This window comes from Rhizobium leguminosarum (genome assembly GCF_004123835.1).
GTDB lineage: Bacteria > Pseudomonadota > Alphaproteobacteria > Rhizobiales > Rhizobiaceae > Rhizobium > Rhizobium leguminosarum_M.
Genome location: NZ_MZMU01000018.1, coordinates 57,672 through 172,554, shown reverse-complemented (window position 1 = coordinate 172,554; position 114,883 = coordinate 57,672). Strand labels below are relative to the sequence as shown.

Genomic DNA, 114,883 nt, shown 5'->3' with positions numbered 1-114,883 from the left:
GAAAGGATCGCGCCATCGCCGGCACCCTGACTTGCCTCGACTTCGCTCGCGACGGGCAGGCTGATCGGCCAGGCGTTTCCGGCGTCGAAAAGCACCGTCGTTTCACCGATCGTGACGGTATTTGCCTCAAGCCCCGGACGTGATTGCCCCCAATGGAGGTGATCGCCGATACGGATGCGCACCCTCTTGTCATCCGCGCCGGCGATGCGGAACCCGGTCAGCGCGGTCCAGGGATCATTATCGGTGTTCTTTAAAAGCGCCGTGGCCGCGCTGTCGATTGCGGTGTCGCTCGGCTCCGTCGCCACAAGCCTGTCGTCATGGCGGTCGAGAAAGCCGGTATCGATCCGAGCTGCGCGAAAATCCGGATCGACGGCGATGCGGGCGAGAAGGCCGGCATTGGATCTGACCGGCCAGACCTCGATGCCGGCGCAGGCGGCTGCGAGCTTCGAAAGTGCCGCCTCGCGGTGCGGCCCGTGGGCGACGATCTTGGCAATCATCGGGTCATAGAAGGCGGTGATGTCATCCCCTTGCTCGACGCCGCTGTCGACACGGACTGTTTCCGGCAGCCGGAGATGTTCGAGCCGGCCGGTCGAGGGCAGATAGCCGGCGGCAGGATTTTCGGCATAGAGCCGGGCTTCGAAGGCCCAGCCGTTCATGGCGATCTCGTCCTGCATTTTCGGCAAGGGCTCGCCGCTAGCGACCTTCAGCTGCCAGAGCACCAGATCCTCGCCAGTAATTGCCTCGGTGACCGGGTGTTCCACCTGCAGGCGAGTGTTCATCTCCATGAACCAGATGCGATCGTCGCGAAGGCCTTCCGAGGCATCGGCGATGAATTCGATGGTGCCGGCGCCGACATAGTTGACCGCTCTTGCCGCCTTGACCGCCGCATCGCAGATCACTGCCCGGGTGGCGGCATCGAGATCGGGGGCAGGGGCCTCCTCGATGACCTTCTGGTGACGGCGCTGCAGTGAACAATCGCGCTCGAAGAGATGCACACAATTGCCGAGCTTGTCGGCGAAAACCTGCACCTCGATATGCCGCGGGTTGCTGATGTAGCGCTCGATCAGAACGCGGTCGTCGCCGAAGGCGGCGGCCGCCTCGCGTCGGCAGGAGGCGAGAAGTTCGGCGAAATCCTCACGCCGGTCGACGCGGCGCATGCCCTTGCCGCCGCCGCCGGCAACCGCCTTGATGAGCACGGGATAGCCCGTCGCCTCCGCCTCGGCCGCCAGCCTCTCTTCGCTCTGGTCCGCGCCCATATAGCCGGGGGTCACGGGCACGCCGGCGGCCTGCATCAATTCCTTCGCGGCATCCTTGAGCCCCATCGCCCGGATGGCGGCGGGCGGCGCGCCGACCCAGAGGATCCCGGCCTTTTCCACCGCTTCGGCAAATCCGGCATTTTCCGAAAGGAAACCGTAGCCGGGGTGGATCGCCGCAGCGCCAGTTTTCCGGGCGGCCTCCAGGATGCGTTCCTGCGAGAGGTAGCTTTCGCGGGCCGGCGAGGGACCGATGGCGATCGCCTCATCCGCCTCCCTCACAAAGGGCAGGCCGGCATCGGCTTCGGAATAGACGGTGATGGTGCGGATGCCGAGCATCTTGGCCGTGCGGATGATGCGGCGAGCGATTTCGCCCCTATTGGCAATGAGAAGGCTTTCCATCATCGGCGCCTCACATCCTGAACAGGCCGAAGCGCGGCCCTTTCGGGATCGGCGCATTCAGGCAGGCGGAAAAGGCAAGGCCCAGCACATCCCGCGTCTGGCGCGGATCGATGATGCCGTCATCCCAGAGGCGGGCGGTGGCATAATAGGGGTTGCCCTCGGCCTCGTAGCCCTCGCGGATCGGCGCCTTGAAGGCTTCCTCCTCTTCAATAGGCCAATTCTCACCGCGCGCCTCCATGGAGTCTCGACGTATGGTGGCAAGCACCGAGGCCGCCTGTTCGCCGCCCATCACACTGATACGGCTGTTCGGCCAGGTGAAGAGGAATCGCGGGCGATAGGCGCGGCCGCACATGCCGTAATTGCCGGCGCCGAAGCTGCCGCCGATGATGACCGTGACCTTCGGCACGCTCGCGGTCGCAACTGCCGTCACCAGCTTTGCCCCATCCTTGGCGATGCCGCCGGCCTCATAACGGCCGCCGACCATGAAGCCGGAGATGTTCTGCAGGAAAAGCAAAGGCACCCGGCGCTGGCAGGCGAGCTCGATGAAATGCGCCCCCTTCAGCGCGCTCTCGGAAAACAGCACCCCATTATTGGCGATGACGGCGACGGGCATGCCCCAGATGCGGGCGAAACCGCAGACCAGCGTGGTGCCGTAGAGCGGCTTGAACTCATGCAGTTCCGAACCATCGACGATCCGGCCGATAACCTCGCGCACATCATAGGGCGAGCGCACATCATCCGGGATGAGGCCGCAGAGATCCTCGGCATTGAGTTTCGGCGGCTGTGGCTGCTTGAGGTCGATATCGACTGATTTCACACTGTTGAGAGTGGCTGCGATATCGCGCACGAGCAGCAGTGCATGTTCGTCATTCTCGGCGACATGATCGACGACGCCGGAGCGGCGGCCATGGGTTTCGGCGCCGCCGAGCTCTTCGGCCGAAATGACTTCGCCGGTCGCGGCCTTCACCAGCGGCGGGCCGGCGAGGAAGATCGTGCCCTGATTGCGCACGATCACCGTTTCGTCGGACATGGCGGGCACATAGGCGCCGCCGGCGGTGCAGCTTCCCATGACGCAGGCGATCTGTGGGATTCCTTCGGCCGACATCTGGGCCTGGTTGTAGAAGATCGCGCCGAAATGATCCCGATCGGGAAAGACTTCGGCCTGATGCGGAAGATTGGCGCCGCCGCTGTCGACCAGATAGAGGCAGGGCAGCCGGTTCTGCAGAGCGATCTCCTGCGCCCGCAGATGTTTCTTCACCGTCATCGGGAAATAGGCGCCGCCCTTCACCGTCGCGTCATTGGCGACGATCATCACCTCGCGGCCGTAAACGCGGCCGATGCCTGATATGATGCCGGCGCCCGGCGCCTCGTCGTCATACATGCCGTTGGCCGCCAGCGTGCCGATCTCCAGGAACGGGCTGCCGGCATCGAGCAAGAGCTGGATGCGATCGCGCGGCAGCAGCTTGCCCTTGCCGGTATGGCGCTCGCGCGCTGTCTGCGATCCACCCTCGCGCGCTTTCGCCGAACGGTCGTGGAGCTCGTCGATAAGCGCCTTGTTCTTGCTGGCATTGGCCTTGAAGCTCTCGCTGTCGCGGTCGATCGCCGTCGAAATCACCGTCATGACGCAATGAGCTCCCGGCCGATCAGGTAGCGGCGGATCTCGTTGGTGCCGGCGCCGATATCGTAGAGCTTGGCGTCGCGCAAATAGCGTTCGACCGGCCATTCCTTGGTATAGCCGGCGCCGCCGAGCGCCTGGATCGCTTCCAGCGACACTTTCACGGCATTTTCGCTGGCAAAGAGGATCGCAGCAGCTGCATCCGTGCGCGTCGCGCGGCCGGCATCGCAGGCCCGGGCGACGGAATAGACATAGGCGCGCGCCGAATTCAGCGCCACATACATATCGGCGATCTTGCCCTGCATCAGCTGGAAATCGCCGATTGCCTTGCCGAACTGTTTGCGATCGCGCACATAGGGCAGCACGACATCGAGGCAGGCCTGCATGATGCCGAGCGGTCCGGCGGCAAGCACAGCCCGCTCGTAGTCGAGGCCGGACATCAGGATCTTCACGCCTTCTCCCTCCCGGCCCATCAACGCCTCGGCCGGCACTGCGCAATCCTCGAAGACCAGTTCGGCGGTATCGCTGCCGCGCATGCCGAGCTTGGAGAGTTTCTTGGAGACGCTGAAGCCGGACAGGCCCTTTTCGATGATGAAGGCGGAAATGCCTTTCGGGCCGGCTGCGGGATCGGTCTTGGCATAGACCACCAGCACGTCGGCGTGCGGCGCGTTGGTGATCCAGAACTTGGTGCCGTTCAGAATATAGCGGTCGCCTTTTTTCTCGGCACGCAACCGCATGGAGACGACATCGGAACCGGCGCTTACCTCCGACATGGCGAGCGAACCGACATGTTCGCCGGAGATCAGCTGTGGCAGATAGCGGCGCTTCTGCTCCGGCGAGGCCCAGCGGCGGATCTGGTTGACGCAAAGATTGGAATGGGCGCCGTAACTGAGCCCCACGGAGGCCGAGGCGCGCGAAACCTCTTCCATGGCGACGACATGATCGAGATAACCAAGAGCGGCGCCGCCGAATTCTTCCTCGACCGTGATCCCATGCAGGCCGAGCGCACCCATCTCGGGCCAGAGCTGGCGTGGAAACGTGTTGCTTTCGTCGATCTCCGCGGCGAGCGGAGCAATATGATCGGCCGCAAACCGCGCCGTCGTTTCACGGATCGCGTCCGCGGTTTCGCCGAGCGAAAAATCAAACATGGCACTCCTCCCGATAGAATATGTAGCGCGGGTTGCGTCGGGTTCAAATAGGCACGCCCGTGCCTCCCTCATGCCTGTCCTCGGGCTTGACCCGAGGGATGTCACAGGCATCCAGCCACCGCGCGTCCGCGCGGTGAATGAATCATTTGCTCTGTCGAAGACAATCTCTTGCGCCCAAGGACTTGGGCGCGCTGGATGCCTGTGACATCCCTCGGGTCAAGCCCGAGGACAGGCATGAGGGAGGAGAGGTGGTGCTTACCAGCTTGATGGAGCACCCGACGCACCGGCGGTGAGTTTGGCTGGAACGCTAGCCTCACCCTCCGTCATCCTCGGCCTTGAGCCGAGGATCCATGCCCGTAGCGGTTGATGGATGCGGTGTGGATGCTCGGCTCAAGGCCGAGCATGACGGAGGGTGGGTTGGCTGAAGGAGCCAATCAAGGCGCAGACCATGTCGGGAATGCTATCCGCCAGTGAAACCGCAATGCCGGCCGCGGGCCGAACTGACTTGATTGTGAGGGAGTGTGTTGAACGACCAGCGCCAAATAGCAGCGCGAGGTCTATGGCCCGCTGATGATCGCGGATATCGGTCTACCGCTCGCGGCTCCGTTCCCCATCTCCCTCCCGGCGAAAGACCTCGGGACTCTTGCCCATCCATTTGCGGAAGGCGCGGAAGAAGGCGCTCGGTTCTGAATAGCCGAGTTGCACGGCGATCTCGCCGATGGTCTTCGGTGTACCCAGCAGCAGTTCGACGGCGAGGTCGCGGCGGATGTCGTCCTTGATGGCGGCGTAGCTTTGCCCCTCGTCGTGCAGGCGGTGGCGTAGCGTGGAGGGCGGCATGCGCATGTCGGCGGCGAGCTCGGCGAAGCTCCGCCACATAGCAGGTGTTGCCTGGCTCAAGCGCCGGCGCACAGTGGCGGCGACGCCGGCGTCGTAACGGTAGCGCACCAGGATATTGGCAGGCGCACCGCGCAGGAACTGTTTGAGCGCCTGTTCGCTGCGTGAAATCGGCAGGTCGAGCATGGCGCTGTCGAAGCCGAGGCCGCTGATCGGTTGGGAGAAGCGTACCGGCGCGCCGAAAAAAAGCCGGTAGTCGGCGCCTTGTTTGGGTTCGGCGCAGCGGAAATCGACGAGCCGGATCGGAATGCGCCGGCCGACCAGCCAGCAGATGAGGCCGTGCAGGATGATCCAGTAGGTGCGGTAGGCGAAGGCCGAACGCGGGCCGCCGGCGTCGCTGAGTTCGATCTCGGCCAGACCGTCGCGGATGACGAGCCGTCCTCGGGGGTCGTCGAGCACGACATCGAGGAAGCGCAGCGCCCGACGGAGCGCTTGACCCAGCGTCGGCGCATGCAGCACAGAGTGGCAGAGCAGCGTGAAGCTGCCGCTGCGCATCGGCCGTGCGCCCATGCCGAAGAATTCATCGTCGAGCTCGGCGGCGATCGCCAGCCAGAGCGCGCCATAGGTCTCTGCCGAAACTGGCTGATCGACCGGGGATGCCAGACCGACGCGGGCAAGGATCGGCGCCGTTGGCTTGCCGAGCCGCCGCAGGCTGTCGAGTGCCTCCTCCACGAAGCCCGGCGCGATCATGCGTCGCTCGATCTCGGCCATTCTATCCTCGCTATGGCAAAACTGGCCGAAATAATGGAGCAGTTCTGTCATCGCTTGCAATAGGTGGAGCGAATAGAATCGTATCCGTCGGTTGCGCTTGGAGGGGGTGCGGTCGACAGGAGGAAGAGATTCATGCTGATCCGTGGAGCAAGTTTCATCGTGACCGGCGGCGGCTCCGGCTTGGGTGCGGCAACACTGCGCGCGCTTGTAGAAGCCGGCGGGCGCGTCACGATCGCCGATCTCAATACGCAAGCGGGCGAAGAAATCGCCCGGGAATTCGGACGCGATGCCTGCTTCGTCAAGGCCGATGTGACCGATGCCGAGCAGGGGGCGGCGGTGATTGCCGCTGCTGTCGAAGCCTTCGGCGGCTTGCGCGGATTGGTGAATTGCGCAGGCGTTGCACCGGCCGAAAAAGTGATCGGCCGCGACGGGCCGCACCGGCTGGAGAGTTTTGCGCGCACGGTCGGCATCAATCTCATCGGCACGTTCAACATGATCCGGCTGGCCGCCGCAGCGATCCAGAAGACCGAGCCGGATGCGGAAGGCGAACGCGGCGTCATCGTCAATACGGCCTCGGTCGCCGCTTTCGACGGCCAGATCGGCCAGGCAGCTTACGCCGCCTCCAAGGGCGGGGTGGCGGCGATGACCTTGCCGATCGCCCGCGAGCTTGCGCGTCACGGCATTCGCGTGGTGTCGATCGCACCCGGCATTTTCGAGACACCGATGATGGCTGATATGCCGGCCGAGGTTCAGGCAGCACTCGGCAAGAGCGTACCCTTTCCGCCGCGGCTCGGCCGGCCGGAGGAATTTGCCGGGCTGGTGCGCCATATTTTCGAAAACAACATGCTGAACGGCGAGGTCATCCGCCTCGACGGCGCATTGCGGATGGGCGTGCGGTGAGCGCTGCGCCCGAAGGAGGAAAGATGGTTTTGCAGGATCCCATCGTCATCGTCGGTGCGGCGCGCACCCCGATCGGCAGCTTTCAGGGAGAGCTGAAGGAGGCGACGGCGCCGGAACTCGGAGCAACCGCGATCCGGGCGGCGCTGCAGCGGAGCCGCGTCGAGGCCGAGGTGATCGAGGAGGTCGTCTTCGGCTGCGTGCTTCCGGCGGGGCAGGGACAGGCGCCGGCGCGCCAGGCGGCGATCCATGCCGGTCTGCCCTTCGCCACCGCGGCCAGCACCGTCAACAAGATGTGCGGCTCAGGCATGAAGGCCGTCATGATGGCGCATGACCTGATCGCCGCCGGCAGCGCTTCGGTGGCGGTCGCGGGCGGCATGGAAAGCATGACGAATGCGCCCTATCTCCTTGACAAGGCCCGTGGCGGCTACAGGCTCGGCCATGGGCGTGTCGTGGATCACATGTTCCTCGACGGGCTGGAGGATGCTTATGACAAGGGGCGCTTGATGGGCAGCTTCGCGGAGGATTGCGCCGAGGCCTATCAGTTCACACGCGAGGCGCAGGATAGCTACGCCATCGCCTCGCTGACGCGGGCGCAGAAGGCGATTGCCGAAGGCTGTTTCGAAAGCGAGATCGTGCCCGTCACGGTGAAGTCGGGCAAGACTGAGCAGGTGGCGAGCCGCGACGAACAGCCCGGCAAGGCGAAGCTCGACAAGATCCCGACGCTGAAGCCCGCTTTTCGCGAGGGCGGCACGGTGACCGCCGCCAATTCCAGCTCGATTTCCGATGGCGCGGCAGCCCTGGTGTTGATGCGCCGTTCCGAGGCGGAGCATCGCGGCCTCAAGCCGCTTGCCACCATCCTTGGCCATGCCACCCATTCTCAGGCGCCCAATCTTTTCGCCACCGCACCGATCGGCGCGTTGCAGAAACTGTCCGATCGCACCGGTCTGCCGCTGTCTGAGATTGATCTTTTCGAAATCAACGAGGCTTTCGCTGTCGTCGCCATGGCGGCGATGCGCGATCTCAACTTGCCGCATGAAAAGATCAATGTGCATGGCGGCGCCTGCGCGCTCGGCCATCCGATCGGCGCATCGGGAGCCCGGATTCTGGTGACGCTGCTTGCGGCGCTGGAGCGCTACGACCTGAAGCGCGGCATGGCGGCGCTCTGCATCGGCGGCGGCGAGGCGACCGCCGTCGCTATCGAGCGGCAATAGGAGAGGGAGAGATGGGAGAGAACAGATGATCCTTTCCGACCTCCAGCAGCAAATCTCAGATCTCGCCCGCGACTTTGCCCGCGACCGGCTGGCGCCGGGGGCGGCCAAGCGCGACCGGGAGCATCTCTTCCCGCGAGAGGAACTGAAGGAGATGGGCGAACTAGGCCTGCTCGGCATGCTGGTGCCGGAAGCCTATGGGGGCTCGGATACCGGTGTGGTCGCCTATGCGGCGGCGCTGGAGGAAATTGCCGCGGGCGACGGACCGTGTTCGACGATCATGAGCGTGCACAGTTCCGTCGGCTGTGTGCCGATCCTGAAATTCGGCACCGAGGAGCAGCGGCAGCGCTTCCTACCGAAACTGGCCAGCGGTGAATGGATTGGCGGCTTTGCGCTGACCGAGCCGCAGGCCGGTTCCGATGCCTCGAACCTGAAGACCCGGGCGCGGCGTAACAGTGACCACTACGTAATCGACGGCTCCAAGCAATTCATCACCTCGGGAAAGAACGGCGATATCATCATCGTCTTTGCCGTCACCGATCCCGATGTCGGCAAGAAGGGTATCACCGCCTTCATCGTGCCGACGGATACACCGGGCTACGAGGTGATCCGCGTCGAGGAAAAGCTCGGACTGCATTCCACCGATACCTGCCAGATCGCCTTCAACAACATGCGCATTCCCGCGGATTTGAGGCTGGGTGCGGAAGGCGAAGGCTACCGTATCGCGCTCGCCAATCTCGAGGGCGGACGGATCGGCATTGCCGCGCAGGCGGTCGGCATGGCGCGGGCAGCCTTCGAGGCGGCGCGCGACTACGCCAAGGAGCGTACGGCCTTCGGCAAGCCGATTTTCGAACATCAGGCCGTTGCCTTCCGCCTTGCCGATATGGCGGTGCGGATCGAGGCGGCGCGCCAGCTCGTCTTTCACGCGGCTTCCCTCAGGGAGGCGGAGCTTCCCTGCCTGTCGGAAGCCTCGATGGCCAAGCTCTTTGCCTCGGAGATGGCCGAGCGCGTCTGCTCCGACGCGATCCAGATCCATGGCGGTTATGGCTACATGGCCGATTATCCGGTCGAGCGCATCTACCGCGACGTGCGCATCTGCCAGATCTATGAAGGAACGAGCGACGTGCAGCGCATGGTGATCGCCCGCAATCTCTAAGCACCACATTCGGCCCTGCTTCCGGGGAGGGGAGCACGGCCGGCACAGGGAGGAAAGAAGAAACATGGTGGATTCCGCTCGTTTGAGCCTGCACGTCCCCGAACCCGCCGTCCGCCCGGGCGGCCAGCCTGATTTTTCCAATGTCAAGATTGCCAAGGCCGGCTCGGTGCCGCGGCCGGAGGTGGATGTCGCGTCGGAAGACATCCGCGACCTCGCCTATTCGATCATCCGCGTTTTGAACCGCGACGGTGAGGCGGTCGGTCCCTGGGCAGGGTCGCTCTCCGACGAGGAGTTGCTAACCGGGCTTCGCAACATGATGAAGTTGCGGGCCTTCGACGCCCGCATGCTGATGGCGCAGCGGCAGGGCAAGACCTCCTTCTACATGCAGCATCTCGGCGAAGAGGCCGTCAGCTGTGCCTTTCGCAAGGCGCTCGAGAAGGGAGACATGAATTTCCCGACCTATCGCCAGGCGGGCCTTTTGATTGCCGACGACTATCCGATGGTCGAGATGATGAACCAGATCTACTCGAACGAGAGCGATCCCTTACGCGGCCGGCAATTGCCGATTATGTATTCCTCCAAGGAACATGGCTTTTTCACCATCTCGGGCAATCTCGCCACCCAATATGTGCAGGCCGTCGGCTGGGCGATGGCCTCGGCGATCAAGAACGACAGCCGCATTGCCGCGGCCTGGATCGGCGACGGATCGACGGCGGAATCGGATTTCCACTCGGCGCTGGTCTTCGCCTCGACCTACAAGGCGCCGGTCATCCTCAACATTGTCAACAACCAGTGGGCGATCTCCACCTTCCAAGGCATCGCTCGCGGCGGCTCCGGCACCTTCGCCGCCCGCGGCCTCGGCTTCGGCATTCCGGCGCTGCGTGTCGATGGAAACGACTATCTCGCCGTCCATGCCGTCGCCTACTGGGCGGCCGAACGCGCGCGGCGCAATCTCGGCCCGACGCTGATCGAATATGTGACCTACCGCGTCGGTGCGCATTCGACCTCCGACGATCCGAGCGCCTATCGGCCCAAGACGGAATCGGAGGCCTGGCCGCTCGGCGATCCCGTGCTGCGGCTGAAGAAACATCTGATCGTCAAGGGTGTTTGGTCGGAGGAGCGGCATGTGCAGGCCGAAGCCGAAATCATGGACGAGGTGATCGAGGCGCAGCGCCAGGCAGAGGCGCATGGCACGCTGCATGCCGGCGGCAGGCCTTCGGTGCGCGACATTTTCGAGGGCGTCTATGCCGAGATGCCGCCGCATATCCGCCGCCAGCGGCAGAAGGCGGGGTACTGACATGGCCAGAATGACGATGATCGAGGCGGTGCGCAGCGCCATGGACGTCTCGATGGCGAAGGACGACAATGTCGTCGTTTTCGGCGAGGATGTCGGTTATTTCGGGGGCGTCTTTCGCTCGACGCAGGGCCTGCAGGCAAAATACGGCAGAACGCGCTGCTTTGATACGCCAATCAGCGAATCCGGCATCGTCGGCACGGCGATCGGCATGGCGGCCTATGGGCTGAAGCCCTGCGTCGAAATCCAGTTCGCCGATTACATGTATCCGGCCTATGACCAACTGACGCAGGAGGCGGCCCGCATCCGCTACCGTTCCAACGGCGATTTCACCTGCCCGATCGTCGTGCGCATGCCGACCGGCGGCGGCATCTTCGGCGGCCAGACGCACAGCCAGAGCCCGGAGGCGCTTTTTACCCATGTCTGCGGGCTGAAGGTGATCGTGCCTTCCAATCCCTATGATGCCAAAGGTCTGCTGATCGCGGCGATCGAGGATCCCGACCCGGTCATGTTCCTGGAGCCGAAGCGCCTCTATAACGGCCCCTTCGACGGCCATCACGAGCGGCCGGTGACGCCCTGGTCGAAACACGACCTCGGCGAGGTGCCCGATGGCCATTACACCATTCCGATCGGCAAGGCCGAGGTGCGGCGCGCGGGATCGGCGGTGACCGTGATTGCTTATGGCACCATGGTGCATGTGGCGCTTGCCGCCGCCGAAGATACCGGCATCGATGCCGAGGTGATCGATTTGAGAAGCCTGCTGCCGCTCGATCTCGATACCATCGTCAAATCGGTCGCCAAGACCGGTCGCTGCGTCGTCGTGCATGAGGCGACCTTGACCTCGGGCTTCGGCGCCGAGGTCGCAGCACTGGTGCAGGAGCATTGCTTCTATCATCTCGAAGCGCCGGTCGTGCGCGTTGCCGGCTGGGACACGCCCTATCCGCATGCGCAGGAGTGGGACTATTTCCCCGGTCCCGGCCGTGTCGGGCGGGCGCTTGCCGAAGTCATGGAGGCCTGAGCCGTGGGCGAATTCATCATCAAGATGCCCGATGTCGGGGAGGGGGTCGCCGAGGCCGAGATTGTGGAGTGGCACGTGAAGACCGGAGATCCCGTCCGCGAGGACATGGTCATCGCCGCCGTCATGACCGACAAGGCCACCGTGGAAATTCCGTCTCCCGTCAATGGCACCGTCATCTGGCTCGCCGGCGAGGTCGGAGACCGTATCGCGGTCAAGGCCCCGCTGGTGCGGATCGAGACGGCGGGAGATGTCGGCGAGGCTCAGCCCATTGGGATTTCGCAGACGCCGATTGCCGAAACGCCCAGGGCCGAGATCGCAAAGCCGGCTCCGGCAGCGCCAACCCCTGCGCAGGCGGCGGCGCCGGCGGAAAAACCGCTTGCCGCTCCTTCCGTGCGGCTCTTCGCCAGGGAAAGCGGCGTCGATCTCAGGCAGGTGCAGGGGACAGGGCCGGCCGGGCGTATTCTGCGCGAGGATGTCGAGCAATTCCTGACCCCAGGAACGGCGCCCGCAACGGTCAAGAACGGTTTTGCCAGGAGGACGGCGACCGAGGAGATCAAGCTGACCGGCCTGCGCCGCCGCATCGCCGAGAAAATGGTGCTTTCCGCCTCGCGCATTCCCCACATCACCTATGTGGAGGAAGTGGATATGACCGCGCTCGAGGAGTTGCGCGCCACCATGAACGGCGATCGCAGGCCTGATCACCCGAAGCTGACGGTTCTGCCCTTCCTGATGCAGGCGCTGGTCAAGGCGATTTCCGAGCAGCCTGACGTCAACGCCACCTTCGACGACGATGCCGGTATCATCACGCGCCATGGTGCCGTGCATATCGGCATCGCCACGCAGACGCCGGCCGGTCTCACCGTGCCTGTCGTGCGGCATGCGGAAGCCCGCGGCATCTGGGATTGCGCCGCCGAGATGAACCGGCTGGCGGAAGCGGCACGATCCGGGACGGCGACGCGCGATGAGCTTTCCGGCTCCACCATCACCATCAGCTCGCTCGGCGCGCTCGGCGGCATCGTCTCGACACCCATCATCAATCATCCCGAGGTGGCGATCATCGGCGTCAACAAGATCGCCACACGGCCAGCCTGGGACGGCGCGCAGTTCGTGCCGCGCAAGATGATGAACCTCTCCTCCAGTTTCGACCATCGCATCATCGACGGCTGGGATGCGGCGACCTTCGTTCAGCGCATCCGCACGCTCCTCGAAACACCGGCGCTCATTTTCATTGAAGGCTGATCCATGAAAGAGATTGTCTGCAAGCTCCTCGTCATCGGCGCCGGCCCGGGCGGTTATGTCTGCGCCATCCGCGCCGGACAGCTCGGCATCGATACCGTCATCGTCGAGGCCGGCAAGCCAGGCGGCACCTGCCTGACGGTCGGCTGCATTCCCTCCAAGGCGCTGATCCATGCAGCCGAGGAATTCGACGCGACGCAAAAGATGCTTGCCGGCAAAAACCCGATGGGCATCCGCGTCGAAGGCGCCTCGATCGATCTCGGCAAAACGATTGCCTGGAAAGACGGGATCGTCGGCCGGCTGACCAGCGGCGTTTCGGGGCTGTTGCAAAAGGCGCGGGTCAAGATCGTCCATGGCCGAGCCCATTTCCGCGACGGCAAGACGGTGGAGGTCGAGACGGAAACCGGCCAGCAGATCATCCGTGCCGAGACCGTGGTGATCGCCACCGGTTCCGATCCGGTGGAGCTTGCCAACCTGCCTTTCGGCGGCCGGGTCATTTCCTCGACGGAGGCGCTGTCGCTGACGGAGCTGCCGCAAAAACTCGTCGTGGTCGGCGGCGGTTATATCGGCCTGGAGCTCGGGACCGCCTTTGCCAAGATGGGATCTGATGTGACGGTCGTCGAGGCGACGCCGCAGCTGCTGCCGCTCTATGATGCCGAGCTGGTGCGGCCCGTCATGCGTAAGCTGAGCGAGAGCGGCATCCGGGTGCTGACGGGTGTGAAGGCGATGGGGCTTGCCGACAATGGCGAGGCATTGATCGTCGAAACGCCGGATGGCCGGCAGCAGAGCCTGCCGGCGGACCGCGTCCTCGTCACCGTCGGCCGCCGCCCGAGGACGGCGGGCTCCGGCCTCGAAGAGCTCGACCTCGATCGCGCCGGGCCCTATCTCAGGATCGACGATCGTTGCCGCACCTCCATGCGCGGCATTTACGCGATCGGCGATGTGACCGGCGAGCCGATGCTTGCCCATCGGGCCATGGCGCAAGGGGAGATGGTGGCGGAAATCATCGCCGGGAAGAAGCGGGCCTGGGACAAAAGATGCATTCCCGCCATCTGCTTCACCGATCCGGAGATCGTCAGCGCCGGCCTGTCGCCGGCCGAGGCGAAGGCGCAAGGTTATGAGATTCGCACCGGCCAGTTTCCGTTCAGCGCCAACGGACGGGCGATGACGATGCTATCCGAAGAGGGCTTCGTGCGCGTGGTGGCCCGCGCCGACACCAATCTCGTGCTCGGCCTGCAGGCGGTGGGAGCCGGGGTTTCCGAGCTCTCGGCGGCTTTTGCGCTGGCCATCGAGATGGGCGCGCGCCTGGAAGACATCGCCGGCACCATCCACGCGCATCCGACCCGCAGCGAAGCGGTGATGGAGGCGGCGCTGAAAGCTTTGGGAAGCGCTCTGCATATCTGAGTGTCAATCGGCGTCCAAAGTTCACCCCAGTCGCCGTGATTGATCGAAAGCGCCCTCCGCGCTGATCACGGCCCGGCAGCTGATCGACATAGCGAAACACCGCGGCGTCGATTTTCTCTCCGACAGGATTTTCGAAAGACGCGACGGCCGGCTGGTCGCTGTCACGGAATGAGCCCCCAACACCTCATCGCCGTCGATCGGGACAACCTCCATACCCGCTGAATGAAGGGAACCGCCAATGCCGGAACTGCGTATCGACCCCTTCCCCTCCGCCGCGGAACTGAACGCACTCTTTTCCGCCGCCTGGGGCAGCCCGCACGACCGCGATTTCACCCCCATCCTGTCCCGCAGCCTCGCTCATATCGGCGCCTATCAGGACGACCGGCTCGTCGGCTTCGTCAACGTCGCCTGGGATGGCGGCATCCATGCCTTCATCCTCGATACATCGGTCCATCCTGACATGCAGCGGCAGGGAATCGCGACGCGGCTGGTCAGGGAAGCGACGCGGGTTGCGCGGGAGCGTGGCGCCGAATGGCTGCATGTCGATTTCGAACCACACCTGACCGGCTTCTACCGCGCCCGCGGCTTCAGACCGACGAAGGCAGGACTCATCAAGCTCGTGTGAGGCCTCCCGCGCGGGAAGCCGGAACAAGTCGAAGCCAGCACCAACCTGCGATAGTGACGCGGATGACCGTGCGGCACGGCACCACTAACGAGCCCGCGGAAAACACAATTTTCACGAGAGTATACAAACCGAAAATGAAAGATAATCCTATTTAGGAGACCAAAGTATGACTTTGAGTTCTCAAATTAAAGTTCGCTTCCCCAGTATTTCATCCTTAGTTTTTCATTAAAAAAGCAATGAAAAGACACAATTCTGCATTGAAAACTTAATCGGGGATTGGCATAGATCCCCAGGGGGTTGTCGTCCGTTGAAGCTGCAAGAACAGTTCTACTGAGGATTTCTCATTTTCATAGAATGCAACGCATCTTTTTGGAAAGTTTAATATGGCCTTGAATATTCTGAATACGAACGGCGCAACGATCACCAAGACCGGCGCCGAGTTCGAAGCTTACGACGTCATCCGCAATTCCGAAATCAATCCTCTCCTCTCGGTCAATCTGGTCATCTCCGATTCCGGGGCGGTTGATCTTGCTGACGAACTGGGCTCTGGCTCCGCGAATGTGACGGGCTCAAACGGCGGCAATGCGATCACAACAGGCGCAGGCAACGATAACATCGATGGCGGCGAAGGCGCGGACACGCTGAATGGGGGCGCCGGAAACGATCTGCTTCGTGGCGGTGATGGCAATGACACGCTTAACGGCGGTGGTGGCAATGACTTGCTCGCGGGCAGAGATGGCAATGATATTCTGAATGGTGGTGACGGCAATGACCAGCTTATAGACAACGTCGGAAATGACGTCATCAGAGGCGGCGCGGGCAACGATACGATCTCCGATGGTGACGCCGGCGGCCGTAACCCTGAGGTCTTCGACATCAATGCGGGCGACGGCGACGATGCCATAAGCGTGAAGGGTCAGGGCTCCGGAACAATCGACGGCGGCGCGGGGATCGATACTCTCCAAGTCTCTGAGCTAAGAGGCCTGACGATCAAGAACATTGAAGTCCTTGAAACGGTGGGATATTGGGTTGCCGGTTCAAGCGCGCAGTTCGAAAGCTTTGACAAGATCGTCTGGTCGACCGATCCGTTCCACAATTTTAACCCCGCATTGGCAGTGACAAACAGCGCCCACCTCGATCTTTCCGACGAACTGGGAGATCGCGGGGCTTTCGTTACCGGCTATGTCTCCGGCGTTGACGTCAAGACCGGCGGTGGTAGCGACGAGTTTACAGGCACCGATGGCAACGACATTTTCGACGGCAGCGGCGGCAACGACATCATCAATGGCAAGGCCGGCAACGACAAGTTGACCGGGGGCGCCGGCAACGACACCATCAATGGCGGCGCCGGCATCGATACCGCGATCTTCTCAGGTAATTTCGTCAATTATTCCTTCGCATTGAACAACAGCGATCACATCCTGACGAGCGCCCTGGAGGGCAAGGACACGCTGACGGACGTCGAATTCGCGCGCTTTGCCGACGGCGTCTACGATTTCGCCAAGGGAACCTTCACGCCCGACGGCAGCAATAGCGCTCCGACCAATATCCAGCTCTCGAAAACCGCTCTGTCCGAGGACAAGCCGATCTGGACCACGGTCGGCCTGCTCAGCGCCAAGGACGCCGATGGTGACGTCCTCACGTACAAGCTGCTTGACGGGGCGAACGACCATTTCCGGATCAACGGCAACCGCATCGTCACCTCCAAGGCTCTGGACTACGAGACGGACAAGTCGCACACGATCAAGGTGGCTGTCTCCGACGGCAAGGTCACCGTCGAAAAGGATATCACGATCAACGTCCTCGACGTCAACGAGGCCCCTGTCAACAAGGCGCCGACCAATCTCGCCTTCTCGCGCGGCTCGGTCTCCGAGAATGTCGCGATCGGCACCTCCGTCGGCCTTCTCTCGGCACGCGATCCGGAAGGCGGCACGGTAAAATGGCGGCTGACGGACGATGCTGACGGCATCTTCAAACTCGTCGGCAACAAGATCCAGACCAAGGCTGCGATCGACTACGAAAGCACCCACAGCCTGACTTTCACCGCCGAAGCTTATGACGCGGCCGGGAACGCCTCCAGCCACGATTTCACGCTCGCCGTGAAGGACGTCTTCGAACCCTCGGTTTCGAGCTTGTCGCATGAGGCGTTGATCTAACTGCGACTGGATTGCCGTCAGGCGCGGAGATGCGTTGTGATCGGCTCAAATACAAAGGTGGGGCTTGCGGTCAATGCAAGCCCCAATGAAAGTTGTTTAGGGTTGTTGTCGTCTCTGGATGCGTTGCGGAGGGACGGGTCCGCCCCCCAATCTCCCTTACCAATTCCTGTGCTTGTCACGGGAATCCAGCCACGGCGCGTCCGCGCCGTGAATGACTCTGCGGCAAGAAGGAGACTCTCTTGCGCCCGGGGACTTGGGCGCACTCCAGCGTCATCAAGGACGGACAGGTACTCCCGAACCGAGCGGCTGGCGTCGTCCTGGACCTTCCATTCCGTGCCGGGCACCGAACGTTGCTTGTTGGCGTCGGCGGCGATCAGGCTGGCATCGACGGCCAACCCTTCGGCTCCGACCAGTCCTGAGCAAGACAGCGCTCCGCGACCGTCTCGAACAGATGACGCAGGATGTCGCTTTGCCGGAAGCGGCCATGCCGGTTCTTGGAGAAACTGGAATGATCCGGCACCCTCCCATCCAGACCGAGCCGGCAAAACCAGCGATAGGCCAGATTGAGATGGACCTCTTCGCACAGCCGCTGCTCCGAACGGATGCCCATGCAGTAGCCGATGATCAGCATCCGCATCATCAAATCAGGATCAACCGACGGCCGACCAGTGCCGCTATAAAAGGGCTTTAGCTGCGTGCGCACGCTGTCGAGGTCGAGATGCATCGGCAACGCCGAGTTCTTCAACACTATCTCTCCGAAGCGGACATTAAGCACATATTGATTAGACGTTGTTGGCGGACGCTTATCTCAGGCATGGTTCATATCGCGCCGCTGTCGAACAAACCTTCCAACAAGGCTCCGCTGAACTTTCTCTTATTCTGCGCGCCGTCCTTCAAAGGACGGAAAGATATGGCGCCGTCGGTCGCGGGCTCTACCTGAACACCCAGAGAAGGTTTATCACAAAATTGAAGACGAAGGCCGCGCCGATGCCGAAAAGCTTTGCCCACAAGGGTAAGAGCCCGACCTGTTGCACGAGGATCAGCGTGACGCAGACATTGATCGACAGGCCGAGCAGCGCGCCGATCAAGAACAGTGAAGCGCGCTTGCGGCTTGTTGCCTGATTGAAGACATAGCGGCTGGTGGCGCTGTAATTGACGGCGGCCGCGATCAGCCAGCTCGATGTCGCCGAAAGGCCGAGGGACACTCCAAACGCCAGCAGGCCACGAAACACCGTTAGGTCGACGAACGCCGCCAGACCTCCGGTGAACACATAGCGGATAGCCTTTGACAAGATCATCCGGTCGTTTCCTCTGCCCGCAGCGCTGCGAACACCGGGTCCGAATAGGTCGAGAAGGTCAGCCAGCCCTCCAGCGGCCGTTCGGAGCGAATGAGCGGCAGGACACCGGCTCGGCGCGCCGCAAGGCCATCCCGCTCGGGCCTGTCGCCTATCAGAACCGTTTGCCCCGGACCGACGCCTGCGCGCTGCATTAGCATCTGCAGGCCGCGCGGGTGAGGTTTCAGGATGCCGACGCCAGGGTCGGTGGAGGCCAATACGTAGTCGGCCGACAATGTCATCCTCTGCAGCTTCTCGTCGGCAGGATAATCAGAATAGATCCCGATCGCCTTGTTCTGCCGTCTGAGCCCGGTAAACAATTCCACCAGCCCATCATACCGGCAGGATGCGATATAGGCGAGCGGACGGCGTACGATCCACTCGCTGACGACAGCCTCGATCTTTTCGGCTGGCTGGCCGGTTCGCGCGACGACTCGTGCCATCAGGTTCGCCTGGAAATCGTCGATCTCCTCCTTGCCCGTTGCTTCACGGAGGGAACGATATGCGCGTAGCACACGCAGATTGATTAGGCTGCCTCTCGCCACCGCATCAGCAAGCAACTCGCCGGCCATCCGAAGGCGCAGCCTGCGCTGGTTGTATAGCGTTCCGTCGACATCGAAGACGACGAAGCGGATACTGCCCCAGTCGACATTCCTCGCGATCATCGGATGGTGATGTAGTGCTGCTCGGTCAGCGTCACTAGCAGCGGAATGTCGACGAATGTCGTGAAGATGAAGGTCGCCGCCAGGGCCGCGACGATCGCGATCAGGCCGGGCTCGCGGAACAGCTTTTCCGGTTTCTGCGCCGTAGAGCCCGGTTTCGTCGCCATCACGAAATAGGCCGTGAATAGGGCAACGACGAAGGGCAAGATGAGCATGTACTCGATGCGATACTTGACCAGGAATACGGACAGAAAGGCGATCGAAAACAGTGAATAGGCAATGCAGGAGGCGGTCAGCGAGACCTGCGTATACTGGGCGAAACTCGCCCGGTAGCGCGACAGCAACTCCTTGCCATGCGACGCGACGATCTCGTCATATTCCGACAAGCGTTTGGCCGCCATGAGGAACGCGCCGCCGAACCAGTAGGCCAGGATGATCGATCCCGGCGGCAGGCTCGTTGGGTCGATCATTGACCAGCCGATCACCAAGCGGATCGGATTATTGATCGATTCTGAGATGACGTCGAGATAGGCCTTATCCTTGCTTCTGATCGGATCGAGATTGTAGAGGATTCCCTGAATCGCAAACAGGCAGGCGACGAAGAACAGAAGTTTGCTCGAGAGGATGGCGCAACCCAGGCCGACGATGAGCAGCACTGTCCATTCGAGCTGAACCAGCCTGCCGTTCATCGCGCTTTGCACGGCGGACCGCTGCGATTTCGTCGGATGATGCCGGTCAAACTCGCGGTCGAACCACTCGTTAATGCAGTAGTTCGCGGATGCGATGCAGAGCGCGGTCACAAATCCGAGCAGGATCGAGGACGCCAGGTCGTCGGTTCTGACCCCCCGCAGAAGATAGGCGAGGATGATGCCGGGAACGATGAAGACATGCTTCGTACTGTGATCGAGCCGTGCAATGGCGATATAGTCGCGCAAGCCCGCTCGGCCTGATGCGGTCACCCTGCGGTCACCCAAGCTTGTGTTCATGCCGGACGCCTCCTTTTTCGTCAGACGGTCTATTTCCGATCACCGTCCAACAGATACACATCATAGGTTTCGAAATAATTCGCAGGGCCGAATTAGGCGAGCAGCGTCGTCGTCGACCAGCGCCGGGGCCGCCCGCTCGACAGACATGATCATTTCAATCGGATGCTTGGTCATAGGTAGGCGACAAGCCGGGGCCGTTCAGGCGGCGTAGTTCCATGGCATGAGCGCGTCGATTCCACTGCTGGGCCATCCATTCGCAAGGCGCTCAAGCGTCTGGGTCAACCAAGCTTGCGGATCGACGGCATTCATCTTTGCTGTTTGCAGGAGCGTCGCGATGGTCGCCCAAGTCCGGCCGCCACCGTCGCTTCCAACCTCACTTAAATTCTAGCTCATCCGGCTTGAAGGAGCTTAACTTCTTCAGAAGCGCCTCTGAGATCTCAAACTGGCGTGCCGTTCCACGTCCCATCGAATTCTTCACGATCGTCTCGTCCAACATCCCTCGTTTTACCAGCAGATCCACCGTCTCCTTGACCCCGCTGCGCGTCAGAGCGGTAATTTCCATGATGCTGGAAAGCGTTAGCTTCTGGTGCGCCTGATTCATGCTGTACAGGATCGTCATCATGCCGACCTGCTTCAGCCTTGCCTGAGGCGTCTCATCATCATCAAGGGGATGGTCGAGGATCTCATGCAGGATGAGGCCTGAGAAGGCGAGATTCTGCCATTGGGTCTTGAACGCTCTTGTCATGTCATTTTACTGTGTTATATAAGTCAGTATGAATTGCTCTACAGGCAAGCCGCCTCTTCCGCAATGGGATGTCCTTTCAAGGATCTTGCTCATGAAAAACCTTCTGCTCAACTCGGTCGTCGCGGCCTGCTGCATAGTGCCACCCTACCTTACTTCACCTGGCAGGGCGCAAGCAAATGATTGGGGTTGCGAGGTCATCCTGTGCCTCTCCAACCCTGGAGGTCCGACGCAGTTCGCGGAATGCCGGCCGCCGATCCAGAAGCTCTGGCGCGAGCTTGCCGAGGGGCATTCGTTCCCGACATGCAGCGGCGCCAGCTTCCACAGTTCGCGCCCGGGGTATGAGCCCTATTACTGCGAATCCGGATACCGGCTGGAAAGTGATTATGGTCCGCGCGGGCAGGAAACAACCTGCGTGTCGACAGCCCTCCAGCCGGTGAGCGATGCATTCTGCCCTCATGCTGGGGACGGGTTTGATTTCAGCGACGGCTCGGTTCTGTCCCCGCGATGGCAGCCGTTGGACGGACGGCGACAATGCATGGGCTATCCGACCGCCCGCCCGAACGTCAGATCGCAGCCCCATTATATCGACGTCACGATCGACGGGGCGACAACGCAACGGGTCTGGTACTGATCGATGGCCGCCGTTTTCGTGGATCTCGCCCAGAATTGCGCACCAATGGTGGACGTCAGGACGCTCGCCGCCGTCATCAGTCTCGAGAGTAGTTTCAAGCCCTTCGCCATTCGTGTCAACAGCGGCCCGCCGCTTGAGAGCCAACCCTCATCAAAGGCCGAGGCAATTGAACTCGCGACCTCCCTCGTCGCCGATCGGCAGGACGTCCAGATCGGTCTTGGCGGCATCGGCCTGGACGAGTTGCGCAGGCTGAAGCTTTCGATTTCGGATGCATTCGATCCCTGCCGGAACCTCAAGGCGACGGCCACCCTGCTCGACGGCTATTATCGCCTTGCCCTGAGCGCCGGCGCCGACGCGAAGCAGGCCGAAAAGGTCATGCTTCAGTCCTACTACGGGCGTGATGATCCGTCTGTTGGCGAAATGATCAAATATGACGAGCAGGTCCGCCAGGAAATGGTCCGCCTGCCTTCCGACCTGGCGTCTCTCACTATCGCCGAGCCGCGTGAAGAAGCCCCGGTCGCGGAGCCGTCAGCCAGCCGGGAGACATCGCCGGCTGCGCAATTCCTTTCCCAATCCGGCGGAGCTGCATCGTGGGACGTCTTCAACGTCCGGCGGTCATCCCAGGTTCTCGTGTTTCAAGACGAACGATCGGAGCAAAGAAAATGATCTCAAGAGCAGACTTTCGCCCTGTCGCAGCCTCACTTCTGATGGCCGCCGTCATCAGCGCCTGCCTGGCGGAGCCGGCCTTCGCGCAAGCGGCCGGCGTCGAAACCGTCCTGCAGAACATCGTCGACATGCTGACCGGCAATATCGCCCGGCTGCTTGCGGTCATCGCCGTCATCATCATCTGCATCGCCTGGATGTTCGGCTACATGGATCTGCGCCGCGCCGGTTTCTGGATTATCGGCATAGGCGGAATTTTCGGTGCGACGGAACTCGTCAATACGATCGTCGGAAGCTGATCATCATGCCGACCGCTGCGATCGAGGAGGATATCCTGTTTCTTGCCTGCACGCGCCCGGCGATGATCGCCGGCGTAACGATGGAGGCGATGGGCGTCAACGTCATGCTGACGACCATCCTCTATATCACCGCGGGATCGATCGCCTACGCACTTGTCGGCGTCGTCTTCCATTTCATATTCCGCACGCTCGTCAAGCACGACCACAACATGTTCCGGATCTTGATCTCCTGGATCGAGACCCGCGGCCGGTCGCGCAACGCCGCCTATTGGGGCGGTGCCAGCTTGTCGCCCCTGAGGCTCATCCGGCGCTATGACGAAAAGGATTTGAGCCTTGCCTAGCATCGCAACGCTTCGCTCGCGCGAACTCGGGCCCGAAACCTTCATTCCGTACGTCCGTCACGTCGACGAGACGACGATCGCGCTCGAATCCAGGGCGTTGATGGTGATGGTCGCGCTTGAAGGCATATCCTTCGAAACCGCCGATGTCCTGGACCTCAACAGTCTGCATCGCGATCTCAATACGCTTTACCGCAACATCGCCGACGACCATCTGGCGCTCTGGACTCATGTCATCCGCTGCCGCGACAATGCCTACCCGGACGGAGCCTTCGCCAACCCATTCTCGCAAGGTCTGAACGCTCGATATCGCGACCGCATGATCGGAGCGGATCTGTTTCGCAACGATCTTTACCTCTCGCTTGTCTGGCATCCTGCCCTGGATCCCGCAGAGAAAGCCGCCAACCTTCTTGCGCGCCTGCGCAAGGCGCGCCGCGACCGTGTCGAGCTTGACGAGGATGCCCTCAAGCATCTGAGGGACAAGGTCTCCGACGTGACGGCCGGGCTGAAACCCTTCGAGCCTCGTGTGCTTTCCCTCTACGAACAGGACAATATCGTCTTTTCCGAGCCGAGCGAGGTTCTGCATCAGATCGTCGGCGGCCGGCGGGAGCGCATTCCGCTGACGGAAGGCCGTATATCCTCGGCGATCTATTCGGATCGGGTGATCTTCGGGCGCGAGACCGTCGAGATCCGTCATGAGGCCGCAAGCCGTTACGCCGGCATATTCGGGTTCAAGGAATATCCGGCGACCACCCGCAGCGGCATGCTCGACGGCATCCTGACGGCGCCGTTCGAGCTCATCCTAACGCAATCTTTCGCCTTCGTCTCGAAAGTCGATGCACGCACGATCATGGGGCGCAAGCAGAACCAGATGGTCAGCGCCGGCGACAAGGCGGCGTCGCAGATCGAAGAGCTCGCCGATGCCATGGACGATCTGGAATCGAACCGCTTCGTGCTTGGAGAGCATCAACTGGCGCTGTCGGTCTTCGCGCCTTCGGTGAAGGAACTCACCGACAATATGGCCAAAGCACGCGCCTATCTCACCAATGGCGGCGCCGTCGTCGCCCGCGAGGATCTTGGCCTTGAGGCGGCCTGGTGGGGGCAGGGGCCGGGCAATTTCCGCTATCGGGCAAGATCGGGCGCCATCACGTCGCGGAATTTCGCGGCGCTCGCCCCTTTTCATTCCTATCCCACCGGCAAGAAAGACGGCAATGAATGGGGACCGGCCGTCGCCATGCTGAAGACCGCCTCCGGCTCACCCTTCTATTTCAATTTCCACCATAGCGATCTCGGCAACACCTTCGTCTGCGGCCCGTCCGGCACTGGCAAGACGGTGCTTTTGAACTTCATGCTTTCCCAGCTCGAAAAACATGATCCGCACATGGTCTTCTTCGACAAGGATCGGGGAGCCGACCTCTTCGTGCGGGCGGCGGGCGGCACTTACCTGCCGCTTCGAAATGGTGTCGCCACCGGCTGCGCGCCGTTGAAGGCGTTTGAACTGACGCCTGAGAACAAGGTGTTCCTCGCCCGCTGGGTCGGCCAGCTGGTCGGGTCGGCGAAGCGTGAACTGACGGTCCTGGAGCTGCGCGACATCGCCTCGGCGATCGACGGGCTGGCGGACCTGCCGGTCGAGAGACGCTCGATCGGCGCCTTGCGCACCTTCCTCAACAACACCGACCCCGAAGGCATCGCTGTGCGGCTCAGGCGGTGGGAAAGGGGAGGGCCGCTCGGCTGGGTGTTCGACAACGAGACCGACGACATCGGCATTGGCGCCAAGTTCATCGGCTACGACATGACCGATTTCCTCGACAATGAGGAAATCCGCACCCCGTTGATGGCCTACCTGTTCTTTCGCATCGAGCAGCTGATCGACGGGCGGCGCATCATCATCGTCATCGACGAGTTCTGGAAGGCCCTGCAGGACGAAGGCTTTCGCGACCTCGCGCAGAACAAGCTGAAGACGATCCGCAAACAGAACGGCCTGATGTTGTTTGCGACCCAAAGCCCGCGCGACGCGATCGTCTCGCCGATCGCCCATACGATCATCGAGCAGTGCCCGACGCAGATCTTCCTTCCCAATCCGCGCGGCGATCACGCCGATTACGTCGGTGGGTTCAAATTGACGGAGCGCGAATTCGAACTTCTCTCCCGCGAGCTTTCGGTCGAAAGCCGGCGCTTCATCGTCAAGCAGGGCCACAACAGCGTCGTCGCGGAATTGAACCTTAGGGGCTTCGACGACGAGCTCGACATCCTGTCCGGCCGCACCGTCAACGTCGAACTCGCCGAGACGATCCGGGCCGACGTCGGCGACCGGCTCGAAGACTGGCTACCCGTGTTTCAGCAAAGAAGGAGGACGGATTGATGGAAAGGATCAGAATCGAGTTTGCTCTGGCGATGATGGCTGCGCTGTTGCCTGTATCAGCATTCGCGCAGGGCATTCCGGTCATCGATGAGACGGCGATCGCCAAGCAGATCGAGAGCATCACTCAGCTGAAATCCCAGCTCGACGCACTCAATCAACAGCTCCAGCAGGCGCGCCAGCTTTATGCGTCGCTGAACAAGATCACCAACATGGCCGATGTCGCCGGTGTGCTGAACGATCCTTCGATCCGCAAGGCGTTGCCGCAGGACTTCAATGCCATCGAAGGGCTGCTCAAAGGGTCGGGCACCGGGGCCTTCGGCACCTCCGCCTCGAAATTCCTCGAGAATAATTCCACCTATCGCACCGATGCCAATGATTTCTATGCGCAGGAATTGGCGCGCGCCCAAAACCAGAATGCCGGCCAGATGAGCCTCGGCCAGCAGATCTATGATGCCGCCACCAAGCGCATCGACGGCATCGATCAGCTGCGCCAACAGATCTCCAGTGCTGCGGATGCCAAGGATATCGCCGATCTTCAGGCACGCCTGCAGGCCGAAACCGCCTTCCTGCAAACAGACGTGCTGCGCATGCAGGCCTTGCAGATGGTCCAGCAGGCACAGGTTCAGGTCGACGACCAGCGCAAGGCCGAGGATTGGCGCAAGCGCCTGGATGCCATGGGAGAGGCGCTCAAATGAAACATCTCCTGCTTGGCATCGTCACGCTGACCCTTTCCGGCTGCTTCGGTCAGGGAGACAAGATCCATACCGTCGACGAACTCGTGGCTGATGAGGTACTGCTGGCGAAGATTATAAGCGAATGCCGCAACAATCCCGGCGCCTTGCGTCAGACGCCGAATTGCCAAAACGCGGAGGCGGCGGACTGGAAGCTGCGGCTTGAACGCATGAAGACATCGCTCGGAGGCTGAGCCATGTACCAGGTCTTCAGCTTCGTCGACGGCCAGTTCAAGTCGCCGCTCGAGAATTTCATCTCGTCGGGTACCTCGAACATCGCCAGCTGGATTAGCGGCCCGCTGACCGCGGCGCTGACGCTCTATGTCGTGCTCTATGGCTATCTTGTCCTGCGGGGCTCGGTCCAGGAGCCCATTCTCGAATTCGCGTTTCGGGCAATGAAGCTTGCCATCATCGTCATGCTGGTGCGCAACGCCAGCGAATATCAGACCTATGTCACCAATATTTTCTTCGAAACGCTGCCCCGCGAGATCTCGCAGGCGCTGAACTCGGGGACGGCACCGAGTGCCTCTACCTTCGACAGCCTGCTCGACAAGGGCCAGAAATGCGCTCAGGAGATCTGGGCGCGTGCCACCTGGCCCGCCGACATCGTCACCGGCATTGGCGGGATGATGGCGATCGGCGCGAGCTTCACCGTAGCGGCGATCGGCTACATCGTCTCGCTCTATGCCCGGCTGGCGCTCGCCATCGTGCTGGCGATCGGCCCGATCTTCGTCGCGCTTGCGATGTTCCAGTCCACCCGTCGTTTTACCGAATCCTGGATCGGTCAGCTCGCCAATTTCGTCATTCTGCAGGTCCTGGTTGTCGCGATCGGTTCACTGCTGATCAGCTGCATCGACACGACCTTCACGGCAATAGAAAGCTATACCGACGTCATGATGCGTCCGGTCGCCCTTTGCGCCATCTGCCTTGCTGCCCTTTACGTCTTCTACCAGCTGCCTGGCATTGCCTCCGCGCTCGCGGCGGGCGGGGCGTCGCTGACCTACGGCTACGGTGCCAGCCGAGACGCCCATGAAAGTACGCTTGCCCGGGCCGCCTCGCATGGCACCAGAGCGGCTGGGCGAGGCGCCCGGTTCGTCGGCCGCCGCCTCAGATCTTGAGGGGCCGGAAGACGACTTCTCCACGACAAACGTTTCAGAGGTTTGCGTTCAAATGATCCGCATCATCTTCTCGCTTTTCATTGCCATAGAGCTCACCGGCTGCGCTTCGATCTCCCACCCCTTGCCCAAATGCGACGGTTATTCGCGCCGGCCGCTCAACCGCTCCATGTGGCAATGGGAGGAAACCAAGCCCATCAAGCAGGACGACTCCGACGCTCTTCCCCCGCCGGCGACTGGCCACGCGTCGTCCTATGAAAAAGAGCCGCTGAAGGGGGAGCCAGCCGCCTTCGCGCATTTCGATGCCGTCGGCTCCTATCGGCCATGCGAGGAGGGGTGAGATGGTGAGCACGGACAATCTGAAGAGCTATTTCGAAAAGGCGCGCCGCTTCGATCAGGACCGGCTGGTCCAGGTGGAGCGGTCGGCGCGCATCGCCTGGTCCATCGCGATTGCCGCGAGCGTGCTCGCCGCCGCCTCGATCGTCGCCGTTGCCGGGCTCACGCCTTTGAAGACGGTCGAGCCTTTTGTCGTTCGGGTCGACAATTCGACCGGCATCGTCGACGTCGTCTCGGCGCTGACGTCGACCGCCGGCAGCTACGACGAGGCGGTGACCAAGTATTTCGCCGCCAAGTATGTGCGTGCGCGGGAAGCCTATGTCTGGAGCGAGGCCGAGGAGAATTTTCGCACCGTCGCCCTGCTCTCGACCCAGCCGGAACGGACGCGTTTTGCGGCGATCTACCGAGGCGGGAATCCGGACTCTCCCCAGAATATCTATGGCCGCGGCGCGACGGCACGCGTCAACATCGTCTCGATCTCGCTGATCAACGCCAATGTCGTTTCGGTGCGCTATACCAGGACGGTCACGCGTGGCGACGACGTCCGGACCACCCACTGGGTGGCGACGCTCACCTTCTCCTATGTCAACGCACCGATGTCCTCGACCGACCGGTTGACCAATCCGCTTGGTTTTGCCGTCAGCGACTATCGCGCCGATCCGGAGGCGATCAATTGAAGCAGAGTTTCCTGATCGCCCTGACCATGGTCGCCAGCCTCTCCACCACGGCGCTGGCGCTCGATATTCCGCGCGGTGCATCGCAGGATAGCCGCGTCCGTTTCATCGACTACCAGCCCTATAACATCACCAAGATCGTCGGCACATTGCGGTCTTCGGTGCAGATAGAGTTTGCGGCCGACGAGGAGATCGCCCATGTGGCACTCGGCAACAGCGTTGCGTGGGAAGTGGCTCCCGCCGGCAACATCCTGTTTTTAAAACCCCGCGAAAACCAGCCGGTGACCAATATCTCGGTGGTGGCGACGCGGCGGGATGGCTCGACACGCAGCTATCAGATGGAACTGACGGTGCGCGATGGCAGCGTCGAGGCCGGGCAGAACACCTACTTCTATGTGAAGTATCGCTATCCCGCCGACGAGGCGGAACGCCGGAAACTGGAAACCGCTGCCCGGGCGCAAGCAACTCAAGCCGGCGAGGCTGACAAGGTTCTTGCTCTCCACGAGGCCTATGGACCACGCAACTGGCGCTATTCGGCTCAAGGCTCCGCGGCACTTGAACCGCAGGCTGTCTACGACAACGGCAAGGTCACGACCTTTTCCTTTGCCGGCAACCAGGAAATGCCGGCGATCTACATGGAAAATTCCGACGGCAGCGAGAGCCTGGTGCCGAAGTCCGTCGAGAACAACCTGGTGCTGGTGCACGCGATCAGCCGCAAGTTCATCCTGCGCAGGGGAGGCGACGTCCTTTGTGTCTTCAACGAGGCCTATGATCGTATCGGCATTAACCCCGATACGAATACGACCTCACCCTCTGTCGAGCGCGTCGTGAAGACGCAGGCTGCGACAGGACAATAGGAGGACGTCATGGCCGAGGAAGACAGCACCCACATTCCTGGTGAGCGCGCCGAAACGACGACGGGCCGGGGCCTCGACAGCAATCCGATTCTGAAACGCGGTGCGGTGGCGCTCGCCATCGTCGCCTTCGTCGGCTTTGCGCTCTGGTCGATGCGCGGCCAGGATAAGCCCGCAGATGGCGTCCAGCCCGAACGCGTCGTCATCCGTCAGACATCAGATTTCGAGCCGGCGAAAGAGCCGGTCCAACCGGTTGCCCCGCCGTCGGAAGTCCAGCTTCCAACGCCCGCGGTGACCGACCAGGCGCCGGGCGATGATGACAAGCTTCTCGATGCAGCGCGTCGGGCGCCAGTTATGGCCTATGGTGGTGAGAAGTCACCGCCGACCCGTCGTCAGGACGAAGCCGCTAGCGCTGATGTTAATTCGAACTATGTTCCGCTCGGAAACAATCCGGGCAATCTCGGTGCTCAGGCGGAAAACGAGGATCAGCGCTTCACCCGGATGTTGACGCCGACACAGTTGCAGGGCTCCCGCGCCGGAACGCTTGGAAACCGCGACTTTATCGTCGCCATGGGAAACTCAATTCCATGCGTCCTGGAGACGGCACTGTCGTCGGACCAACCCGGGTTCACGAGCTGTGTCATCAACCGCGACGTCCTGTCGGACAACGGCCGGGTCGTGCTGATGGAGAAGGGCACGCAGGTGGTCGGCGAATATCGCGGCGGCCTTCGCCGCGGCCAGAAGCGCCTGTTTGTGCTCTGGAACCGGGCAAAGACGCCCAAGGGGGTGATCATCACCTTGGCGTCGCCGGCAACCGATGCGCTTGGGCGTGCCGGAGTCGACGGTTACGTCAATACCCATTGGTGGGAGCGTTTCGGCAGCGCGATCCTGTTGTCGATCGTCGGCGACGCCACCTCCTACGTCAACAGCCAGCTGCAGGACAGCGATGTCGAGGCAGACAACACGACGAGCGCCGGCAAGCAGGCCGCGACCATCGCCGTCGAGCAGTCGATCAACATTCCGCCGACGCTATTGAAGCATCAAGGGGAGCTGGTCTCGATCTTCGTTGCGCGTGATCTCGATTTCTCGCGCGTCTATCGCCTTCGCGTGACGGAACCGCGCTACCGCGTCTACGATCGGGCGGTTCTTGGCGACTTCGCTCCAGCCTCGACCCTGGTCACGAAATAGCCCGCCATGACAGAGGGAGCCGATTCAGGTGTCGTGCGAGAGCTGTTGGTACCGCTGTCGCCCTTCCTGCGCGACAAATCCCTCTATGAGATCATCGTCAACTGGCCGACCCAGGTGGTCACCGAGGGCACGGCCGGGTGGCAAACCCATGATCTGCCGGAGCTGTCGTTCGACAAGCTGATGCGTCTGGCGCGGGCCGTTGCCAGCTATTCCAACCAGTCAATCGACGAAACCCGACCCATCCTCTCGGCAACGCTGCCAGGCGATGAGCGCATTCAGATCGTTATCCCGCCCGCTACGACAAAGGGAACCGTCAGCATCACGATCAGAAAGCCGTCTTCAGTGTCGCTCAGCCTGAATGATCTTGATCAAGGTGGCTTGTTCGCCGAGGTGGCAAGGGAACAGGCGGACGTCTCTGCAATCGACCGTAGGCTCCTGGACCTCCTTCGAACCGGGTCATACCAGGCATTTCTTCGAGAGGCCGTCTACGCACGCAAGAACATCATCATCTCCGGGGCGACAGGATCCGGCAAGACGACGCTTTCGAAGGCCTTGATCCGCCATATACCTTCGAGCGAACGCATCATCTCGATCGAAGACACGCCCGAGCTCGTCATCCCGCAGCCGAACCACGTCCGTCTCTTCTATTCCAAGGGCGGCCAAGGGCTGGCGAAAGTCGGGGCGAAGGATCTGCTTGAATCCTGCCTGCGCATGCGGCCGGATCGCGTCCTTCTGCAGGAGCTACGCGACGGGACCGCCTTCTATTACATTCGCAATGTGAACTCCGGCCATCCGGGTTCGATTACGACGGTGCACGCCGACTCTGCCGAACTTGCATTCGAGCAGTTGACCCTGTTGGTGAAGGAATCCGACGGCGGAAGGGACCTGGAGCGAAACGATATACGCGAGATGCTGAAGATCGCGATCGACGTCATCGTTCAGTGCAAACGCATCGATGGTCGGTTTCGGGTGACTGAAATATACTATCGAGCCGCCGCGGGGGACCAAGGTCGTCGATGGGGCTCACCGCGATCGTCGAAACTGCTAACACCGGGGTTCCCACCACGCCAGGACTGAAGCAAACTGGACTCTTGAACGTCTCCCAGTTAGTTTGCGCGGGCTTCAAACCGGAGGCAGGCCGTGCTCAACGAAGACGCCCAGGCGGAACTTACCAAAACCTGGTCTCCGATAAGGCAAAAAATACAGGGCCAAAGAAATTCTCGAATTGTGTGACCGGTAGAAAGCCGTATCTGTTTCAACTTGCTAAGAATTTCCATGAGCCCCCTAACGCATTTTCCAGCTTAATCATGGGTGATTGGGCTAACTCAAAGTCTAGCCGATCCGTCTCCCGTACGAAAAATCGTCCGGGGGTAGCGATCGCATCGAACCACGAGAGAAGCCGAAGCCAAGCTCCCGCTTGATCGACTATCGCGGTTAGTCACTGCGTCAACCGCGGTGCCGGCCTCTGTGTCAAGGACGAGCCCAGCCGACATTGCCATTGACCACTAGATCAGAGGCGTAAGTCGCGCTCTGAACGGATCTCGGTCACAGCCTTGGTGGTATCGACCAGGGATTCAGGGCCGAGCGGTCGGGTAACGAGCTCGGGACGACTGATGATGTCGGCATCCGAAAGGAGATCGAAATTGAGTTCGGTTTTCCGGGCAAGCTCGGCAAGTGACACCTGATAGATACGGAAGGGATCGAGATCGAGGCTCTCGAGATCGTTGAGCAGCTTCTCCTGGGACAGGATGAAAGACGCGCATCGCAACCGATCATCCTTGCCGAGATAGGCGATCATTTTCCAGAATGATCGAGGAATGAGGGCATCCCTGTACTCGATATCTTCCGTTCCGAAGACCGGCCCACCAATGACCGAGAGCTTGAGGTCCTTGAGGTCGGCCTGGTCAAACACGAGGTTTTCCAGCTCACCCCACAGCCCCTTTCTGGATGACTGGTTGAAACGCTCGTGTTGCGGCGCAATATTAGTGAAATAGAACGAATCCCGATTGGCCTGTTCCGCTTCCGCAACGGGTCCCCAGCAGACATCGGCGCGGCGCGCAATATGGCCACGGTCGACGCGGTTCTCGACATAAAGCGCATCTCCAAACTGGTATTTGGCATCTATCCTCGGATCGATCGAAAAGCCGCGGCGTGGCAGTGCCACCAGCCTCGAGCCATCTATATTCCAGGCGACATAGCGCGCCATCCGGCGCTTTGCGCTCAGGCAGACGGAAAAATGCGTGTAGGGTATCGTCTGGCCTCGATCGAAATTGACGGCATCGCGCTTCTGCGCGGCGGACAGGCCTGGCTCCGGGACGGCAGCACCAAGAAAACCCGCATCATAGCCTCGTCGAGCCACTACGCCCTCGATCTGGATTGCGGTGGACGCCGGCGCCTCCATGACGAAATCGAGTTTCTTTTGGATGGAGGCCGGGTAGCAGGCGAGCGCATGCTCGTCGCTCGTCCCATCGGTTTCCCCAGCAAAATGGAGGCCTGCAAAAATATCGGTGGCCTTGCCTTTGTCAAAGATGAGCCATGCCGATCCGGAATCGCCGCCCTTGCTGATTTCGCCGTCTGCCGGAACATCCTGGGGATCAGGACCGATTTCGAAGCAGCCGATAGCCTGTTCGCCTGCAGGGATGCCGTAGTTGATCTTGGCCATAACGTCGACGCGGCGCACGACGCCTCTCGTCACCGCGGTCGTCCGTCCCGATTTGATGACCTTATCCCCGAGCGCAACGCGCGCCATTCGAGCCGGCACGACATCGAGCTCGAAAACCGAGCGGTCGTATCCGCGTTGCTGAACTTTTGACAGGGCGCAATCGCCGGCCGCACCCAAATGGCTGCGGAGCAGGGTTCCTGCGAGATTGAGCGTGATATTGTTGTCATCGTAGGGGCCGGGCTGCACGATCGTGTCGCCGATCTTTCCGACATTGCCATTGAGAACGTGCCAATTGGACAGCACGCAGGGCGCTCCAGTCGCGCGATCGAAAACAATCAAACCCAGGGTCCCAGCGGTTTCAGCGCTATGGGCAATGCTGACACCCGGCCGGATCGGATCGAGCCTCTGGCGGCGCAGATCAAGTTGTTCTTCTGCAACGATTTCAAACGACGGGCGGAAGGCGCGCTGCAATACATCCGTCGGCACCATCTGACCTTCCACCTCGATCGCCTCGGGGATGCGGCGGCTGCCAAGCGATTCTATCGCAGAATCTCCCTTGGTACCGACCGTGAATTGAATGCAGATCGGGCCGTTCCCATTCTTCAGGCCGATACCCACCGATGTGACGTTGGGATCCTGCAGATAGTCCGCGCCCTTGGCGCGGATGTGTCTGCGCAACGCCTCCTCGGAAACCCCTCCCGTTGACTGCCGGCTTCCACGAGTAGTCTTTGCCATGAATTGCCTCCCAATGTGTTGGTTGCAGATGTGCTTGCGCCGGCATCAATCCGGGTCGCGCAGAAGGTCGTAGAAATTCCGGATGACCCGGCAGGAGCCGAGCTTCTGTACGATCGCCTCCATATCGCGAAGATCCGTATCGTCCTGCCCGTGCTCCCCATGAGCATGACCGTGCGCGCCCATCGCTTGCCGCCTGACCGCTGTCGTGATCGCCTCCGGTGCGCCATGGGTCCAGCCATCTTCAAGTTTTCCGGTCCAGGTCCCCACCCACGCAACATCGCTTATACGATTGGCCGCTGCCCATCGATCGATGCAAGAATCGACCCATCCATGGAGAGACCAGAAGATCGGATTGACATGGCTCGAATAGGTATCGCCGAGATAGTCGTAGTCTGCCGCATCCCATTTCGAATCGATGGCGCGCGTGTCGTCGAAATTGGGGGAGGGCATATAGCCGATGGGCTCCCTGGCCCAGCGCATGTGCAAATTGTTATGGATTGTCATTTCGAGCATATTGCCCAGGGCGCCTAGCGACAACTGCGCGAGGTTGGACGGACGCGTGAAGAAGGCTTCCCATATCGCGATCGGATTGTCGAAATAGCCGTCAGACTTCACACGCTGCAGCCTCGCGGCCATGGCTGTATTCGTTGCGTCGTTTTCGGAAGGATCGCTATAAGTCCAGGCTGGCGGGACTGCAAAGTCCGGGTGGTCTGCAGGCCTTGGAATTGACGGCCAGGCTGCGAGTTGCGGCTCGCCCAATTGCGCAAGCAGTTCATTGACCTCCTTGATCATCTGCCGATGCATGTAGAGGAAGTCTTCGCCCGAATGATTGTCCAGGATAAGCCTTCCTTCTGCATCCATGGGCGCGCGATCATCGGGCGGAGACCAGCCCTTGTCCCGTATGAAGGCTTTGGCCTCGTCGGTGAGCTGTGGATTGTTCCAGGCGCCGCGGACCGCGTGCCACAAGAAGTGGCGTAGGCGATGGCGTCGCGACGCGAGCATGGCGATGATTTGTGAAGGCAGAACCCGAATTGCCATGACCCCCCGGACAAGACATAGGTAAGACCGCTTGAATTCATATAATCTGACGGCTATCTGCAAATCGCGGTCGCCCGACCGCAGATAGTTGCTCGAACGACCAAGTCTATCCAGCCACTTTTAGCGTATTTTCTACCTGCAAAAGGCCTGAGCGAGCATGCCCAAAAATGCAACCGAAAGTCAAGGCCGCAACCGGCTTTGGAATCACCACGGCTGTAAAGCCTGATCACTCGAGACCGCAGCCAGCGTTATAGGTGCCGAGCTCATCCAGAAGCAAGTCCTCATCTGGATCGACAACGGCCAACGATTGCGAGAATTTCGCGAGGTGGCGAATCCGCCTCAAAGCGGACACGAGTTCGTGGGGCAGTCGGTCCCCCTTGTCCTTCGGACCGCTGACGCTCAAGCTCCTGCGGCTGCCCTTCCTCGCGCCCTCGTGTGACGCGAATTCCCGCTTTCCCGCGCGTGTCAGCGCGTCGCAACGCTGAAAGCTCCGATACGCTTTTTTATCTCATCGATGGTCTGGCTACTGCTAGCACAGACGAATGCACGAGCCTCTCAGTCGATACCTGCGCCGACGCTTGAGGCGCAGAAGCTCCAGGAACAGATCGACCGCTTCTGCCTCCGTTCCAATCACATTCACCATGCGCTGACCGCGACGGCAGATCCGTCCCCAACTGTGGACCAGCGACAATCACCCGCGTTAGCGTCCTGTTGGGGTGTGTCGGTTGTTGCTTGGCTTGAAGTCTAAGCGCGATAGAATCGACCTTTTTGATCGAGGTGGCTGATGGCAGCCGAGTAAATCAGCCCGACCGCCCGCACCAGATCGAGCTAGCCCGAATGAACTGCAGCAGGGGCTGGCAACTCGCCCTATGCGGCATTAAGGTCAATACACATCATTAGATTGCGGCCCGAAGGTCCGCAACAGGCCAGTCCGTAGATCGACCGGTTAACAGGTAACAGTGGGCAGAGGAAACGAGTTCTGGCACAAGCCATCGGGGACGAAGATGAGATTTCCTGCATATTTGGCATTTTGCTGCGCTCTTGCCAGCTCTGCGATGGCCGATGATCTTCGGATCGTGACGTTTAACACTGAGTCCGACGCCGATACGCAACCGGTAAAGGTGGCCGAGACGATCGCCGCCATGGGAGGCTTCGATTTACTCGCCGTTCAGGAGGTCGAAAGCGCTGATGCGCTTAAGGCCTATACGGAGGCGGCTGCCAAACAGGGAGGGCGTTGGCGCTTCGTAATCAGCGAAAGCGGCGTCAATGTCGATCGCCAGGCCGATCTGCTTGGCATCATTTACCGCACCGATAGGCTACGACAGCTCGAAACGAACGAGTTCCATCTCATCAGGTCGAAGTCGGATGGCACGAAATATGGGAAAGCCGATTGGTCACTGCGTGGCGCGCTCAGTTTACGTCTTTTGGACCTTCAGACGGGCGGCGAGTTCAGAGTGACGACCGTGCACCTGAAATGCTGCAACGAGCCCGGTACTCGGGCGCATCAGGCAGCATTGCTTGCAGAGGAATTGGCAAAATCGGCTGTTCCGACCATCGTGCTCGGCGACACGAACATCCCCATCGAACCCGGTGACGATGCACCCGACAATGCGAACATTAAGGCTTTCACGTCACTCGGCCCGGGCTCCAGTAGGATATGGCTGAGGCCCGCCTCTCCGGTCAAGACGCAGTGCAGCCCCGACTTCAACTCTATGCTCGACCAAATTTACGTGCCGATAGGGACGGTTGCAACCGCGGAAATACTCTTTCCGGAAGAGTCCTATTGCAGCAAAGACGCAGTAGGCTATTCCGATCATCGCCCCGTGGTCGGACAGCTGAAAAGCCTCGCCGGTCCGGAGGGTCAACTCATGGGGTTATCACCGTCGACGGCGGTCAAGCTCACAAACGCCGAACTGGAGAAGAGGGAGGCAGAACTCCAGAGCGCGCACCGTGTCGGTGATATCGTTTCTGAGGGTGTCCAATAGGTTCGGAGGGGCGCTGCCGCGAATTGACCCTGGGGTCATCGCCGTATCGGCTCATTGAATCCCATGTGCCATCCTCCAGTTGTCGAGGGCGATATCATGCGGCGTTCCGCAGGCCCGCAACTAATCTGGCAAAACTGGCAGGAGGCGTCCCGCAAGAAGAGATCAGCGCTCCATGGCAAGAATGTTAAGGATATCAGTCGCCGCATTTTTCGCCCTGGCCACAATCGCTCTGCCCCCTGCAGCAGCGTTGGCGCAGGAGAAAGGCGCTGGACGGGTGTCAACCTCCCCAGGCCCACTTGAACAACGCGCGGGCGAACTTCGACAATTGTCTCTGGCGCGTAGTCTCGTGCAAGCCCGGCAATGGGAGAAAGCGATTGATGCCTTCACGAAGGTCGCGATGTCATCAAATGATGACCTCGCTGCCGCCGGCCGCGCCGGGCTATCTCATGCCTTCGCCCTGAATGCGAAATCGAACGACGACGACTCCGCGCAAGTCGCCGTCAGAAAGCTTCGGCTTGGCAAAGCCTTTCTAGCGGCTGGCGATTGGGACAAAGCGATCGTGGAGTTCACTGAGGTGACAGCCGCGCCAAATGCGGCGCTTGTGGGAGATGCTCTCGAGGGCATTGAGGCGGCCGTCCGTCACAAGGAGGCAGGCCCTCTGGGAATCCGAGCCTATCTTAGGGCTCCATTCAATCGGTGGTGGCCTATCGACTATTTCGTCTATGCAGGAGCCGCCGGCACGGTATTTCTGATCTTAGCCTTCCTCTGGAGCCGTTGGCTCGGTCCTTTCCTCGAAGAGATCCTGGCGGCCTGCTTCAAACGACCTTTAAACTGGAAGGTCACCGTGGCGGGAAGTGCGCAGCCGGAGCAACGCAACGCTGCCTTTGACGAATTTGTCATCACGATACGCGAACTGCGGCGGCACCAGGACCAAAGCGACATTCCCTCCTTGGGCATGGGGCAACTTCGCTTGTTCGCGCCTCTGTCTCTCGGCGACATCGTCGGACCCGATCTAAAAGTACAGGGCCTGGATGTCAGCCGTATTGCGGCGATGCTCCAGGCCATCTTCGACTTCTACACGTATCAGTTCGAAATTCGCGTCGAAACGATCGACAACAAGCCATATGTGAACGCCATTTTGAGATGGGGCGGTCATACCGAGAAGGTCTGGCAGCTTCCATCGCTCACGGATGACACGAGCCTCGGCTACCGCGACATCGGGCAGAAACTGGCGCTCAGGGTCTATGGAGATAGCCTGGTGCGACCATGAGTACCGTCGCTTTCTCCTCGCAGCTCTCAGCCATACCGGAGCTGAAATTCGTCGACGGTCGAGCGGCCGGCCTCTTCGTGGAAGCGCTACACCTTCTTCGCCGGTATGAGGAGACGTCAACGAAGCACTTTCTCGAGCTTGCTCAAGCCGCGCTCGAAAAAAGCCTGACGATTAGTCCGAGGGAGCTGCTTCCGAAGTTTTATCTCGGAATCACGAAATCGGTGCTCGGCGAACAGGATCAAAAAGACGCCATTCGTATCTTCAAGGAATTTAGCAAAAGCGACATCTTTTTCCTAAGGACCGCAGCAAAGTACAATCTCGCGGCCGCATACGTTGAAACCTACAATCTCGACCGATTTCCCGAAACCATCGTCGAACTCGACGCGCTGTCGAAGGAGTTGACAAAGGATGGGATTCCGTTGGGTCAGAGCGGGTTCGTGCGTGCTCTGTGGGAGTGTTGCGGTGATCAACGTGTCCGGGTGGAGCCGCTTTACTATTTGGCCGAGGTGACCCGGGACTATTTGTTAATCCATTTGAAGATCTGGAGGCCTCGATGGAAAAAGAAGGCCGAAAAAGAGGTCCGCGAGCACGTCACACAGATGCTTGAGACCCTGAAGGGCCGTGAAGCGGCCTTGAAAAGCCACGATCAGTTCCTCGGAGGCCAGCGAGGCGAGATCTGGGCTTGGCACCGGAACAATATCGGCATTATTCACGCGGCGTTAGCCGCCATCGCGCGTCGCAACAATTGCAGTGACATTGACGCGCAGGCCGACAGCGCGGAAATGTACTTCGACTTGGCTCATAAGTCCGATCCAAACTTCGGATCGTCGCGTGCCAATCTCGCTCGGCTCTACTTCGAAATCCGAGCAAATTATGGGGAAGCGATCCAGCTCTTTGAGGAAGTGTCTGTCGGCTTAGAGGCCTCCGACCTAGCCCATTTTTGTCTGGGACAGCTTTACACAATCGAACAGAATCAGGAAAAGGCGACAGAGCATTTCAAGTCATTGAAATCTATGAAGGAATGGGGAGTGGATATCGACGACTGGCCCGCTATCCGACGGAAGGTGGCGGAGAACTTGGTAAAATGGAACCAGACGGATGCGGCCCTTTTGTTACTTGGCAAGCTGTTGCTCGAGAACCAGGCGGACACGGAACTACGCAACAGGATCAAAGCTTTGGAGCAGCGACGCTGACCCCTCGTTCATTTTTATTCCCAAGGCACACTACACGGAGACTTCACACGCGGCATATTCATCGCACGATTGCGCTCTACGATGAGAGAACGCGTCGAGACCAGAAATGAGCCCCGGGCCAACGATCTCCTGCAAGGTAAAGCAGGGCCTTTTCCTTCAGGAGCTTGTTTGCATGATACATTCGCTTCGTGATCAATGGGTCTAAATCGAGCGCAAAACCGATGTCGGATCGTTTGGAGATCAGCAACTGTGCAATTTCAATGCCATCTGCAAGCGCCCGCGCCACGCCATCACCCGACAGAGGGTCGAGAGAAAACGCGGCGTCTCCGATCGGTATCCATCCTGGAAAAAATTGCGGCATGCGTAACGAGGATCGTCCATCGGCTATCCGTAAAGGAGTCTGTCGCATTGTGGCATCGATTTCAAAAACCGTGTCTCGTGCACATCTCTCGAAAAAGGAATGTCGTCCATCAGGGGGGATGATATCGGCGTCGGTCGCCAAAGCGAGAAAACTGCGACCGCTGCCGATGGGCACGCGATACCACCAGCCGATGCGGCACGGAGCAAGCTCAAGCATGCCGTCGCCATTTTCGTGTGCCGACTCGACAGTGCACCAGAGCACGACGAGCGCGTCCAGAAAATGGCGCCTGACATTCGCGCAGAATCGCGACCGTGTGCTGCGCCCCGTCGCTTCAACGACAAAACGTGCAGGGACAAGACCGGCCGAGCCCGAAAGTTCTATGTGCCAAAGCGATTGGTCTCTGAGCGTTGCGCGAACCGCGGCGGGAATGTAGTGTGCGCCGACTGCGCAAGCCTCGGCTACGAGTTTCCTGTCCAGTGCCGGCCGCACGGCAGACATAGCAGGCCGACCCGTCGAAAGCTTGAGGTCGAAGATATCTGCGTCCTTTCCCGACCAGCGCGAGCAGACGAAGCGAATTGGGATACCCGAGAACGCGTCCACCGCCGAAATCTGCCGCCGGGCGCGGGGGCTGATGACCTCTCCGTTTCGATGGGCCTCGTCAATTGTTGGCCCAACAAGTGCGACGCGTAAGCCAGCACGCGCGAGTTCAATTGCGCAAGCGCTTCCAGCCGGACCTGGTCCGACGATGCAGACGTCATACGGCTTTTCCATCTTCCCTGAACCGCTAAAAGGTTTTGTCCCGTTCCGCCTCGATGAATGACTCTGGCCCCGTTTGCACGACGAAGCCCAGGCGTTGGAATTCCTTGGCAAGCTTGCGATGGCTTGAGCCGATCCCGCGGCTCCATTCTTCGTTGTCCGTAAAGTCACCTGACTGCGGCGCCACGTCGGGTCGCTGGCTCGGCCACCACTCGGTATTACATTTTAGGAAATCCGCTTGCCATGGCTGCGCCATCAGAGCCGTCATGTCACCGGGTTCGACACCAGCGTGATCTATCCGGAAATCGAATGGTTTCCGATAGATCGATTGGTCGAGAACGAGAATACCGGCTTCAATCCCTGGGCAGAAGCCTTGGCCAACCGCTCCTTCGAGCGCTGCTCGCGTCAGGTTGGCAGGTGTGGGTTCAGAACCAAAGCTCGACGGTGCATCATCGAAGGTTCCGGCCAGCCACGCGTCGAGCGTATCCTGCTGATGCTGTCGGAGCAGGAAGGGCGGACCGTCCGGATCTGTGTGACCTTCGAGTTGCTCCTCGGACTCTCGGATACGCTGACATACCTTGATCTTCAGTGCCTTCATTGCAACGTCCTTGCTTCGCAGGTCGCTGTCAGCCGCATCCAATGCCGGGTTACTCCATATCGCCGCGTCGTTGACCCACCTGTGGCGCCGCACGCGGCGGATCATCGGCATGATCTCTCGATCGAAGGACGGAATTGCCGGCACGGAGATGCCGAAATGATCAACGCCAACCTGCAAGATGACGTCGTAAAGTGTGACCACACCACCGATAGCAGGCGCGTAGTCCGGAGGAGCGACGATGACCCATGCGCCGCCATCCGCTGTAACCGGTGCTTCCCCTGGGCCTGGGTTGACAACCGCGCTGACTGGCCCGTCGGCGACGTCATCGTACCAGTTCGGGCTTTTGAAGTAGCTGGTGCCGTTTCCGGTGCCGATTGGGGTTCCGGGTGGAGCGTCCGAAATGCCGTCACCACCAAGCACGATCAGGTTCCCGGCGCCATCGGTTCGCAAACTGCCGAGTTTAACGGTCGCATTGTAAGGTGCACCACCAGCATCTTTCGTGGTGAAAGTCCCTGTCATCGGCGCGCCAGCGGCGTTTACACCACTGACTTTCGCAGTCGGAGCCTGGATATGCATTGATACGAGGGCAGGATCTATTCGTGGGCGTTCCGGCTTCGTCGGCGGTTCAAGTTCGCGAATGATCGATGCCTTCTTGTTGTGAAGGGTGACCGACCATTCTACCGTTGCACCGGGTGCCAATGGTGCCCATGTGGCACCGTCGTCGGCGGACTGAAACACCCGGAAGCGGGCGCCTTGTTTGCGGATCAGTGTCCCATCACTGTTTTTGAAGCGCCTGGCTGGAGAGCCGTCGAGTTCGATAGGTCCTTGCCCGGGAATTTCTGGACCGAGGAAGAAATCATGATTTCCTCCAATCCGGGCAATACCGATTGCGGGAAATATCCGGTACATCATCATATCGGCCCCCTTGTTGCCGTCGTCGTTCTCATGTGATTTGTGCCGAAAGCGTCTTCAACAGCTTGCGTCTGCCGCGATCATGCAAGCGCAGTTCGGCGAGTTGATCGGTGACATCATCGCCTGTCTGTTCGATCTCGGCGTAGAGTACTGCCAGGCGATCCATGATTGCCAGTTGCCGCCGGACGTATTCGGCGATGTCTGCAGAGTTGATTTGAGCGGGCTCAAGATCATAAGACGGGCCTGCAGATATGCTTCCGTCTGCACCGACCGGCATGCGGGTAAGCAATTTGGCGAGCATACCAAATAGCCGGCGCATGGATTTCAGACACAGCTCTGCAAGATCCGAGCGCAGCGTATCGTCGGTTGTTCGTGGGTGGGCCAGGCCATGCAGCAGTCCGACGATGAGCAGTTGATACTGCAATGACTGAACTTCCAACCATTTCGCCGTATAGGGAGCGACCACGGGCGTTGGCTTTTCGCCACCATGCCCCACCGTCAATGTTGGCGATGTCGCGATCGGTCGACCGAATGGCTTTATGTCGAACGCATCGATGAGTTCCAGAAACTCCTCGAAGTGAGAACTATCCGCTCCGCCGAGACCTTCCCCCTGGTCCGTGATAAGGTCGAGAGCGTCCAATGCGCTCTGACGGTCAATCGCTCTTTCCAAGAGAAAATGTCCGCTATCGTCTCCCCAATCTTCACCAAACACCTCATGGAGTGCAATTATCGCTGGCTCCTGAAAGTCGGCATCTTCTAGATGCGGGCTATCTGGCAAAGGCGCGTCGGGAAAGAGCGCTTTCAAATCCATCCACGCCAAGGCCTCGGCCTTCGGGAGAAACAGCCAGCGGATCATTGCATATATCGCCCCAACCCGATGGGGCTTGAAGCCCATGTCGGTTTCAGCGAGGGCTATGAGTTCATCGACCTTGGCCTGCTTGCTCTCTGGCACCTCCTCAGGCATCTCGGCAACGACATACTTGGCCAGAGAATGACGAGACACGGGCTCCAGAACGAAGGCGATCGGATTGGCGGGATTTCCCCGGCGGATCAGGTCGCGCTGCAGGTAAAATGCACGTGGTCCGCCAAGGAGGAGTAACAGGTTCTGTACGGTGCCAAGATGCCCCATCTCCTCCTGCGCAATCCGGCGCAGTTTGACGGCATTATTCCTTGCATCGTCGTCTGGATCGATCGAATCGGCGGCGTAAAGATATTGCACCATGAGCGCGTGTTCGACCTCGGCGGCAAGCCTGAGCAAACCCATCGCATAGTCCTTGGCGGTGTGGGCTCCGTCGACGATAGGAATGCCCACCCCAAAATCAGGATCAATCAGGATGTCGCGCTGGCGTTCTGCCGGTGTCTGTGTCAAGCGCCGCGTCCTCCGCGCTATTTTCAGATCTGTGGTACCGTCAAAAGGCGTCATGGCACCCTCAGGGACCGGAAGCTCTTCCGTCCGGCGGGGGTGATACCAAATCACTCGTTCTTGTGTCGGCATGTCTCTCACCAGCGCCTGGAGTACGGGCTAAATGCGTGGAGCAGGAATCGTCACGTGATCGTGCGAGCGACCAATGCAAACTGAGGAGGCATCTCCGCCTTTTGCCGGAAGTGGCTGAACGGCCGCATCAAGCGGATAGGCGTGCCATTGATCTCGGTCAGGCTGCCGCTCCATGCTTCACGGTAAAGCCGCGTGAGGTCGTCCATGTCGGTCGTCGTCAGCTTACTTTCTTCGCCATAGTTCATGATGGAGAGCGGCTCATGCGTGCCAAAAATTTCGCTCGCGGAACCCGTTTCAGACACTTTTGCAAAAAAATGGCGCAGTCCGAACACGTGGCCGAGCTCGTGGGCGAGCGTTTCGATTTGCTCGTTGCGCACTTGTTCGAACATTTTTGGAAAGAGCACGAGCTCGTGCTGTCCGGCGTCGGGGAAAAAAGCCCGCGCAAGAGTGCATCCGAACGCACTGCAATTGTCTTGAGCCCTCACGACGATCTCGAAGTCCCAAGGCGCGGACGTTTCCGAAAACTTGATCGGAACCGCCGTCTTCCAAGCGAGCAAAGTTTCTCCCAGCAGGGTGCGCAGATAGGCTTTTACTGCTTCGGGATCGACGAATTGTTGTAAGGAAGCGTCCTGAAAGCGCCAATTCAGGGTGACGTTGCTATCCCAAAGCGGAATGAACCCTTGAGTAGCGTCGACGACAATTTCCGTGATGGATCGATTATTGGGCAGGGCAAACCCCATACCATCAGTCTCGCAGCAGGCACCCCCGTGGTAGACGTGCGTCACGCCCTTCAGCACTGATTTGAGTTCGGTGTCCGGTTTCAGCGTGAATACGTCGGTGCTGCCTTTCTTTTTGGCAACCATTTTGGCCTCCCCCTCGCCGAGACATTTCTACGCGCTTGCGGCTCCCACCAATACAAGCTTGACGTGCATTTTACCAATTAAACAAAAAAGATGAAAGTATAAAATTGAATGACTGTGAAATAAATTCGCAACATCGAGAGCGCGAGCGCATACGATGCAGAGCTAGTTGTCATTTTATTGGAGAGCAAAATATAACATCAGTAATATTTATATATTTCTGCTTGCCTGACGGTGTGTCCAGATTTCCCAGAGGCGCTGACATTTGGTAGTATACCGAAAAAATGGGGTTGGCCGTCGCCCCCCTTGCCGCTGGTGGCGATCGGAGGGTTAAATGCCGACAGGCTACAGGGTGTATTCGACGCGAGTGCCGACACCGTGGCCGTTGTCACCGCATCACCTTGAACGCCGATCCCGAAGCGCGGATGCGCGAGTAGATCGAACGTACGGCGCAATGGCGTACAACCGAATCCACCGCAAATCACTCCACAGAGCCCACCTGAGCGAGACGATGGACCGAGGAAGTACGAATCGACTTTCGATAGAGGTTGGTTTCAGCGTAGCTGAAAGCATTAGCGATAGTCGCTGATCGCCAATCCATTTGACACTTTTGCTTCTCGTGGAAGTCGTCTATCTGGTCAAATGGTCGTCAGCGAGCGTCTGGCTGATTGCATCGTCAAGAACGGATTGATCGAGAACGTCTTCATTCCGCGAAACTCTGAAACTTCCACATGCCCGTCATCAAAGACGGAGATTTCAAGGCGTTTCCCCACAAACGTCGCAGTAATGTCAACCGTGTCGGAACGATAGCGACCAATATGGTAGTGAATTCTCGCGTAATCGAGTTTCTTCAAGATTTCGAAAAGCGTCGTAGACATTGACCCGACCTATTTTTGAAAACGATTGTCGAAAAGAAGCTTCAGCGCCTTGCGGGCATCTTTGTCGCCGCCCTTCGCACTATATTATAGAATTGGCGCGGAAACTCACGGTGAATCCCTCCTCTGCAATTTGCGGGGATATACGCGATCACGCGATAACCATCTTCCCACATTAGGGCTATATCGCATAAGCCATTCTAGCCTGAAAAGATTTCAGCTTATGACTCGCAGAATCCGCGCTCGGCCGCCCTACCTTCGAACGGTATCGATGAAAAGCACATGGAGCGAATTTGGTTCGTATCCGTTTTCGCTTCCCCTGTTCAAAGAAGGTGATTTCAGGCTCAATTTTGAACGCCAAGTTACGATCATTGTCGGAGAGAACGGGGTGGGCAAATCCACTCTGCTTGAAGGCATCGCTGTTTTGGCCGGATTCGACGACGCAGGAGGTGGCAATGGGTACCGTCCTGTTGATCATTCGATCGCAATGGAAAGGTCCGGGGGCATTCTGGCCGCAAGTCTAGTCGGCGGTTGGTTACCAAAAACCGCTGCCGGTTGGTTCTTCAAGGCAGAGACCTTCTTCTCTGTTGCTCGCTATCTGGATCAGGCGGCAAGAGAGAGCCATGAAATCGGCCCGGACTTTCTCTCGTATTCGCATGGCGAAGGGTTCTTACGGTTCTTTCAAGAGAGATGTCGGCGGCGAGGGGTCTTCATCTTGGACGAACCTGAATCCGCCCTATCACCGCGTCGCCAAGTGGAACTTCTGAGGATATTGCGGGAAGCGGAGCTAGGCGGCGAAGCCCAATTCATTATCGCGACCCACTCACCGATCATCATGGCATATCCGAACGCACAGTTGCTGCACATGTCGAACAAAGGTTTGTCGGAAATTGACTATCGGTCGACGGATCACTTCTTGTTCATGAGCGAGTTTTTATCAGATCCCGAAAGTTTCCTGAACGAAAAGTTACGCAAAGAAACCTAGCTTATTTGTTACTGATACGCGCCCTTATCGATACCCGACTGGATCCAGGAATCAATAGCTTGCTTGGAGTATCCAAGTAACATCCCGATGATACGATCAATCCCTTGGTCGGGTTTACTAAAATTCTCGCTCTGGGCGGTAAGGGCAATTTTCATCGCGGGAATTCTCCACGCTTCCGCTGCAAGCGCGTAGAGAACGTACGTGATCTGATACGTTGGATTAGTTCCTAGGGGAAGCGGAGGGTCAAACTCCTCCATTAAAATTCGACCATTTTTCACATAGGGGGCAAAATCGTCCACAGGCAATACGTCCCTGTCATCCATAGCCTGGCAAAAATAAAACATTGCTAGAGGCTTCTCCGCCTCGAGCATGAGCGTTAATTCATTTCCAGTGTGCTCTTCCATCATTCATCACAATCTGGGGCCGGACCATATGGCCACTTTTTTTCTCTCATCAGGCATTGGTAACATACCCCTGGATAATCAGGATTGATACCTGGCGGACGCATAGGCGCACCGCACGACTGATTTATACCGACGCAAATGATAACCGGCGGGCGTCTCTTCGCTTTCCCTTCAACGTCGACAAAGTCGAGTGGGTCACTATCAACATACTCATACAAATTCGTTGAGTTAACGGACCGGACAGGATCCCTGGTAATCCACCGCCCAAACTCCGGATTGTATTCGCGGTACCACGTAGAGTTGAGGCCTGATGTCGCTCCGACCAGCATTCTTGCGAAGCCGAAGTCACTTCTAGAAAGCGCAGTTTGCCCTAGAACGCCCCAAGGGTCGTAATCATATGCGGGTGTATCGTTTTGGTCTAAGAAGATCCGCCGCACCGATCCGATTTGGTCGACGCCATAATAAAGCGCTGGATTGGTGACCCCAAACGTGTATTCGCCCTCATCAAAGTAGTTCCGGATTGGCAGGTAGGAAGCATCCCGGCGTTGGCAAGGCGACTCGCCGCACCAGATGTACTTCGAAACGTCAGCCGCTCCGCCCGAGACGAGGATTTGTTCGACTTCAATGCGACGGCCAAAGCCGTCATATGCGTACCGCGTTTGCTTTCCGGGTTGAAGGGCATAGGTGATGCCAATCAGACGATTTTCCGCATCCCAGGCATAGGTCTGCGTGGAGTCAGATAGCAAATTCCCGTTCGCGTCGTAGTTGTAAACTTGGCCAGAAGCCTGAGTTATCTGATCCAAAATGTTGAAAGCGACATTTTGCGTGGGAGGACTGGGCTCAGCCACGGTTTCATCGCTGGTCTGGGTGATGCCTGAGACAAAATTCTCCGGCGTCGTCTCAAACGTGAAATTTGTGAACTGCCCAGCCGTTAAGCCCGTATTGGCGATGCCGGACAGCCGTCGGTCGTGGGCATTATCAAGATAGCTCCAGGTCGTCTTCAGGGTGGAGATGGCGGGCAGCAACTGACGAACGGTCAGCTGCTGGGTCTGTCCTAGATAGCCGAGCTCGAAGGCGCCAAGGTCGCTGGAGTGGTTGGTCACACGTCCTATGGCATCGTACTGAAACGTCTCTGGCCCGCTCCCGGAAATCTGCCGACTAGCCGAGCGACCGAGAGCATCATAGCCATAAGTGATCGTGTGCGAGCAATCTGGTGCGCTGGTCGCGGTGAAGCACTCCCGAGCAAGCTGCTGCGCACCGTCGACGAATGAAGCGTTGTAGGTATAGCCGGTGACGCCAACGCCGTCGGCCATCGAGACAAGCCGAGAGTAATACGGATCGTAGGTGAATGTTACGTTCGGTGTCGGATTGACGGCATTGAGGTAGGTCAGGCCGCTGAGATTGTCGTCGATGGCATATGAATACTGCTTCGTCTGACCGAGTGCATCGAGTGCGCTCTTCAGGCGGCTGGTTGTCGTCTCGTACGTGTAGGTGACGGTGCTGTTGTCGGCGTATTTTTTCGACGTCTGCCGATCCTGGACATCATAAGACCACGACGTCACGTTCCCCTTGGGATCAGTGAGCGATGTCAGATTGCCGGCCGGGTCGTAGCCAAGTCCGGTGGTTTGACGAAGCGGGTCGATAATAGCAATCAGACGTCGGTTCGCGTCGTATTGATATCGCCATAAGCGTCCCTCCCGGTTCTTATAGGAAACCAGCTCAAGCCTCTGATAGGTATAGCGCGCCGATGTCCCGTCGGGATAGGTGATGCGCGTTACGCGATCGGCGGCATCATAATCGAACTTGACAGACCAGCCCTCAGAATCCGTGAAGGTTCTAACCCGGGCAAAGTCGTCATAGCTGTAGCTCGCAGCTGTCGCGCCATTGGCGTTGACCGTTGATGACGGGTTCGAACTGGCGTCGTACTGAAATGTCGTTTGCTCGCCGAGTGCATTCGTCAGCGATGTGGTCTGACCCGCGACGTTATATGCATAAGTGGTCGCGCCACCCGCGGCGTTGGCATAATAGATCGGCCGATGTTGCTTGTTGTAGATATATTGGGCGAGTGTCGACCGGGTTCCAAACTCGCTCGCCTGGCTCACGGCGGCAATATCGATGCCATTGGCATAAGCGTAGTAGGTCGTCCGGCCGTAAGGATCGGTCGCCCGGGTAATATTCCCATTGTTGTCGTAATCGAACGTGCTGATCTGCGATGTGCCGTTGTCGAGCACCCGTCCGACGGCAGTAGGACGGCTATAGGTTCCGCCATATAGCGTGCCGGACGAACCGGATTGGCCGGGATATGTGTACCAGACACGGTTCTCCAGCGGATATTTCTCGCTTTCGATCGCTGTGCCTTTGATCGAGGTGCCGGGCATGTGCACGAAGTGCCGGATCCGGGCCTTCGTATAATCGCATCCACCCGTATCGGTGCAGCCCGCCGCGATATAGGCGCTTTTGTCCCAGTGGAAACTATTGCGGTAGGTCAAGTAGGCGTTCGTCAGCGGAAGTGGCATTCCCATCGGTACGGTCGCGGTTGGATCGCTTGCTGGTATCGGCGCGGGCTCAAGCCATTCCTCCCGCTCCTTGTTGCCCAACGGATCGGTGATCTGGACGAAGCGCGGCGGACTCGCGGTTCCCGGTGCTGTGAAACTGAACCGGGTTTTGCCGTAAGGCGTGGTCAGGCTGTCGATCAATGAGTTGGCGTCATAAGTGAAGCTCGAGGTCAGGCCGATGATGTCGGTAATCGAGACAAGGCGCCCCATGCCATCGTAGGCAAGCGTGGCACTGCGCTTGAATGGATCCGAGATCTTACTGACAAGCAGCGGTCTGCCTGGCACGTCGTAGCTGAAGGTCGTATCCCGTCCGACAGCGTCGGTAATCGACGTCAGACGCTTTTGGCCGTCGTAGTGCAGGGTCGCCGCATTGCCTTGCGGATCGATGACCTGGCTGAGGAAGATCTTTCGAGGGTACGCAGCAGCTGCATCGGCCTGCTCATAGATCTCCAAGCCGCCATCGCGCATCTGGCGACGGTATCGGGCGGGCGACTGCGACACCAGGGATAGGATGGAGCCGTCGGTGTCCTGTGCAGTAAAGGTTTTTCGGACCGCGTCATAGCCGGTATAATAGAATGCGCCGCCTTCACCCATGACCCGCGAGACGTTTGCCCCAGGATTGGTCGGATCATCGATCACGTAACTTGACCAGCTCAGCGACCATTTCTGGCCGAGATTGAAGTAATCGAAATTCGCCGGCTGGCTGTCCTCGCGCTGGTTGTAGCTGATATTCACCTTCATCGACGGCCCGATTGGCGGGATATAACCGACCGGCTGATCCGACAGCGCGACGCTAACGCTCGACTCCTTGATATCTACAACGCACAGCGGTGCGCGGCATTGGCCACCCGGCCCGCCTGCTCCTCCCGTGCCGCCACCGAACGGCGGAGAACCCGGAGGATTTCCAGGAAGACCGGGATCGGGCGGCGTCGGTCCGCCGCTTCCCGCTTCCGGATCGCCAGCACCGCCGGGGCGCGTTCCGTTGGTCGGACCCTTCCCGACAATTGTTCCCGCCTCGGCAAGGGTTACAGCTTTCCAACTCGCATCAGCCCCCTCGTTTTTGGGCACAAGGAAGTAGCCGCTTGCCTCCGTATCCAATGCTTGCGGCGTCACCCAGATGTCGGCGCTCGGGAATACGGCATCCTGAACATGATAGCGGCCATTTTCCTTGCCGACGATCGCGGCAAAGTGACCGACTTTCCAGTGTACGATGGCTGGAAAAGGAACGGGCTCTCCCGGCGCACGCTCGACCAGACGGTAGTCAAGCTTCAGGCGGTCGGCGAGGTTGCCGAGCTCGGCAAGCGTCGTGCCTTCGACCCCGGCATCGTAGAACTGCAGAAAGTTAAGTGCGTCTGGCTTAGTGTTCAACGCCAGCATCAATGCACGGAGCGCGAGCGGACCGCAGTTGAACAGGTGGCGCGGATCGGACTTCGCCAGGGTCAGCATCTCTTGCGCGGTCTGGATCGCCTCGGTCGCACGACCGGACACTTTCCTGTGGCCGAGACGAACAAAGAGCGCCGTCAGGTCATCGGTTTTCCCAAGATTGGCATCGAGCCCCGCAAGCTCGCCGATGGCGCGATCGACCAGAGCCTTGCCCTCGGGCGAGGTGGCGTCGGCGCCCTCTGTCCAGGCGTTCTGCCATGCCTCGATTGATCGGGAAAAATAACCGTCGTGCAAATAGGACAAGCCGATGTTGGTCCACAAAGCGCTCGACCAGCCGCTGTGCGGATATCGCGCGAGGAACCCGGTCAAACTTGAAAGATCGGACGGGTCGGTCCGGGTTCTGAACGCTTCCAGTGCTGCTGAAAGCGCCTGGTTCTCAGCTGTGCTGGTGGGCCGTGTGGTGACCAGCGGCTCATGCAGCCCCGCGGTCGAAGGCATCGCAACCGGCGGCGTTGAATCGGGCATCGCTGCGGCCCCCGTTGCGACTAACCCCGCAATGAACAGCCCAAAGGTGACGGATTTGAATATAGACATCGATCAGCTCTCTCGTGAGGCGCCATAGGGAAACCGGGAGAAAAAGGCCGGAGATTCAATCAGGGCGGTGCCCACAGGATGCAGCCCCACGAACCGGAGCCCCAGATCGCGTTCGCCGCGCCGCTCGTCCAGTTGGCGTCTCCCCAATTGACATTTCCCCAGATAGGCGGGGATGTGGCGGCGGTGACCGTCTGCTGGGAGGTGCGATTGCCATTGGGGTCATAGGCCCAAAGGGCGCATTTTGCGCTCTCATAGAGCCCGGTCGTCAGCCGTCCGTTGGCGTCGTAACCGAAATGTGCCGTTTTCGTATCAGCGATGGCGGGAAAGGCGCTCGCTAAAAGTGTAGTTGATGCAATAACCTGCAGGCAAAACCGTACAATCATAGGGGGCATTCCCGTTTGAAAATTTGTTTGCCTTTTGGCGATCCGCATCTTGTGATTTCAGAAACCGAGCAATAGTCTTGCGGAGATCGAGGATAGACCCACGGAATTATTCGGGGCGATATCACAACCGTAACTTAGAAATTCCATAGATTACTCATAATTACAACCCGTAAAAAATCGGGGATCACGAAAAATCGCAGCGATTTATAGGCCGAAAGCAGGTATGTTTTCGGGAGTATGCTTTTTATGCGCAGTAACTGTATGCGGCCAGAGATTTTTGTCTTGAAATAATACCTTTCTCCGTTGACGGCCTCTCTCCAGATGTGCGAAGAGAAATGCATCTTATGCATGTAGTCGTGTTTTATCTTCTTCAAAAAGGACAAAGAGCCGATGCGCCCGGAAAGCAACTTTTCGCTGTGTATGGCCGTGGCCGCATTTCTGGCCGCAGGTGCTTTGCCGGCCAGCGCCGCCTGCACCGTTCCAAACATCCTGTCGAACGGTCAGACCGCCGACGCCAGCCAGCTGATGCAAGATTTTTCTGCGGTAGCGGGTTGCGTCGATGCGGTTTCACCGGCCGGCACGCCAAACTCTCTGCAGTTCAAGACAAATACCGGCAGCCTTGCCGGGCTGCCGTTGGCCGCCGGCCAGCTTCCGGTCGGAACCGGCGGAGCAGCGCCCCAGGGCAAGACCCTGACTGCCGGCCCCGGTATCGCAATCACCACCGCTCCCGGGAATATCACGATTGCGGCGACGAGCAGCGGTTCGGCAAATGGTGTCGACTGGCTGAATGAAGCAGCCGTCGTTCGTCCCAGTGTCGCCGCGTTTTCGCTGCTGACTTCGACGAACGCGCCGGCTGGGGCTGCATTGGTCTCGACAAGCCGTGGTATGGCGCTGACAACCAGCGCGAATGCAAACGCTACGTCCTTGATGGGCGAATCCCCGACGCCCCCCGGGCATTGGCAGGCGACCATGCTGGCGATCTATTCCGGGCCGCTCACAACGTTCAACCTGCCGGCCATCGCCGTTCGTGACTCGATCAATCGTCGCGCGGTTGAGTTCGGGATCGGGGGAGCCAGCACAAGCGGCTACCTGTTTGCCTATACTCGCACCATCGGTGGCCATGGCCTCGACACCGTACTCGGCCAGACGACCACTACGGACGTCGGTCTCCCACCACCATCGCAACCCATCTGGTCGCGTCTGACATATGATGGGACCAATTTGTCGTGGTCCTTCTCGCGCGACGGCGAGGTCTTCAGCACGGCGTTCACTGTTTTGGCAAACGATAGCTTGACCAATCTCGATCGGGTCGGCCCCGCCACCCTCTTTCAGCAGCCTGCGCAAGCGGCCTGGCCTTCAGCCTACCACATTCTCTCCTGGCAACTTGTCAGCCTTTGAACTTGCGCCCGCCTCTGGCAGTGAGGATTTCTTATGCATAAGACTTCGATCATCGCATCGACTATCGTCGCATTGCTTGGCGCCGGATCGACGGCTGCTTATGCGCAATGCACCTTGCCCAACCAACTGGTGGCAGGAGATGTCGCCGACGCGACGAAGGTAACGGCGAACTTTTCAGCACTTGCGAATTGCGCCGATGATCAAGCGCCGGCGGGGCCTGCCAACGCCATTCAGTATAATGCAGGCGATGGCTCTCTGGATGGTGCGCCGCTGGCCGATGGACAGACCCTCATCGGATCGACCGGCAATCCGCCAGAGGCGGGCACCTTGACGGCCGGTCCGGGCATAGCGATCACAAACGGACCGGGGTCGATCGCGGTGACTGCGACGGGCAGCGGAACCGGCTCAAGTGTCGATTGGCTAAACAAGGCTGCCGTCGTTAAACCCATGGCGTCCGCCTTTACGATGCAAACAACAACGACGCCTCCGCCGGGTGCGGCCGTGACTGAAACGGCTCGCGGCATGCTGCTGTCAGTGAGTTCCGCCCCCGATAACAGGGCGGTGATGGCGGAGGTTCCGCTTCCAGCGGGGAACTGGCAAGCAACGATGCTCGCCGTCTACACCGGTCCGGCTTCGGCTTTCGTCGTGCCAACAATAACCGTGCGAGATTCTGTTTTGAACCGCGCGATTTCGTTTAGCGTTGGCGGCAATGGAGGAGGTTACCGGTTTGATTATACACGATCATCCGGCGGTATCGGGCTAAATTCACATGCCGGCGATGTCCAGGTCACAGATGCTGGTTTCTCAACGCCTAGCGAGCCGGCCTGGGTCAGGCTTGCACGTAACGGCGCCAGTCTGACCTGGTCGTTTTCCCGCGACGGCGAGAATTTCACGCCCGTCTACACCGTGTCGGCGGCCGATTATCTGACCAACCTCAGTACGATTGGACCGGCGATGATCTTCTATCAACCGACCCATCCGGGGTGGAACGCCGGGTACCACGTCCTTTCCTGGAACCTCGCTTCGATCTGATCCTCGCGACCGCTGGAGCATCGTCATGTCCAAGGGCCTTCATCTCTTCTCGTTCGGGCTTCTGTTCGCGCTTGCCGCCGCTTCGGCAGAAGCCGCCTGTACGGTGCCAAACCAGATTGTCAACGGCGGCGTTGTCGACAGTGCGCCGGTGACTGCCGATTTCAATGCGATCGTCACCTGCCTCAATCAGATCTCCCCTGCCGGTGTTGCAAACAGTGTTCAGTTGAGCAATGGCAGCGGCGGGTTTTCTTCTGTCGGCCCGCTGACAAACGGACAGCTTCTGATCGGGTCGGGGGGAGCGCCGGTCGCTGCGGATCTGACCGCAGGAACAGGGATCGCGATTGTCAATTCGCCGGGAGGCGTTACCATCTCGACTACTGGAACGCTCGGCGGTGGAGGCGCCGATTGGCTCAACGGTGCCGCCGTCGTGAAGCCGACGGCAGCGAACTTCACACTGCAAACATCGACCATCCCGCCGACCGGTGCAGCTATCACCGCCACACCACGCGGCATGACCCTGTCTGCGACGGCGGTGGTCAACAACACGGCGATGATGGCAGAGATGGACGCTCCCGCAGGGCATTGGCAGGCGACCATGCTGGGTGTCTACACCGGAGGAATTTCTAACTTTACTCTACCATCGATCGCCGTCCGGGATGTGACGAATAATCGGAGTGTTGAGTTTGGAATCAGTGGGCGCGAGGGCGGGTACCGTTTTGATTATTTCGTTCGCAACGGCGGGATCGGCTTCGACTCCCGCGTCACCGATACCGAACTCCTTGACATTGGCTTTCCTCACCCCGCCCAAGCCATCTGGCAGCGCCTGACCTACGACGGAACCAACCTCATCTGGTCGTTCTCTCGGGACGGCGAGTTCTTCATACCGGCCTTTTCGATCGCGGCGGGTTCCGCGCTCATCAACCTGAACAAGCTCGGACCGGCAATAGTCTTCGCCGCAAATACGGCGCAACCCTGGCCAGCCACTTTTCACGTGCTCTCCTGGAATGTCATCAGCCAGTAGTCAAGGAGGTCTGACATGCGACACCGCTCCGCCACCTTGCCCGCAATCATTTCGCTCCTGATTGCAATAGACTTCGCGCCCCCCGCCATGGCGCAATGCAACGTTCCTTATCAATTGACGAATGGTCAAGTGGCTGACGCCACTCAGGTGATGGCAGATGTCACAGCGCTTGCGGACTGCATCGACGACGCAGCGCCGTCCGGTTCCCCAAACGCTATCCAGCTCAACGGCGGAAGCGGTGGTTTTCTTGGCGTTGGGCCGCTAGCCAATGGCCAACTTCTCATCGGATCATCGGGTAATCCGCCGCAAGCCGCCAACCTGACAGCTGGCCTTGGCATTACGATCTCCAACACCACAGGCGGAATTACCCTATCTTCGGCAGGCGCGCCCGGCGGCAATCCCGGCGCGATCCGGTTCAACAGCGCCGGCAGCTTCGGCGGCCTGCAGCTCACAGACGGGATGATTGTCGTTGGTAGTGGCGCCACATTCAGCCCCAACGTTAAATCCTTGAACGTCCTTTTGACGGACAACAATCTCAGCGCTACGGCGACCAATGCTTCCTATGCGGCGGTGCTCGCATCAGCCTCACAATCGAGCGGCAAGTACTATTTCGAGTTCCAAAACGCCCGCATCACGGACGCGAATAGCGGTCTGGGCGTTGCCACTGCCACGGTGGACTTCAACAATTATCTCGGAAAAAATACCCAAGGTATTGGCCTCGAACCGGATGGCGGTGTCTGGTTCGATGGCGCGCAACTCGGAACAGCGGCCGCGGTCCCGGCTGGTAGCACGGTCGGCGTTGCCGTCGATATCACGAGCAAATTGATCTGGTTCAGGACGGGTTCTGGAAACTGGAATAACTCCGCCAGCGCAAATCCTGTCACAGGCGCCGGCGGGTTTTCGATCGGCACTTTTTCAAGTTCGACAATGTTTCCAGCGGTCATCTGGCGCGAAAATCAGGGAACCGCGAAAATCGGGATGATCGCATCATCCTGGGTGACCGTGCCTCCGACAGGCTTTAGTCCGTGGGCGCAGGAGTCCACGCCAACGGCCGTCAAGATCAGCGGCTCGGCATCCCTTTCCAGTGCTGGAGTGCTGACTTCGAATGCCCGAACATCACAGTCCTCGCCAACCAACCCGACAGGAACATCGAGCGTCGGAACCCAGGTCATGCAGGGGCTCGCTGGAACCATCACTCCCGGGCTTCAGGACGCGTACTCTTCATGGCCTCAGGCGATGGTCTGAATCAAAATGCCGTGGGGCAGGGATTCCTCGTACAGCTCCGTTACGGTACCGGCGCGCCGCCAGCGAATGGCGCTGTAGCCGCGGGCACCGCGGTTGGCGGCGGGGTCAGAGGGGTCACGGCGATCGTCTCGACGCCTCAGGCTATTCCATTTTCGTTGCAGGCGATGGTTTCCGATCTTGTTCCTGGAACGCCGTACTGGTTTGATATCGGGCTCGCAGCTATCGGAGGAGGAACGGCGGAGGTTGAGAACATCAGTCTGACAGCCGCGGAATTGTGAGTCACTTTTTCGATGACTGCTTGCCGTCTTGACCGCCAGGTCGCCACAGCGGCGGGATGGGAGGGCTGGTGTCGAAGACGGCCCCGTAGAGTTCCATCAATTCGTCGGTCCGGTCCTTGTGATCGGTGAAGGACGAGACAGGTTCAACATGGAGTTCATGGGACCGACGAGATCAAAGATTGCAAAGCAAATTTCCCTATTATTGTATCGCGATCGGTAAGCGAGGCCATCGAGGTCCTGAAATTCGATATGAAGGGCAAGCGCCAGAGCTCTCGACGGTCCGTAGTTGTCGATGCTGATCTCCCCTGTATCGATTTGGTGGAACTGCAGGTCTTCATCAAAGAGCTTTGCCAGCTTCAGGGAGCGCGACAAGCGCACATGCTCCAGCCGCGTTCCTCGCCCTTTCCTAACGGTAACTTGCCCGGGCCTGATGCTGCTCCAGATTTCAGAAGGGGATGTGGGTATCTCCATTTCCTCTTCAAGCCATTCCGGCCTTCCGGCTTCCTCGTAAAAATCCGAGTAGCAGGCAAAGACGTGCCGCGTGTCTGACGCCCTGTCCGCACCGCTCAGCCCAAGGAACGCATTCAGCGCAGCAATGGAGTTCGCATCGTCAGGATCAGCTTCCTGGTGCAGTTCAATCTCGACACCATCAAAATAAGGAACGACGATGATTGGCAACGACATCTCCATATCGGCACGAAGCGAGGCCTGTCAGATCAAAGCACGCTGACGTTCTCAGCCTTTGACTTGCGGGGGTTGCGGGAGTAGCCTCTATCTCCCTCCCAATCGATTGGCGGCAGAAGTCCGAAAGCATGTGGAACAAGGGGAAGATCGCGGCGGATCAACATCCCGCCACGTGCAGGGCGCAAAACTTGAGGGAGCGAGCTGGGAGAGAGGGAGAGGCGGGAAGGGCTTTCCGTGACGGGTTAGGAGGTTTGGAGAGAAGCTCCGGCCGGCCCGCCATGGAGAAATGAAATGGCCAAAGCCGTTCAGAAGATCACCCTGAACCGATCGGAAGACATCCCTTTCGACAAGCTCGAACTCTCGCAGCAAAACGTCCGCAACATCAAGGCCGGTGTTTCCATCGATGATCTCGCTGACGATATCGCCCGTCGCAAGCTTCTGCAGAGCCTCAACGTCCGGCCGATCCTCGGCGAAAACGGGGAGGAGACCGGCAGGTTTCATGTTCCCGCCGGAGGCAGGCGATACCGAGCGCTCGAACTGCTGGTTTCGCAGAAGCGTATGGCGACGACGGAACCTGTTCCCTGCATCGTTAAGCGCGGCGACGAGACTTCGGCCGAAGACGATTCTCTCGCTGAGAACGTCCAGCGCGTCGACCTTCATCCGCTCGACCAGTACCGCGCCTTCCAGACGCTTCGCGAGCAGGGCCTCAGCGAGGAAGAAATCGCCGCTCGCTTCTTCGTCTCGGTCGCGACCGTCCGGCAGCGGCTGAGGCTCGCTTCCGTGTCGCCGCGGTTGCTCGACCTCTACGCCAATGATGAGATGAAGCTCGAACAGATCATGGCTTTCTCTATCACCAACGATCATATCCGGCAGGAACAGGTCTGGGATACCTTGCCGCGTCAGCACATCCGCGATCCGTATTACATTCGCAGGCTGCTGACGGAGACGGCGATCCGCGCAGGCGATCGTCGTGCCATCTATGCAGGCGTCAAGGCCTATGAAGCGGCCGGCGGCGCGGTGATGCGCGACCTCTTCGATGAGGACAATGGTGGCTGGCTGCAGGATCCGGCGCTGCTCGAACAGCTCGGGGTCGAGAAGCTGAAGGCTGATGCTGCAGCCTTGAAAACGGAAGAAGGCTGGAAGTGGGTCGAAGCCGCTTTCGACTTCCCCTATGGCCACACGTCCGGTCTTCGCCGTTTCTATGGCGAGCAGCAGGAGTTCAGGGAAGAGGAGCTTGCCCGTCACGATACGCTGAAGGCCGAGTACGAAAAGCTGGATGCCGAATATGCCGAAGCGGAAACTTATTCCGAGGAGATCGAGCGCCGGCTCGAAGAACTGGGAAGTGAGCTCGATCAGCTCAATGAGCGGCCTTATGTCTTCGACCCGGACGAGGTTGCGCGCGGCGGCGCCTTCATCTCTCTTGCCGCCAACGGCGAGCTGAAAATCGAGCGCGGCTTCGTCCGACCCGAGGACGAGCCGCAGGTCAAGACAGACAGTGACGACTCCAAAGATGGCGTCGGCGCTATCGGCAACGCAGGCCATGCATCGTCTTCTGCCGACGGCATCTCGGTGAACGGCAAGCCCGCCTCCGATGACCAGCCGACGGAGGAGGACAACACCGTTCGGCCGCTCTCCGATCGCCTTGTCATGGATCTCACGGCGACCCGCACCGTGGCGCTGCGCAACGCGCTCGCCAATGATCCGGTCATCGCCTTCGTCGTGGTGCTGCATGCCTTTGTTCTGAAGACCTTCTATCTCTACGGCTCGGAATCGTGCCTGGAGCTGACGCTGCAGAGTGCGAAGTTCAGCCAGACGCAGGGACTTGGCGACACGCTCTGGGCCAAGGAGATCGATCAGCGGCAGGAGGCATGGGGTCAGGATCTGCCGAAGAAGCCCGAAGAGCTCTGGGGCTACCTGGTCGCGCTCGACGACGTCAGCCGGCAGGCGCTCTTCGCCCATTGCGCATCACTTTCCGTCAACGTCGTGATCGAGCCGTGGAACAAGCGCACACGCGCGATCGCCCATGCCGATCAGGTTGCTCGCTCGATCGGGTTCGACATGGCCACGGCCGGATGGGTGCCGACGGTCGACAATTATTTCGGTCGCGTCACCAAGCCCCATATCCTGCAGGCCGTGGGTGAAGCGAAGGGTGAGCAGTCGGCCCAGCTCATCGACCATCTGAAGAAGCAGGACATGGCCCGTGAGGCCGAGCGTCTGCTCGATGGCAGCGGCTGGCTCCCCGAACCGTTGCGGACCGTCGGCAAGGAAACTGCTTCAGATGATGTTTCGCCTGCTGCTGATAAAGCCGGAAACGATCCGGCCGACGAGGCCAACGGTGGCGACGTTCCCGCCCTTCTGGCTGACGCCGCCGATCTCTCCGATCAGAATCAGAACGCGCATGAAGATGATGGTTACAGCCATCTCGACGCTGCCGAATAATCTCCGCAGCTGATCATCGGAGCCCGGCGCCATCACCGGGCTCTTACCAATCCGACTTCAATATCAACACCGCCCGGCCATCGCGCCGGGCTCATTCGTTTCAGGAGACATCATCATGAACGCCATGCTTTCCAGTTCCAGCCGGGTTTCGTCCGGCATCAAGGTCGATATCTCGCGCGGGCAACGCATTGGCCGCGTTTCGTCTGAATGGTTCTCGCGTCCCGACGACGAGCGATATCTGTCGCTTTCCGAGCTCCACCATGCGGTGAAGAACCGAGCCGACCATGCTCGTGCGCGAACCGTGGAAAGTTCGGCAATCCGGGTCGAGGCGACACGCGACAACGTCGAGCGCCTCGAGCTGATCATTCCCGGCGAGCGGCAGCCGATCGTACCGACGCACTGGAGCTATAGCCAGCTCTGCAGCTTGGTCGGAGCTCCGGCAACCTACATGCGCCAGCTTCCCGCGCCGCTTGCCGCCATCAATCTGCAGCATGGCCTTCTCAACCATCGGACTGAACTGGTGAAGACTCTGGAAATGGATGACGGCCGGGTGGAGCTTCGGGCCGTGACTGGGCCGGAATACGGCCGTATCTGGGACCACGAACTGGTGGCCGCGGTGATGAAGATCGCCGGCGATGGAACCGGCGACACGATGTGGAAGGTACCGGGTCTCCTCGATTGGGCGAGCATGACCCACAATCCGTTTGTCGACATCAGCAAGGACACGACGACGCTCTATGCGTCCGATCGCGATGTCTTCGTCTTTCTGGTCGACGATACCCACCCGATCGAGGCGGGACGTCTGCCTAGCGGCGAGCCGGACCTGTTCTTCCGCGGCTTCTATGCGTGGAATTCCGAGGTCGGATCGAAGACCCTCGGAATCGCATCCTTCTACCTCCGCGCAGTGTGCGCCAACCGCAATATTTGGGGCTCGGAAAAGTTCGAGGAGATCAGTATCCGCCATTCGAAGTTCGCGGCTGAGCGTTTCGCGCATGAAGCAGCGCCAGCACTGACGAGCTTCGCCAACTCCTCGCCTGCGGCCTTCGTTGCCGGCGTTCGGGCAGCCCGCGAGCGCATCGTCGCCCGCAACGACGAGGATCGCCAGACCTTCCTGCGTCGTCGTGGGTTCTCGAAAAGCGAAACCGGCAGGATCATCGAGACGGTTCTCTCAGAGGAGGGCCGCCCGCCGGAATCGATTTTCGATTTCGTCCAGGGGATCACCGCGCTGGCACGCGACAAGACCCATCAGGACAGTCGCCTCGAATTGGAAGGCAAGACGAAGAGGCTGCTCGAAAGCGCCTCCTGAACCGGCCACCTGAGGCTGCAGTCCCCAAATTTTCTGATTCCGACCACCTGTCCGGCCCCGCGCCGGACTCTCTCATTTTGGAGGGGCGCTCGAATGGGAACCTCGAAATTCGGGGTTTCCGTCTGCGCGAGCGCGAGATGGAAGAGAGAGGTAGAGGCGGGGCCAAGCCGGGGCGCCCGATCGGAGGTGGGAGCGCGTGCTCCGGTGCGGGCGACAGTCCGCGCTCGGGAGAACCGCAATGAAAACCACCAAGGCCTATCTCGTCGAACCGATCACCGGCACGATACGTATGGTCGCCATTCCGGAGGAAAACCGTCTCGACGATCACCAGGCGATCGTCGTCGATGACAACGGATTGGAGGAAACGCTTCCCTGCTTTACGCAGCTCGATGGCTACCCATCTCCTCTCGGAGGGATACTGCTTATCATCGGCACTGATGAGAATGGCGAGATCGTCGATGTGGCGACTGTAATCGAGGAGGTTGCCGGACGGCTCACCATCGTCAGGCCGGTGTTTCATCCGGTCTTCGAAGCTTTGAACGGTCCCCGCATCTTTGGCACACGCTTGAGCGCTATGGAGGTGCGCCTCGAGCATCGGCGGCCAACCGTTATCGATGAGGCGACCCACTGAGTTCATCGCATAATTCAGCTGGGGGCTTTCTGTTTGCGACCCTTGCCGCGGATCCAGCACGATACCTGGCTTCGACGGTGGTTGCCGAGCGGATGGCAATCACCCTCGTCATGACCTGCGGGGCTTCATCAATGCCTTCTGTGCGACCGGTTGCGGGTGTCCCGGCTCCGTCAGGGGAGGGTAGGCATATCGCCTGCGGAGACACGCCAAATCCACGGCGTCATCTCCGGGCGGCCTTCGATCATCTCCGCCAGCGCAGCCTCGTACTCGTCATCAGCGCCTGTCGGCACGATAAACATCGCGACCGGCGCAGGTCGTTGTTCAGGCAGTGTCACGGATACGATCGGCTGCTCTCGCGACAGATTGAAACGCAGGCCTTTGACGCTCTTGCGTCTCAAACCTGACAGACTCTCCAGGAGGCGCTGCTCATGAACGCTTTCGAACGGAATCCAGTTCTCATTGACGACCATCATCGCAATTTCCTCGATCGCGGCGATTCCCGCCCGGGAAATTCCAAATGTCGCAATCAGGATCAAATGGAGTTCATCGTTCGACCGCCACAACTCGAGTTCCGTCTCATATCTGGCGCTCAGTCGCTTCCACGCCCCTTGCTCGACCACAAAAGGGAAGGGCAGGTGGCGGACGATAATTTTCTGCCCATCTCGCGTGGGAGCGAACTCTTTGACCTCAGCCACGGCGATCATCAGCCGCCGCGGTCCTGAAGCGGATGCCTGGGCGCCGGCGAGTGCTGCAACCCGGCGGGATGCTATTTTCTCCCGGTCTTCCTGATAAAACACCTCCGGCACGAACAAGATGTCATAGAGTAGGTTGCCGCGGACCGTCATCTGCCGCGCGGCATTGAGCAGGCCGCTGCGAACCCGGCCCCATCCGCGCTTTCCCGCCCATAACGACGTCCATTCCGTCAGTTCCCCGACATCCCACAGATAATGAAGCATCGCCTTCAGCGACAGCTTCTTCGGTTCGTTGCGGACGCTCTCGGAGGATTCCGTCGGCGATGCCGCCACCGTTCGATTGCTCCGTTTCGATAACGAAAAGTCAAGTTTCAAGACTGCCGAGCCCGTGGTCGCATCGATCTGAATGGCGTTTCCAATGAGAGGGCCGAGGCCCGACAACTCGTAGGGCGGCTCGTAGGACGGGCAGGACGCGTGATGATCACGTCCCGAAAGCGGCATTCGCTTGACCAGAAATTGACCGTCGACCCGAGCGATGTACATCGGAACCGGCGGTTCCTTGCACCGACAAAGTGGCCTGAGCTTCTGTTCATAAGCACATTCGAGCTGCGACTGAAACTCTGGAGAGGTTTCGTCCAACGGCTCTTTGCTGATCAAAAATTGTCGCACATCGTCCCTCGCTTCGGTCACGGAAGGCTGATCAAGCCGGATAAGACGTAGCACAAACTCGCTGGATAATACTAGCGTAAATTAAGCAGTATAATAGGCTGACTGCGACGCTTCGCATCGGCAGGAAGCGAATAGGTTTCCGTTTCTGCCTACTGAAAATTGGAACTATCCGACATGATAATTGGAGGTCAGGAACCTGCCGGTTGGAGGAGGAATCGGCGGTAGGCTTGGCGGAAGAGCGAGAGAGCGGGCCGTTGGCCGGCACCCTTGCAGATGCCTATCTGTGCGAGCGGAGCATCCTCCGGGCATCGACGCATGCGGTGCTCGGCTTCCATCCGTCGTGCTAATATCGGGATCTGGGGACCTCTCGAACGACCAGCTATCCAGCCCTGATCGAGGGCCGTCACCGATCCTCATGGGCAGATGACCGGCGTGCTCCGCACCTGGCTGGATCCTGGCGGCGAGGGAAAGGCCAAGGTCGAGGACCCCCGCCGCGCGCTTGGCGGTCTTCTCGGCAACGCCGTGCGCCTTCATTTTCCGATCAACGGACCTGTGCCGCTCATGGTGGCGGGCGAAGGCCTCGAAACCATACTTTCGCTATCTCAAGTGATGCCTGGCTTGCCTATGGCGGCCGCGCTCACCGCAAACCACCTCGCGGCTTTCTCACCGCCGGCCGGATGTCTGCGCCTCTATATCGCCGGTGACGCCGATGCAGCCGGGCGACACGGGATCGAGAGATTAAGCAGCCGTGCGCAGGCGCTCGGGATCCTGCCGCTGGTGCTTGCCCCGGAGCTCGGCGACTTCAACGAGGATCTCCACTGGCTCGGCCCGGACCGGCTGACGGCGAACCTGCGGGCGCAGCTCATTCCGGAAGATGCGATGGTCTTTCTGCCCATATGAGGCTTGCAGAGACGGCGGGCAGTGGTGGCTGTGCGTCACAGCTGGGAGGTCGTTCCATGGGTACTTCCTCCAGATGGGCGCCCGCCCGCGGGCCTGCGGAGAGGCGACCCTTATCACGCGGCGGCCGGGCCTTCAGCGGGTCAGTTAGGTTTCTTCCCCGCGCCGGCTTTGCCGGCGCTCCTCGCGGGTCAATAAACCTTCCTTCCGCCGCCCGGCGCTGCGCTGGGCCGCAGCGCTTCGCGCCGCGGTTCCGGCCCCTCTCCGCGAGAGCAGGTTCGCCGTCAGGCCGCGAGAGGCCCGGCCGCAACGGACGGAGACCATCATGAACTTGACCCTTCCCATAGACGACGCTCACGAGCCCCACCACGCCTCCTCCCCGACCGACCGCTTCATCTACGAAATGCAGATCCACGGCCATCGCCCCTTTCAGGACGAGCCCGATCCCCGGCCGCTCCCGGAAGAGCCGGTCGTCCAGACGGCGCTGACCGCGATCTTCGACGCGCTATTCGAGCTGCTCGGTGACACGCGGCTGGAACCCGATCTCGAAGATCTGCTCTGGTCGACGGTCAATCTCTTCCACCGGGCCGGCGAGCGCATCCAGCGCGAGCTGCAATGCAACGAGGACGCACAGCGCATCGGACAGCGGGAGCAGGACGGCTCGGAGGTCAAGAGCGTCGAGCTCGAGCGCCTGATAGCCGAAGGCATCACGCGTCTCGAACGCCGCAATGCCTTCGAGTTTATGCGCGACTATGCGGCCGACCTCTTCGAGGGTGAGATAGGATCGGCATGGCGCCCACGCACCGGCTCCAAGGTCAGCCACGCCAATATGACGGCGGCGATGATCGACTCCAAAGACTTCCTTTCCGCCCGCTGTCGCAACGAAACCGAGGTGCTGATCCCGGCCGGGACCAAGATCGCCTTCTCCGGCGGCATGGACTACAACGATCACGAACGCATCTGGGCGAAACTTGACCAGGCACACCTGAAGCATCCCGATATGATCCTGCTCCACGGGGGCTCGCCGAAGGGCGCCGAGCGCATCGCCGCCTGCTGGGCCGAGGGTCGTAAGGTGACACAGATCACCTTCAAGCCGAACTGGACGAAGCACGCCAAGTCCGCTCCCTTCCGCCGCAATGACGAGATGCTCTCGGTCATGCCGACCGGCGTCATCATCTTCCCCGGCTCCGGCATCACCGGCAATCTCGCCGATAAGGCCCGCCGGCTGGGCATCCCGGTCTGGCGGGCCGCGGAGGATGGCGCGTGAGCGCCATTTTCTCCGTGCCTGGCGATCGTTGCGATGTAATGCGCTTACATTCTGTTTCACCAGCAAGGAAACCAACATGGCCGCTACCGGTGCTCGAGAGGAAACTCCCGTCTCCATGCGCTTCCGCGATGACGATCTCGCGATCATTGATCGGGTAGCCGCCCTGACTGGGCTATCTCGAACCGAGTTCATGCGCCGCGCTGCGGTGCAGGAAGCGCAGACGGCAATCCTCAACGAGAGTGTTATTCGCGTTTCCGGTGATGCCTTCGAAGCTTTTGTTGCGGCCATTGAAGCGCCGTCAGTCGCGGCGCCGGCCAAGGTGGCTGAGCGCCCGCAGCGTCAAGCGCCCTGGGAACATTGAAGCTTTGGGCTTGTCGCAGACCGAGCCGCTTGCGGAGCGCCATCGCCTGGAGTCGTTCCGCTGTGGCAAACCTGCCCTCGACGGATGGCTTGCGACGTTCGCCCGATCGAACCACCAGCACGGTTTTACGAGGGTGTTTGTCTTCCATGACGAGGGCGTGGTCATTGGCTATTATGGACTTTGCCCCGACCGTCATCGCGCCAAATGTCGTGACCCGAAAGATCCGAACGGGTCGCCCCACCCGATCCGATCCCGTGTCTGCACATCGGTCAGCTTGCCGTTGATCACCGCCAGGTCGGTTGCGGTATCGGCACGGCGATTGTTAGGGATGCCTTTCGTCGCGGCAGTGCCGGCGCCGATCTGGTCGGCGGGCGAGCAATCGTCGTTCGTGCCGTCGATGGGGAGGCGGAGCGCCTCTGGCAGAGCGGCTTCATTCCGTCCCTCGACAACAACCAGTCCATCCTTCTGCGGCCCGATGACCGACGCCAGAGCATGGATGGCGTCCTCCTAGACAGATATTCGACCTACCGCCCCGTCCGAATGTCGCCATGCGACCAGCTCAGTCCCGTCCAGGGTGAATGAAGGGTCATGCACAGACGTTCCGCGTCGAGCGACCGTGTCGGGTCACCGGGCAACATCGCAGCCTCCGGTCGGCCTATAGCCCTTCTGATGCTTGCGGCGTACAAGATCGAGAAAATGCGCGACGGCCTCCTGTTCGGTCCCGAACACGTCGGTCCTCTCGCCGCCACGCCTCCCGATGCGTCCCCAACTGCGCAGGACCGCGGTTTCGCCAAACAAGGTCGGCTCGATTGCAAGCGTGTAATTGCGCGCCATGTTGCGGCTGGCATCGATGCGCTGGCAGTGGAGGTGGAAGGACATTCGGCTCATGCCGGGAATCATTTCCGCCGGGACCGACCTTGTCCAACGAGAGTTTGGAATCCTTCGCAGCCGATGGATTCCGTTTTGTGATGCGTTGGCCCGTCATGGGCCTCCGAAGAACGCCCGACCAAGCCGGTCCCAATCGCTCAGGGTGCCCGGGGCGCCGACGGTTGGGTGTCCCGCGGATACTGTCGGATCCGTCAGCCGGGCGCCGGAGAGAGTCCGCGAAGGATCGTGCGTGGGATCCCCCGAACGAGCAGTTTTACCCGGCATTGCAGCACAGTCTGCGGTTGCCGATGCGATCACTACGTCGGGCTTCGACGTATGATGGGCGGCGGGTGGGCTCTTCTGGCTTGCGGCGGTTAGGAGCGGCGAGGGCTTGCGCAGAATGGCGGCGAGGCATTCCTGTACCGCTCTCACGCAGCGCCCGACCGCGGCGGCTGTAGTGGTTTGTCCCGTCCTTCGGTCGCACGAGACCATTCCCGTTCTCCATGTCGCCTTTCTAAGGGACCGGCCGCCATCAGCGTCAACCCGCAAGGGGTTCCCCTACGCTTGCGCTCCGGTGACGCCTGCGGCTCGGCCCCTTCTTCGGGCGCCATCGGGAATGGTCCCGAGCAACCGAAGGAGACAATACCATGGCCACCACGATCGCAACCCTGACGGAGAAGGCCGACGGCAGCCTCGAAGGCATCTTCGCCACCATCCGGGTCAACGCCCCGATCGCCATCGTCCCGAACGCCAGCAAGTCGAGCGACGAAGCTCCCGACTACCGCATCATCCACCGCAAGACCGGCTTTGAGATCGGCGCGGGCTGGAACCGCATCGCCCGCCAGACGGGCGAGGAATATCTCTCGGTGAAGCTGGAGGCTCCGGAGATCGGCGTGATCTTCGGCAATCTCGCACAAGCCCCCGGCGGCGAGCCGAACCGCAAGGTTATCCTCTGGAACAACCCGAACTGAACGACGAGAGCCGGCCCCGAGCGATCGGGGCCGGCCCCTGCGGTGAAACACCTGAGGCGGCCGGCCTTGCCTACCGCCTGTTTTCTGGTGCCAAACGAAACGTGGACTGTCTGCTCAGATCACCAAGTCTGCCATGAGGACCGTGCCGCCTCAAGGTCGCGCGGCCCCTCCAATTTTGCCTCCGCTGCGTTGCACTTCGCTCCGACAAAATCGGCACCTCCGCGCGCCGGCTCCGCCGGTCGCTGACGCGAACCTTGACCCGACCCGATCCTCACGACCGCCGGCGTCATCTTTCACGTCAACAAGGAGACGACGATGACGAACGAAAACGCCTTCAACATCGAATGCACCATCGAGGAACTGCGCCTTGAAGCCAGAGAAGCACCGACCGCGGAGGAGCGTCGACTCATCGAGGCGGAGCTGGAAGCCGCGCGCGCCGAACTTGCAAAACAAGCCGGGGAGGAGTTGCCGTGAGGCGCTCTTTCCTCGCGGTGCACCGAGGCAGCCGGGCCGGATCGACCGGCCCGGCTGCCCGTGAGGGTTCCCCTCGACACTCCCCGCCGGCTGACGCCGGAAACGGTCGCGACCCCTTTGGGGCCGCGGGTCTCTTCTCTCTCTGACGTCCCATTTTACTCCAGCAAATCCGGCGTCAAGGACGGCGCGGTCTCCCCCAATTTTGCCGCAAGCGGCAAAATCGGTTCCCCCGCTTGCAAGCCGCGTTCCGCGGTCCTTGACCCCTCTTTGCCAAGGAGTGGCCGATCTCCGTCATCAAGAAGGAGATCCCATTATGACAACTGATCAGAACCTCATGCTCTACACCAAGCTTGCCGGCCTTCGACTCGTCGTCCTCGCAAACCGCTTCGGCTGCGACAGCGATTTTTCGCGAGAGCTTCACGATCGCCTAGTTGAAGGGCTCGACGCGGCAATCGCTCGGATCCAAGTGATGATGGCATTGGAACGAAGTGTCCTCGCCGGAGAGGATGAATTCGCTGAATATCAGCTGGAGGGCGAGAACGAGATTTTTGGGCGCTTTGCCATCCATCTGCTCGATGATCTCGAGATTGATTTCGACACACATGAGTACCGCATCAACGGCGGTGGCTGGATCAACGCTTTGGCGTCGGATGACAGTGGGGCCGGGGTCCAGTTTCCGACATTGGTTGGATTGACCGACGAGGAATTCGGTTCACTGGTGTCGATAATTATGGATGTCACGCTAGAAACTGACATCCCCGTTCATGCGGTGCGCGCGATTTGATCGTCGCGGTAAAGACGCTTCAGATGCTGAGAGACCGCGGACCGACGGCCGCCTCTAACGCTGAGCAGGCTGAGAGCTCGAATTAGCGTTTGCGTACGAACCCGGTGCGTAGAACGAGACCTTTGATTCCATCATGGCGGCAATCGATCTCCTGGGGATTATCGGTGAGGCGGATCGACTTGATGACGAGGCCCTGTTTCAGCGTCTGGCCGGCTCCCTTGACCTTCAAATCCTTGAAATGCGTGGGATCGTCAACTCCGCACGAAGCGATTGGCCTTTGCTTGCGCATCCATCTCCTTGCGGCGGAAATAGATCGCCCGGCCGCAGCGGATCGGACTGTGGCCCTGAACGATGATGATCTGCTCGTCCTTGCGCATCGACTGGGTGATTTCGTGTGGCATGATCAGCGGCCGGCGCTGGAAATTGACGCTCTCGGATTTGCGCGTGCCGCCGCTTTTCGTGTCCCAGCCGACGTTGCGCGAATGCCCCTGAACCTCGACGGTCATTTCCCCGCATTGCGCCGAAACATTGCGCGCCGTATCAAGCGCTTTGATCGCTGCGTAGGAAGCGAAAGCGCAGCCATCGATCCATGACGTCGCGCCATCCTTGCCGAAGTGCCGCTCCAGCTGTCCGACCGATTGGTAGAGCAGCATCATGCTGATGCCGTATTTGCGACCGCGATCGCGCGCCTCTTCCAGAACCCGCATATAGCCGAGCAGGTCGACCTCATCGAGCATGAAGAGCGCTCGGCGGCTGAAGCCGCCATCGGCCTGGACCATGGCGTTGATCAGAGAGCCGATGATGACGCGCCCGATGCCAGGATAGGAGCGCAGGATCGACGCCGGGATATTGAGGAATACGTCCGTCTTGCCGGTGACGATATCGCTCGACCTGAAGGCGTTGCCGCAGACGAGCGCGGCGTAGCTATCCAATGAGAGCCATTGCGTATCCTTCGACGCCGTCGAATAGACACCCGAAAAGGTTTGCTCGGTCATGTTGGCGAAGACACCGAGCGTTTCGCGGATAAAGACAGTTTCCGAGTGTTCCTGAATGTCGCGCAGCATGGCGAGGACGGAGGGTTCCGGCTCGGACACGATCTGGCGCAGGCTGCGCAGGTTCCGTCGGCCTGCATATTCCGGCGACAGCATGACATGGGCGAGCAGGCCGGTCAGGAGATTGTGCGCCTGGTTTTGGAAGTAGGAGCCTGTCGAGGATTCGAAGCGCAGGCTTTCGGACAGAAGCATGTGGGCGATGCCGACGATATCTTCCTCTTTTCGCTTCGAATGCTCGATTCCGTCGAGGACATTGAAGCCCATGATCGGGTTGGCCGGATCGAGCACCATGACCTCGCGCCCGAGAACGCGGGTGCGATGCTCGACCACCATCGGCGCGACCTCGGTGGAAGGATCGAGGCAGATCAAAGGGCCGGTATAACGCAGTGCGGTCGGCAGGACGTTGCTGGTCGTCTTGTACCCACCCGATCCGGCAAAGAAGAGCATATGGGTGGAATCGAAATCTTGGCTGTAGGTGAGGAGTGGTGCTTGGCCGCCCTGTCCCCACGTGCTGCGATCCTTCGGATCGAAGGGCACTTGGTGGACGGTTTCCTTGTCGACGCGGTAACGCTCGCCGACGACGATTTCGCCTTCGGGCGGAAAGAGCTTTGCCGCCGCTGGCATCGAAAGCCAATCGGCATCGCCAAAGGTTCCGCCCCTTGCCCGTTTGACTGCCTCCGGCACGACGACGGAGATGCGGGCGGCAGCCGCCAGAGTCATGAAGCCCGCCAGGGCGCCGATGACGGCAATGAAATCCAAGTAGGAAAGCGCGTGGCCCCATGTGACGAGGCCGCGCTCCACCGACGGGACCAGGCGCCTATATTCGCGCAACGCGTAAAATCCGGCGACGACGAGAAAGCACGAGAGGCTGGCCACGGCGATCGGCCGCCGGCGATGCAGCGGCAACGCCCAGACGGTCAGAAGTCCTGCGAGCGGCCCGAACAGGAGCGCCGGCACGGGTGCCGCTCGCAGGAACCAATATTCGGTCTTGCCGGATAGGCCATGGGCCAGTGCCATCCATCGCCAGCCGGTGATGTAGACGGTGATCGCTGTCACGGCGATAGGCACCAAGACCAGCAGCAAGCTCGGATGCAATCGACTCCTCAGCGCCATCCGGCGTTCTCCTCGACGCGCGGCGAAGAAGGATTGAGCGAAGGGGCCTTGAACGCCTCTTTGCCGATATCGCGCAACCGCCTATGTTCGGCCGATCCCGCTATCACCCTCGTCAATTCGATGAGGCCACCGAGGAGAAAAGCCCGGTCGGCCGTCGACAGACCAGCCTTCACGACGATGCCGCCGAGCAGAAATTTCTCGCGTGCTTGTTTCTTGCGGTCAGCCGTCATGTGAAACCTCCGACGTCGATCCAGCGCCACCAACTGCTGGTCGACGCGTTTGAGGAGATGCGGCACTAGCCCCCTTCTTTTCCTCTTTGCGAAATCGAGCGGCGATCTCTTCGAAGATCCGCTCGACCTCCTCGTCGGCGATCTCCATTTCCGCCAGCCCCGACTTCGTCGCAGCGCGGGCAAACCGCTCGGCGGATTTAATGATCAAACTTCTCCTGCGTTCTCTGAGCTTCTCGATTTGGACATCGAGATCGGAAATCGATGATTTGACGGCCATCCTTCGAGACTCCTTCCTGAAAACAACCTCAATGCGCCAATTATACTACCTAGTATAAAATAGTTAAATAGGCTATTTAGCACCGGCCAGAAAACGTCGCAGCCGGATTTCCGGCCAACGGCCGTGTTCCGAAAAAGCGGCATCGGACCTCCGGTCCGATCGGTTTGAGGGCGCAATATACGTCGCTGTCGCGACATGCTCGGATGGGGTTGGAAACGGCAGTGGCGATCATGTTCGTCAGAGCGCAGGTGATCGGCAGGGGAGCGGGACGCAGCATCGTCTCGGCCGCCGCCTATCGTCATCGCGCCCGGATGATGGACGAACAGGCCGGCACGTCCTTCAGTTACAGCGGCGGGGCTTCCGAACTGGTGCACGAGGAACTGGCCCTGCCGGACCAAATCCCGGCCTGGCTGCGGACGGCGATCGAGGGGCGTTCCGTTGCCGGCGCCAGTGAAGTGCTGTGGAATGCGGTCGATGCTTTCGAGAAACGGGCGGACGCGCAGCTGGCGCGCGAGCTGATCATCGCCTTGCCGGTGGAACTGACACGGGCGGAGAACATCGCCTTAGTTCGCGAGTTCGTCCGGGATAATCTCACGTCAAAGGGAATGGTCGCGGACTGGGTCTATCACGACAAGGACGGCAATCCGCACATCCATCTGATGACGACGCTGAGACCTCTGGCGGAGGAGGGGTTTGGACGCAAGAAGGTGGCGATCACCGGCGACGACGGCGCGCCTTTGCGGGTCGTCACGCCGGACCGCCCAAAGGGCAGGATCGTCTACAAGCTCTGGGCCGGCGACAAGGAAACCATGAAGGCATGGAAGGTCGCCTGGGCGGAGACGGCGAACCGGCATCTGGCGCTTGCCGGCCACGAAATCCGGCTCGATGGCCGCTCCTATGTCGAACAGGGTCTCGATGGCATCGCGCAAAGACATCTCGGTCCAGAGAAGGCGGCACTTTCCCGTAAGGGCAGGGAGCTTTATTTCGCGCCGGCCGATCTCGCCCGACGCCAGGAGATGGCCGACCGGCTGCTCGCCGAACCGGAGCTTCTGCTGAAGCAGTTGAGCAATGAACGCTCAACCTTCGATGAGCGCGACATTGCCAAGGCGCTGCATCGTTACGTCGATGATCCCGCAGACTTTGCCAATATCCGCGCACGGCTGATGGCGTCGGACGATCTGGTCATGCTGAAGCTCCAGCAGGTCGATGCCGAAACGGGGAAGGCGACCGAACCCGCCGTCTTCACCACGCGCGAGATCCTTCGCATCGAACATGACATGGCGCAGTCGGCGCAGGTTTTATCGGCTCGCCGCGGTTTCGGCGTTTCCGATCGGGCGGTGGCGGCCGCGATCAGAAACATCGAGACCCAGGATCCGGAAAGGTCCATCCGGCTGGATCCGGAGCAGGTGGACGCAGTCCATCATGTCACGCGCGGCAATGGCATTGCCGCCGTTGTCGGCCTTGCCGGTGCCGGCAAGTCGACCCTGCTTGCCGCGGCACGCCTCGCCTGGGAAAGCGAAGACCGCCGGGTGATCGGTGCCGCACTTGCCGGCAAGGCGGCTGAGGGGCTGGAAGACAGTTCCGGCATCAGATCCCGAACACTCGCCGCCTGGGAACTCATCTGGGCCAATGGACACGAGACGCTTCACCGCGGCGATGTGCTTGTCATCGACGAGGCCGGCATGGTGTCGTCGCAGCAAATGGCGCGTGTGCTGAAGATCGTCGAAGAGGCGGGCGCCAAAGTCGTTCTGGTCGGCGACGCGATGCAACTGCAGCCGATCCAGGCGGGGGCGGCGTTCCGGGCGATCACTGAGCGGATCGGTTTTGCCGAACTTGCCGGCGTACGACGGCAGCGCCAGCAATGGGCGCGAGAGGCATCGCGGCTTTTTGCGCGTGGCGAGATCGAGAAAGGTCTCGACGCCTATGCGCAGCGGGGCCATCTCATCGAGGCTGGGACACGAGCGGAAACGATCGACCGGATCGTCGCCGATTGGACCGAAGCGCGCCGGCAGGCGATCCAGGACTTGGTTGAGGCAGGCAATGTGGGCCGTCTTCGTGGCGACGAGCTTCTCGTGCTCGCCCACACCAATCAAGACGTCAAACGTCTGAACGAAGCGCTGCGATCGGTGATATCGGAAGAGGGCGCGCTGGGTGAGGGTCGCTCTTTCCGGACCGAACGTGGTGTGCGAGAATTCGCCGCCGGCGATCGCATTATCTTCCTGGAGAATGCCCGTTTCCTCGAGCCACGTGCTCCCCGTCTCGGTCCGCAATATGTGAAGAACGGCATGCTCGGCACGGTCGTTTCCACCGGCGACAAACGCGGTGATACACTGCTTTCGGTCCGTCTCGACAATGGCCGGGACGTCGTCATCAGTGAGGACAGCTACCGCAATGTCGATCATGGCTACGCCGCGACCATCCACAAATCACAAGGTGCCACCGTCGAGCGAACCTTCGTACTCGCCACCGGCATGATGGACCAGCACCTGACCTATGTGTCGATGACCCGACATCGCGACCGCGCTGACCTCTATGCCGCGAAGGAAGACTTTGAGGCGAGGCCGGAATGGGGGAGGATGCCGCGTGTCGATCATGCTAGCGGCGTCACCGGTGAGCTCGTGGAAACCGGACAAGCCAAATTCCGGCCGAATGACGAGGATGCCGACGACAGTCCTTATGCCGACGTGAAGACCGAGGACGGAAGCGTCCATCGGCTGTGGGGTGTGAGCCTGCCGAAGGCGCTCGAGGAGAGTGGCATCTCGGAAGGCGATACAGTGACCTTGCGCAAGGACGGTGTCGAGAAGGTCAAGGTTCAGGTTCCGATCGTCGATGAGCAAACCGGGCAGAAGCGGTTTGAGGAAAGAGAAGTCGACCGCAATGTCTGGACCGCCAAGCGCATCGAAACCGCCGAAGCTCGTCAGGAGCGTATCGAGCGGGAAAGCCATCGGCCGGATGTGTACAAGCAGCTCGTCGAACGTCTGTCGCGCTCCGGCGCCAAGACGACCACGCTCGATTTCGAGAGCGAGGCCGGCTACCGGGCTCATGCGCAAGATTTCGCCCGGCGTCGCGGGCTTGACACGCTTTCTCTCGCCGCGGCCGGCATGGAAGAGGAGGTTTCGCGGCGGTGGGCGTGGATTGCGGAAAAGAGGGAGCAGGTGGCTGAGCTCTGGGAGCGGGCAAGCATGGCGCTCGGTTTTGCGATCGAGCGGGAACGACGCGCTTCGTACAATGAGGAGCGAACTGAAACGAAAACCGTCTCGGATGCAGACACTGGCCGTGCGCGGTATCTGATCCCGCCCACCACAGTGTTCGCCAGGAGCGTGGAGGAGGACGCGCGGCGGGCACAGCTTTCTTCGCCGGCGTGGAAGGAACGGGAAGCAGTCATGCAGCCGCTGCTGGGGAAGATCTATCGTGAACCGGATGCAGCACTTGGCGCCCTGAACGCCTTGGCATCGGATTTGAAGATTGAACCCCGCAGGCTCGCCGGCGATCTTGCCGCAGCACCCAATCCGCTGGGCCGCCTGCGTGGTTCCGAGCTTATGGTCGACGGTCGGGCCGCACGTGACGAGCGCAGCGTCGCCACGGCGGCGTTGACGGAACTGCTGCCGTTGGCCCGCGCCCACGCGACTGAGTTTCGCAGAAACGCCGCGTGGTTCGAAAGCCGCGATCAACAGCGCCGCGCGTATATGTCCTTGTCCATCCCGGCGCTCTCGGGAATGGCAATGGCACGTCTCGTCGAGATCGAAGCGGTGCGCAAGCAGGGTGGTGACGATGCCTACAAGGCCGCCTTCGCGTTTGCCGCCGAGGACCGCGCCATCGTGCAGCAGATCAAGGCTGTCAGCGAGGCGCTCGCAGCCCGCTTCGGTTGGAGCGCCTTCACCTCGAAAGCCGATGCGGTTGCTGAACGCAACATGGTCGAGCGTATGCCGGAAGACCTCGCGAACACTAGACGCGAGAAGCTGGCCCGGCTCTTCGAGGCCGTGAAGCGTTTCGCCGACGAGCAGCATCTCGCCGAGCGGCGGGATCGTTCGAAGATTGTTGCCGGCGCCAGCGCTGATCCGGAGAAGGAGAATGTCCCCATGCTCGCCGCAGTCACCGAGTTCAAGACCCTGATCGACGAGGAGGCGAGATCTCGTGCTCTCGCCGGCCCTCTTTATCGCCAGCAGCGCGCAGCGCTAGCCGACGTGGCATCAACGATCTGGCGCGATCCGGCAGGCGCCGTCGACAAGATCGAGGAACTGCTTGTGAAGGGCTTTGCAGGCGAGCGAATCGCAGCGGCCATGTCCAATGATCCTGCCGCATACGGAGCATTGCGCGGCTCCAATCGCCTAATGGACCGGATGCTGGCTTCCGGCCGGGAGCGGAAAGAGGCGGTGCAGGCCGTATCCGAAGCCGCCGCTCGCTTGCGATCGCTTGGAGGAGCCTATGCCAGCGCCCTCGATTCCGAGCGCCGGGCTATTGCCGAAGAACGCCGCCGTATGGCAATCGCCATTCCCGGGCTGTCGAAGCGGGCGGAGGAAGCACTTGCGGACTTGATAGCAGAGGCGAAGAAGAATGGCGGCAAGCTGAACGTTTCGGTAAGCTCTCTCGATCCGACTATTCGCCAGGAGTTTGCCGCGATCAGCAGGGCGCTCAACGAGCGCTTCGGCCGCAATGCGATCCTCCGGGAAGAGAAGGAACTCATCAACAGCGTGCGACCAATACAGCGCCACGCCTTCGAAGCAATGCAGGCAAGGCTAAAAGCTCTCCAGCAGGCTGTCCGTATGGAGAGCAGCGACAGGATTATCTCGGAACGGCGCCAGCGCACCGCCAACCGCGGCCGGGAAATTTGAAGTCCATCGAACGATAGACTTTGCGGTCACCTGGAGCGTTGCCGCGAGGCACGGGCTCGCAGGCTATCGAAATAGGCGGCATCAACCGGCTCGGTCGTCTCGGATGAAGCACCTTCAAGCAGGAGATCACGCAAGTGCTGCCGATCTTTGTCGTGACGGATCAACTCGTGGACGTATTTCCTGCTCGTACCATAGCCTCGCCCGGCGACCTGCTGCTCGACGAACTTCTGCAGGTTATCCAGCACGAAATATCCAAAGCGGACACGTTCATTTTCAAGCTTCCTCGATCTCATCAGCGCCCAGAAGTTTGAAAACGCGTACCCAAGAGGTGAAATCACCTGAGCGGCCGTCGTAGCGCGCGCATAGTGCGCACCAGGCAGCCGCTGTTTTCGCATGTTGTCCGTAAAGCGATCGGGCAGCAGTACTTATGTCCCCAACATCTGCATCACTCCAAAAATCCGGTGTCGCCGCAGCGCTGCCGGTTGAGAACCTTTTGAACATTTCGCGCATTAAAAGCCCCGTTACCGTCCGGAAACAGGCCATCAAATTATGCCGGACGTCGATCCCACCGAGTGGGCCACGATCACGTGCCGTCCCTGGCAAATATGCGCTTCGGCGCGAGATTCTTCGCGCCCTCAACATTATGTTGTAACAAAAAAGAAAGGCAAGCTATAAAAATACCCGTAGCGATAGCGCTTTTGCGATTCTGTTACGCATTTACAAGCCACGGCGTGAGGTTCCAATCAGCATGAGCCACTTTTCTGAAAATTTTGTCGTATCAAAAGCGGTCGCGGTAAGGCCAGTAACTGGCGGGGCGAGACGATGAGCGAACTTCTGGCGATCGTATCTCAAGACGCTGACTATTATTTGATGCTGTCATACATCTTGAAGGGAGCCGGATACAGGACGATGCTCGTCGATATTCCGAGCGAGGCGGTAGCTACTGCCGTGGAGCGTGACGCTGCAGCTATCATCGTCGACTGCCAGCCGGGTTCACAAATTCTGGCTGATATCGCGTCGGGTCTGAAGGAAAGGGGACTTGCCAGCGACGTCACGCTCATAGCGCTCGTTGCCGAAAAGGCCGCCTATCTCGACATCCTGAAAGCCAACGTAGATGAGAGCTTTACAAGGCCAATGCCACCGGAACGGCTCTTGTCTTACCTCCATGGTGCAATTGGCAGTTCCTCCGACGGCACGCATAGCCGCCTTGGTCCTATCTTTGACGATATGAAGCTGGACGTCAGCGGGCGGCGTGTCCTGGTAAGAGGGATGCCGGTCAATCTCAGCCCGATCGAGTTTCGTCTACTGAGCGCTCTTATGGGTGACGCGGGCCGCGTTCTCAGCCGCGCGGAGCTGATTGCCGTCGCTTGGCCGAAAACAGCCTTTGTCGAGCCGCGGACAGTTGATGTTCATATTGGCCGCCTCCGGCGTGCATTGAGGCGGGCGCTTGGCCGCGATGTAATTCGCACCGTGCCAAAGGAGGGGTATGCAATCGATGTTGCCCAAAGTATGTGACTTCGCCGCGTTCACATGTTCACCGAAATTTCCCAAAAATTTGCTGCCGCCTTCGTTGCATAAACAGCAATCTCGCGCATAGCGTGAAGTCCGTCGAACGTTTGGGAGGGCAATATGCAAGAGGCAGCTTCGGGCGCCGGATCAGCGAAAAAGTCCCACAGAAATACCGCGGGCCTGATCAGCCACGCAAGTCCCCACTTTGCAGCCGCCCACCTTGACGGCCTGATGGCACTCTATGTCCATCCGTCCGATGGACGAGCGGTGGAACTGCCAGTTGCAGAGGGCAGATCGGAGCGCGTCATCGACTTCGTTCGCTGCTCGTATCTCGGGCTCGACAATCATCCCTCAATCATCGAAGGCGCAATCGAGACCGTCCGACGCTACGGGACTCTGCATTGGTCGTGCGCCCGCACGCGGCTCAATTTTGCAGCCCTCGGAGACCTCGAAGATGCTCTTTCTGATCTCTTCGGCGCGAGGGTGATTACCTACACAACTGTGCTTGCCGCCAACTTGAGCGCGCTTCCGCTGATTGCGTCCGGAGTCCTGACCGGCGGCACAAAACCGGTCATGGTATTCGACCGGCTTGCACATGCGACGCTTGCCTTCAACAAGCCCGTCGTTGCCGAAGAATGCGAGGTCCGCACGATCGGCCACAACGATCTTCAGACGCTCGAAGATATTTGCCGCCAGAATGATACGGTCGCCTATGTTTGCGACGGTGTGTATTCCATGGGCGGCTGTGCCCCAATCAAGGAGTTGCGCGAGCTTCAGGAGCGATATGGCCTCTTCCTTTACATCGATGATGCTCACGGCATATCGATCTTCGGCGAAAGAGGCGAGGGGTTTGCCCGTTCACAAATGCCCGAGGGTCTCGGCGAGCGGACGATCATCGCAGCCTCGCTCGGTAAGGGTTTCGGAGCCTCAGGCGGCATGCTGATGCTCGCAACGGCGTTCCAGGAGGAAATCTTCCGGCGCTTTGCTCTCGCGCATGCCTTCTCGGCCTCCATCAATGTTGCGGCGATCGGTGCAGCTCTCGCCTCGCAATCAATCCATCGCACACCGGAACTGGGCGTGCGGCAAAGGGCGCTCGCAGAACACATCTCTCTTTTCGACGAACTGGTGCCGACGGCACAGGCGGGGTCCCGACTCCCGATCAGGACCGTCGTCGTCGGTGACGAGCTTGCGGCAATCGGCGCTGCCAGACTGGTACTTGATTCCGGTTACTATACGTCGGCCATTTTCTTCCCGACAGTCGCCAAGGGAAGGGCAGGGCTGCGAATATGCCCGACTGCCGGCCACACGGCTTCCGAAGTGCGCGGCGTCGCAGCTGCCGTCAATCGTGCTCTCAAGGGATAAAGATCCGCCTCTGCCCCTTCGGGCGGCACCGCCGCCCGAAGGGGGATCGTCATCGGATCCAGGCATTCCAACGCTCGAGCATCATCGCGGCATTGTCGTTGATCCATTTAGCATCCGGGATGACGATGTAATCCCGGATGTCCTCGTCGCTCGGCAGGGCCGCGCGTGCAGCCGGCGACATCAAATCGATCGCCTTGCGGCTTGGCGGCGTGCAAAGGAGTTCGTCGCACACGCTGGCCTGCGCCTCCGGATGATCAAGCCAGTAACCGATCAACTTCAACGCATTTCCGCGGTTCGGCGCATCCTTGATGATCGTCAAGCGATCGCCGACGAGGAACGAGGCCTGCTTGGACCAGGCGATCTGGCGTCCTTCCGCCTTCAGTGTATTTGCGCGCGTCAGCCAGATCTGCCCGATGCTGTAGTCGCCGTTGCGAAAGCCCTGAACGCTCTGATCGCCGGTCTTCCACCAGAGCGTTATCGCCGGGCGAATCTCGTCGAGCTTGTTGAGGGCGCGATCGACGTCGAGTGGAAAGAGCTTGTCGCGCGCAACGCCGTCGGCGAGGAGCGCGGCAGCCATGACCCGCCACGGATCGTCGAAATTTGGAAACGAGCGGCCACCGGGAAATTTTGTCTCGTCCCACATATCGGCCCAACTCAACGGATTTCCGCTCTTGAAGCCGGTCGGGTCGTAGGCCATCAGCGTTGCGGTCGAAAAGAGCCTGGCCCCGGCGCTGACGCAGGCATCCTCGACCAGATCTGGCCGGCCCTGGAAAGACTTGCAAAACTCGGTCAGGTCTTCAGATGTTAGCCGATGCGCTTCAGCGCTCGCCTGGATCTCGCCGTCCGGGTAAAGGTCCCAGGTCACGTTGCCGGTCTTGACCATGGCCGCAGCTTTCGCCCGCATCTCGGCATTCGTTGCCACGACCGATACAACCTTGATGCCGGTCTTTTCGGTGAACGGCTCGAACCAGAATTTTCGAAGGGCCGCATCGTAGGCTCCACCAGTGGTCGCAATGATGACCTGCTCCTCGGCTTGCCCCGCCCTCGCGCCAGCAAGCATGAGGCAAGCCGCAAGCAGCAAAGGCTTGATCTTGGTTCGTTTTTTCATCGCGTGTTCCTCCGTCGGATTGATATGGCCACGTTAATCCTCCCCGCGGCCGGTAAGGAGATGAATGGCCCCCATAAGCAGCAGCGATACCGCGACGAGCAGCGTCGAAACTGCTGCTATGACCGGGGTGAGATTGAAATCGATGTCCTCGAACATCTTGCGACTGATCGTTTTTCCGCCGGTATCGGAAATGAAGAAGGCGACGGTAGCCTCATCGAACGACGCCAGAAACGCAAAGACCGAAGCCGCAGCCACTGCCGGCGCGATGTTGGGAAGCACAATGCTGATAAAGGCGCGGCTCCGCCTTGCCCCGCAATTCAGTGCGGCAAGCTCGAGTGACGTGTCGAAGCGCTCGAGTGCTGCCGACACGGTGATGATCACGTAGGGAACAGCAAGTACGGTGTGCGCGATCAGGAAACCAGCGAAATTGCCGGTCAGGCTGAGCGGGGAAAAAACCAGATAAAGGGCAACGCCAAAGACAACATGGGGAACGATCATTGGCCCCAGCGACAATGCCTGCAGAAGGGTTTTTCCCGGCAGATTGCCGCGAACGAGCCCGATGGCCGCCAATGTACCGATGACCGTCGAAGCGATTGTCGTCGACAGCGCAATCTGCAGACTGAAGATCGTTGCTGCGCGCCAGTCCGGGTCGGCGAGAAAATCGATATACCAGCGAAGCGTCAGGCCCTTCGGCGGGAGCTCGATATAGTTGCTGTCGTTGAGCGAAATCGGGATGACGAGCAGCGTCGGCAACACCAGGAAGAAAAGGATTGCTCCGATCAGGGAGCCTCCAAGGAGCCGCAAGGCTGCTTTGCCGTAAGGTCGATGGGTGCTTTTGACGCGAGAGGCGGCGAATGGGGGGGCTGCGGGCTCAATTGACACTGTTCATTCCTTTGCTGACGGAAAGCGCCCTGCGGAACACAAGGACAAAGAAAAGCGTCGTGGTCAGAAGGACGGTCGCGAGCGCTGCGGCAAATGGCCAGTCAAGCAGGACGGTGGTTTGCTGCCCGATCAGCGTTGCCATCATCAATGCTCCAGGCCCGCCGACGAGTGCCGGCGTGATATAAAAACCGATCGCCAGGATGAAGCACATGACGCATCCGGCAAAGATTCCGGGCAGGCTGAGCGGCAACGTCACGCTCAGGAACGCGCCAATCGTGCCGGCGCCGAGATTGCGGGCGGCTTGGGCGTACTCTGCAGGAATCGTGCGAAGAGCGTTGTAGATCGGCAGGATCATGAATGGCATCAGGACATGCGTCATCGCAAGTATGACCGCGCCTTCGGTGTAAATAAGCTTCAACGGGCTGCTAATGAGGCCGCTCTCGATCAACAGACCATTAGCGATGCCGTTTCGCTGCAGCAGCACGATCCAGGCGTAGGATCGCACCAGCACGGAGGTCCATAGCGGCACGAACACCGCGGCCGATACGATCAATGCAGTCTTGCCTTTGGAGCGCGCCATCAGAAAGGCAACCGGATAACCGAGCAGCAGGCTCGCCACGGTTACGATTGCACCCGTCTGCAACGTGCGAAGCAGGACTTCGATGTAGAGCGGCTCGGTGACGATCCGCTCGTAGTACTGCAGCGTGAATCCAGGTGCCATGATACTCAGAGAGACAAGGCGCCCGATTGGATAGATGAAGCCTCCCGTTAGTAAGAGCATCAACGGCGCAATAAGCAGGAACGTCAGGGCGTGCGAATACTGGCGCGCCGAGCGTGAGAAAAACCAGCTCGCTGGACGGGTTGGTGCAAGGGGTAGATTATCGACGGTCGTGGTCATTTCATGCCTCCGCAACCGCAAAGAGCCGGAGGCCGTCGCGTTCGGCGATGACATCCACGAGTGTCCCCATCGCAAAGGCCGTTCTATTTCCATCGGCAGGGATCTGCACCTGAATGATCTCTCCGCTTCCGAAATCGGCGCGAACGAGATGAAGGTCGAAGGCGCCGGCAAAGACCGACGTTTCGATCCGGCCGGGAAGGGCGTTCTTTCCTCCTGCGCCACGAGCTGTAAGGCCAAGGCGCTCAGGCCTCAACGCGAGCCGAACACGATCGCCTGCTTTTGCCGAACCCTCGAAACCATGGGCAGCGCCGGGCGTATCAATGACTACGTCGTCACCCAGTCTGATCGTCCGGCTGTCGGCGGTCTCACCCAGGAATTCTCCAGTCAGGAAGTTCATCTTGCCGATGAAATCGGCGACAAAGGCGCTCTGCGGATTACAGTAAAGGTTCGCTGGAGTTCCGAGCTGCGCGAGTTGTCCCTTTGCCATGACAGCGATCCGGTCGGACATCGTCAACGCCTCCTCCTGATCGTGCGTCACATAAACGACCGTCGCACCGAGGCGGCGCTGAAGCTGTTTGATCTCGATCTGCATGGACTCGCGCAGCTTCTTGTCCAGCGCGCCCAGCGGCTCGTCCATCAAGAGAACGGGCGGTTCGAACACGATTGCTCGCGCGACCGCCACCCGCTGCTGCTGGCCGCCGGAAAGTTCGTGAGGATAGCGCTTGGCATATTGCGGGAGTTGGACTAGGTCGAGCGCCCGACCAACGCGGTCTGCCCTGAGGTCCTTTCGGACGCCACGCATCTTAAGGGGAAAAGCAATGTTTTCGGCAACGGTCAGATGCGGGAACAAAGCATAACGCTGGAAGACCATCCCTATGTTGCGGCGATCGGGCGATACGGCTGTGACATCGCGCCCGCCAATAACGATGCGTCCGGCAGATGGGCTTTCGAAACCGGCGATCATTGTCAGAAGCGTCGTCTTGCCCGATCCGGACGGACCGAGGATCGACAGGAATTCGCCTGCCGCAATATCCAGGGTCACTCCACCAACGGCAGTCTGGGTCCCGTAGGCCTTGCCTATGCGATCGATGAAAACAGGCGCACCAATCAAAATGATATCTCCTCACTTGCGTGCTTTGACACGCATTGAAACCTCCCGGCTCCGCTCGTGCGGCACCAGGTGCTATGCCGGCAAGACCGGCAGCTGTTCGGACATGGCCTCCCCGGCCAAGGCGTTGCTAATATTCGCGTTACCGTTATGCTGTCACATTACGGTTTCGGTTTTCGCCTAATTTATTTTTGTTGCAACAAAAATGTGAAGATGTCAACGCATGGGGGTCAATTTTGAACGAAAGTACAACTAAAGAGGAATCGTCGGGATCGGATTTGCAGTCTGGGCGACTCAGCGACTTCGCTTATTCATCCATTAAGGAGCAACTCACGCGGGGTGCTTACAAGCCGGGCCACAAGTTGCCGATCCGTTCGGTTGCCGAAATGCTGAACGTCGGTGCCACGCCGGCGCGCGAGGCGATCAACCGGCTGGTCTTCGAGGGCGCGCTCGTCATGGTGGGCCCTAAAACCGTCATCGTCCCGCATCTCGATCTTACAGCACTCTACGAAGTCACGCAGATGCGACTTGCGCTTGAAGGGTTGGCGACGGAAAGAGGCACGCTTCGCGCCACGAATGATGTAGTCGACAAGCTATTGGCGCTGCAGGAGAAAATCACACTGTCGCTCGACGAGAGGCGTTACTCCGACGCTCTTCACGACAATAAGGAATTCCATTTTACGATCTATCGGTTGTGCGAGATGCCGCGCCTCCTTTCGACCATTGAGGCCCTGTGGTTAAGGGTAGGCGCCTCGTTCCACGACCTCTATCCCGAGTTTGCGGAAGCAAAATACGGTGTCCACAATCATTTGGCCGCGATAGAGGGGCTGGTCGATAGAGACCCATCCGCGGTCCGTGCCGCAATGGAAAACGATATTCGAGACGGCTACCGGCGTCTGAAGAAAGCCGCGCAGGAGCGTCTCAAGCGGCAATAGCGTCGGCAGCCGGATTTTTTTGTTGCAACTTCTTCGGGTTCATGATTTTTGTGATAACAAAATTATGAAGGGTTGCGCCGCGACCCTCGTTGGCCGGAGAAGATCGAATGTTTCACCCAAATGTCCTTCGCAACGGCCGGGGATTTCCCCGGTCGAGGTCCGAACATTTCTTTAAAAAGGGTCGCCGCGTGTTTCCAACCGGGATCACGCGGGTCACCGTCGATCACGAGCCCAGCCCGCTCTACATTTCGCGCGGGGAGGGAGCCTATCTCATCGATGTCGACGGCAACCGCCTCCTCGACCTAAACAATAATTTCACGACGCTGATACACGGCCATGGCTTTCTTCCAGTTGCCGACGCGGTCGCAGATCTGCTTCATCGCGGAACGTGTTTCTCCAACCCAACCGAGCACGAGATCACGCTGGCAGAGCTACTGATCGAGCGCATTCCGGCGATCGAACATATTCGCTTCGTCAACAGCGGGACCGAGGCTGTAATGTTTGCGATCAAGGCGGCCCGCGCTTTCACATGCCGGCCAGGCATCGCGCGGATCGAAGGCGCCTATCACGGCGCTTACGACTGGGCGGAAACGGGGCAGGCGGTGTCACCGGCTATATGGAACGACCCGTTGCGGTCGCCGGCCGTACCGACCTATCGCGGAATGCCGCCTTCGGTAAGGGACGAGGTTACGGTTATCCGCTTCAATGACATCGCGGATCTGGAGCGCCGAATTGCTTCGGCTGCCCCTTCACTGGCTTGTATCCTGATCGATCCGATGCCGAGCCGCGCGGGGCTGATGGCGCCTGAGCCGAGCTTTCTTGCCGCTGTCGAGGCGATCGCGAAGCAATATGGGATTCTCATTGTTGCCGATGAGGTCCTCAATCTGCGGCAGTCATACGCGGGGGCGTCGGCCCGCTATGGTCTCCACCCCGATTTGGTCGCCGCCGGCAAAATCATCGGCGGAGGTTTTCCCGTCGGGGCGATCGGTGGGCGCAAGGACGTGATGCGGGTGTTCGCAAGCGACAGCGGAAAGCCGCTGCTGCCGCAAGGCGGCACGTTTTCGGCAAATCCCGTATCGATGGTTGCGGGCCGGGTCGCCATGGAGGCGATGACGGATGGCGCTTTCGCTGCGCTCGAGAGCCTTGGCGATGGCATCCGGGCTGGGCTTCGAAAGGAAATCGAGCGCCACGGGGCAGCCTTCAGCGTGACGGGGGCGGCATCCTTGTTTCGTATCCATCCGAAAGGAAAGCAGCCAACGGACTTCCGCGAGGCGTATCTTGCCCCGGAAGAGGCCGAGTTGATGGGGCGTCTCTCCAGGCATTTCCTCAATTGCGGCATCCTGCTTCCCAATGGCGCTGCGGCGTGCCTTTCGACAGCAATGACGACTGCTGACGGTGATGCGGTCGTCTCAGCCTTCGCAGACTTCCTTTCAATCCTCGAAGCAACTCCAACCGAAGAAGGCATCTGACCATGGCAACTGATCATACAACCGTCGCCGAGCGGATCGCTCTTTCCCTGAAAAGGCACGACGTCACCCATATCTTTGCTCAGAGCCTGCCTTCGGCGGTTATCCTTGCGGCCGAAGCAATCGGCATACGCCAAATCGCCTACCGACAGGAAAACATCATGGGAGGGACCATGGCCGATGGCTATGCGCGGCTGTCCGGCAAGGTTGGCGTGGTAGCAGCGCAGAACGGACCTGCCGCAACGCTTCTCGTTCCGCCGCTGGCCGAAGCGCTGAAGGCTAGCGTTCCGGTCGTTGCTCTCGTCCAGGATGTCGAACGAGACCAGGCTGATCGCAATGCATTCCAGGAACTCGATCATCTCATCCTATTCCAATCCTGCACGAAGTGGGTGCGCAAGGTGCTGGTTGCGGAGCGGATCGACGACTATGTCGATGCTGCTTTCACAGCAGCCGCCTCGGGCCGGCCGGGACCGGCAGCTCTCCTGCTCCCTGCCGACCTCTTGCGGGAACAAATATCCCCTTCGCTCTTTCGTCGTGAGGCTGTGCTTGGCCACTGGCCACTCGATCGGTTGCGTCCGTGCGATAGTGACATCGAGCGCGCGGCCTCGATGATCGCCGCAGCCCAGGCACCCATCGTCATCGCCGGAGGAGGCGTTCATGCAAGCCATGCCGCCGGCGAGCTTTCAGGCCTACAGGACGAAGCCTCGCTTCCCGTGCTGACGACCAATATGGGAAAAGGCGCGGTCGACGAATACCACCCGTTGTCAGCCGGCGTTCTTGGCGCTCTCGTCGGGCCGCGATCGCTCGGACGGCATACTCTTGCCCTTGTCGAAGAGGCCGATCTCGTCATTCTGGTCGGAACGCGAACCAACCAGAATGGCACCGATAGTTGGCGCCAAATCCCCCGGTCCGCATCAGTCATCCACATCGATGTCGATCCCACCGAAATCGGGCGCAACTACGAAGCGATCCGATTGGCGGGCGATGCGGCCGAAACCATTAGCGCGCTGCGTAGCGCGCTGGCCCGACGCGATCTGTCGCACCGCGCATTGCAGCGCGATAAGTTGACGACTCGTATCGCTGGATTTTGGCGCTCGTTTGACATGGAGCGCCAATCTGTTGCTCGTTCAGAGAAAAGTCCGATCCGTCCCGAGCGGGTCATGTCCGGCCTGCAGCAAGTGCTGACGGCAGATACGACCGTTGTTTCCGATGCGAGCTATTCTTCGATGTGGATAGCCGGCCAGTTGCGGGCTCTTTCCCCCGGTATGCGCTTCCTGTCGCCGCGCGGCCTTGCCGGACTCGGGTGGGGCTTACCACTTGCGCTCGGCGCAAAAGCGGCGAAGCCGGACAAACCAGTTGTCACCATCGTGGGGGACGGCGGTTTCGCCCACAGCTGGGCGGAGCTGGAAACCATGGTTCGGAGCAAGCTTCCCGTACTCATCATCGTTTTGAACAACGGTATCCTCGGCTTCCAACGTGATGCTGAAACTGTCAAGTTCGGCACGTTCACGACTGCCTGCAGCTTCGCGGATGTCGATCATCGGCGGATCGCCGAAGCTTGCGGCTGCCCGGCGGTCCGAATCTCCGATCCCGCGGATCTTCCTCGATACCTCGAGCGCGGTCTGGGAGAAGAAGGTCCCCTGCTGATCGAGGTAATAACAGAGGCGGCCGCGCATCCACCCCTTTCGCTATTTGCTGCAATGGATCAAGTGGCATGAGCCCTGGTGGCAGTCCGCATGTTGCAGTCATCACCGGTGGCACAACCGGAATCGGTCTTGCCACTGCGCTTCGTCTGCTCGGCGCCGGTCATCGGGTTGCCGTCTTCAGCCATGGTGAGGCAAGCGTCATGGCCGCGGGTGCCGCGCTTGCCGAGGCTTTCGGGCCGGAGCGCTCGCTTGCGAGAAGGGTTGATCTGCGCGAACCGGCGGCAATCAATTCCTTTTTCGGCGAAGTCGCCCGTGACCTGGGCGCACCTGGGATACTCGTCTGCAACGCGGGGATATCACCGAAAGGTCCCGACGGCCCTCATCAGGTCGCCGACCTTACCCTTGAAGAGTGGAACGACGTGCTCGCTGTCAACCTGACAGGGACGATGTTGTGCTGCCGGGCGGTTCTGCCTGCCATGAAGGAAATGGGTTATGGACGCGTTATATTCGTCGGTTCTCTTGCCGGCCGGACGAGACCACGGATCGCCGGCGCGGGCTATGCGACGTCTAAAGCCGCACTTTCAGGATTGTCCCGCGTGCTGGTCTCTCAATATGGTCCCTATGGCATAACATCGAATGTGGTGGCGCCAGGTCGCGTCCTGACGCCACTGACAGGCTCCCCGCAAAGCAAGATCAACATCGAAGCGCTCGCCCGTATTCCGGCCGGTCGGCTCGGTGCTCCAGACGACGTCGCCGCAGTAATCGCGTTCCTGGCATCGGAGGATGCCGGGTTCGTCAATGGAGCCATCATAGATGTCAACGGTGGCGAGTTCGCGCCGAGCTGAGTTCGCCGTTTCGTCAGGCGAGAAAAAAAGGCAATCGACATGGCTCCTGTCATTCTGGTCTGCTCGCAGAACGCCGAGCTCTATCTGCTCCTTGCGCACATTTTGCATGGCGAGGGCTTTAAGGCTCGTCTTGCTGCAAGTGACGACGATGTCGCGGACGCTTGCACATCAGCAGTGCTTTCCGCCGTCGTCCTGGATTGTGCAGGCTGGCCGAGTGATGTTGCGCCCCTATGCGCGCTCTTGAAGGAGTCAAGGCTTCCTGTGGCCGCACTTGTCGGCGAGGACACACGTGCCCAGCACCTGCAATTGATCAAGGCCGGGCTCGACGAAGGCATCGCACGTCCTTTGTCGCCTTCAAAGCTTCTCGCCTTTCTCCACGGCATAAGCCCGCAGTCAGGGGCTTCGACTCTGCCCAGCTTTGCTGGTGCCGCCGAGATTGTCTTCGGGCACCGCGCCGTCGTGGTTTCGGGCAAGAGAGTAGCGCTTGCGCCTATTGAGATGAGAATTCTTAAATTCCTATTGGAAAGGTCGGGGCAGGTCAGCACCCGCAAGCAACTCATCGAGGCCGTTTGGTCCGATCCGCACGCTGTAGAAAGGCGGACGGTCGACGTGCATATCGGCCGGCTGCGAAAAGCGTTTGCAGAACTCCGCAATTTGAGGATTCGCACCGTCTATGGGGCGGGCTACGCTCTTGAATACCACGATTGACCTCCGCATATCTTAGCCTCTGACGGGCTACAGCGGCACAGGCGACTGGACCGCCTCCGGATCTAAAGGCGGGCTCCTAAACGGATCAGCGATAAGAAGGAGCCGTCGGAATCGGCATGAATTTTTCGTGCGCCCCCCGGAAAGCTGCATCGACAACTTTCGTGCGTGACAGGCACCGAAGGAAGGTCAGGCGCCGCACTACAGTCCTGACCTCGTTGCGGATCTGGGACCTAGCTCCCGTTGATAGTGCGAGATGTCATGACGCCTCGTTGCGAAGGGCAGCAATGACGCGGTCGGCCATGAAAGCGCACCGGGCGCCATCGAACGGGAAGAGGGCCGAGAATGCGCCGGAGAGCTGTTTTTCGATCGACTGGCGCATCATTTTCCGCGCCCGGTGCAGCCGGGTCTTGGCCGTTTCGGGTCTTATGCCGAGGTAAGATGCGGTCTCGTCCGTGCTCATCCCCTCTACATCACGCAGCACCCACACGGCGCGAAAATCATCGGGAAGGTCGTCGACGGCATTTTCGAGGAGATGCCGCGCCTGGCTCCTGGCGAGCTCGGTTTCCGGATCGGTTGCCCACAAGCAGGACGGCAACTGTAGTATTTCGCCACCCGGCGACCTCGTCTGCATATCGATTTCCTCGAGCCCGGTGGTGTTCTTGCGGTGGCGCACGCGGCCCAGCGCCTCGTTGAGCGCAATGCGGGTCAGCCACGTCGAAAGCTGCGCCTCGCCCCTGAACGCCGCCAGATTGGTGATTGCCTTGATATAGGCGGCCTGGACGACATCTTCCGCCTCCGCATCGTTGCGGATGATGGCGCGCGCCGTTCGGAACAGGCGTTGATTGTGACGCTGAACGATGGCGCGGATGGCGGGCTCGTCGCCCATTTTCGCCAAGGGCACGAGATCGGCGTCGGACAGTATCGACATCTGCTGGCGGTGTCGCGCGGCCAGAACCGGAATGGCTGTCATGGGAATTCTCCCCCTGCTCGCCCGTCTATCGATTGGAGTCCGGCCTATGGCCGGACGTCCAGTTTGCCCGTCATGGCGAGATGAAAACGACAATAGAAATCGACGGCTCCCGCTTGGCTGAGCGTCATGCGGCCTTCCGATTTCGCCGGCAGGTCGATATCGAAGCTTGTGTCGCGAGCGGTTGCCGTGTGCCTGAATATATCATCGTTTCGCCAGACGATCACATCGCCGACATGCAGCTCGGCAGGCGGCGAGCTGAATTTCATGCCCTTGATGGTGATCTGATGGTCCGCCGCCGAGGCAACCCCGTTGCCTGCCAAAAGCAGTGCAAAGAGCAGCGGGAGCTGCAGCGATGTCATCAGCGAGCCCATTGCCATGTCTACTTGATCATCGAAGCCAGATGCTCGGCATGCATCTGGTGCTCCTTAAACAGCGTCAGGCCCGTTTCCAGCAGCGACTTGAGCTCTTTATTCTGAACCGACGGGATCAAGATTGGCAAGCGCGTCGTTGACCGACTTGTGATAGGCGACTTCGTTTTCGACATAGGCCTTGTCGAATGCCGTGCCGTCGAGTGCCTCCAGCGTCGTCAGTTCCTTGGTCGCCTGTGTCGACAAGGATTGGCTGACTGCGTTGTCTTCGGGCGTCACCTTCAGCTTCTTGACGAGGGCGAGCGCTTGGTCGTTGACGGCCTTGTGGTCGCGCTCCATCGTTTTGGCGAACGCAATGACGTCGGCATTCTTGCTCTTCTTCAACGCCTGCTCTGCGGTGGTGACATCGATCTGCCCCGCCGTATAGGCGATGTGGGCGATCTGAGGATCGGTCGGCTTGGTATCAGCAGCGATCGAAGCCGTGCCAAGCGAAGCTGCCATCAGGGTGGCGCCGAGAATTCGTTTCAACATGATCTGTCTCCCTTGTGTCGTGACCGAATGCCTTCCGGCGGCAACGGTGGTGCGCCTTCGGAAGCGAACATTGGATGCAGGTTTGTCGAAAAGGTTCCCGGAAATTTCGGACACGAAGAGGCCGCGGGTCATCGCGTCACCGACGCGTCAGTTCTTGCCGACGAAGCGCTGAAGAACAATAGCGTGATTGTGGTGCAAGTCTTTCGCAGCGTAGAGAAGTGTCGCGTCCGATTGTCCGATCCGGCGTTTCAGCTCCTCAACGGCGGACGGATTCTTTTCCAGCTCGTCCCGATAACGACGCTGGAACTCGGTCCACTTGGCGGGGTCGTGGCCAAACCATCGGCGCAGAGCCGGGCTTGGCGCGATATCCTTCATCCAGATGTCGACTGCTGTATCCTGCTTGCTCAACCCGCGCGGCCATAGCCGGTCGACCAGGATGCGGATGCCGTCTTTGTCGTCTTTCGGCTCGTAGATTCGTTTGATGTGCAAGGCCATTTGCTCACCCCGCCATAAGTTCGAAAGCCAATCTCGACGAATACGCGTGACCGGGTTTTGGTTCCAGACTGGAGCCCGAGGAAGAGGTGTTGGAAACCTGTTCAAACCGCATCCATCCCACTCAACTTAAGCAATATGGTTGCCAATTGGCCACACCTGTCAGCCTCCGAACTGTCATAATTGATTTTTCGCGCGCAACTGGTATTGCTCGGTCGTGCACCGCTGATATTTTCCGATTCTCTCAATATTGCCAAAAGGATACTTGATGCGAAATTTGGCGCCGCTCGTCCTTGTCGCAGTTCTTAGTGCCTGCGCCCGGCCATCGGATGGCCCAACCGCCGGTGGTTTCTATAATGCCACTGCCCCTCAAAGTAACGAGCGGATCCCGGTGGTCAGGCTATCGGAAGCGCCGATGGGTCCGGTTGCGGTCACGCCGCTTGCCTATGCGGCCACCGATCCCGGGCTCAGCCTCATGCGCTCGAGCGGATTTGCCGATACGAGGCTGCGACGCGGCGACGTCATCGATGTAACGATCCTCGACACCGGCGAAGAGGGACTTTTCTCTTCAACCCAAAGCAAGACCCTCAATCTCGGCCGCTTCACCGTCGATTCCACGGGCAATGTGACCCTTCCCTTCGTCGGCAAACAGCGAGTGGTGGATTCCTCGACCGAGGCTCTGCAGACACGCATCGTCACCGGGTTGAAGGGGTCGGCAGTCAATCCGCAGGCCGTCGTCACCGTGGTCGACAGGCCTTCCAGCGGTATCACCGTCAATGGCGACGTGCGTGCCGCCGGTCGCTTCCCGCTCACCGCACGCAAGGAGCGTGTGCTCGATGCGGTCGCACTTGCCGGCGGCGCATCGTCTGCTCCGGGCTCGGCGACCGTCACGCTGATGCGCGGCAAGCAGCGCGCCACCGTGCCGCTTCAGCGCGTCATCGACGACAACAAACAGAATGTCTACCTGCTGCCGGACGACCAGATCTATATCGACAAGGATTCACCCACCTTCACCGCCTTCGGCGCCTTCAAGAGTGTCGGCGAGTTCGAATTCGAGCCGGGCAGGCTGACGCTTGCCCAGGCGCTCGGGCGAGCCGGAGGCCTGCTCGATGATCGTGCCGATGCGCGCAATTTCTATGTGCTGCGCAGCCAGCCGGTCTATACGCAGGTTGCGGCCGCAAACGCCAAGACCCCGGTGCCGGCTGTGGTGAGCACAAAGCCGGTGATCTACCGCGTCGATCTGAAGGACGTTTCCAATCTGGCGCTGATGCAGCGGTTCCAGATGATGGATGGCGATATCATCTACGCCAGCAACGCCAGCCTGGTGGACTTTGCCAAGCTCTTCAACGTGTACCAGAAAAGCGTGCCGACGGCCGCAGCACCGATCCCAGGGTCGAGCGGCAATTAAGCACCGACAAAAGGACGTTTTGGAGAGCCGCCGAGCAGATGCAAGGCGGCTCTTGCATTTTCAGGCCTGTCCTGTGGTGCCTGTTGGGACAGGCGGTTCGCCAATGCTTTCAGGGCTTCGGTTCCATCGCTCTCTCCGTCGCAATGGCTAAGTAGCAAGGACAGCAGACACCCGGCGGCGTAAAGATCGGATCGTTCGTCGAGCGGTTGGCCGGCCATCTGCTCGGGGGATGCGAAATCCGGCGGGGCGGCAAAGGCAAGATCGAATTCATCGTGCCGGCATCCGGGCTTAAGCGCGATGCCGAAATCGGCGATCTTCAAACGGGAGAGATCGCCGTCGGCGAGAAGGTTGAGCGGTGACAGGTCGCAATGCACGAAACCTGCGGCATGGATGGCTTCCAGGCCTGAGAGCACCGAGGTCATGACTGAAGTCACCTCGCCGAGCGATAATGGCCTTTCCTGTAAAAGCCCCGCAAGGCGGCTGCCGATCCATTCCATAACCAGGGCAGGACGCCCATCGGCAAGACGCAGAACGGTCTGGGTCGCGGCAGTGTGGGGATGTCTGAGCGCCATGCCGATTTCCGCTTCACGCAGCAGCAGCTTCCTGAGGACAGGATCGTCGGCGTGGTCGGGCCGCGGCATCTTGATGGCATGAAACGTTCCGAGATCGCGATGGCGGGCGCGATAGACCCGGGTGACTGCGCCGTCATGGATCAGCGCCTCGAGCATAAAGCTGTTGGCGACGATCTCGCAATCCGCGTCGCGAAGCCGGGCCTCGCCCCGATCGAACGCGTCCCGGACACGGTCTACCAGGATTTGCCGGGTCTCAGGTGAACCGTGATTCAACGCCTGCCAGAGATGCGAAAAACGTCGCGTGATCTCTTCGAAAGCCACCTCCGGATGATCATCCGTCATCGGTCTTCACATCGATCACGATCGCGCTGAGGTTTTCGCGGCAATTGGCAATCAGCCCCTCCTGGACGAGAATATCGGCCGCCTTTTCGATCTTTGCCGAAAGGAGGACTTCGGCGATGATCCGCTCGGGGACGACGCTCGGCAGCGGCGCGCTGCAGAGCAGCAGCCTGTCGCCGGCCTGCAATCCGCCGGAGCGGACTTCGGGGATGAGATGTCCCCGCATGCCGATGGCGCGCGAAAGCGTGCGCCGCAGGCCGATCTCCACATGATCGCGCGTGAGGCAGCGCATCATGCCATCCCGCAGAAGATAGCAGCGGGCGTCACCCACCCAGAGCAGGGCGCAGTTCTCGCGGAGCGTGGCCAGCACGACGATGCTCCCAGCCGACGGTTCGCGATCAGAAGAAAGATAGGCCGATTGAAGCAGGCCGTGGGCTCGGCCGAGCTTGCCTTTGATGTCCTGCACCAGAGCTTCGATCGACTGCTGTTCGGCTGTTTCAGCCAGCACGTGAACGGTGATCTTGCCGACTTCGGCAGCAGCGTTGCCATCGCCGACACCATCGGCGACGGCAAAGAGCGAGGGCGTTTCCGAAACGAGCAGCGCATCGGCGTTGACGCTCAGCCGTGTGCCGGGATGCGTGGCATGGCTATGGCGGATCACCAGCGGACGATGCGGTTCGGCGATAACAGGGCCTGGAGTCTCGGCCGTTTCGGGTTGCCGCCGTGCCGAAGCCGCGGGGGAATTGTCGTGCAGTAGCTTCGGAAAATCCTCGGGGTCCGGGGCGCCGCCGACACGAAACCCCTTGGCTCGCCGATCCTCGGGGCTGATCCGCCACCAGAGCGTGCCGCGGCCGGAAGCATTGTCCTGCAGCGTCTCGTTTTCCGCGAGGTCGGCTGGGCGCAGGGTCCGCAGTCGCTTCAGGCTCGCGGTGAAGTGATTGATGTCGAAATCCCGCTTGGCCGAGCTTTCGGCGATCGCCTCGGCGGCCGTGAACCAGGTGTCATCAAGGTAGAGCTGACGCGGATGCTCGGCAAAGCCGTGAAGCTGGGCGGCGATAACCAGCGGAAAACTGCGCCCGACGCGGTCGAGGCTCGGAAGCAGAACGCCGGCAATGGTGGTCGGCCCCCAAAGACCGCGTTCGACGATAAAACGCCATGCCGGCATCATGCGAAACCGGCGTTCCCAATCCTCGCCGAGTTCCCGCTGCGCCGCTTGCAGCCCCGACTGCAGCCAGGCGTCGAGCGACGCCTGCAGGTGGCGGCTCAGTCCCGTCGAAACGAAATCGCCATGACTCGGCAATTTGCCGAAGAAGCCGATCCTGTCGGCTTCGGTTTGGCTTCGGTCCAGGGTGGCGCGCTCGTTCATGACGAACCGGTCAGAATTGCGCCGGGCATGAGAAGGCGCCGAGCGCCTCCAGCCGGAATGGATTGAGCACCGAACCGAACTGCACGTCGAACTCCGCCGTCTGACCGTTCTGCTGGAATTTTGCCCGGAAGAGGTCGTCCCCCTGTATGGCGAGGTCGGCATCGTCGAAGAGCCGGAAGGGCGACCAGTCGCCGTTCTCCGTCAGCGCCTGCTGCCAGCCGCCCGGCTGGAAGGCGAGGCGCGAGACGTTGCTGGCTTCGGTCGACGGCCAGGTGATCGATTTCGATTGGATCGGGCCATGGAAATAGACCACGCGTTCGCCCTCGATCTCCAGCATCACGGCGCTGGCCGCCTCGGTCAGCGATACCGGCTTGACGTTGATTGAAATCGATGGGTTCTCGCTGCCGGCCGGGAAAAAGGCGCGGTTGATCTTGTCGGCATTCTCGAACTGGGCAATCGCCGCACTCGGAATGCTCACCGCGCCGAACGTGCCCTTCCAGCCCCATGGCGAGGCGCTGGTGTCGACGAAGGCTTCGAGCTTTTCCTTGAAGAAGGTCTTGAACAGCCCCTCCGGTCCGAAAAGCCTGATGAAATCGCTCATCGCCACGTCGCGCGGAGATTTCCGGTCGAAGGGATAACGACCGGCGACGACATTCGAGCAGAAGCCTGCGCCTTCGGCAGCCCAGGCGTCGCTGATACGCGAACGGGCGGATTTGACCGCCAGCGATCCGACATCCGCGGCCAGCCCCGCCATCCAGGTATCGACCGGCGCCGGCAGCTTGCGGGCCTGTTGCAGCAGGTCCTGATTGGCGTCGGTGAGCTGGCTGTCAACGTCGAAGACTTTCGCGACTTCGGCGGTCGACGTCGTGGCGCGCGAAAGCTGCTCCTGGACCCTCTGCAGGATCGGCTCGAGCTGCCCGATCTCCGATCGCGGCGCATCCTTCGGCTGGTCGGCCGGCGACGACTGGCCGGCCGGCGCCTTCAGCGCTTCGCGAAGTCGGCCGAAGGGATCGGGCGCATTCGCCGCACTGGCAAGCGCCGTGGTCGAGGCTGGCAGGTTGTCGCCGGCGGCCGAGGCGATTTCCGCCCCGGGCGCGCGCAGATCGGTGGCAGCGACGATCGATTTGGTGATCGTCTCGACCGGACCGGGCTTGCCCGCCAGGATGCGGGTGGTTTCCGCCGCATCGCTAATCGTCTGGGAGGGCTTCACCCTGATATCGGTGAGTATCGTCGACCAGCGCTGCTCGAAAGCGTCGAAGTAAAGCTGAAGCGTCGCCTGGGCTATCGTGTCGACCGTGACGCCGGCCGGATTGGGATCGCCGCGGACCCATTGCTCGTCGAGCGCCTCGCGCGCGGCGTCGGTGATCCCAGGCAGAACGACGGTGCGATAGCCGATCGCGGAGAAGAGGCCGGGAATGCCTTCGTTGAGCAGCGCCTTCGAGGTCCGCTCGAAAGCCTGTTCGCCAAGCGGCCCAAGCGCGCCTGCCGGGCTCCAGGCGGGAAGCGCGCGGGACTCGCGATATTCCGCCAGGATGTCATAGGCGCGGCTGGCGATGTTCTGCGAGCGGATGACTTCGCGCGCCTTGGCGATCAGCGCCTTGTCGAGCTCGATCGGCGGCAGAGCGCCGCGCGCCATGGCATCGGCATGGGCGATCAGCGCCTGCCGGGCCGCGGCCCTGCCTTCGTCGGGATAGAGCCTCGTGAACATGTCTTCTGCTTCCAGCGCGGCAAAGTCCGCATTCACCGGACCGAGCCCGCCGAGCATGCCGTAGAGCTTCAACGCATCGAAGGTTCGGGTGACGTCGGTGGTCTCGGTCATGTCCTTCTGGAGCTGCACCAGCATGCGCGGCAGGAGCAGCGTGTTCAGCGCCCGCTGATAGGCCTCGCGCTGCCGGCTGGCGACCTTGCCTTCCTGGTCGAGGCCGAGGCTTATCGGCCAGACGCGGCTCTTCGAGAAGTCGGTGGTGACGGCGGCGAGATTGTCGAGCGCCGGCAGGATGCGCAGGAAGTCTGTATCCGAAACGTCGCGAACCGGCACGCCACGCACCAGTTGTTCGTAGGCGTCTATGCGTCTTTCCGCGCCGGCCAGCGCCGTGGTGTTCTGGATGTAGGTGGCCGTCCAGCTCGTCAGCACCACGGCAAGCAGCAGGACCGTGGCGGCATAGGCCGCGCGGCGGAAGAGCAATTGCCGCCCCGAAAGCCGCTTGTCGCGGGCGACCAGCGAGGCCTCGCCGAAGATCACCTCCTTGAAGAGCCGCGAGAGGAAATAGCTGCGTCGCATGCGGGGCACAGTGACCGCCTCCTCCCGCTGGGTACCGGAGGCGAAATAGATGCCGCGCAGCAGCGGCGCCTCCACCAATTTCGAACCCGAGCAAAGCTCGGTGACGACCTCGTGCAGACGCTCCTTCAAAGAGGTGAGCTCGGCTGGAAAGCGGAAGATGCGGCCGCGCAATTCCGGATTGGGCTCCTGCTGCAGGCGTTCGATCAGCATGGTATCGACGCGCTGTTGCAGCAGGGTGAATTCCTCCATGAAGCGTTCCGGCAGGTTTGCCGCCTTGTAGCTCTCGTCGAGGCCAAAAGTCATGCCCCAGACCTGTTCGCGGTCGCTTTTGTTGAAGCCGTCGAAGAACTCCACGAAGCCGGTCAGCAGATCGGCTTTGGTCAGCAGCAGATAGACTGGCACGCGCGCATGCAGGAGTTCATCAAGTTCGGAAAGCCGCTGGCGGATCGCCCTGATCTCTTCGCGCTGCGCTTCCGGATCGCGCGTCAGGAGATCGCCGATCGACAGCGTCACTAGCGCGCCGTTGATCGGCTGCGAACGCCGGTACTTGCGCAGCAGGCCGAGAAATCCCTCCCAGCCGGCTTTGGCAGTGCCGTTCAAATCGTCCTGCGTCGTGTAGCGGCCGGCCGTGTCGATGAGGATGGCCTCGTCGGTGAACCACCAGTTGCAGTTGCGCGTACCGCCGATCCCTTGCACCGAATTGCCGCCAAGCGCATCGCCGAGCGGGAATTTGAGGCCGGAATTGGAGAGCGCCGTCGTCTTGCCGGAACCCGGCGCGCCGAAGATGACGTACCACGGCAGCTCGTAGATATAGCCGAAGCGCTTCTTGGTGATGCGGCGGAGCAGCTGCAGCGCTTCCTTGAGCCGACCGTGGATCTCGCCGACCTCAGCCTGCTGGCTGGCCGCGGCTTCGGCCTCCGCGTCCCGCTCGATACCTTCGACGAGCTTTTTGTCGCGGCGCCGGTCGCGGATGGTCGTGAAGACGAGATAAGCGAGCCAGACTGCGAGGATGATGCCGATCAGCGTGAGCCGCGCGCTGGTGCTCGCCAGCGGCTTGAAGTCGCCATAGGCGGCGAGATAGCCGTAGAACCAGATGACGACACAGATTGCCGCCACCCAGATGATCGAGATGAAGCGACGGCCGATGAGGCCGGCATAGGCCTCCACATAGGAGCGGAGCGTATAGAAATAACTGAGCGGGTTCATCGCGAACCACCTCCTGCGGCGGGCGCCGTCGGTTCATCCGGCATTTCGGCCTGACGCGGCGTCGTCAAACCCGCATCGTTCAGCCGCTCGCTTGGATCGGTCAGGACCAGGATCTCGGTGCGGCGGTTCATCTCCCGGCCCTCCGGCGTATCGTTGGCGGCGATCGGATGGGTGTCGGCGCGCCCCTCGGTCAAGATCGCACCCGGCCCGGTGAAGGAGCTCAGGATTTCGCCGACCGCCTTGGCGCGGGCTTCGGAAAGGTGCCAGTTGGAGGGGAACTGAACTGTGCGGATCGGCACATTGTCGGTATAGCCCACCACCACGGCGCGGAAGTTCTCCGCGGCCAGCGCACCGCCGATCCGCTGAAGCAGGTCGTGGAATTTCTGGCTGACCTCCGCGCTGCCGGTGGCAAACAGCCCGGAATTGCTGATCCGCACCAGCAGCCTGCCATTCGAATCCGAGAGTGTGACGAGCTTCTTCTCGACCTCCGGCTGCAGGAAGGCGAGCAGATTGTCGAGCCGGCTCGGCGGTTTCACTTGCGGCGGTGGCGGCGTCGGCGGCGTTTCGGCGACGACAACAGGCGGGAGCTGCCGAGGAGGCTCCGGAACCTTGACCAGTACGCTCGGCATATCGCGCGGCGGCAGCCTGGCAAGCCGCTCGAACGTTCCGTCGGAGGCACGATTGAGCGAGAGCGTGAAGAACATGTAGCCGAGCGCCAGGATCAGCGTCAGAAGGGAAAGAAGCGTCCAGATCGCCGCCGCGGTTCGCAACGGCTGATGCCGGGCCGAAACGCCCTTCCAGTGGGGAGAAAGCTCTCGCTCGAAGACACCGTACTGGCCAAGCAGTGTCTTGTAGAGACTGTCGCGGATGCGGCCCAGCTCCAGCCCGCCGCGCGGTGAAACGCGGGTGCGGCCCTCGAAGGCAAGCGACAGGCAGAGATAGATGAGGAGAAGCAGGTCCTTGTTGGCGCCGGGGCTCTGGTGGAAATGGTCGAGCAGGTCGAACACCCGTTCGCCGCCGGTCACGTCCATATGGAAGGTGGAAACGAGACCCGAGCGGGCCCAGCCGGCACGAACGCCCCAGGCCTTGCTGAGCACGACATCGTCGACCGTCGCGCAGACGACGTAATGGGCTGCGCGCGCTCTTTCGGGGCTGATGCGAGCGCTCGCCAGATCGCGTTCGTAGCGGCCGACGGCTTCGATCGCCACCTGGCGCAGTTCGTCGATATCAGGCTGTTCTTCCGTGTAGCGCAGGGCATGGGCGAGGTTGAGGAGCGGTGCGGCCGAGCGCACCAGCGTCGGCACGTCTTCGGCCCCGAAGCGAAAATCCCGGACGAGCGTTTCGACGGACGCTGCGACCTTCGGAAGCGATCCCGCTGGCGTCTTTCCGCCCTCGCTTTCGGGAAAGTCGAGGACGTCATCCAGCATCTCCGCCATCTTGCGGGCGGATTGCTTTTTCCGAGTGCCGTCCTCGGTAAGTTCGACAATGGTCGGCAGGTTCTGCCAGGTGGAGGCGGGTTCGTTCTTCATTCTCTAAGGGCCCACAGTTCTATTTCGAGCCCGGGAAAATCGCCGGCGAGATGCACGGCGATGGCGCCCGAAGTGTCGAGTTGTTTCCAAAGCGGGTTCTTGGTGTCGAGTTCGAAATAGATGGTGCCGGAGCGATAGGGAAGCTGGCGTGGCAGCACCGGTAGCGGCCGGACGGGGATGCCCGGTAGCGCGACGTTGACGAGGTCGGCGATGCGCTCGACCGGGCCGATCTTGATCTGCGCCGGCAGCTTGCGGCGCACGTCTTCGGCCGGCATCTCGGCCCGGACCGCCAGTACAAAGCCGGCATCTCTCAGTAGCGAACGGTCGTTGATCGTGCCGATCCTGACGCCATGCCGGCGTTCGGCCAACTCGATCGCCACGGCTGCCTGTTCGAGCACGGACGACAGCGAGGCGCGCAGATCGTCGAAGACGGCCGCGAATGTCGCCTTGAGGTCGTCGTGGCGGTAAGGCGGGAAGTCGCTTGCGCGTTTGCGGTCGGTCGTGAAGGTGGCGAGCTCGCCGGCAAGCTGGATGCAGGTCTCGTAAAAGACGATGGGGTGGATCCGCGTCGCATTCGCCGAAATGTGTTTCAGCATCGGATCCGCGCGGTTGAGCATCTGCAGCAGCAGGTAGTCGCCGACCTCGGCGGTCCCTCGAATGGTGGGATCGCCGATGCGTTCGGCGATGGCCTCCGCGCGGTGGCGCACGATGCCGAGCAGTTCGGTGATCAGCTCGCTCAGCCGCGCGGCAGCCGTACAATTGAGGCTCGGCACGATGTAGTCCGGATCGAGGATCACGGCCCGGTCGGAACGCACTTCGATGATACGGGCAAGTCCGATAAGCTCGTAGCCGGCGAGTTCATCGCCGGTCCTCAGATAACGCAGGCTGAGACGGCCGACATCGATCGGCGCCATGAAGTCGGTCTCGACGTTTGCATCCGGCGCTTCATAGGGCGAAGCGACGAGCCGGACGCTGTTGCGCGCGGCACCGCCGTTCAACGCCACATCGGCCTTGCCCGGCTGACGGGAAGGAAGTGCGAGATAGATGACTGCATTCTTGGTATTCTCGTCGAGATCGAGCGGTGGCGGCAGGTCCGTATCGATTGGGGCTTCGAACGGCGTTCCGTCCGCCAACACGCCGCGCAGGTTCGACAGCGCGAATTGGCCGATCGCCAATGCGCCGCGGTCGATGCCGATTTCCGCCACCCCCCAGGGATAGGGCGACAGGCCGTGCGTCGCGGTGCGCACGAGCCGCTCGGTCCAGCGATCCGCCTGCTGAAAATGCTGCACGCGAAGGAACATGCCTTCGCTCCAGGCCACCCGGTTTTCATTCCTCATGATGCGCGTCTTTTCCTTCCTGCCCGTCTTGCGGACGAGGCCCTGCCTGCGTGCCGTTCACTGCCCCCGACATTGCGTGGCGAAAAACGTCATGGATCGACCGGCTCTTGCCGTCCTGTTCGAATTGTGCCCGGTAGGCGCGCCAATAGGCCCGGTCTCGGCCCCAAAGCAGGCGCCAGGCGCCGGTCTCGACCCGCGCCTCAAGGATCCGCGGCTCCAGCCGGCCTGCTGTCTGAACCAGAGCCTCAAGCGCCGAATTGAGGTTGAGCTGTTGCCCGATCAGGGTTTCGATGCGGGCAAGAAGCGCTTCCTCCCTGCTGCTGTCGGCAAGGAAATCCGGCTCGCTGGCGGCGGATGGCGCACTCATCTCGAAAACGGCATAGCTATTCTGGACAGCCTCCTCGAGGCGGGCAAGCAGTGGCTCCAGGCGACCGGCGAGGGCTTCGGGCCGGCCGATCGTCAGCGCCGGAAACTCCTCGGGCTCCGGTTCCGACTGCGGATCGGTGTCGCTGACCATCTCGATCACCGGTGCCGGCCGGCGCTGAGCGATGGGCACGGAGACATGGGTGGCGGAACCATGTTCCAGGTGGCTGCCGTATTCGGTCTCCTCCGAATTCCAGTCCTCCGGCAGAAGCTGGGTGACTGAGCGGATCTCCGGAGGGCCGCTCCAGCCGATCTCGACATTGCGGGATGAGGCCGTCGCTTTCTTGCCGACCGTTTCGGGAAAAGCCCAGTCGTCGCTCATACGCTCGCCAAGGATACCGTTTGCAGTACGACCGCCCGGAGCGATATCGGCCAGGATTGCGGAAATGGTCAGCGGTTCGTCACTCAGCATGAGACCTGCATCGGGGTCCTCAATCTCGCGGTCCTTCTCGCCCGATATGTGGACGGAAAAGGCAAGTCCGCCCACCTCCAGCCGTGACCTGTCGGAAAGCCGCACGATCTGGCCCTCATGCACGGCGACGCCATCGACCCGGGAGCCGTTTGCACTCTGGTCGCGCAGCAGGAAGCCTTCGCGGTCGCGCTCGATGACGCAATGGAGCTTCGAAACGGAGCGCCGATCCTCCGGCAGCCGCCAGTCGCAATCCGGTGCCCGGCCGAGCGTTCGCCGGCCGCGTTCGAAGAACCATTTCGACTGGCCTGCTGGCACCGTCGCGTCACTGGTGATCTCTTTCAGTTCAAGCCGCATCCTCGCCTCCTCACCGCGCCTGAACCGACAGGCGCTCGACGATCACTGCATCGCCGCTGTCGCTTGCAGCCGGCGCAACCCTCGCCCAACTGTTCCAGCCCAAGCGCGGCGGATCGCTCGCCTGTCCGAGCTGGCAGAAGGGAACGTCCTCCTTCTTCAGAATGGCCTGTATGTCGAATTCGAGCGCCGCGCCGACATAAAGCCGCGTCAGGGCGAAGAGTTCGGTGATGGCGCGGCCGCCCGGCGCGAGCGAGAGATAATCGCCATAACCGAGCGGACCGATGACGATGCGAAAGCCGCCGCTGAAATCGTGGATCGCAGCACCTGCCGTCGCATTGACGCCAAGCTGGACGCCCTGGGGCTGGCCCATGCGGCTGCGCTCCGCCTCGGGGATGGTCAGCCAGCGGCCGCGAAACAATTCGATCTCCACCGGCAGGCCGCTGAACTCGCAGAGCATGGCGCGGAGATTGACGGCATTGCGGTTGCGCGCGGCAAAGAAGCCCGAGAAACGCAGGATCAGTTCCTCGTCGACGCCGCTCTTTTCGACGAGACGCCTGGTGCCGAAGCCGGTGAGTGACAGCAGCGTGGTGACGAAGGCGTTGTTCGCCCATCTGCCACCCCAGCGCAGCCGGGGGGCGATGCGGTATTTCTCGCAGGCATCGGCGAAGAGTGCCGCCATCCGCGCGCCAAACATGTCGAAGAAGCCCGCCAGCGCCCGCGACCTGTTGCGCTCCTCGCGCATGACGAGGTCGTTATAGGCCGACGGCATCGAGCCGAGCGCTCCGACGAGACCGGCAAGCGCACTGCGGACGGTGGCGCCACCGTCCTTGCGCCTGTATCCGCTGACGGCAAGAGGCGCCGGCGAGACGCCGACATGTGAGGCGACATCAAGCCGTCCTTCCCCCACCGAAGCCTGCGCGACGCGAAAGGCCGTCACCGGCTCGAAGCGGCCGGGGTCGCGTTCGAGCAGATCGGCAAGGGCGTCTGGCTTGCGGGCGACGGGGAGATCCATGATTTAATAGCGATCCTTCCTCAGAGAAGCGGGCGTTCGGCGGCTCGTGCCGGCCAGCGGGCGATCGGCCTCGACTGCCCCTTCATCCCAATGGTGAGCCGGGTAAAGCTGTTGACCGAGGTGTAGAGACTGAAGAAGCGGTCGAGCACGCTTCCGAACAGAAAGGCCGAAGGCCGGTCGATGGCGGCCGGATCGAATTCAAGCGCGATCTCGGTGCCGGGCACCATGCCGCCGCTGCCGAGACGGGCGGTCGAAGTGCCCGCCTTGATCCGGACGAGAGCATCGACGAATTGTTTGGTCTCGGGGCTGTCCCGGAAGGCGTAGAGCGACAGGATATCCTTCAGCGCTGCACCGTCATTGTCGAAGAGCGACAGGTGATTGAGGATGAGATGCGACATCAGTCGCCAGTTCCGCCCTTCCTGATCGTTCATCCTGACCGACGGCGTCGGCGGGATCAGGGCTTCGACGCTGGCGACAGCCTCATGGCCGGAAGCGAGCTGCAGGAATGGATGGCCGCCGCCGAAGGGAAGCTGTTCCGGCAGGTCGCGGTTGAGGCAGAGCGTATCGACGCTTGCGACCGCATCGACGGGACCTGAAGAGCGGCGCTGCCTGTCGACGAAGGCGATGTCCATGTCGCTGGTTCTGTCGTCTTCGTCGAAACGGCGATAGGCCTGCCAGTAGGTCGCGCTCGTGCCTGCCCGCTGCGACCGTCCGAAGAACGGCTGGCAGAATTCCTCCTGGCCGCGCGATCCGGTCAGGAGAACGCGGTCGATCGAATAGATCTCACGGGTCTTCTGGCGCCGTGCATCAGGCAGGAGACGGTATTCGGTGCGGGTACCGTCGATGGCAATCGGCTCGCAGACCTGGCGGAAGAGATTGACGACGGGCGTCGCATTGAGTGCGAAGTCGCGGAGCGAGACCGCGCGTTCGAGCTTTGCGTCGCTTTCCCTGAGGTAGATGAAGAGTTCCAGCGTCTCCTCCCGCCAGGCATCGAGCCCTTCGATGTCGAGAAAGAGAAACTTCCGCGGCAGAGCGAAAAATTCGGTCAGCAGCCGGTAGCCGGTGAAGCTTGGCGCCGGATAGGGCAGCATGGCCTCTTCAGGCTCGAAGCCGACCGGTTTGAGATTGCCCGCCGGCAGGAAGACCGGCGAACGGTCGTCCGCATGTTTGGCAAGTGCGATGCCGAGCGTGTGGTTGGCAAGCAGCTCGTAGATCGCCACCGCCTGCTGCCAGGGGGACGGAATGTGCAGGCGCAGCCGGCTTATGCCAAGGCCGCCGAGCGGCTTTCGGGCATCGAGGCTGCGGATGGACAGCCTCAGGCAGCCGGCAATGCCGGCATAGGGCGAAAGCGGCGCATTGATCGGCTGGCCGGAAAGATTAGCACCGGTGATTTCGATCGGCGCCATCTCGACATCCTGCGTGGTGCGGAAGCGGCAGGCTTCTCCTCGCACCGGCTCGGCCAGGACTTCGGTGTGGCGCGGCACGGTCTGGACCGAGGCGAGCGTATCGCTCGGCCGGAATTTGACGATGCTCATCGAGGGCAGCGGCGCCAGATAATGGGGATAAAGGGTTTCGAGCAGGCCGTCAGTCAGCTCGGGAAATTCATCGTCCAGCTTCTGGCGGACGCGGGCGGCCGAATAGGCGAAACTCTGGATCAGGCGTTCGACATGCGGGTCGTCGGCGACGTCGCCGGTCATGCGCAGGCGGCCGGCGATCTTCGGAAAGGCATCGGCAAAGCGCGCAGCCCGGCGGCGAAGCGCCAGCAATTCCTCATTGTAGCGGTGCAGGAAACCTTCAGCCATGCGCGGCCTCCACGAGGAAGCGCTGGGTCGAGGGATCGATGGTCGACTCGAAGCTGATCGGCGGCATGCCTTCATGCAGACGGAAGGTCGCCTGGATGCGCATGCGCAGCGCCCGTTCGGTCATCGTCCGGCTCTTGAGGATCGTCACCCGCACATCGGACAGCCGCGTTTCGAAAAACGCAATCCGCCGTTCGATCGCTTGCGCCAGCTTGAGCTTGGCCTGGTCGGTCATCAGATTTGCCGAGACGATACCGTCGACGCCATAGCTCACCAGGGCGTCCTTGAGTTCGGAAAGTGCCGTCGGTGGCGTGGCCGGGCAGCGCCGCGTGTTGAGCAGCGCTTCGAGATCGCGGCGGATCGCTTCCCTGACGTCGCGGACCTGGTCGACGAGGCTCATCGGCGGATCGACGGCGCGATCCGGAGCCTCGTCGATTAACCTGTCGAGGATCGAGCGGGCAAGGACGCGGTCGCGCAGCCGGTAGCGTTCGAGCGGATCAACCATGCGCAACCTGCCTGCCGGCAGCCGTTGCCGGCACGATCTCCAGGCTTTGAGTGTCATGGAAGGAAACCAGTTCGTCGCCTGCGAGGTAGCAGCGCTGGCCGCGGCCTGTGGTGATGCCTGTGGGTTCCTCGATCCATTCGGTCTCGCGGCCAAGCCTGAGTGTCGCATCCTGGCCGGTGCCATGATAGACCGCCGGGAGAAGCACCGACGCGGCTGCGCCGTCGATCAGGGAGAGCTCGGCGCGGCGGAAGGCCAGATCGCGCGGACGGGCAATCGGCTCTATCGAGAGAGCTGCGATCTTGGCAAAATCGATCCAGAGATAGCCGCCGCCGGTCATGATGACTTCGAGAGCGTGCGGCGTGCGGTCGTCGAGATCGCGGAAATCGGAGACCGCCCTGCCGTTCCAGATCAGCGGGCGCTCGCCCCTCAGGTTCTCGAATGCATCGAGCGTGGTCCTCGCCTCATCCGCATTGTCGTCGCGATGGGCGATGCCGAGGCGGACGGCGAGCTTGTCGAGCTCGCTCGGTCCCTGCGGAAATTCCGGCAGGGCGCCGCTCGAATACCAGGCGTCGCGCGCCGCCATTGCCCGAAGCTCATTGCGCAGCAAGGCGAAGCCCATCGTCGCGTCGGGAGTAAGGGTGGCGGCAAGGCTGCACTGATTGTCCGCCCGCTGGTAGTCACCGGCAAGCACGAGAAGATCGATATAGAGATGCCGCGCCTCCTGATCCGAGGGCTTGACCTTCAGATGCGCCTTGACCTCCTCGATCGCGTCATCGAGGGCATTGTCGCTGAGCGATTGGGCGATGCTGGCGGAAAGCGTCATGCGGACATCCTCTCGGGTATGGCAACGGGGCGACTCAGGATCTGGCCGGTGGTCGCGGTCTCGGCGATGAGATGGAAGCTCGTGGCAACGTCATCGAGCTGGAAATGCGGCTGCAGCCGGACGGTACAGGAGAAGCTGCCGGGCTTGCCCGGAATCTCGGCAACGCCGATGCCGGCCGAGCGCAGGGGAAAACGGGTGCGCAGCGCGATGTCGGCGTCGTCGTTGCCGAGCGTATAGGCGGTCAGCCAATCGGCCAGCTTCCGCTCGATCGAGATCGCATCCGAAAGCTGGCCGATTTCGTCGCGCATGATGACCTTGAGATAATGCGAGAAGCGCGACGCGCAGAGCACATATTGCAGCATGGCGGCGAGGCGGGCGTTCTGGCGGGCATGCTCGTTGGAATAGTGCGGCGGCGCATGCAGGGACTGGTTGGAATTGAAAATCGCCGAAGAGGAGAGATAGGTGGTCGCGGCAGGGATGATGCCGAGATCGCAGAGCTGCTGCTCCTGGCCGCTGGTCAGATGGATTTCCACAGGCGCCTGGGCTGATAGTCCGTTGCTTTCGGTGCCGAAATCGTAAGGTGGAAGCTCGGTTGCGCTCAGCAGGCCACCGTCGATAGCGTCCTGCGTGACGCCACGGATATCCGCGAACCAGCCGGAATCGATGAAATTTCGGATGACGACGGTCGCAAAAGCGAAAGCGGCGTTGCCCCAGAGAAGCGAGCTGCCATCGGCGGCAATGCTTTCGCAGAAGGGAAAGCCGTCGTTGCGATTGCGTGCATGTGGCGTAAGCGGCGAGCGCATCAGGATGCGCGGCGCGACAAGCCCTAGAAAACGCGAATCCTCCCGTGCACGCAGACCGTTCCAGCGGATGCGGGCCGTCTCATTGGCAAGCCAGGAAAAATCGTGGACCCGGTTCAGCTCGTGAAAGTCTTCAAGCCCGATTGCCAGCGGCGCAGCACCTGCGATGAAGGGGCAGAAGGCGGCGGCCGCCACCATGCCGATCTGCGACAACGTGCTGACCGGATCGCCGCCGGTGGGATCGGCCGGAGAAAGATAATAGTCGCCGACCAGCAGACCGAAGGGTTCGCCGCCCGGCATACCAAACTCGCGGCTGTAGATCAGTTCAAAGAGGTGGCTTTGGTCGAAGTCGCTGGCACGCTCCATGCTCCGCGTGAGCTCGCTCCAGCTAACGCCGAGAAGCTTGACCTTCACCTCGCCGCTGCGGCTTGCCTCGCGCACGAGCATGGCGAGGCCACGCCATCTCGCCTCCATCGCCTGAAAATCGGGATGGTGGAGGATGGCATTGACTTGCCTGTTCAGCGCTTCGTCGATCAGCGTAATCAACTGATCCGCCCGGCGCCGCCATTCAGTGCTGGAACCCATCGTCAACCTGACACAAATGTTTCGAACGCAAGGGCCAGGCGCGGCGGCGAACCCTCCGCGCGTGGCCCTGCCTTCATCAGTTCTTCGAGGGAATCCGGGCGACCATGCGCAGCGAGGTGGTCAATTCCTCCATCTGCAACCATGGGCGCATCCAGGCGACGGCGTTGTAAGCGCCCGGCCTGCCGGGGATTTCCTGGACGGTGACTTTCGCCTCGCGCAGCGGATATTTCGCCCGCGACTCTTCGCCGGCGTCGTCATTGGCGTTGACATAGTTGGAGATCCAGCGATTGAGCCAGGCCTCACAATCTTCCGCCTCCATGAAGGAGCCGATCTTATCGCGGCCCATGACCTTGAGATAATGGGCAAAGCGCGAGGTCGCCATCATATAGGGCAGACGGGCTGAAACGGCCGCGTTCGCAGTCGCCTCGGGTCGGTCGTAGAGCTTCGGCTTATGCGCGGTCTGCGCCCCGAAGAACACGGCATAGTCCGTATTCTTGTAGTGGCAGAGCGGCAGGAAGCCGAGCTTGCCGAGTTCGGCGTCGCGGCGATCGGTGATGCCGACTTCCGTCGGGCATTTCAGGTCCAGATCGCCGTCGTCGCTGGAGAAGATATGCATCGGCAGCCCTTCGACCTTGCCGCCGTTTTCCGCCCCTCGGATGGCGGTGCACCAGCCGTTCTTGGCAAAGGCTTCAGTCAGACGTGTGCCCATCACATAGGCTGCATTCATCCAGCAGTAGGAATCATGCGAGAGCTCGCCGGTTTTGGAGCCGCCGGTTTCGTCGAAGTTGAACTCTTCGATCGGGCTGGTCTTCGGACCATAAGGCATGCGGGCGAGCACACGCGGCATGGCGAGCGTCACGAAGCGTGAATCGTCGCTGTCGCGCAGGCTGCGCCACTTGGCGTACTCCACCGTCTCGAAGATCTTCTCTAGATCGCGGGGTTTGGCCAGTTCGCGGAAATCCTCGAAGCCGAACATGCGGGGGCTCGCCGCCGAGATGAACGGCGCGAAAGCAGCTGCGGCGATCATCGAGACGCCCTGCAGAAGCTGGACGTCGTCGAAGGAATTGTCGAATTCGTAGTCGCCGATCAGCGCGCCCATCGGTTCGCCGCCCGGTGTGCCGAACTCGTCTTCATAGACCGACTTGAAGAGCCGCGATTGGTCGAATTCGACGGCCTTTGCCAGATCCTTGGCGACATCGCGCTTGGATGCATTGAGCACGCGGATCTTCAGGTTGGCGCTGGTCTCGCTATTCTTGACGAGATAGTTCAGGCCGCGCCAGGCGCCTTCGAGCTTGGTGAACTCAGGCGACTGCATGATGGCCGCGAGCTGGCTTGATATCGCCTTGTCGATCTCGGCGATGGCATTGTTCAAGGTGATCGTCAGGTTGCGATCATAGGTGACGGTGCCCTTCAGGGCTTGATCGGTCAGGGTGCGCAGAAGGTCCTGGGCACGGTCGGGCTCGGTCTGGCGGGTTGCCGCAACGACCTTCGAGAGCAGGTTCTCATCAGGCGCGAAGCCTACTTCTTCCTTTGTTTGCAATTGCGTTTCGGCGGTCATCTATCGATCCTTTTTGCGAAAGCGGCGGCCCTCGAAGCATGAGGGGTTCCCTTCAAAAGGGGCCGCTGCCGGACAACGACTCTTCAGGAATGGAGCGCGCGGGCCGCGATCGGTCCGCGATCCCAGGCACTCAGTTCAATGCGTCCTTCGCCTCTTCGGCTTTGTCGCCGCCAAGCTGGGCCACCAGCTGCGAGAGATCCGCCTTGTTCTGCAGGATGTCCTCGAGCAGACGCTCGAGCTCCTCGGAGCGGTCCGCCTTGCTCATCAGGTCGCGCAGCTGGTTGCGTGCGTTGAGCAAGGCCTTCAGCGCCGGCACCTGATCGACGACCGCGCCGGGTTCGAAATCGGCCATGCTTTCGAATTTCAGCGAAACGGGAAGCTCGGTCCCGTTCTTCTCGAGAGTGTTCTCGACCGACAGGGTGAGGCCCGGCGTCATGCGGCGCATGACGTCGTCGAAGTTGTCGCGGTCGACCTGCACGAATTTGCGCTCGCCGAACGGCTTGAGCGGCTGCGTGGGATTGCCGGAGAAGTCGCCAAGCACGCCGACGACGAACGGCAGTTCCTTCACCACCATCGCGCCTTCGGTTTCCACTTCGTATTTGATGTGGACCCGCGGCTTGCGAACCCGTTCCAGTTTCTCATGCACACTTGCCATCGAGATTCTCCTTCGTCCCATCGGCGGATTGTCAATTGAGGATGCTGCGGCGTGCCGCTAACCCCCCTTGTCGGTTACGGGCTGGATGCCGGCTGCCGTCAGCACCGCGTTGCGGGTGTTTTGTTCGGGCAGGAGTTCGGCAAGAAGCTCGAAAAAATCCATGCGGCCGCGACGCACCAGCGTCTCGATCGACATGGAGATCGGTGAATGGGGCTCCGTGCGGCGGAAATAGCGCGCAACGGCGATCAGAAGTTCGAAGGCCTCTTCCCGCGAACGAATTGTCTCGGCGCTGACAGGCCGCAGGCGGATAGCCTCGGCCTCATCGGTATCACTTGCCTGCTGCTGCAGTTCGGATCCATGCGAAGCAGGGGCTTCGGGCGCGGCCAAGGGCGCTTCGATCCCGGCTAGCATCCGGATCGCGGATGCGGCCTCCTGCAACACATTGCGTGTATTCGAACTCGGGGGCGCCTGGTCGCCGCAGTGTTCGTCAAGTATTTCGACCATGCGATCGAATGCGGCGATGCACCCGGTCAGCACGTCGAGATAGGCTGACATCTGAGCGACACCGGCTTCTGCCGCCGCCTGCTGCAATTCCTTGCGCCGTTCGGTTTCGTTCGGCCGCTGCGAAAGCTGGAAATCCCAAAGCGAAAACTGGGCGAACTTTCCGCCCGGGATCAACGATGTCAAACGAATAGCCTGGATGAGCGTTCCTTCGCCGCCAACGCCGTTAAGCCCCGCAAAGGGCGCGAACCGTTCCTCGAAGTCACCATCTCCGATCGAATGCAAAGCGTCGAAATGCTTGTCTAAAAGCGACACGGTTGCGACGTATACGTCATGCAATCCTGAGAACCCCCGCAGCCGTAGCTGCGCCTCTGCGAGCCATGCCAATACTTCGATGTCCTTGCTTCTGGAAGAAAGGATCTGCAATCCAAGATTGCTAACATCGTGCCAAGCAGGTGCAATCGCAATAGTCTCACCTGGGATAATACTACGTTCGGCTGTACGAGCGGCGTTTCTCGCGTCCTTAATTCTATAGTATATTTCACGAGATACAGTATTAATCCGCACGTTTTCTCCGCACGGGCGATCTTGTTCAAGTGGATCTATAATTTCCCGGACGTTCACGCCGTTAAATTCCTCAAAAAGCAGGGCTTACTGCGAAGAGTGACCATTTTGGGCGGCTCATATTGGCTTGTCAACCATAGAAGGTTGATGACGGATTTATGACGACTTTCGATATGCTCATTTTTCAAAATAGAGTCGTTTTTCTTCTGGACAAGGGTTTATGAGCGCCCTAGTTGTTTCTTCGCATCGGGAGAGCTTACTGAATTTCGACGTAAAGACAGGACTTGCGGATGTCCCATATCGATCTCAATCGTCTGATAAGAACGCTTGAGCCCAATTTACGTGTCGGTCTTGAGACAGCGGCTTCGCTCGCCGTACGGCATCAGCATGCCGTCGTGGATATCGCCCATTGGCTTCGCTCCCTTCTTGATATCGCAGGGTTTTCTGCCGTTTTCGAAGAGCTCAAGCTCTCCTCCGAGATGCTGAGAATGGAGCTCGACGCGGCGATCGCCGACATCCCGCGGGAGGATGGCGCCTCGCTTGCGCTCTCCCCGAACTTGCTTGCCCTGGGGCGGGAATCTTTTCTGGTTGCATCGCTGCAGTGCGGGCGCACTGTCGTGCTTTTGGCCGATCTGCTTGCCGCACTGATCAACGAGCCGGCATTGCGGGCGGTGACGCGCGGCATTGCCCCGTCGATGCGCAATCTCGACAGGGCGACCCTCGACAAGTTGCTGGAGACGGCGGCGCCAGGCCCGTCGGGCGAGCTGTCCATGCCGGCCGCCTCGTCTGCGAACTTCTCGGGGGACAATGAATTCCTGCGGCTCTACACCCACGACATGACCGCGGACGCCCGTGCGGGCCGAACCGACCCGGTCATCGGTCGCGATCGCGAATTGCGGCAGTTGATCGATATCCTGATGCGCCGGCGGCAGAACAATCCGATTCTCGTCGGCGAGGCGGGTGTCGGCAAGACCGCGGTGGCGGAAGCACTGGCGCTGGAGATCGCCGCCGGCAACGTGCCGGCCCGGTTGAAGGACGTGAAGCTGCTGCTCTTGGACCTGAGCTTGCTGCAGGCCGGGGCCGGCGTCAAAGGCGAGTTTGAACGGCGGCTGCATGGCGTGGTCGATGCGGTGAAGACGTCGCCGGAGCCGATCATTCTGTTCATAGACGAGGCGCATGGGCTGATCGGCGCCGGCGGACAGGCAGGGCAGGGCGATGCCGCCAATATCCTGAAACCCGCTTTGGCGCGCGGGGAACTGCGGACGATCGCGGCGACGACCTGGGGCGAATACAAACGCTTCATCGAAAAGGATGCCGCCCTCACCCGCCGCTTTCAGACCGTGCATGTTCGCGAGCCGGACGAAGAAGCCGCAATCCGGATGCTGCGCGGCGTGGCGGAAGGCCTGAAAACCCATCACAAGGTCCGCATCCGCGACGAGGCGATCGTCGCCGCCGTTAGGCTTTCGGCGAGATATCTGCCGGACCGGCAGCTTCCCGACAAGGCGATCAGCCTGATCGATACGGCAGCTGCTGCGGTAGCGCTGGCGCGCCAGACGACGCCGGAGGCGCTGAAGCTGCTCGCCGACGAGCGCGATCTTCTGGAAACCGAGGCGAACTGGCTCGCACGCGAACCGGAGACGCCGGAAAAGCGCGCCCGGCTCGGCGAAATCGCAGGCAAGCAGCAGGAGATCGTTTTCGAGATCGAGGCGTTGCGGTCGAAATTCGACGAGGAAAACCGGCTTGTCCGGGAGGCCGACCGGCTGGAGGAGTTCTTCTCGCCCGACGACGCCGTCGTCCCGCTGGCGCCAGCCGACAAGACCGGCGACGGCACGAATGTGGCACCTTTCCCGTCGCAGGCGATGACGGCGGAAAGCGCACGCGCTGCACTTGCTGTCACGGAACGGAGCCTGGCGACAGTGGCGGACCAAACGCCGCTCCTGCCGCGCGTCGTCGACAAGGAAATCGTTGCCGCCGTTGTTGCCCGCTGGACCGGAATACCCGTCGGCAAGCTGCTGTCGGACCAGATCGAGACGGTCAAGACGCTCGATGCCCGCCTGAAGGAGAGGGTGCTTGGCCAGGACGCGGCGATCGAGCGGATCGCTTCGGCGATGCGGGCCGCCCGCGCCGGGCTTTCCGATCCGCGCCGGCCGCCGGCTGTCTTCCTGCTGGTCGGCATGTCCGGCACCGGCAAGACCGAAACCGCGCTTTCGCTCGCCGATATGCTGTATGGCGGCAGCCGGTACCTCACGACCATCAACATGTCCGAGTTCAAGGAGGAGCATAAGATTTCCATGCTCCTCGGCTCGCCTCCCGGTTATGTCGGCTACGGCGAAGGCGGCGTGCTCACCGAAGCGGTGAGGCGCAGGCCCTATGGGGTACTGCTGCTCGACGAGATCGACAAGGCGCATCCGGGTGTCCAGGAAATCTTCTATCAGGTGTTCGACAAGGGAACGCTGCGCGACGGCGAAGGCCGGGACATCGACTTCAAGAACACCACCATCGTCATGACGGCGAATACCGGTTCGGAGATGATCGCGACACTTGCCGCCGATCCCGACACGATGCCGGAGGCCGACGCGCTCGAAGTGCTGCTGGCGCCGGAATTGCAGAAGCATTTCAAGCCGGCCTTCCTTGGCCGCACGACCGTGCTGCCCTTCATGCCGCTTGGTAACGAGACCCTCTCGGGCATCGTCGATATCCAGATCGGCCGTATCCGCGAGCGGGTCGGCGCCACCTACGGGACCACGCTTTCACTATCACCGGAAGCCCGTGACGCGCTGATTTCGCGCGCCCGCACCAGCGAGATGGGCGCCCGCGCGATCGAGGTCATGATCGCGCGCGACCTTCTGCCCGTTCTTTCGACGTTTTTCCTCGATGCCGTCGCGGCCGGGAAAAAAATTATGGGGATCACGATCGGTTACAACGGCCAAGGCTTCGGCCTGAATGCCGAAGAGGCCGCCCCGCAGGAATTCGACACGCCGGGGGAAAACCGGTTGTCGGATGAAGTAACCCCGAGCCGCAAGCGCACTCGGGGAGCAGGAAGAAGAAAGGCAACTACGCCTTAGACGCAACTAGGCACTCAACCGCCAATAGGAGAGCTGACAGCATGCCGATTTATCTTCAGATCGACGGTATCCAGGGGGATGCGACCCACGAGCAGCATCGCAAGTGGATGGACATCGAAGCCATCCACTGGAACGTCGCCCGCAACATGAACACCTCCGCCGGTTCGGCGGCAAACCGTGAAGCTTCCGAGCCGACCGTTTCGGAAGTAATCCTCACCAAGGTCAGCGACTCCTCGTCGACCAAGCTTTTCCAGGAGGCCTGCTCGGGCCGCACCGGCAAGCGCTCCGTCATCCATCTCGTCACCACGGGCAATCCCGGCGACACCTACATCGAGTATTCCCTCGAGAACACGCTAATCGCCAGCTACTCGATCGATTCCAACGGCGACCGCCCGGTCGAGACGATCAAGCTGAACTTCACCAAGATGGAAGTGAAGTACACGCCGTACGACGACAAGCACTCGCCGCAGTCGCCGATGATCGCCTCTTACGATCTCGCGACCACCAAGGCTGCCTGATATCCGACAGGAATGGGCGCCGCATCGTTGCGGCGCCTGTTCGCTCCATCGTCGTCGCGGGCTTGAAGGAAGTCTTCCCATGAGCGGATTGGCCATCGATAATGTGAAACTGACGAACTACCATCTCATCGTCGAGGAAGTGTTCGACGAAAGCGTCTTCGGCATGGTCGCGCCCAGCTTCAAGATCAAAGGCGTCAAGGGCGTCGGGACCAGCCATCTTCAGGTGATGCGCAGCGTCTATACACTCGCCATCGGCGAAGACGTCTATTTCAAGGGCCGCAAGCTGCAGGGTTCGCCCGGAGCGCGGGAATTGCTTTCGGAATTCTTCGAATCGGGAACGCAGCTGACGACCCGCCCGAACGGCCGCACGACGGTCATGCACCGCTATCTCGGCAAGAAGAACATCTTCACGGCGAAGGCGCTGGAGCATTACAAAGCGTCGGTCACGCTGAATTTCCTTCCCATCTATGGCGAGGATCCGGCACCGACCCGTTTGCTGTACGGCAATCCCGCGGTCACCTTCATCCAGAAGACCGGAGAGCGGCCGATGGCTGCCGCCTATTTCAACGGCAACAACAACCGGCTGGAACTCTTACATTATTTCGATCGGCGTACCCTCGTCGACGGCTTTTTGAAACGCTTCTCGGAAGCGTCCGCCGCTGCCGTAGGCTGAGAGGTCCTCATCGATGAACGATATGTCGTCCGCCGCGGACTTCATCCAGGCGAGCCGAATCCTCAGAATCGTCTCGCCGCTGGGCGAAGACCAGCTTCTTCCGGAGCGGGTGACGATCGAGGAAGGTATTTCCTCGCTCTTTGAAATCAGACTTTCGGCCCGCGCCAAGAAGCCATCCGTCAAGCCGGAGGAACTGATCGGCCGGCTGATGGATGTCTCCGTCGAGGTGCAACAGGGCGATGGCGAAGGCGCCGTGCGCCGGCCGTTC

General features: G+C 60.7%; 99 protein-coding genes and 6 pseudogenes (2 of these 105 only partly in view). 54 read left to right on the top strand and 51 right to left on the bottom strand.

All coding sequences use genetic code 11. The features are described 5' to 3' along the window. The 4 genes from B5P46_RS25555 to B5P46_RS25540 form a co-directional block, all read right to left on the bottom strand. Positions 1-1,658, bottom strand: the 5' portion of a protein-coding gene (locus B5P46_RS25555) for an acetyl/propionyl/methylcrotonyl-CoA carboxylase subunit alpha (protein WP_129421174.1). 208 nt of this gene lie to the left of the window's left edge; the window shows 1,658 of its 1,866 coding nt (coding positions 1-1,658); the start codon lies at positions 1,656-1,658; its stop codon lies off the left edge, out of view. Between the two features lie 7 nt (positions 1,659-1,665). Continuing rightward, complete coding sequence (locus B5P46_RS25550) at positions 1,666-3,276, bottom strand: carboxyl transferase domain-containing protein (RefSeq protein WP_129421173.1); 1,611 nt, start codon at positions 3,274-3,276, stop codon at positions 1,666-1,668. After that, positions 3,273-4,418 carry an isovaleryl-CoA dehydrogenase gene (locus B5P46_RS25545; protein WP_129421172.1) on the bottom strand — a complete coding sequence of 382 codons (1,146 nt, stop codon included), beginning with the start codon at positions 4,416-4,418 and terminating at the stop codon, positions 3,273-3,275. Before B5P46_RS25545 ends, B5P46_RS25550 begins: the two co-directional genes overlap by 4 nt. Positions 4,419-5,006: 588 nt before the next feature. After that, positions 5,007-6,074: an AraC family transcriptional regulator gene (locus B5P46_RS25540; RefSeq protein WP_129421171.1), complete on the bottom strand. Its 1,068-nt coding sequence runs from the start codon at positions 6,072-6,074 to the stop codon at positions 5,007-5,009. 81 nt (positions 6,075-6,155) lie between these two features. On the opposite strand from B5P46_RS25540, the gene B5P46_RS25535 reads away from it, so the two are divergent. The 9 genes from B5P46_RS25535 to B5P46_RS25495 all read left to right on the top strand — a co-directional run bounded on the left by B5P46_RS25535 (position 6,156) and on the right by B5P46_RS25495 (position 17,020). Then, positions 6,156-6,923, top strand: a complete 768-nt coding sequence (locus B5P46_RS25535; protein ID WP_129421170.1) for a 3-hydroxyacyl-CoA dehydrogenase — start codon at positions 6,156-6,158, stop codon at positions 6,921-6,923. 23 nt (positions 6,924-6,946) lie between these two features. Continuing rightward, positions 6,947-8,134: an acetyl-CoA C-acyltransferase gene (locus B5P46_RS25530; RefSeq protein ID WP_129421169.1), complete on the top strand. Its 1,188-nt coding sequence runs from the start codon at positions 6,947-6,949 to the stop codon at positions 8,132-8,134. A 25-nt stretch (positions 8,135-8,159) separates the two neighbouring features. Continuing rightward, positions 8,160-9,287: an acyl-CoA dehydrogenase family protein gene (locus B5P46_RS25525; protein ID WP_129421168.1), complete on the top strand. Its 1,128-nt coding sequence runs from the start codon at positions 8,160-8,162 to the stop codon at positions 9,285-9,287. A 64-nt stretch (positions 9,288-9,351) separates the two neighbouring features. After that, positions 9,352-10,584, top strand: coding sequence for a thiamine pyrophosphate-dependent enzyme (locus B5P46_RS25520; protein WP_129421167.1), 1,233 nt, complete (start codon positions 9,352-9,354; stop codon positions 10,582-10,584). Position 10,585: 1 nt separating this feature from the next. Then, positions 10,586-11,599: an alpha-ketoacid dehydrogenase subunit beta gene (locus B5P46_RS25515; RefSeq protein WP_129421166.1), complete on the top strand. Its 1,014-nt coding sequence runs from the start codon at positions 10,586-10,588 to the stop codon at positions 11,597-11,599. Positions 11,600-11,602: 3 nt separating this feature from the next. Beyond that, the gene (locus B5P46_RS25510) at positions 11,603-12,838 is read left to right on the top strand and encodes a dihydrolipoamide acetyltransferase family protein (protein ID WP_129421165.1); all 1,236 of its coding nucleotides are present in this window, start codon (positions 11,603-11,605) and stop codon (positions 12,836-12,838) included. 3 nt (positions 12,839-12,841) lie between these two features. Then, positions 12,842-14,239, top strand: coding sequence for a dihydrolipoyl dehydrogenase (lpdA, locus tag B5P46_RS25505; protein ID WP_129421164.1), 1,398 nt, complete (start codon positions 12,842-12,844; stop codon positions 14,237-14,239). A gap of 238 nt (positions 14,240-14,477) precedes the next feature. Next, complete coding sequence (locus tag B5P46_RS25500) at positions 14,478-14,864, top strand: GNAT family N-acetyltransferase (RefSeq protein WP_129421163.1); 387 nt, start codon at positions 14,478-14,480, stop codon at positions 14,862-14,864. Between the two features lie 383 nt (positions 14,865-15,247). Beyond that, complete coding sequence (locus B5P46_RS25495) at positions 15,248-17,020, top strand: cadherin domain-containing protein (RefSeq protein ID WP_129421162.1); 1,773 nt, start codon at positions 15,248-15,250, stop codon at positions 17,018-17,020. A gap of 266 nt (positions 17,021-17,286) precedes the next feature. Here the strand turns inward: B5P46_RS25495 and B5P46_RS25490 are convergent. The 6 genes and pseudogenes from B5P46_RS25490 to B5P46_RS25465 all read right to left on the bottom strand — a co-directional run. Further along, positions 17,287-17,753, bottom strand: a pseudogene (locus B5P46_RS25490) (transposase); the annotation flags it as partial. Between the two features lie 199 nt (positions 17,754-17,952). After that, positions 17,953-18,318: a GtrA family protein gene (locus B5P46_RS25485; protein WP_129421161.1), complete on the bottom strand. Its 366-nt coding sequence runs from the start codon at positions 18,316-18,318 to the stop codon at positions 17,953-17,955. Continuing rightward, complete coding sequence (locus B5P46_RS25480; RefSeq protein WP_129421160.1) at positions 18,315-19,019, bottom strand: HAD family hydrolase; 705 nt, start codon at positions 19,017-19,019, stop codon at positions 18,315-18,317. The genes B5P46_RS25485 and B5P46_RS25480 overlap by 4 nt, the downstream gene beginning before the upstream one ends. Then, the gene (locus B5P46_RS25475) at positions 19,016-20,002 is read right to left on the bottom strand and encodes a UbiA prenyltransferase family protein (protein WP_129421159.1); all 987 of its coding nucleotides are present in this window, start codon (positions 20,000-20,002) and stop codon (positions 19,016-19,018) included. The genes B5P46_RS25480 and B5P46_RS25475 overlap by 4 nt, the downstream gene beginning before the upstream one ends. Before the next feature lie 198 nt (positions 20,003-20,200). Then, a pseudogene (locus tag B5P46_RS25470) lies at positions 20,201-20,371 on the bottom strand (transposase domain-containing protein); the annotation flags it as partial. A 4-nt stretch (positions 20,372-20,375) separates the two neighbouring features. Next, complete coding sequence (locus B5P46_RS25465; RefSeq protein ID WP_129421158.1) at positions 20,376-20,747, bottom strand: MarR family transcriptional regulator; 372 nt, start codon at positions 20,745-20,747, stop codon at positions 20,376-20,378. A 91-nt stretch (positions 20,748-20,838) separates the two neighbouring features. On the opposite strand from B5P46_RS25465, the gene B5P46_RS25460 reads away from it, so the two are divergent. Genes B5P46_RS25460 through virB11 form a run of 13 tightly spaced genes read left to right on the top strand, consistent with a single transcriptional unit; the run spans position 20,839 to position 31,015 of the window. Next, positions 20,839-21,378, top strand: a complete 540-nt coding sequence (locus B5P46_RS25460) for a hypothetical protein (RefSeq protein WP_129421157.1) — start codon at positions 20,839-20,841, stop codon at positions 21,376-21,378. Positions 21,379-21,381: 3 nt separating this feature from the next. Continuing rightward, positions 21,382-22,044, top strand: coding sequence for a lytic transglycosylase domain-containing protein (locus tag B5P46_RS25455; RefSeq protein ID WP_129421156.1), 663 nt, complete (start codon positions 21,382-21,384; stop codon positions 22,042-22,044). Beyond that, the gene (locus B5P46_RS25450) at positions 22,041-22,340 is read left to right on the top strand and encodes a TrbC/VirB2 family protein (protein ID WP_129421155.1); all 300 of its coding nucleotides are present in this window, start codon (positions 22,041-22,043) and stop codon (positions 22,338-22,340) included. Before B5P46_RS25455 ends, B5P46_RS25450 begins: the two co-directional genes overlap by 4 nt. Positions 22,341-22,345: 5 nt before the next feature. After that, positions 22,346-22,681, top strand: coding sequence for a type IV secretion system protein VirB3 (locus tag B5P46_RS25445; RefSeq protein ID WP_129421154.1), 336 nt, complete (start codon positions 22,346-22,348; stop codon positions 22,679-22,681). After that, positions 22,674-25,040, top strand: coding sequence for a VirB4 family type IV secretion/conjugal transfer ATPase (locus B5P46_RS25440; protein WP_129421153.1), 2,367 nt, complete (start codon positions 22,674-22,676; stop codon positions 25,038-25,040). The genes B5P46_RS25445 and B5P46_RS25440 overlap by 8 nt, the downstream gene beginning before the upstream one ends. Continuing rightward, on the top strand, positions 25,040-25,735 hold the full coding sequence (gene virB5 / locus B5P46_RS25435; RefSeq protein WP_129421152.1) for a P-type DNA transfer protein VirB5: 696 nt from the start codon (positions 25,040-25,042) through the stop codon (positions 25,733-25,735). Before B5P46_RS25440 ends, virB5 begins: the two co-directional genes overlap by 1 nt. Next, entirely contained in the window at positions 25,732-25,965 is a 234-nt protein-coding gene (locus B5P46_RS25430) for an EexN family lipoprotein (protein WP_129421151.1), read from the top strand. Before virB5 ends, B5P46_RS25430 begins: the two co-directional genes overlap by 4 nt. A 3-nt stretch (positions 25,966-25,968) precedes the next feature. Continuing rightward, a complete protein-coding gene (locus B5P46_RS25425; RefSeq protein ID WP_129421150.1) occupies positions 25,969-26,889 on the top strand; it encodes a type IV secretion system protein in 921 nt (306 codons plus the stop codon). A 52-nt stretch (positions 26,890-26,941) separates the two neighbouring features. Continuing rightward, the gene (locus B5P46_RS25420; protein WP_129421149.1) at positions 26,942-27,226 is read left to right on the top strand and encodes a hypothetical protein; all 285 of its coding nucleotides are present in this window, start codon (positions 26,942-26,944) and stop codon (positions 27,224-27,226) included. A gap of 1 nt (position 27,227) precedes the next feature. Further along, positions 27,228-27,899, top strand: a complete 672-nt coding sequence (locus tag B5P46_RS25415; RefSeq protein ID WP_129421148.1) for a virB8 family protein — start codon at positions 27,228-27,230, stop codon at positions 27,897-27,899. Beyond that, positions 27,896-28,753 carry a P-type conjugative transfer protein VirB9 gene (gene virB9, locus B5P46_RS25410; protein WP_129421147.1) on the top strand — a complete coding sequence of 286 codons (858 nt, stop codon included), beginning with the start codon at positions 27,896-27,898 and terminating at the stop codon, positions 28,751-28,753. The genes B5P46_RS25415 and virB9 overlap by 4 nt, the downstream gene beginning before the upstream one ends. Before the next feature lie 9 nt (positions 28,754-28,762). After that, entirely contained in the window at positions 28,763-29,938 is a 1,176-nt protein-coding gene (gene virB10, locus B5P46_RS25405; protein ID WP_129421146.1) for a type IV secretion system protein VirB10, read from the top strand. Positions 29,939-29,944: 6 nt separating this feature from the next. Then, entirely contained in the window at positions 29,945-31,015 is a 1,071-nt protein-coding gene (gene virB11 / locus B5P46_RS25400; RefSeq protein WP_245456279.1) for a P-type DNA transfer ATPase VirB11, read from the top strand. Positions 31,016-31,448: 433 nt separating this feature from the next. On the opposite strand, the gene B5P46_RS25395 is transcribed toward virB11, so the two are convergent. The 3 genes from B5P46_RS25395 to B5P46_RS25385 form a co-directional block, all read right to left on the bottom strand. Continuing rightward, complete coding sequence (locus B5P46_RS25395) at positions 31,449-33,335, bottom strand: DNA/RNA non-specific endonuclease (RefSeq protein ID WP_129421145.1); 1,887 nt, start codon at positions 33,333-33,335, stop codon at positions 31,449-31,451. A 45-nt stretch (positions 33,336-33,380) separates the two neighbouring features. Beyond that, the gene (locus B5P46_RS25390) at positions 33,381-34,373 is read right to left on the bottom strand and encodes a hypothetical protein (RefSeq protein WP_129421144.1); all 993 of its coding nucleotides are present in this window, start codon (positions 34,371-34,373) and stop codon (positions 33,381-33,383) included. 529 nt (positions 34,374-34,902) lie between these two features. Next, positions 34,903-35,064, bottom strand: a complete 162-nt coding sequence (locus tag B5P46_RS25385) for a WGR domain-containing protein (protein WP_129421143.1) — start codon at positions 35,062-35,064, stop codon at positions 34,903-34,905. A gap of 364 nt (positions 35,065-35,428) precedes the next feature. On the opposite strand from B5P46_RS25385, the gene B5P46_RS25380 reads away from it, so the two are divergent. The 3 genes from B5P46_RS25380 to B5P46_RS25370 all read left to right on the top strand — a co-directional run bounded on the left by B5P46_RS25380 (position 35,429) and on the right by B5P46_RS25370 (position 38,821). Next, entirely contained in the window at positions 35,429-36,358 is a 930-nt protein-coding gene (locus tag B5P46_RS25380; protein ID WP_164986552.1) for an endonuclease/exonuclease/phosphatase family protein, read from the top strand. A 172-nt stretch (positions 36,359-36,530) separates the two neighbouring features. Continuing rightward, positions 36,531-37,628 (top strand): tetratricopeptide repeat protein, encoded by a 1,098-nt coding sequence (locus B5P46_RS25375; protein WP_129421141.1) that lies wholly within the window; start codon positions 36,531-36,533, stop codon positions 37,626-37,628. After that, positions 37,625-38,821, top strand: a complete 1,197-nt coding sequence (locus B5P46_RS25370; protein ID WP_129421140.1) for a hypothetical protein — start codon at positions 37,625-37,627, stop codon at positions 38,819-38,821. The genes B5P46_RS25375 and B5P46_RS25370 overlap by 4 nt, the downstream gene beginning before the upstream one ends. A gap of 76 nt (positions 38,822-38,897) precedes the next feature. On the opposite strand, the gene B5P46_RS25365 is transcribed toward B5P46_RS25370, so the two are convergent. The 4 genes from B5P46_RS25365 to B5P46_RS25350 all read right to left on the bottom strand — a co-directional run bounded on the left by B5P46_RS25365 (position 38,898) and on the right by B5P46_RS25350 (position 43,806). Then, entirely contained in the window at positions 38,898-39,953 is a 1,056-nt protein-coding gene (locus B5P46_RS25365) for an NAD(P)/FAD-dependent oxidoreductase (protein WP_129421139.1), read from the bottom strand. A 13-nt stretch (positions 39,954-39,966) separates the two neighbouring features. After that, a complete protein-coding gene (locus tag B5P46_RS25360) occupies positions 39,967-41,451 on the bottom strand; it encodes a LodA/GoxA family CTQ-dependent oxidase (RefSeq protein ID WP_129421138.1) in 1,485 nt (494 codons plus the stop codon). A gap of 28 nt (positions 41,452-41,479) precedes the next feature. After that, a complete protein-coding gene (locus B5P46_RS25355) occupies positions 41,480-42,817 on the bottom strand; it encodes a ferritin-like domain-containing protein (RefSeq protein ID WP_164986551.1) in 1,338 nt (445 codons plus the stop codon). A 176-nt stretch (positions 42,818-42,993) separates the two neighbouring features. Beyond that, the gene (locus B5P46_RS25350; protein ID WP_129421136.1) at positions 42,994-43,806 is read right to left on the bottom strand and encodes a reprolysin-like metallopeptidase; all 813 of its coding nucleotides are present in this window, start codon (positions 43,804-43,806) and stop codon (positions 42,994-42,996) included. Between the two features lie 300 nt (positions 43,807-44,106). Between B5P46_RS25350 and B5P46_RS35565 the strand changes: the two are divergent. Then, positions 44,107-44,240 (top strand): annotated as a pseudogene (locus tag B5P46_RS35565) (thiamine phosphate synthase); the annotation flags it as partial. Positions 44,241-44,441: 201 nt separating this feature from the next. Here the strand turns inward: B5P46_RS35565 and B5P46_RS25340 are convergent. Further along, positions 44,442-44,681: a hypothetical protein gene (locus B5P46_RS25340; RefSeq protein WP_245456275.1), complete on the bottom strand. Its 240-nt coding sequence runs from the start codon at positions 44,679-44,681 to the stop codon at positions 44,442-44,444. Between the two features lie 220 nt (positions 44,682-44,901). On the opposite strand from B5P46_RS25340, the gene B5P46_RS25335 reads away from it, so the two are divergent. After that, positions 44,902-45,663, top strand: coding sequence for an AAA family ATPase (locus tag B5P46_RS25335; protein WP_129421135.1), 762 nt, complete (start codon positions 44,902-44,904; stop codon positions 45,661-45,663). An 8-nt stretch (positions 45,664-45,671) separates the two neighbouring features. Here the strand turns inward: B5P46_RS25335 and B5P46_RS25330 are convergent, their stop codons facing one another. From B5P46_RS25330 to B5P46_RS25320, 3 genes are read right to left on the bottom strand one after another with little or no spacing between them, the layout of a single operon-like run. Next, positions 45,672-46,070 (bottom strand): hypothetical protein, encoded by a 399-nt coding sequence (locus B5P46_RS25330; RefSeq protein WP_245456269.1) that lies wholly within the window; start codon positions 46,068-46,070, stop codon positions 45,672-45,674. Beyond that, a complete protein-coding gene (locus tag B5P46_RS25325) occupies positions 46,067-50,599 on the bottom strand; it encodes an RHS repeat-associated core domain-containing protein (protein ID WP_129421134.1) in 4,533 nt (1,510 codons plus the stop codon). The genes B5P46_RS25330 and B5P46_RS25325 overlap by 4 nt, the downstream gene beginning before the upstream one ends. A 59-nt stretch (positions 50,600-50,658) precedes the next feature. Next, positions 50,659-50,982, bottom strand: a complete 324-nt coding sequence (locus B5P46_RS25320) for a hypothetical protein (protein WP_129421133.1) — start codon at positions 50,980-50,982, stop codon at positions 50,659-50,661. 390 nt (positions 50,983-51,372) lie between these two features. Between B5P46_RS25320 and B5P46_RS25315 the strand changes: the two genes are divergently transcribed. Genes B5P46_RS25315 through B5P46_RS25295 form a run of 5 tightly spaced genes read left to right on the top strand, consistent with a single transcriptional unit; the run spans position 51,373 to position 55,956 of the window. After that, the gene (locus B5P46_RS25315; RefSeq protein ID WP_245456267.1) at positions 51,373-52,380 is read left to right on the top strand and encodes a hypothetical protein; all 1,008 of its coding nucleotides are present in this window, start codon (positions 51,373-51,375) and stop codon (positions 52,378-52,380) included. A gap of 33 nt (positions 52,381-52,413) precedes the next feature. Next, entirely contained in the window at positions 52,414-53,412 is a 999-nt protein-coding gene (locus tag B5P46_RS25310) for a hypothetical protein (RefSeq protein WP_129421132.1), read from the top strand. A 25-nt stretch (positions 53,413-53,437) separates the two neighbouring features. Beyond that, positions 53,438-54,433, top strand: coding sequence for a hypothetical protein (locus B5P46_RS25305; RefSeq protein WP_129421131.1), 996 nt, complete (start codon positions 53,438-53,440; stop codon positions 54,431-54,433). A gap of 15 nt (positions 54,434-54,448) precedes the next feature. Next, a complete protein-coding gene (locus tag B5P46_RS25300; RefSeq protein ID WP_129421130.1) occupies positions 54,449-55,678 on the top strand; it encodes a hypothetical protein in 1,230 nt (409 codons plus the stop codon). Continuing rightward, positions 55,657-55,956 (top strand): hypothetical protein, encoded by a 300-nt coding sequence (locus B5P46_RS25295; protein WP_129421129.1) that lies wholly within the window; start codon positions 55,657-55,659, stop codon positions 55,954-55,956. The genes B5P46_RS25300 and B5P46_RS25295 overlap by 22 nt, the downstream gene beginning before the upstream one ends. Before the next feature lie 96 nt (positions 55,957-56,052). On the opposite strand, the gene B5P46_RS35125 is transcribed toward B5P46_RS25295, so the two are convergent. Then, positions 56,053-56,634, bottom strand: coding sequence for a DUF6985 domain-containing protein (locus B5P46_RS35125; protein WP_245456265.1), 582 nt, complete (start codon positions 56,632-56,634; stop codon positions 56,053-56,055). A gap of 297 nt (positions 56,635-56,931) precedes the next feature. On the opposite strand from B5P46_RS35125, the gene B5P46_RS25285 reads away from it, so the two are divergent. The 3 genes from B5P46_RS25285 (at position 56,932) to B5P46_RS25275 (ending at position 61,016) form a co-directional block, all read left to right on the top strand. Beyond that, positions 56,932-59,079 (top strand): ParB/RepB/Spo0J family partition protein, encoded by a 2,148-nt coding sequence (locus B5P46_RS25285; RefSeq protein WP_129421128.1) that lies wholly within the window; start codon positions 56,932-56,934, stop codon positions 59,077-59,079. A 115-nt stretch (positions 59,080-59,194) separates the two neighbouring features. Continuing rightward, positions 59,195-60,385 carry a DUF932 domain-containing protein gene (locus B5P46_RS25280; protein ID WP_129421127.1) on the top strand — a complete coding sequence of 397 codons (1,191 nt, stop codon included), beginning with the start codon at positions 59,195-59,197 and terminating at the stop codon, positions 60,383-60,385. Positions 60,386-60,623: 238 nt separating this feature from the next. Beyond that, on the top strand, positions 60,624-61,016 hold the full coding sequence (locus tag B5P46_RS25275; protein ID WP_129421126.1) for a hypothetical protein: 393 nt from the start codon (positions 60,624-60,626) through the stop codon (positions 61,014-61,016). Positions 61,017-61,186: 170 nt separating this feature from the next. On the opposite strand, the gene B5P46_RS25270 is transcribed toward B5P46_RS25275, so the two are convergent. Next, a complete protein-coding gene (locus B5P46_RS25270) occupies positions 61,187-62,377 on the bottom strand; it encodes a DUF1173 domain-containing protein (RefSeq protein ID WP_129421382.1) in 1,191 nt (396 codons plus the stop codon). A 239-nt stretch (positions 62,378-62,616) separates the two neighbouring features. Here B5P46_RS25270 and B5P46_RS25265 point away from each other — a divergent pair. The 3 genes and pseudogenes from B5P46_RS25265 to B5P46_RS25250 form a co-directional block, all read left to right on the top strand. Continuing rightward, positions 62,617-63,277, top strand: a pseudogene (locus B5P46_RS25265) (DUF7146 domain-containing protein); the annotation flags it as partial. A gap of 322 nt (positions 63,278-63,599) precedes the next feature. After that, a complete protein-coding gene (locus B5P46_RS25255; RefSeq protein WP_129421124.1) occupies positions 63,600-64,541 on the top strand; it encodes a DUF2493 domain-containing protein in 942 nt (313 codons plus the stop codon). Positions 64,542-64,617: 76 nt separating this feature from the next. Next, the gene (locus tag B5P46_RS25250) at positions 64,618-64,902 is read left to right on the top strand and encodes a DUF1778 domain-containing protein (protein ID WP_129421123.1); all 285 of its coding nucleotides are present in this window, start codon (positions 64,618-64,620) and stop codon (positions 64,900-64,902) included. Between the two features lie 624 nt (positions 64,903-65,526). Here the strand turns inward: B5P46_RS25250 and B5P46_RS25245 are convergent. Then, positions 65,527-65,802, bottom strand: a complete 276-nt coding sequence (locus B5P46_RS25245; protein WP_129421122.1) for a WGR domain-containing protein — start codon at positions 65,800-65,802, stop codon at positions 65,527-65,529. Between the two features lie 614 nt (positions 65,803-66,416). Here B5P46_RS25245 and B5P46_RS25240 point away from each other — a divergent pair. The 3 genes from B5P46_RS25240 (at position 66,417) to B5P46_RS25230 (ending at position 67,998) form a co-directional block, all read left to right on the top strand. Continuing rightward, positions 66,417-66,740, top strand: a complete 324-nt coding sequence (locus B5P46_RS25240) for a DUF736 domain-containing protein (RefSeq protein ID WP_129421121.1) — start codon at positions 66,417-66,419, stop codon at positions 66,738-66,740. A 315-nt stretch (positions 66,741-67,055) separates the two neighbouring features. After that, positions 67,056-67,214, top strand: a complete 159-nt coding sequence (locus B5P46_RS34600) for a hypothetical protein (protein WP_164986550.1) — start codon at positions 67,056-67,058, stop codon at positions 67,212-67,214. 313 nt (positions 67,215-67,527) lie between these two features. Then, a complete protein-coding gene (locus B5P46_RS25230; protein ID WP_129421120.1) occupies positions 67,528-67,998 on the top strand; it encodes a hypothetical protein in 471 nt (156 codons plus the stop codon). A gap of 82 nt (positions 67,999-68,080) precedes the next feature. Here B5P46_RS25230 and B5P46_RS25225 read toward each other — a convergent pair. The 4 genes and pseudogenes from B5P46_RS25225 to B5P46_RS25210 all read right to left on the bottom strand — a co-directional run. Beyond that, positions 68,081-68,242 (bottom strand): annotated as a pseudogene (locus B5P46_RS25225) (PhnA domain-containing protein); the annotation flags it as partial. Between the two features lie 7 nt (positions 68,243-68,249). Beyond that, positions 68,250-70,163, bottom strand: a complete 1,914-nt coding sequence (gene traG / locus B5P46_RS25220; RefSeq protein ID WP_129421119.1) for a Ti-type conjugative transfer system protein TraG — start codon at positions 70,161-70,163, stop codon at positions 68,250-68,252. Further along, the gene (locus B5P46_RS25215; protein ID WP_129421118.1) at positions 70,154-70,393 is read right to left on the bottom strand and encodes a conjugal transfer protein TraD; all 240 of its coding nucleotides are present in this window, start codon (positions 70,391-70,393) and stop codon (positions 70,154-70,156) included. The genes traG and B5P46_RS25215 overlap by 10 nt, the downstream gene beginning before the upstream one ends. Then, on the bottom strand, positions 70,383-70,670 hold the full coding sequence (locus tag B5P46_RS25210) for a TraC family protein (protein WP_129421117.1): 288 nt from the start codon (positions 70,668-70,670) through the stop codon (positions 70,383-70,385). The genes B5P46_RS25215 and B5P46_RS25210 overlap by 11 nt, the downstream gene beginning before the upstream one ends. Positions 70,671-70,891: 221 nt before the next feature. Between B5P46_RS25210 and traA the strand changes: the two genes are divergently transcribed. Then, positions 70,892-75,502: a Ti-type conjugative transfer relaxase TraA gene (gene traA, locus B5P46_RS25205; RefSeq protein WP_129421116.1), complete on the top strand. Its 4,611-nt coding sequence runs from the start codon at positions 70,892-70,894 to the stop codon at positions 75,500-75,502. Between the two features lie 26 nt (positions 75,503-75,528). On the opposite strand, the gene B5P46_RS25200 is transcribed toward traA, so the two are convergent. Continuing rightward, positions 75,529-75,795 carry a ribbon-helix-helix domain-containing protein gene (locus B5P46_RS25200; RefSeq protein ID WP_129421115.1) on the bottom strand — a complete coding sequence of 89 codons (267 nt, stop codon included), beginning with the start codon at positions 75,793-75,795 and terminating at the stop codon, positions 75,529-75,531. A 529-nt stretch (positions 75,796-76,324) separates the two neighbouring features. Here B5P46_RS25200 and B5P46_RS25190 point away from each other — a divergent pair. Both B5P46_RS25190 and B5P46_RS25185 read left to right on the top strand, forming a co-directional pair. Continuing rightward, on the top strand, positions 76,325-77,017 hold the full coding sequence (locus B5P46_RS25190) for a winged helix-turn-helix transcriptional regulator (RefSeq protein ID WP_129421113.1): 693 nt from the start codon (positions 76,325-76,327) through the stop codon (positions 77,015-77,017). Between the two features lie 114 nt (positions 77,018-77,131). Then, the gene (locus B5P46_RS25185; protein WP_129421112.1) at positions 77,132-78,373 is read left to right on the top strand and encodes an aminotransferase class I/II-fold pyridoxal phosphate-dependent enzyme; all 1,242 of its coding nucleotides are present in this window, start codon (positions 77,132-77,134) and stop codon (positions 78,371-78,373) included. Positions 78,374-78,422: 49 nt separating this feature from the next. Here the strand turns inward: B5P46_RS25185 and B5P46_RS25180 are convergent, their stop codons facing one another. The 4 genes from B5P46_RS25180 to B5P46_RS25165 form a co-directional block, all read right to left on the bottom strand. Next, positions 78,423-79,481: an extracellular solute-binding protein gene (locus B5P46_RS25180; RefSeq protein WP_129421111.1), complete on the bottom strand. Its 1,059-nt coding sequence runs from the start codon at positions 79,479-79,481 to the stop codon at positions 78,423-78,425. 33 nt (positions 79,482-79,514) lie between these two features. Then, the gene (locus tag B5P46_RS25175) at positions 79,515-80,285 is read right to left on the bottom strand and encodes an ABC transporter permease (protein WP_129421110.1); all 771 of its coding nucleotides are present in this window, start codon (positions 80,283-80,285) and stop codon (positions 79,515-79,517) included. 67 nt (positions 80,286-80,352) lie between these two features. Next, a complete protein-coding gene (locus tag B5P46_RS25170; RefSeq protein ID WP_129421109.1) occupies positions 80,353-81,261 on the bottom strand; it encodes an ABC transporter permease in 909 nt (302 codons plus the stop codon). 1 nt (position 81,262) lies between these two features. Continuing rightward, complete coding sequence (locus tag B5P46_RS25165; RefSeq protein WP_129421108.1) at positions 81,263-82,372, bottom strand: ABC transporter ATP-binding protein; 1,110 nt, start codon at positions 82,370-82,372, stop codon at positions 81,263-81,265. 233 nt (positions 82,373-82,605) lie between these two features. Here B5P46_RS25165 and B5P46_RS25160 point away from each other — a divergent pair, with 233 nt between their 5' ends. From B5P46_RS25160 to B5P46_RS25140, 5 genes are all read left to right on the top strand, one after another. Further along, complete coding sequence (locus B5P46_RS25160) at positions 82,606-83,304, top strand: GntR family transcriptional regulator (protein ID WP_129421107.1); 699 nt, start codon at positions 82,606-82,608, stop codon at positions 83,302-83,304. Between the two features lie 107 nt (positions 83,305-83,411). Beyond that, positions 83,412-84,773: an aspartate aminotransferase family protein gene (locus B5P46_RS25155; protein WP_129421106.1), complete on the top strand. Its 1,362-nt coding sequence runs from the start codon at positions 83,412-83,414 to the stop codon at positions 84,771-84,773. Positions 84,774-84,775: 2 nt separating this feature from the next. Next, positions 84,776-86,488, top strand: a complete 1,713-nt coding sequence (locus tag B5P46_RS25150; protein WP_129421105.1) for an acetolactate synthase catalytic subunit — start codon at positions 84,776-84,778, stop codon at positions 86,486-86,488. Continuing rightward, positions 86,485-87,261, top strand: a complete 777-nt coding sequence (gene fabG / locus B5P46_RS25145; RefSeq protein ID WP_129421104.1) for a 3-oxoacyl-ACP reductase FabG — start codon at positions 86,485-86,487, stop codon at positions 87,259-87,261. The genes B5P46_RS25150 and fabG overlap by 4 nt, the downstream gene beginning before the upstream one ends. Positions 87,262-87,300: 39 nt before the next feature. After that, positions 87,301-87,969 (top strand): winged helix family transcriptional regulator, encoded by a 669-nt coding sequence (locus B5P46_RS25140; RefSeq protein WP_129421103.1) that lies wholly within the window; start codon positions 87,301-87,303, stop codon positions 87,967-87,969. Positions 87,970-88,225: 256 nt separating this feature from the next. On the opposite strand, the gene B5P46_RS25135 is transcribed toward B5P46_RS25140, so the two are convergent. From B5P46_RS25135 to B5P46_RS25120, 4 genes and pseudogenes are all read right to left on the bottom strand, one after another. Further along, the gene (locus B5P46_RS25135) at positions 88,226-88,939 is read right to left on the bottom strand and encodes an RNA polymerase sigma factor (RefSeq protein ID WP_129421102.1); all 714 of its coding nucleotides are present in this window, start codon (positions 88,937-88,939) and stop codon (positions 88,226-88,228) included. 44 nt (positions 88,940-88,983) lie between these two features. Further along, entirely contained in the window at positions 88,984-89,310 is a 327-nt protein-coding gene (locus B5P46_RS25130; protein WP_129421381.1) for a cupredoxin domain-containing protein, read from the bottom strand. 8 nt (positions 89,311-89,318) lie between these two features. Beyond that, positions 89,319-89,838 (bottom strand): annotated as a pseudogene (locus B5P46_RS25125) (DUF4142 domain-containing protein). Positions 89,839-89,985: 147 nt separating this feature from the next. Continuing rightward, on the bottom strand, positions 89,986-90,333 hold the full coding sequence (locus tag B5P46_RS25120) for a DUF488 domain-containing protein (RefSeq protein WP_129421101.1): 348 nt from the start codon (positions 90,331-90,333) through the stop codon (positions 89,986-89,988). 265 nt (positions 90,334-90,598) lie between these two features. Between B5P46_RS25120 and B5P46_RS25115 the strand changes: the two genes are divergently transcribed. Continuing rightward, on the top strand, positions 90,599-91,738 hold the full coding sequence (locus B5P46_RS25115) for a polysaccharide biosynthesis/export family protein (RefSeq protein WP_129421100.1): 1,140 nt from the start codon (positions 90,599-90,601) through the stop codon (positions 91,736-91,738). On the opposite strand, the gene B5P46_RS25110 is transcribed toward B5P46_RS25115, so the two are convergent. The 14 genes from B5P46_RS25110 to tssA form a co-directional block, all read right to left on the bottom strand. Then, positions 91,735-92,466 (bottom strand): serine/threonine-protein kinase, encoded by a 732-nt coding sequence (locus B5P46_RS25110; RefSeq protein ID WP_245456296.1) that lies wholly within the window; start codon positions 92,464-92,466, stop codon positions 91,735-91,737. The two genes, B5P46_RS25115 and B5P46_RS25110, sit on opposite strands and share 4 nt — an antisense overlap. 175 nt (positions 92,467-92,641) lie before the next feature. After that, a complete protein-coding gene (tagF, locus tag B5P46_RS25105) occupies positions 92,642-94,015 on the bottom strand; it encodes a type VI secretion system-associated protein TagF (protein WP_129421098.1) in 1,374 nt (457 codons plus the stop codon). 10 nt (positions 94,016-94,025) lie between these two features. Beyond that, positions 94,026-97,502, bottom strand: a complete 3,477-nt coding sequence (gene tssM / locus B5P46_RS25100; RefSeq protein ID WP_129421097.1) for a type VI secretion system membrane subunit TssM — start codon at positions 97,500-97,502, stop codon at positions 94,026-94,028. Continuing rightward, positions 97,499-99,031 (bottom strand): type VI secretion system protein TssL, long form, encoded by a 1,533-nt coding sequence (tssL, locus tag B5P46_RS25095; protein ID WP_129421096.1) that lies wholly within the window; start codon positions 99,029-99,031, stop codon positions 97,499-97,501. The genes tssM and tssL overlap by 4 nt, the downstream gene beginning before the upstream one ends. After that, positions 99,028-100,368 (bottom strand): type VI secretion system baseplate subunit TssK, encoded by a 1,341-nt coding sequence (gene tssK / locus B5P46_RS25090; RefSeq protein ID WP_129421095.1) that lies wholly within the window; start codon positions 100,366-100,368, stop codon positions 99,028-99,030. Before tssK ends, tssL begins: the two co-directional genes overlap by 4 nt. Further along, positions 100,358-101,557, bottom strand: coding sequence for a type VI secretion system-associated FHA domain protein (locus B5P46_RS25085; protein ID WP_129421094.1), 1,200 nt, complete (start codon positions 101,555-101,557; stop codon positions 100,358-100,360). Before B5P46_RS25085 ends, tssK begins: the two co-directional genes overlap by 11 nt. Before the next feature lie 10 nt (positions 101,558-101,567). Next, positions 101,568-102,569 (bottom strand): type VI secretion system baseplate subunit TssG, encoded by a 1,002-nt coding sequence (gene tssG, locus B5P46_RS25080; protein ID WP_129421093.1) that lies wholly within the window; start codon positions 102,567-102,569, stop codon positions 101,568-101,570. A 20-nt stretch (positions 102,570-102,589) separates the two neighbouring features. Continuing rightward, positions 102,590-104,371 carry a type VI secretion system baseplate subunit TssF gene (gene tssF / locus B5P46_RS25075; RefSeq protein ID WP_129421092.1) on the bottom strand — a complete coding sequence of 594 codons (1,782 nt, stop codon included), beginning with the start codon at positions 104,369-104,371 and terminating at the stop codon, positions 102,590-102,592. Then, entirely contained in the window at positions 104,364-104,873 is a 510-nt protein-coding gene (gene tssE, locus B5P46_RS25070) for a type VI secretion system baseplate subunit TssE (protein WP_129421091.1), read from the bottom strand. The genes tssF and tssE overlap by 8 nt, the downstream gene beginning before the upstream one ends. After that, the gene (locus B5P46_RS25065) at positions 104,866-105,696 is read right to left on the bottom strand and encodes a type VI secretion system accessory protein TagJ (RefSeq protein ID WP_129421090.1); all 831 of its coding nucleotides are present in this window, start codon (positions 105,694-105,696) and stop codon (positions 104,866-104,868) included. The genes tssE and B5P46_RS25065 overlap by 8 nt, the downstream gene beginning before the upstream one ends. Continuing rightward, positions 105,693-107,081, bottom strand: a complete 1,389-nt coding sequence (gene tssC / locus B5P46_RS25060) for a type VI secretion system contractile sheath large subunit (protein WP_129421089.1) — start codon at positions 107,079-107,081, stop codon at positions 105,693-105,695. Before tssC (B5P46_RS25060) ends, B5P46_RS25065 begins: the two co-directional genes overlap by 4 nt. Positions 107,082-107,157: 76 nt before the next feature. After that, entirely contained in the window at positions 107,158-108,639 is a 1,482-nt protein-coding gene (tssC, locus tag B5P46_RS25055; protein ID WP_129421088.1) for a type VI secretion system contractile sheath large subunit, read from the bottom strand. A gap of 130 nt (positions 108,640-108,769) precedes the next feature. Then, positions 108,770-109,294: a type VI secretion system contractile sheath small subunit gene (gene tssB, locus B5P46_RS25050; RefSeq protein WP_129421087.1), complete on the bottom strand. Its 525-nt coding sequence runs from the start codon at positions 109,292-109,294 to the stop codon at positions 108,770-108,772. A gap of 57 nt (positions 109,295-109,351) precedes the next feature. Then, positions 109,352-110,419, bottom strand: coding sequence for a type VI secretion system protein TssA (gene tssA / locus B5P46_RS25045; protein WP_129421086.1), 1,068 nt, complete (start codon positions 110,417-110,419; stop codon positions 109,352-109,354). Between the two features lie 230 nt (positions 110,420-110,649). On the opposite strand from tssA, the gene tssH reads away from it, so the two are divergent. The 4 genes from tssH to tssI all read left to right on the top strand — a co-directional run. Beyond that, positions 110,650-113,424 carry a type VI secretion system ATPase TssH gene (gene tssH / locus B5P46_RS25040; RefSeq protein ID WP_129421085.1) on the top strand — a complete coding sequence of 925 codons (2,775 nt, stop codon included), beginning with the start codon at positions 110,650-110,652 and terminating at the stop codon, positions 113,422-113,424. A 41-nt stretch (positions 113,425-113,465) separates the two neighbouring features. Continuing rightward, positions 113,466-113,942: an Hcp family type VI secretion system effector gene (locus B5P46_RS25035; RefSeq protein WP_003575677.1), complete on the top strand. Its 477-nt coding sequence runs from the start codon at positions 113,466-113,468 to the stop codon at positions 113,940-113,942. Between the two features lie 79 nt (positions 113,943-114,021). Beyond that, positions 114,022-114,615 (top strand): hypothetical protein, encoded by a 594-nt coding sequence (locus B5P46_RS25030; protein WP_105008874.1) that lies wholly within the window; start codon positions 114,022-114,024, stop codon positions 114,613-114,615. A gap of 13 nt (positions 114,616-114,628) precedes the next feature. Then, positions 114,629-114,883: the 5' end (the start) of a type VI secretion system tip protein TssI/VgrG gene (gene tssI, locus B5P46_RS25025; protein ID WP_129421084.1), read on the top strand. 1,878 nt of this gene lie beyond the right edge of the window; 255 of the gene's 2,133 nt are visible here — the first part of the coding sequence; the start codon lies at positions 114,629-114,631; its stop codon lies off the right edge, out of view.

Coding starts and splice junctions, on each gene's coding strand:
- B5P46_RS25335 (WP_129421135.1), top strand. CDS start 44,902: ATGACTCGCAGAATCCGCGCTCGGCCGCCCTACCTTCGAACGGTATCG.
- B5P46_RS25530 (WP_129421169.1), top strand. CDS start 6,947: ATGGTTTTGCAGGATCCCATCGTCATCGTCGGTGCGGCGCGCACCCCG.
- B5P46_RS25240 (WP_129421121.1), top strand. CDS start 66,417: ATGGCCACCACGATCGCAACCCTGACGGAGAAGGCCGACGGCAGCCTC.
- tssM (WP_129421097.1), bottom strand. CDS start 97,502: ATGAACCCGCTCAGTTATTTCTATACGCTCCGCTCCTATGTGGAGGCC.
- B5P46_RS25390 (WP_129421144.1), bottom strand. CDS start 34,373: ATGGCAATTCGGGTTCTGCCTTCACAAATCATCGCCATGCTCGCGTCG.
- B5P46_RS25155 (WP_129421106.1), top strand. CDS start 83,412: ATGTTTCACCCAAATGTCCTTCGCAACGGCCGGGGATTTCCCCGGTCG.
- B5P46_RS25310 (WP_129421132.1), top strand. CDS start 52,414: ATGCATAAGACTTCGATCATCGCATCGACTATCGTCGCATTGCTTGGC.
- tssL (WP_129421096.1), bottom strand. CDS start 99,031: ATGAAGAACGAACCCGCCTCCACCTGGCAGAACCTGCCGACCATTGTC.
- B5P46_RS25085 (WP_129421094.1), bottom strand. CDS start 101,557: ATGCGGCTTGAACTGAAAGAGATCACCAGTGACGCGACGGTGCCAGCA.
- B5P46_RS25135 (WP_129421102.1), bottom strand. CDS start 88,939: ATGACAGCCATTCCGGTTCTGGCCGCGCGACACCGCCAGCAGATGTCG.
- B5P46_RS25420 (WP_129421149.1), top strand. CDS start 26,942: ATGATCCGCATCATCTTCTCGCTTTTCATTGCCATAGAGCTCACCGGC.
- B5P46_RS25340 (WP_245456275.1), bottom strand. CDS start 44,681: ATGTCTACGACGCTTTTCGAAATCTTGAAGAAACTCGATTACGCGAGA.
- B5P46_RS25030 (WP_105008874.1), top strand. CDS start 114,022: ATGAGCGGATTGGCCATCGATAATGTGAAACTGACGAACTACCATCTC.
- tagF (WP_129421098.1), bottom strand. CDS start 94,015: ATGAACGAGCGCGCCACCCTGGACCGAAGCCAAACCGAAGCCGACAGG.
- tssH (WP_129421085.1), top strand. CDS start 110,650: ATGTCCCATATCGATCTCAATCGTCTGATAAGAACGCTTGAGCCCAAT.
- B5P46_RS25480 (WP_129421160.1), bottom strand. CDS start 19,019: ATGATCGCGAGGAATGTCGACTGGGGCAGTATCCGCTTCGTCGTCTTC.
- tssF (WP_129421092.1), bottom strand. CDS start 104,371: ATGGCTGAAGGTTTCCTGCACCGCTACAATGAGGAATTGCTGGCGCTT.
- B5P46_RS25245 (WP_129421122.1), bottom strand. CDS start 65,802: ATGATTCCCGGCATGAGCCGAATGTCCTTCCACCTCCACTGCCAGCGC.
- B5P46_RS25525 (WP_129421168.1), top strand. CDS start 8,160: ATGATCCTTTCCGACCTCCAGCAGCAAATCTCAGATCTCGCCCGCGAC.
- B5P46_RS25065 (WP_129421090.1), bottom strand. CDS start 105,696: ATGACGCTTTCCGCCAGCATCGCCCAATCGCTCAGCGACAATGCCCTC.
- B5P46_RS25350 (WP_129421136.1), bottom strand. CDS start 43,806: ATGGTTGCCAAAAAGAAAGGCAGCACCGACGTATTCACGCTGAAACCG.
- B5P46_RS25415 (WP_129421148.1), top strand. CDS start 27,228: ATGGTGAGCACGGACAATCTGAAGAGCTATTTCGAAAAGGCGCGCCGC.
- B5P46_RS25535 (WP_129421170.1), top strand. CDS start 6,156: ATGCTGATCCGTGGAGCAAGTTTCATCGTGACCGGCGGCGGCTCCGGC.
- B5P46_RS25495 (WP_129421162.1), top strand. CDS start 15,248: ATGGCCTTGAATATTCTGAATACGAACGGCGCAACGATCACCAAGACC.
- B5P46_RS25520 (WP_129421167.1), top strand. CDS start 9,352: ATGGTGGATTCCGCTCGTTTGAGCCTGCACGTCCCCGAACCCGCCGTC.
- B5P46_RS25280 (WP_129421127.1), top strand. CDS start 59,195: ATGAACGCCATGCTTTCCAGTTCCAGCCGGGTTTCGTCCGGCATCAAG.
- virB11 (WP_245456279.1), top strand. CDS start 29,945: ATGACAGAGGGAGCCGATTCAGGTGTCGTGCGAGAGCTGTTGGTACCG.
- B5P46_RS25465 (WP_129421158.1), bottom strand. CDS start 20,747: ATGACAAGAGCGTTCAAGACCCAATGGCAGAATCTCGCCTTCTCAGGC.
- B5P46_RS25540 (WP_129421171.1), bottom strand. CDS start 6,074: ATGACAGAACTGCTCCATTATTTCGGCCAGTTTTGCCATAGCGAGGAT.
- virB5 (WP_129421152.1), top strand. CDS start 25,040: ATGGAAAGGATCAGAATCGAGTTTGCTCTGGCGATGATGGCTGCGCTG.
- tssK (WP_129421095.1), bottom strand. CDS start 100,368: ATGAGGAATGAAAACCGGGTGGCCTGGAGCGAAGGCATGTTCCTTCGC.
- B5P46_RS25500 (WP_129421163.1), top strand. CDS start 14,478: ATGCCGGAACTGCGTATCGACCCCTTCCCCTCCGCCGCGGAACTGAAC.
- B5P46_RS25185 (WP_129421112.1), top strand. CDS start 77,132: ATGCAAGAGGCAGCTTCGGGCGCCGGATCAGCGAAAAAGTCCCACAGA.
- B5P46_RS25445 (WP_129421154.1), top strand. CDS start 22,346: ATGCCGACCGCTGCGATCGAGGAGGATATCCTGTTTCTTGCCTGCACG.
- lpdA (WP_129421164.1), top strand. CDS start 12,842: ATGAAAGAGATTGTCTGCAAGCTCCTCGTCATCGGCGCCGGCCCGGGC.
- B5P46_RS25370 (WP_129421140.1), top strand. CDS start 37,625: ATGAGTACCGTCGCTTTCTCCTCGCAGCTCTCAGCCATACCGGAGCTG.
- B5P46_RS25115 (WP_129421100.1), top strand. CDS start 90,599: ATGCGAAATTTGGCGCCGCTCGTCCTTGTCGCAGTTCTTAGTGCCTGC.
- B5P46_RS25120 (WP_129421101.1), bottom strand. CDS start 90,333: ATGGCCTTGCACATCAAACGAATCTACGAGCCGAAAGACGACAAAGAC.
- B5P46_RS25315 (WP_245456267.1), top strand. CDS start 51,373: ATGCGCCCGGAAAGCAACTTTTCGCTGTGTATGGCCGTGGCCGCATTT.
- B5P46_RS25110 (WP_245456296.1), bottom strand. CDS start 92,466: ATGCTCGAGGCGCTGATCCATGACGGCGCAGTCACCCGGGTCTATCGC.
- B5P46_RS25210 (WP_129421117.1), bottom strand. CDS start 70,670: ATGGCCGTCAAATCATCGATTTCCGATCTCGATGTCCAAATCGAGAAG.
- B5P46_RS25360 (WP_129421138.1), bottom strand. CDS start 41,451: ATGATGATGTACCGGATATTTCCCGCAATCGGTATTGCCCGGATTGGA.
- B5P46_RS25380 (WP_164986552.1), top strand. CDS start 35,429: ATGGCCGATGATCTTCGGATCGTGACGTTTAACACTGAGTCCGACGCC.
- B5P46_RS25425 (WP_129421150.1), top strand. CDS start 25,969: ATGTACCAGGTCTTCAGCTTCGTCGACGGCCAGTTCAAGTCGCCGCTC.
- B5P46_RS25190 (WP_129421113.1), top strand. CDS start 76,325: ATGAGCGAACTTCTGGCGATCGTATCTCAAGACGCTGACTATTATTTG.
- tssE (WP_129421091.1), bottom strand. CDS start 104,873: ATGGTTGATCCGCTCGAACGCTACCGGCTGCGCGACCGCGTCCTTGCC.
- B5P46_RS25320 (WP_129421133.1), bottom strand. CDS start 50,982: ATGATTGTACGGTTTTGCCTGCAGGTTATTGCATCAACTACACTTTTA.
- B5P46_RS25200 (WP_129421115.1), bottom strand. CDS start 75,795: ATGAGATCGAGGAAGCTTGAAAATGAACGTGTCCGCTTTGGATATTTC.
- fabG (WP_129421104.1), top strand. CDS start 86,485: ATGAGCCCTGGTGGCAGTCCGCATGTTGCAGTCATCACCGGTGGCACA.
- B5P46_RS25180 (WP_129421111.1), bottom strand. CDS start 79,481: ATGAAAAAACGAACCAAGATCAAGCCTTTGCTGCTTGCGGCTTGCCTC.
- B5P46_RS25230 (WP_129421120.1), top strand. CDS start 67,528: ATGACAACTGATCAGAACCTCATGCTCTACACCAAGCTTGCCGGCCTT.
- B5P46_RS25150 (WP_129421105.1), top strand. CDS start 84,776: ATGGCAACTGATCATACAACCGTCGCCGAGCGGATCGCTCTTTCCCTG.
- tssG (WP_129421093.1), bottom strand. CDS start 102,569: ATGGATCTCCCCGTCGCCCGCAAGCCAGACGCCCTTGCCGATCTGCTC.
- B5P46_RS25375 (WP_129421141.1), top strand. CDS start 36,531: ATGGCAAGAATGTTAAGGATATCAGTCGCCGCATTTTTCGCCCTGGCC.
- B5P46_RS25275 (WP_129421126.1), top strand. CDS start 60,624: ATGAAAACCACCAAGGCCTATCTCGTCGAACCGATCACCGGCACGATA.
- B5P46_RS25215 (WP_129421118.1), bottom strand. CDS start 70,393: ATGACGGCTGACCGCAAGAAACAAGCACGCGAGAAATTTCTGCTCGGC.
- B5P46_RS25545 (WP_129421172.1), bottom strand. CDS start 4,418: ATGTTTGATTTTTCGCTCGGCGAAACCGCGGACGCGATCCGTGAAACG.
- B5P46_RS25485 (WP_129421161.1), bottom strand. CDS start 18,318: ATGATCTTGTCAAAGGCTATCCGCTATGTGTTCACCGGAGGTCTGGCG.
- B5P46_RS25295 (WP_129421129.1), top strand. CDS start 55,657: ATGGCCTCAGGCGATGGTCTGAATCAAAATGCCGTGGGGCAGGGATTC.
- B5P46_RS25455 (WP_129421156.1), top strand. CDS start 21,382: ATGGCCGCCGTTTTCGTGGATCTCGCCCAGAATTGCGCACCAATGGTG.
- B5P46_RS25550 (WP_129421173.1), bottom strand. CDS start 3,276: ATGACGGTGATTTCGACGGCGATCGACCGCGACAGCGAGAGCTTCAAG.
- B5P46_RS25450 (WP_129421155.1), top strand. CDS start 22,041: ATGATCTCAAGAGCAGACTTTCGCCCTGTCGCAGCCTCACTTCTGATG.
- B5P46_RS25255 (WP_129421124.1), top strand. CDS start 63,600: ATGAACTTGACCCTTCCCATAGACGACGCTCACGAGCCCCACCACGCC.
- B5P46_RS25130 (WP_129421381.1), bottom strand. CDS start 89,310: ATGGGCTCGCTGATGACATCGCTGCAGCTCCCGCTGCTCTTTGCACTG.
- B5P46_RS34600 (WP_164986550.1), top strand. CDS start 67,056: ATGACGAACGAAAACGCCTTCAACATCGAATGCACCATCGAGGAACTG.
- B5P46_RS25140 (WP_129421103.1), top strand. CDS start 87,301: ATGGCTCCTGTCATTCTGGTCTGCTCGCAGAACGCCGAGCTCTATCTG.
- tssB (WP_129421087.1), bottom strand. CDS start 109,294: ATGGCAAGTGTGCATGAGAAACTGGAACGGGTTCGCAAGCCGCGGGTC.
- tssC (WP_129421089.1), bottom strand. CDS start 107,081: ATGGGTTCCAGCACTGAATGGCGGCGCCGGGCGGATCAGTTGATTACG.
- B5P46_RS25460 (WP_129421157.1), top strand. CDS start 20,839: ATGAAAAACCTTCTGCTCAACTCGGTCGTCGCGGCCTGCTGCATAGTG.
- traG (WP_129421119.1), bottom strand. CDS start 70,163: ATGGCGCTGAGGAGTCGATTGCATCCGAGCTTGCTGCTGGTCTTGGTG.
- B5P46_RS25395 (WP_129421145.1), bottom strand. CDS start 33,335: ATGGCAAAGACTACTCGTGGAAGCCGGCAGTCAACGGGAGGGGTTTCC.
- B5P46_RS25365 (WP_129421139.1), bottom strand. CDS start 39,953: ATGGAAAAGCCGTATGACGTCTGCATCGTCGGACCAGGTCCGGCTGGA.
- virB10 (WP_129421146.1), top strand. CDS start 28,763: ATGGCCGAGGAAGACAGCACCCACATTCCTGGTGAGCGCGCCGAAACG.
- B5P46_RS25305 (WP_129421131.1), top strand. CDS start 53,438: ATGTCCAAGGGCCTTCATCTCTTCTCGTTCGGGCTTCTGTTCGCGCTT.
- B5P46_RS25430 (WP_129421151.1), top strand. CDS start 25,732: ATGAAACATCTCCTGCTTGGCATCGTCACGCTGACCCTTTCCGGCTGC.
- B5P46_RS25285 (WP_129421128.1), top strand. CDS start 56,932: ATGGCCAAAGCCGTTCAGAAGATCACCCTGAACCGATCGGAAGACATC.
- B5P46_RS25300 (WP_129421130.1), top strand. CDS start 54,449: ATGCGACACCGCTCCGCCACCTTGCCCGCAATCATTTCGCTCCTGATT.
- B5P46_RS25515 (WP_129421166.1), top strand. CDS start 10,586: ATGGCCAGAATGACGATGATCGAGGCGGTGCGCAGCGCCATGGACGTC.
- tssC (WP_129421088.1), bottom strand. CDS start 108,639: ATGACCGCCGAAACGCAATTGCAAACAAAGGAAGAAGTAGGCTTCGCG.
- B5P46_RS25170 (WP_129421109.1), bottom strand. CDS start 81,261: ATGACCACGACCGTCGATAATCTACCCCTTGCACCAACCCGTCCAGCG.
- B5P46_RS25330 (WP_245456269.1), bottom strand. CDS start 46,070: ATGATGGAAGAGCACACTGGAAATGAATTAACGCTCATGCTCGAGGCG.
- B5P46_RS25475 (WP_129421159.1), bottom strand. CDS start 20,002: ATGAACACAAGCTTGGGTGACCGCAGGGTGACCGCATCAGGCCGAGCG.
- B5P46_RS25035 (WP_003575677.1), top strand. CDS start 113,466: ATGCCGATTTATCTTCAGATCGACGGTATCCAGGGGGATGCGACCCAC.
- B5P46_RS25325 (WP_129421134.1), bottom strand. CDS start 50,599: ATGTCTATATTCAAATCCGTCACCTTTGGGCTGTTCATTGCGGGGTTA.
- B5P46_RS25250 (WP_129421123.1), top strand. CDS start 64,618: ATGGCCGCTACCGGTGCTCGAGAGGAAACTCCCGTCTCCATGCGCTTC.